Genomic DNA, 115,343 nt, shown 5'->3' on the forward strand with positions numbered 1-115,343 from the left:
TTTATAAAAATATCAATAAATTATAAATAAAACGACTTCGTGCTCAAGGACCATACAATGCAATTCAGCATTCAGCAGCAGGCTGCCCATCGAAATCTCTCGTACGTTGTGGCAGAAAAAATAGCTCACAGTATCCTGTCTGGTCAGTATGCTGCTGAAAGTATTCTTCCAGGAGAAAATGAGCTCTGTGAAATCTACAGCGTAAGCCGAACGGCTATCAGAGAAGCCGTTAAGATGCTTACGGCAAAGGGAATGATTCTGGCCAGACCGCGTATAGGAACTCGCGTTATGCCTCAGTCCTACTGGAACTTTCTTGATAAAGAGTTGCTTTCATGGTGGATAACCAAAGACAACTTTCTGGAAGTCACCGATCACTTTGTTGTTCTTCGCCGCGCTCTAGAGCCACAGGCCGCCGCCTTAGCCGCTACTAATGCAAGCAACGAACAGCGCTATCAGCTCTCTTTACTTATGGCCGAAATGAGGGCTCTACACAGAGAATTTGACGCTGATACCTGGGTTAAAGTCGACACAGACTTCCATGAGCTTATCTATACTGCTAGCTGTAACCCATTACTCACGTCATTCTCCATACTATTCAGCTCTGTCTATCAAACGTACTTCAGATCGGTCACCAATAATGAAGTGATAAAATTGGAACATCACCAGTCTATTGTTGACGCTATATTGAAGAAAGACGCAGAAGCGGCACTGACGGCAACGCAGGCGCTGTTGGAGAAAGATATTAAAGTCTACAATTTCTGACTGACGGGGCTGTGAATGACTCAGGAAACGCGCAGCGTAGCGGGCCTTCCCTGGATTGCCGCTATTGCATTTTTTATGCAGGCGCTAGACGCAACCATTCTTAATACAGCAGTACCGGCTATTGCTAAAAGCCTTAATCATTCACCGCTTGCAATGCAGTCTGCCATTATTAGCTATACGCTAACCGTTGCGATGCTCATTCCTATTAGCGGTTGGCTGGCAGACAAATTTGGCACTCGAAAAATATTCACTCTTTCCGTTCTTCTATTTGTCTCAGGTTCACTGCTTTGCGCCATGTCGGGCTCACTCCTTATGCTTGTCGCAGCCCGAATCATTCAGGGCGTTGGCGGAGCAATGATGATGCCAGTGGCTCGCCTGGCGCTTTTGCGCGCCTATCCGCGCAGTGAGCTTCTTCAAGTTCTGAATTTCATCACCATACCCGGCCTGGTTGGCCCCATTATTGGGCCGCTGTTGGGGGGATGGCTGGTAACTTACGCCACCTGGCACTGGATTTTTTTAATTAACATCCCCATTGGCCTTATCGGCATATTTTACGCCCGCATTTACATGCCGGACTTTACTGCGCCAAGCAAAAAATTTGATACCCTCGGATTTTTACTGTTTGGCCTCAGCCTCGTTATGATGCTCAGTGCTTTATCCCTATTTAGCGAGAAGATTGTTTCCACAACAATCTCAGTCACTATTTTTATTATTGGCATCGCGCTACTGCTGATGTATATACGGCACGCACTTACTTCGTCCCACCCACTGTTTCATCTCTCTTTATTTAAGATAAGGACATTTTCCATCGGCATTTTCGGCGGGATCATTTCTCGGTTGGGTACCGGAAGCGTTCCTTTCCTCATGCCGCTTATGCTACAGGTAGGATTTGGCTATTCAGCGCTGACCTCAGGGATGATGATGGCTCCGACAGCAGTCGGTTCACTAATGGCAAAATCCGCCGTTACCTCTGTTCTAAGGCGGTTTGGCTATAAAAAAACGCTGATATGTGTCACTGTGCTTATCGGCATAATGATCGCCATGCTGTCATTGCAGAACGCCGGTGAACCCCTTTGGATGCTGATTGTTCCCATGTTTATTATTGGAATAGTCATGTCGATTCAGTTCACATCAATGAATACCATCACGCTTGGCGATCTGGATGAAAAAACGGCCAGTTCAGGAAATAGCCTGATGGCCGTCAGTCAGCAGCTTTCTGTAAGCTTCGGCGTTGCCGTTAGCGCAACAGTGCTCCACGCCTATGAAAGCGTTTCTTTTGGCAACACTATCGACCACTTCCACTATACGTTTATTACCATGGGTCTTATTACGCTGATGTCGTCGACTATCTTTATGAACTTAAGTCCTAATGACGGCAGCGGTCTGATAAACAAAAAGAAGTAATCAATCTAGATATCAATCTGCGTTCCCAATTCTATTACCCTGTTGGGCGGTATCTGGAACTGATCCGGTGCCCTCAGAGCGTTGCGGTTAAGCGCCAGAAACAGCTGCCCTCTTGCACGAAGATACCAGGGCCGTTTTCCCAATTTGACTGATTCATGTGAAAGGAAAAACGACGTTTCTTCCATACTAAAGGGAAGCCCTTCCAGCCCACACAGATAAAAGATGTTTTCGACATTCGGCGTTTCTTTATAGCCGTAACTGGTAACAACCCGCCAGAAAGAGGGCGAAAGCTGCTCGATAGTGACTCGCTGAACGTTATGAACATAGGGTGTATCAACAGTTTTTATCGTCAGCAATACCACTCTTTCATGCAACACTTTATTGTGGGTCAGGTTATGCAGCAGGGCAAAAGGGATCACATTTGTAGTTCTTATCATGAAAACGGCAGTGCCCTTTACCCTAGTTGGGGGATTTTTCTCTAAAGAGGCTATCAGTGCCTCCAGTGAGTTACCGTGTTCGTTAAGAAGGCGCAGCAGCCTGAACCGCTCACTTTTCCACGACGTCATGATAATAAACATAATCAGCCCCAAAAGCAGAGGCAGCCAGCCGCCGGAAAACACTTTAACGGCGTTAGCAAAAAACAGCGGCACATCCACAAACAGGAAGACGGATAAAATTATAGCGATCAGCGGCGTTGACCAATGCCAGTTTTGCCTAGCAACCGTACAGGAAAGAAACGACGTTATAACCATTGTTCCCGTTACCGCAATACCATAGGCCGCAGCCAAATTGCTGGAGTGCTTAAAGGTAACTATCACTAGCACAACGGCAAAATAGAGCATCCAGTTGATTACCGGAATATAAATCTGGCCAGCTTCCATATCGGAAGTATGCAATATCCTCATCGGTGGCAAGTAGCCTAGGTGGACAGCCTGCCTCGTCAATGAGAAAACACCGGAAATAACAGCCTGTGAAGCAATAACGGTTGCCAAAGCAGCCAGAATGAGTAAAGGGATTAGCGCCCATTGTGGAGCCAGTAGAAAGAATGGGTTCTTAATGGCTTCCGGCGTTCTCAACAGCAGCGCCCCTTGGCCAAAGTAGTTCAGCACTAAGCAGGGAAGAACTACAGTAAACCAGGCATAGCGGATAGGCATCTTGCCAAAGTGCCCCATATCCGCATAAAGCGCCTCCACGCCGGTAATGGAAAGCACTACTGCACCGAGAGCAAAAAACGATAGTGACTTATATTGAAGGAAGAAATCCAACGCCCAGCCTGGGTTAAGCGCGTAGAGGATTTGAGGGCTTAGAAAAATGCTGTGAACGCCAAGCGCACCAATAACGATAAACCACAGCAGCATAACCGGCGCAAATACTTTACTGACTCCGCCCGTACCGTGCTTTTGAATACAAAATAAAAGAGTTAGTACCGCTATTGCGCAGGGAACCGTATAGGCATTGAGTGATGGTGCTAATACTTCTAACCCTTCCAGAGCCGACATAACGGAAACTGCTGGGGTTATAACAACTTCCCCGTAAAAAAAGCTGCCTCCAATCAGGCCCAGCACAACAATAAGTCCCGTTTTTTTATCGCTGGCAAACCTTCCAGCTAAAGACATTAGCGTTAATATTCCGCCTTCCCCAGAATTATCTGCTCTCATCACAAAGCAAAGATACTTAATGGAAACGACGAAAATCAGCATCCAAAAGATAAGTGAAAGAAAACCAAAAATAACGTCTGGCTCAACGCTAAATCCATAATATCCTGAAAAACATTCCCTTAAGGTATAAAGAGGACTCGTGCCTATGTCGCCGTAGACAACGCCTATCGTCGCAAGCATCGCCCCAGGTAGCGAACGTTTATTATCAGTACTCATAAATATTCTTATGTCAGTGATTAACGCCACAGACAGGTGATATGTAATAAAGGTTAATTATAGATGGTATAGATACATTGCACTTTCCTTAATAAAATATTTTTATAAATGGTGGCTACATATATTTATTATTTATAAAGATAATACAATTCTATGAATGCTATAATATTATTTCCTTTATAGCAGCCAGTATTACCTAACCTATGCTTAATTCAATTCCCCTGTCAGAAAGAGTCACTCGCCTGAGCAACCATCTTGGCTCCGGTCTCTACGAAAGGCAGCACGCTGTCAGGCTTTGTTTACTGGCTGCTCTTTGCGGGGAAAGCGTTTTTCTACTCGGCCCTCCTGGTATAGCAAAAAGCCTTATAGCGCGCCGGTTAAAATATGCCTTTAAACAGGCTAACTCCTTTGAATACCTGATGACGCGCTTCTCCACACCGGAAGAGGTGTTCGGTCCTCTATCTATCAAAGCGCTGAAAGAAGAGGGGCGCTACGTTCGCCTAACTCAGCACTATTTGCCCGAAGCAGAAATCGTTTTTCTGGATGAAATCTGGAAAGCCGGGCCCGCCATTCTTAATACACTACTCACGGCAATTAACGAGCGGCGTTTTCGCAACGGCGATACTGAATCTGAAATACCGTTAAAGCTTTTAATCGCTGCCTCTAATGAACTCCCGGAAGAAGACAGCAGCCTGGAGGCGCTTTACGACAGAATGCTTATTCGAATTTCTCTCACTAACGTCCAGGAAAAAGAGAGTTTTCTGTCCTTAATTAGTCAAAGTGGTGAAGAAAAGGTCAATTCAGCCGTCGAAGCGCTGGGTGTAGACGACGAAGAGTACCAACAGTGGCAGCAGCACATTGATAAAATAGCGCTTCCGGAGGAGGTTTTTGAACTAATTTACCGACTTCGCCAGGAAATTAGCACACTAGATAATGGGCCTTACATCTCCGATCGACGTTGGAAAAAAGCGGTTCGCCTTCTTCAGGCCAGCGCGTTCTTTAACGGGCGAAAGTCTATCGATACCATAGACATCATTTTGCTTAAGGACTGTCTATGGCATGACGAACATTCACAGTCGCTGGTTAATCGGCAAATCGAAGGGCTAATGGCCGAGCTAGCCTACCAGCAGCAGGCTATGCTCATACAAATCCAACAAATAAATCGCGACTGGATGAAGTATCAACAGCAACAGTCAAAGCAGCAGTCTCTGACTGTTGAGGTAAAAAACACCCTGTTTAGCCGCCGGCCTATCTATCAGCTAAGTCTTCCTTCAGGCGTTTCCGAAGTCACCCTTACGCTAGAAACGCCCCTTACGCTTCATGAGATTGACGTTACTCACGTCGTTATCGAAAAACCTCGACTGGAGCAGTGGCTAGCTAAAGGCGACTACTTAAAAGGAAAGCTTAACGGCATTGGCTTTATGCAGTCTCTGGACATGGCCGTTAACGACAACCTACAGCTGGTTTTACAGGATGCTGGGCTTTCAACATCTACACTCTATCTGTCTAACAGCACAGGGAAAATTCAGCCGTCAGAGCAGCTGACTCAGAGACTCTTACAGGTTCAAAATCGCCTTAGTGAACAAAGAAAGCGCTTTAATGACGCTCAGCCCTGCCTGTTTATAGAAAAAGGCTGTCTGACGAAAATAGAAGCGAGTCTACTCGCCGTTCATGAAGAAATAGAGCGGCAAAAACGACGTTTTCAGTCCCCTGAACAGCATCAATGAGCCTGCAAACCATAGAGCTGTTGCTTTCCATCAGTGAAAGCGAGCTCATAGAGGAAATGATCATAGGGCTGCTGGCCGCGCCGCAGCTGGCGCTTTTCTTTGAAAAATATCCGAAAATAAAACGCTCTTTTGATAAAGAAATTACCAGCTGGAAAAAAAAGCTGCGCTACCAGCTACCTCAATCTAACGTACCTTCAGCCATTTCCCATGAGTTTACGCTTTATAAACAGGCCATATCCTGGAATACCGCTGACTTTGCTAAACAAGCAAACTCCCTTGTCGATAGCCTAAAGTCCATAAACGCCCCTTTTAGCGATCGGGCTGAAGCTCTCCTTAAGTCAACCGATAGCCGTGAAGAAGGGTTTCAAAGCCTATTCATCGACAGCTGGAGAAAATCGCTGTCACAGCAGGTTTCTTCTTTACATATTTCCCTTCTGGAAACTGAGTGGGACAAGCTGATGGAAGATCTGCAGGAACGGCTTGTCGTCAGTAGCAAACTGGAGCCGCTTTTAGTAGAAAATGACAAAGGTGCCGGCCAGCTGTGGGACATGAGCCGTGCGCAAAAGCATAAAGCAGACTGCGAAAAGCTGATTGAGTACGGTAATTTCCTCGTAAGCCAGCCTCAGCTTCTGCAGATAGCTGAAATGCTGGGCAGGAGCTATAAGCCCGTAACGCTCGATCGCAGGGAGTCTCAAAACGAAGAATATAAAATTATGGTCAGGGAGCCTGCCGTACTGCCGGACAGTGTCGAGGGCATCCACTTAAGCAATGATATCGTTCGCATGTTGCCCGCAGAGATGGTCTTACTTAACGTTGACGATCTGGAAACTGAATTCTACCGCCGCTACCTTGAACAACAGCTACTCACCTACCGCCTGAAAGGCGACGTGTGGCGAGAAAGAACCAAGATCCGCGCCGTTTCAAAAACCGTCAGCGAACGCCAGCCCGGCGGTCCGTTTATTGTTTGTGTAGACACATCAGGCTCTATGGGTGGCTTTAATGAGAAATGCGCTAAAGCCTTTTGCCTGGCACTCTTGCGCATCGCGATGACAGAAGGGCGAAAGTGCCACGTCATGCTGTTTTCAACCGGCGTTATTCACTATGAGCTCACCTCAGCAAGCGGTATATCAGAAGCCGTTCGCTTTCTCAGCCAGAGATTTCGCGGCGGTACCGATCTGGCTGGCTGCCTAAAACAGACACTAGAAAAGATTGAAGAAAAAGAGTGGCAAGACGCGGATATCGTCGTTATATCAGACTTTATAGCCCAGAGCCTGCCCGAAAGTCTTACTCTTAGGCTGATAGATAAACAGAAAAAAAGCGGCCACCGCTTTCACGCAGTGGCCATGTCTAAACACGGTAAGCCCGGCATCATGAAAACCTTCGATCGCATCTGGCGATTCGAAACCGAGCTTGGTCAGCGGCTAAAGCGCCGCTGGTTTAATCATTAAAGCATGCACTCAACCGCTTCGCGCTGCTCCGGAGTCCACACGCCGCACTGTACCTGACCAATGTGCTTTTGTTGCAAAAGCAGCATCACCAAACGGGACTGGCCAATACCACCGCCGATAGTCTGAGGCATTTCACCGCGCAGCAGCGCCTGGTGCCATTCTAGCGCCAGTCGAGACTCATCGCTGGTTAGTGCCAGCTGACGCTTCAGCGTTTCAGCATCAACGCGGATCCCCATAGAGGAAATCTCAAACGCGTCCTGAAGCACTGGGTTCCACACTAGAATGTCACCGTTCAAGCCAAGGCCGTCTTCACCTGGGGTTGTCCAGTCATCATAGTCTGGCGCACGCACGTCGTGAGATTCTCCGTGTGACAGCTTACCGCCAATACCGATAAGGAAAACGGCACCCAGTTCTTTAGCAATAGCGCGTTCGCGGCCTTTGGCATCCAGAGTTGGATAACGCTGCAGCAGCTCTTCACTGTGAACAAAATGAATCTCTTCGGGCAAGAACGGCTTTAAGCCAAATTCACGCTCAACGGCCGCTTCAGTCTCTTTAATAGCAGAGTAAATGGTGCGAACAGTTTGCTTGAGGTAGTCAGAACTGCGTTCGCCGCTTCCCATTACGCGCTCCCAGTCCCACTGATCGACATAGACGGAGTGAATAGGGCTTAGGCGATCTTCATCCGGACGCAGCGCCTTCATGTGAGTGTAGATCCCTTCGCCGGTCATAAAACCAAAACGCCCCATAGTTTGGCGCTTCCACTTAGCCAGAGAGTGAACCACTTCGAACGTCGCTTCCGGTATAGCCTTCACTTTTACCTGAACCGCTTTCTCACAGCCAGAAAGGTTATCCTGAGTACCGTCTCCCACGCGACTCAGAATAGGCGCCTGAACTTCAATCAGTCCGAGCTTTTGCTCAAGCTGGCGCGAAAAGAACGATTTAACAAAGCTTATCTGTTGTTGTTTTTTAATAAATGGCTGTTTCATTGTGTTTGTCTCAGTGTAGTGACTTCGTTGATAAACATTATTCAACACAAACAGACTTAAATTCAATATTCAACAACCAATATAGCTATATTGGTTTTTATTATTCAATTTAATCGCTATATTAATATTGAAACGACAAAAAAGAGGAATAAAAATGGCCGATAATTACCAGATCGATAATTTGGATAGAGATATTCTTAATGAACTGATGAAAAACGCCCGTGTCCCCTATGCTGAACTGGCAAAAAACTTTAACGTCAGCCCAGGCACTATTCACGTCAGAGTTGAAAAGATGAAGCAGGCGGGGATCATTTTAGGCACTCAGGTTGAGATCAGCCCGAAGAAGCTTGGCTACGACGTTTGCTGTTTTATAGGCATTATTCTTAAAAGTGCAAAGGACTATCCAGAAGCGCTAATCAAGCTCTCTAATCTAGAAGAGGTCGTTGAAGCCTACTACACCACCGGTCATTACAGCATATTTATCAAAGTGATGACCCGCTCAATCGATGGCTTACAGCATGTACTTATCAACAAGATCCAGACGATTGACGAGATCCAGTCAACTGAAACGCTGATCTCCCTACAGAACCCTATTATGAGGACGATCAGACCATAAATTATTTTTTAATACCCATATTGTCCACAGGTAGATCCCAGCCATTTCACCGCGTACAATGCGCGAAATGTAAATCTAAAGAGAAAGACAATGCCTGATATTACCCTCATCAGCGGCAGTACCCTCGGCGGCGCCGAATACGTAGCGGAACATCTTGAAGAAAAGCTTAACCTGGCTGGCTTCAGTACCGAAGTGCTACACGGAGCAGAGTTCGATGAGCTTAGTGATGAAGGGATCTGGCTTATTGTCACATCAACGCACGGTGCAGGTGAACTACCTGATAACATCCAGCCTCTTTTTGAACAGATAAAAGAGCAGGAACCAGACTTAAGCCAGATCTCATATGGCGCAGTTGGTCTTGGAAGTAAAGAGTACGATACCTTTTGCGGTGGCATAAAAGCCTTTGATAGTCTTCTTCAAGAAAGAGGGGCCAAAAGAATAGGATCCCTATTGGAGATCGACGTTACAGAACATGAAATACCAGAAGATCCAGCAGAAAAATGGCTCGATCTCTGGCTAGACGATCTAAATGAAAGCGCTTTTTTAAAAAAATAAATGTGTATAAGTACACTTAAAACCCGGTGTAATCCTGTAGTTATCCATATAACAACATAGAACCGAAGAACCCCTTGTGGATAAATAGGCTTTCTACCCCCACGTTATAGAGAGAAAGATCACCTTTATTTCACAGCTAAAGGATCCGTTTAATAATATGATCCTTAAAGTGAAAGGATCCTTATCCACAGAAGATGAGGATCCTAATAAAAGATCCAATAAAGAGATCTCTAAATAAAAAGATCTTTCTTTATTTAATCCCAGATCCATCGAGGTTGGACTAATCTTCAAAGTCGAGTAGAATCAGCGCCCCTGGATCGCGTATTCCAGGCTGCAGATCGTTCGAACATCCCGAGGTGTCATACCATGTTTTATCCAGATTCCTTTGACGTCATCGTTATCGGTGGCGGCCATGCGGGAACGGAAGCCGCTATGGCTTCAGCCCGTATGGGAAAGCAAACTCTTTTGCTAACCCACAACATCGACACGCTGGGACAAATGTCCTGCAATCCAGCCATTGGTGGGATCGGAAAAGGACATCTGGTTAAAGAAATCGACGCCATGGGTGGATTGATGGCTCACGCCATTGACAGAGCCGGTATTCAGTTCAGAACGCTAAACGCCAGTAAAGGTCCTGCTGTAAGAGCAACTCGTGCTCAAGCAGACCGCGTTCTTTACAAACAGGCTGTACGCACCGCACTGGAAAACCAGCCTAATTTGACTCTCTTCCAACAGCCTGTTGAAGATCTTATTGTTGAAAACGATCGCGTTACCGGTGCTGTAACCCGAATGGGCCTAAAGTTCAGGGCTAAAGCGGTTGTATTGACAGTAGGTACTTTTCTTGACGGCAAGATCCACATCGGCTTAGAGAACTACAGCGGCGGTCGCGCTGGAGATATGCCATCAATAGGGCTTTCACAAAGATTAAGAGAGCTACCGCTAAGAGTTGGACGACTGAAAACTGGTACACCTCCACGCATTGATGCGCGATCCATAAATTTTGATATTCTTCAGCAGCAGCACGGCGATACGCCGATGCCAGTATTTTCGTTCATGGGGAATGCGAACGAACACCCCGAACAGGTACCGTGCTATATCACCTATACGAATGAAAAAACGCACGACGTCATCCGTAATAATCTCGATCGTAGCCCAATGTATTCAGGGATAATTGTTGGGATCGGCCCCCGCTACTGCCCTTCAATTGAAGACAAAGTGATGCGGTTTGCCGATCGTAATGCCCATCAGATCTTCCTTGAACCTGAAGGGCTAACCAGTAACGAAATCTATCCTAACGGGATCTCTACCAGCCTGCCGTTCGACGTACAGATGCAGATAGTTCGCTCTATGGTGGGGATGGAAAATGCCCGGATCGTTAGACCAGGCTATGCGATCGAGTACGATTTTTTCGATCCGCGCGATCTTAAACCAACCCTTGAGAATAAATTTATCCAAGGGCTGTTTTTTGCCGGTCAGATTAACGGTACGACAGGCTATGAAGAAGCGGCTGCTCAAGGGTTACTCGCTGGGCTTAATGCCGGTCGCTTTGCGTCAGAACAGGAAGGCTGGGCTCCTCGTCGCGATCAGGCCTACATTGGCGTTCTGGTTGACGATCTTTGCACGCTGGGTACACAAGAACCCTATCGAATGTTTACGTCCAGAGCGGAATATCGACTCCTTTTGCGTGAAGACAATGCAGATCTGCGCCTGACTGAAGAAGGGCGCCAGATGGGATTAGTGAGTGACGATCGCTGGGAACATTTTCTGCGTAAGCAAGAAAACATTGAGCGCGAGCGTCAGCGCCTGAAAGACGTTTTGATTCATCCGACGATGCCTCAGGCTGAAAGAGTAAACTCTCTTCTGAAGTCTCCTCTTTCCCGTGAAGCAACGGGAGAAGAGCTGTTAAAACGCCCGGAAGTTAGCTATGCGTCTTTGACAGAAATCGCGCCGTTTAGTCCAGCCCTAGAGGATCTTCAGGCTGCTGAACAGGTTGAGATACAGGTTAAATATGAAGGCTATATTGCCCGCCAGAGGGACGAAATAGAGAAACATCTACGCAATGAAAATGCGATCCTGCCTGCCGATCTTGATTACAAATTGGTGACTGGTTTGTCTAACGAAGTCTGTGCGAAGCTTAACGATCACAAACCTACTTCGATAGGTCAGGCGTCTCGTATTTCAGGCGTTACTCCAGCGGCAATATCGATACTGCTTATCTGGTTAAAAAAGCAGGGAATGCTGCGTAAGAGCGCTTAAGGAGACGATGTGGAAAACCGCTTTAATCGACTGCTTGCTGCTGCCAGTATAGACCTGACTAACGAGCAAAAGCAGCGCCTTTTAGGCTATGTTACGCTGCTGGACAAGTGGAATAAGGCCTATAACCTGACGTCAGTAAGGGATCCACAGGAAATGCTGGTTCGCCACGTTATGGACAGCATTGTTGTTAATCCCCACCTGTCTGGAACACAGTTTATTGACGTAGGTACTGGGCCTGGGTTGCCCGGTATTCCGCTTGCTATTGTCAGGCCTGATTCCAAATTCACGCTGCTAGACAGCTTGGGAAAGCGGATCCGCTTTATCCGTCAGGTTGTTCACGAGTTAGGATTAACCAACGTAACACCCATTCAGAGCCGGGTTGAAGAATATTCTATTCCTGAAGGTTTTGACGGCGTGATAAGCCGTGCTTTTGCCTCTTTGGGAGATATGCTGACCTGGTGTCACCACTTGCCGAAAACCGGTGGGCGCTTTTATGCGCTAAAGGGCATCATTTCAAACGAAGAGCTTTCTCAAGTTCCTGAAGGCTTTTTCGTTAAAAACGTCGTCGAGTTGAACGTGCCTGAACTGGAAGGTGAACGACACCTTGTCGTGGTCGAAGCTAAAAAATGACGTGGGTGGAGTGTGATACTGCATCCAAATTTAATTAATCGTGCTCTGAGAAGTGCTTATTTTATCTAAAAAAGAGCGCTTTTTTTGTGTTGATAGCACTGTATTTTTATATTCTATTTTTAACATTTTTAAAACACTAAATATACAAGTAGACGTGTGTTGATAAAAGACATGTTGTTCATATTTTCGTCACTTTGCAGTTTTAATTTTCTATTCACTCTGCTGTCCTTATTGAATCCATTCAGTCTATTGATTTTATATAAAATTATTATTTATTAGTAAGATATAAGATTATTTTCAGCGTCTGATAACGGTTTTTTTTATGTGATAGCGTTCACAAAAAGATAATTATTCAATACAGAATTTTGTTTATTAGTAATAATAAGCATCGTTTTTTTCAAAACGCTCGAAAAGTGGATATTTGCATTTTTAAATATTTATTCACTTTTTTGTTACCTGAGTGTGGAATAAACCTGATTTCCCCGTATAATTTACCTGCTTTTTGACGCTTGACTCTGGTCAGCAAAGACAGTTTTATACGGTACTTGGTTTTTTGTTTTGTTTAGACAAAAGCTAACGCTTTATCGAGATGATACGCCATGTCTGTAGTGCTTTATGATACCTTGATGGCTCGCAGACTGTTGTTAGTGCAATTTACCGTCGTTATTCTGTTTAGCGCCGCTTTTTGTATTAACAGCCAAAAGTGGGCTATTTCCGCACTTTTTGGCGGGTTGTCTGTGTGTTTGCCCAATGCGCTGTTTTTCCTTCTGACAAAATGGTGTCGGGGGGGATCACAGAAAGGGTACTTGGCGTGGCCGTTTTTTATCGGCGAGATAGTCAAGATTGCACTGACTGTCGTACTATTGGTCGTTGCGTTAGCAGTATTCAAGGCAGAGCCATTGCCCGTTTGTATAGCCTATCTGGCTGCGTTAGTGGTGCAAATAGTGGCGCCTATAGTCATAAATATTTTTCATAACTAGTTGATAATCAAGAGTGAGAGGCATCATGTCTGCATCAGGGGAAATCTCTACTCCACAGGATTACATTGGCCATCATTTAAACAACCTTCAGCTGGATTTACGCACGCTGGAGATTGTTAAACCAGGGGTAGACTCGCCTGGTTTTTGGGCATTAAATATCGACTCGCTGTTCTTTTCGATAGCTCTTGGTTTACTGTTTCTCTGTATTTTCAACCGCGTCGCTAAAAGAGCGACCAGCGGCGTTCCGGGTAAGCTTCAGTGCGCAGTAGAGCTCATCATCGGCTTTGTTAACGGCATGGTTAAAGACATGTACCACGCTAAAAGCAAGCTGATCGCTCCTTTGGCGCTGACCGTCTTCGTTTGGGTTTTCCTGATGAACCTGATGGATTTGCTGCCTATCGATCTTCTGCCCTACATCGGCGAACACGTTTTTGGTCTGCCTGCGCTGAGGGTTGTACCCACTGCAGACGTCAGTATTACGCTTTCCATGGCGATTGGCGTATTCTTCCTGATCCTTATCTACACAGTGAAGATGAAAGGCTTCAAGGGTCTGTTCCACGATCTGGCTCTGCAGCCGTTTAACCACTGGGCATTTATCCCTATTAACATCATTCTGGAAGGCGTTAGCCTGCTGTCCAAGCCGGTTTCTCTCGGTCTGCGACTGTTCGGAAACATGTATGCGGGCGAACTTATCTTTATCCTGATTGCCGGGCTACTGCCATGGTGGTCACAGTGGATGCTCAACGTACCTTGGGCGATATTCCACATTCTTATTATTACGCTGCAAGCCTTTATCTTTATGGTTCTGACGATTGTCTATCTGGCGATGGCGTCTGAAGAACATTAATTTTCACAACCAACTGCTTAGTTTTAACTGAAATAACTGGAGACTGTCATGGAAAACCTAAACACGGATCTACTCTATCTGGTTGCTGCAATCATGATTAGCTTTGCATCAATCAGTGCCGCGATAGGTATTAGTATTTTGGGTGGTAAATTCCTCGAAGGCGCCGCTCGTCAGCCGGATCTTGTTCCTCTGTTACGGACGCAGTTCTTCATCGTAATGGGTCTGGTCGACGCCATCCCGATGATCGCCGTAGGTTTAGGGCTCTATGTCATGTTCGCCGTCGCCGGATAACGTGCAGTTTTGAACGTATTGAGAACAAAACCATTTTTTCACTTTAAAAGAGGCATTGTGCTGTGAATCTTAATGCAACAATCCTCGGCCAGGCGATAGCGTTTGTCCTGTTTGTCTGGTTCTGCATGAAGTACGTATGGCCACCTATCATGTCGGCCATCGAAAAGCGTCAGAAAGAGATTGCTGACGGTTTAGCTTCAGCAGAGCAGGCTAAGAAAGACCTGAGCCTAGCGCAAGCCAACGTGACCGACCAGATGTCTCAGGCGAAAGCCGAAGCGCTGGTGATTATTGAACAGGCTAACAAGCGCAAGACGCAGATCGTTGAAGAAGCTAAAGCCGAAGCCGAACAGGAGCGCGAAAAAATCCTCGCTCAGGCTAAGGCCGAAATCGACGCGGAGCGCAAGCGCGCCCGTGAAGAGCTGCGTAAACAGGTGGCTATGCTAGCGATTGCCGGCGCCGAGAAAATTATCGAACGTTCCGTGGATGAAGCTGCCAATAGCGACATCGTTGATAAACTGGTCGCTGAACTGTAAGGAGGGAGGGGCAGATGTCTGAATTTATTACTGTAGCTCGCCCCTACGCCAAAGCAGCTTTTGACTTTGCCGTTGAGCAAAACGCGCTGGACGACTGGCAGCAGATGCTGGCATTTGCTGCCGAAGTCAGCCGTAACGAGCAGGTCTACGGTTTGTTGTCCGGCGCGCTTGCGTCGGAACACATGGCGGAGACTTTCATCGCTGTTTGCGGCGAGCAGCTCAACGAGAATGGCCAAAATCTGATAAAGATCATGGCTGAAAATGGACGTTTAATCGTGCTTCCTGACGTGCTAGAACAGTTCATTCAGCTGCGTTCAGAACAGGAGTCCACCATTGATGTGGAAGTGACTTCTGCCGCTGCGCTGAATGACGACCAGTTGGCAAAGATTGCCGCTGCGATGGAAAAACGTTTGTCGCGCAAAGTTAAGCTAAATTGCAAAATTGATAAGTCTGTTATCGCCGGTTTTATTATCCGTGCTGGCGATATGGTGATTGACGACAGCGTACGCGGCCGTCTGGATCGCCTGGCAGACGTCTTGCAGTCTTAAGGGGACTGGAGCATGCAACTGAATTCCACAGAAATCAGCGAACTGATCAAGCAACGCATTGCTCAGTTTAACATGGTGAGCGAAGCTCACAATGAAGGTACTATCGTTTCCGTCAGTGACGGAATCATCCGCATTCACGGTCTGGCCGACGTTATGCAGGGCGAGATGATCGCACTGCCGGGCAGCCGTTATGCTATCGCACTGAACCTTGAACGCGACTCCGTTGGTGCCGTTGTTATGGGTCCGTACACTGACCTTGCCGAAGGCATGAAGGTGAAATGTACTGGCCGTATTCTTGAGGTTCCAGTTGGTCGCGGTTTGCTGGGTCGCGTAGTGAACACTCTGGGTGAGCCGATTGACGGCAAAGGCCCTGTTGATCACGACGGATTCTCTCCGGTTGAAATGATTGCGCCGGGCGTTATCGAACGCCAGTCGGTCGATCAGCCAGTACAAACCGGCTATAAGGCCGTTGACTCCATGATCCCAATCGGTCGTGGTCAGCGTGAGCTTATCATCGGTGACCGTCAGACCGGTAAAACTGCACTGGCTATCGACGCCATCATCAACCAGCGTGATTCCGGCATCAAGTGTATCTACGTGGCCATCGGCCAGAAAGCGTCAACCATCGCTAACGTAGTGCGCAAATTGGAAGAACACAACGCGCTGGCTAACACCATTGTCGTCGTTGCTTCCGCATCTGAATCTGCGGCACTGCAGTATCTGGCTCCGTATGCGGGCTGCGCCATGGGTGAATACTTCCGCGATCGCGGTGAAGATGCGCTGATTATTTATGATGACCTGTCTAAGCAGGCCGTTGCCTATCGTCAAATTTCCCTGCTGCTTCGTCGTCCACCAGGACGTGAAGCGTTCCCAGGCGACGTTTTCTATCTCCACTCTCGTCTGCTGGAGCGCGCTGCTCGCGTTAACGCTGAGTACGTTGAAGCCTTTACCAAAGGCGAAGTGAAGGGGCAAACGGGCTCGCTGACGGCTCTGCCGATCATCGAAACTCAGGCGGGGGACGTATCTGCGTTCGTACCGACCAACGTTATCTCCATTACTGACGGTCAGATTTTCCTTGAGTCTAACCTGTTTAACGCGGGTATCCGCCCAGCCGTTAACCCAGGCATCTCTGTATCCCGTGTTGGTGGTGCAGCTCAGACCAAGATCATGAAGAAACTGTCAGGCGGTATCCGTACTGCACTTGCGCAGTATCGCGAACTGGCAGCGTTCTCTCAGTTTGCTTCTGACCTAGACGACGCAACGCGTAAGCAGCTGAGCCACGGCCAGAAGGTGACTGAGCTTCTCAAGCAGAAGCAGTATGCGCCTATGTCAGTTGCTGCCCAGTCTCTGGTGCTTTATGCAGCCGAGCGCGGTTACCTGGAAGACGTTGAACTGGAAAAAATTGGTCGTTTCGAAGAGGCGCTGTTGGCCTATGCCGATCGCGACCACGCTGAGCTTTTAGCGAAGATCAACCAAACCGGTGGCTACGGTGATGATATCGAGGCTGGCTTGAAGGCTATTCTTGATACGTTTAAAGCCACTCAGTCTTGGTAATAATCCTGCGGCCTGAAAGGGCCGTCTGGTTATGAGGAGAATCTAATGGCCGGCGCAAAAGAAATACGTAGCAAGATTGGAAGCGTGCAAAACACGCAGAAGATCACCAAAGCGATGGAGATGGTTGCCGCGTCCAAAATGCGCAAGTCGCAGGATCGCATGTCGGCAAGCCGTCCTTACGCCGAGACGATGCGCAAAGTGATTGGTCACCTTGCGCTGGGGAATCTTGAGTATAAGCATCCCTATCTGGAAGAACGTGAAGTCAAGCGCGTAGGCTATCTGATCGTTTCTACCGACCGCGGCCTGTGCGGCGGCTTGAACATTAACCTGTTCAAGAAGCTGTTGAATGAAATGAAAGAGTGGAACGACAAGGGCGTAAGCGTCGATTTGGCGCTGATCGGTTCTAAAGGCGCTTCTTTCTTCTCATCAGTAGGCGCAAATATCGTTGCTCAGGTTACGGGTATGGGGGATTCCCCTAGCGTGTCTGAGCTGATAGGTCCGGTGAAGGTCATGCTTCAGGCCTACGACGAAGGTCGTTTGGACAGACTGTTTGTGGCAAACAACCGCTTTGTAAACACCATGTCTCAGTCTCCAGAAGTTCGGCAGCTGCTTCCGCTGCCCGCCTCGGAAGACGAAGATATTAAAAGCAAAACCTGGGACTATCTCTACGAACCCGATCCGAAGTCGCTGCTCGATACGCTGCTTCGCCGTTACGTAGAGTCGCAGGTTTATCAAAGTGTTGTAGAAAACCTGGCCAGCGAACAGGCGGCCCGAATGGTGGCGATGAAGGCTGCAACCGACAACGGCGGCGAGCTGATTAAAGAGCTTCAGTTAGTTTATAACAAAGCGCGTCAGGCCAGCATTACTCAGGAACTTACCGAGATTGTCTCTGGGGCTTCGGCGGTCTAAAGGCTTGGTTTAGGAATTACGTAGAGGATTCAAGATGGCTACTGGAAAGATTATCCAGGTTATCGGCGCCGTAGTGGACGCCGAGTTCCCACAAGACGCCGTACCAAAAGTGTATGACGCGCTTGAAGTGCAAATTGATGCCAAGCTGGTTCTGGAAGTTCAACAGCAGCTCGGCGGTGGCGTTGTTCGCTGCATCGCGATGGGTACTTCAGACGGCCTGAGCCGCGGTCTGGACGTTCTCGATCTGGAACACCCGATCGAAGTGCCGGTAGGTAAAGCGACGCTGGGCCGTATCATGAACGTGCTGGGTCATCCTATCGATATGAAGGGCGACATCGGCGAAGAAGAGCGCTGGGCAATTCACCGCGCTGCACCAAGCTACGAAGACCTGTCGGGCGCAACTGAACTGCTGGAAACCGGCATCAAGGTTATCGACCTGATTTGTCCGTTCGCCAAGGGCGGTAAAGTTGGCCTGTTCGGCGGCGCCGGTGTAGGTAAAACCGTAAACATGATGGAGCTCATCCGTAACATCGCGACTGAGCACTCAGGCTACTCCGTATTCGCAGGCGTGGGTGAACGTACCCGTGAAGGTAACGACTTCTACCACGAAATGACCGAATCCAACGTACTGGATAAAGTATCGCTGGTATACGGCCAGATGAACGAGCCGCCAGGAAACCGTCTGCGCGTAGCATTAACCGGTTTGACCATGGCAGAGAAGTTCCGTGACGAAGGCCGTGACGTTCTGCTGTTTATCGATAACATCTACCGCTATACACTGGCCGGTACGGAAGTATCCGCACTGCTGGGCCGTATGCCTTCAGCGGTAGGCTACCAGCCGACGCTGGCAGAAGAAATGGGTGTGCTTCAGGAACGTATTACTTCTACCAAGACAGGGTCTATCACCTCTGTTCAGGCGGTATACGTACCTGCGGATGACTTGACCGACCCGTCTCCGGCGACCACCTTCGCCCACTTGGATGCTACCGTCGTTCTGAGCCGTCAAATTGCCTCTCTGGGTATTTACCCTGCGGTTGACCCACTGGACTCTACCAGCCGTCAGCTGGATCCTCTGGTTGTTGGTCAAGAGCACTATGACTGCGCTCGCGGCGTTCAGTCTATTCTTCAGCGTTATCAGGAACTGAAGGACATCATCGCCATTCTGGGTATGGATGAACTGTCTGAAAGCGACAAGCTGGTAGTATCTCGTGCACGTAAAATTCAGCGCTTCCTGTCTCAGCCGTTCTTCGTGGCAGAAGTGTTTACCGGTTCTCCGGGCAAGTACGTGTCGCTGAAGGATACTATCCGCGGCTTTAACGGCATCATGAACGGCGAGTACGATCACCTGCCAGAGCAGGCGTTCTACATGGTCGGCTCTATTGATGAAGCCGTGGAAAAAGCCAAGAAACTGTAAGCGTTGACTGGAGGGCTATATGGCCGTATCAACATTCCATCTGGACGTCGTCAGCGCCGAAAGCAGCCTGTTTTCCGGCGAGGTGCAGAAGATCCAGGTGACGGGGAGTGAAGGCGAACTGGGGATTTATCCCCGCCATATTCCCCTGCTCACAGCCATCAAGCCGGGTCTGATTCGTATCGTTAAGTTAAGCGGTGAAGAAGAGTTTATCTATCTGTCAGGCGGTATCCTTGAGGTACAGCCTACAGCCGTCACCGTTTTATCTGATACGGCTATTCGCGGGCAGGATCTTGATGAAGCTCGGGCTCTGGAATCCAAGCGTAAAGCGGAAGAGCACATTCGCAATTCCCATGGCGATATCGACTACGCACAGGCGTCTGCCGAGCTGAGCAAGGCGATTGCAAAGCTTCGCGTTATCGAATTGACCAAGAAGCTGATGTAAAAACGCTGCGCTTGTTTTTAATAGAAGCCGGTCTTATGACCGGCTTTTTTATCGGCGTAATAGGGAGATTATCCGATGAAAAGGTGGCAGTTTTTACTGGCTCTGTTGCTGTGCGCCGCCGCCGCTTTTTTCATTTATCGCTTCGTAGTCGATGATGAAGGAGTTGGATTGATGCCAAATGAAAACGTAGAGCCCTTTCCAGACGAGGTTAGGGGGAAAAGAGAAATCCAACCGGGCGATCGCCTGTTTATCCGAATACTTAAAGCGGAAGACAAGCTAGAGCTGTGGTACAGCGACGGCGTTCAGCCGTTTGATAAGTATAAAACCTACACTATCTGTACTTACTCCGGCGGCCTTGGCCCTAAAAAGGCGGAAGGTGACGGTAAAAGCCCGGAAGGGTTTTACTCCACCAATAAAGGGCTGCTCAATCCAAACAGTCGCTATCACCTGTCGTTTAATATTGGCTACCCTAACGCCTACGACCGAGAAAATGGATATACCGGCAGCTTTATCATGGTTCACGGCGGCTGTGCGTCAATAGGTTGTTATGCGATGACCGATCCCATTATTGAGGATATTTATGGGCTGGTGGAACAGGCGCTGAACAGTGGTCAAAAAAGTATTCCCGTTCATATTTTTCCATTTGCCATGACGGATAAAAACCTAAAGCAGCATCGGGAATTGCCGGAGTATCCTTTCTGGCAAATGCTCAAGCCCGGATATGACTATTTTGAAAAGCATCGCCAGATACCCAAAATAGACGTAAAAGATAAACAGTACCGCCTTGTAGAGTAAGAATAAAAAAGGATAAAGAGGAACAGCATGGACATTCGCTTTTTAGGTCACGATAGCCAAGGTACGCCTTCCGGAGGGCTGTGTGACGAATACCAAATTAACAGTATTGAGAGCATTGAGTCGCTGTTAGCGTTTTGCCAAAAGGCGGAGAAAGAGCACTCTGGCTACCTTGTGCTGCTGACATTAGACGACGTCCCACAGGCTTGTTACACCTCTGGTCATGCCGGTATGTCCCTTGACCTCTCTGAAAGCGCCGGAATGGATCTGTCGTCTTTACCTGAATCCTGCTTTGAAGACGGAGAATATCTCGGCTATTTGAATACGCCTGAAGAGTTTTTTATCTGTCAGCATAATTTTCAACATGCTGTTAAAGAGGCGAGTTTCGAGCAGGCCTGTGAAAAAGGCCTTTCCCTAGCAGAAGAAAACGTAGAAGAGTGGCGGGGCTACCAGTGTAATCCGTTCTCTATTTTTGATTTTCCCATTTATGCGATGCTGGTTCCCGTACAGAATCGTTACGATGCGCTGTGCGCCTTCCCTAACGGCTATTTCACCTGCGACCTTTCCCCTATGGATAACTTCGCTGTAGCGAAGCGCCTACAGGAGAAATACGACTATTTTCTTATGGGCGTTGGTGCATCCTATCTGGGATTTTTCAGAAATACGCCACTGACTCAGGAGCAGCGGAGCGGTCTGTATAAGGACTTGTCCATGCTTTATAACATTGACGATGATGACCACCAGATGTTTGATACGCTGTTTGAACAGCTGACAAAGCCTTCGTCACACCTGTGGTTAAGGTATACCGACTAGTTCCCACTGAGGGGATCACAGCATCCCTTCTATCCTTTCGCTGAGAAAATCCAAAAAGCAGGTGATGCGTGCGGAAAGCTGAGTATTGCGGTAGTAAACGGCGTTAATCGGCTGCATGACGGCAACTGATTTTTCGGGCAGCACTTCTACCAGCGTTCCCTGCTTTCTGTCTTTGTGGGTCATAAAGTCGGAAAGGCAAACTAGCCCTTCACCTTCAATAGCTAGCTGTCTGAGTGTTTCCCCGCTGGAGGCGCTTAGTGTGGGTGCGACTTTCAGCAGAAGCCCGTTTTCATCAGTAAAAGGCCACTCGTTGAGCTTGTCTACGTGGGCAAACCCTAAAATACGGTGTTCTATAAAATCACCAATGTCGTTTATCGGCGGAGCGCTTCTCAGATATTCGGGGCTGGCTAGTACTCTTCTACGGCTAACGCCGAGATGCCTGGCGTGTAGCGTTGAATCTTTAAGTTCGCCGATGCGAATGGCAATGTCTGTGCTTTGCTCCAGCAGGTCGATAAAGCGATCGTTGGTATTCAGTTCCAGAGTGATTTGCGGATAGCGCTGACAAAACTCTCCCACGATTGGCACGATAGAGTGCGACATAAAGGGCGCTGCTGCGTTGATACGCAATAGCCCAAAAGGCTGCTGGCGTCGAATGGCCACGTAGTCTTCTGCCTCGTCGACCGCCTTCAGTATTTTTCTCGCGTGGACAAGAAACGCCTCACCTTCCTCTGTCAGAGCCAGCCTGCGGGTGGTTCTGTTAAGCAGAGAGGTTTCCAATTTATCCTCCAAACGCCCTAAAGCCCGACTGATGCCTGAAGTTGTTTGATTAAGTCTGGCGGCCGCCTTGGTAATGGAAAGGCAGTCGACGACGGCGACAAAAGCCTGAAGCTCTTCCAGCGTGGTTTTCATGGATGTACCAATAACAGTGGGATCTACATCTTATTTAAGCAGTTTTTTTTGATAAATAGAAAAAACATTACGTTTTCCCACTCTTTTATTACAGGAACTTATGGATAATGAAAAACTCCAACGTATGTATAGGCTCTATTTTAAGGAAATCACGATGTCTGAGAGCAGGGAAAGCGCGCGGTCTTTAACGCAAATCGACAGGCTGGCAAATCTCGAATCCCCCTATTCGCCGGTAGATGCTTCTCTTAACGGCATTTTTCTGTCGGCTATGAAAGAGGCTGACGAGTGGCATATTCAACGTAATCAGGCTTACGCCAGACTCTATGAAGCGCATCCTCAGCCCGATATTCCCGTATCTTTGTTCAAATCTGCTGATTTGGCGACGCCGGTCATCGATGAAGGACAGTGGCTGACCAGTTCTGGAACGGGAAGCGGTCAAAAAACGAGAGTTTTTTTTGACGCTCCCAGCCTGTTGCGGATCCAGAAAGCGATGACTCAGCTGTTTATTGCGAACGGACTGGTTTCTCAAACTCCTTCGCGCTTCCTGCTGCTGTCACCCGATCCGGCAAAGGGTGATAAAGCCGGGTACGCGACCGCGTTTTTAAAGTTTACCGCCTGCGCGCCCGTTGCCGAATGCGTATTTGCCGTTAGCGATGAAGGACGGCTGGATACGTCACTGGCTTGGAATACACTAAAGCGCTGGGCAAATGATTCTGCGCCCGTTTACATTTTTGGCCTAACGGTGTTTTTTGAGCACCTGTGCTTAAGTCGACCTGAGTCCTTTACGTTGAATGCACCAGTTCGCGGGCTTACCGGCGGTGGTTGGAAAGGCATGACGCAGCAGCTTAACCGAAAAGAGATTGTGAGCGGCCTGATGGAGACATTAGCTGCACCGCTAGTCGATATTCGCGATATTTACGGTATGACAGAGCATCCTCTTCACTACGTCAGCTGCACAGAAGGCCACTTCCATCAACCAGTCTATGCCCGATTTAGCGTTGTCAGCGTAGATGGCACAGAGGCTAAAGCCGAAGAGGCTGGGCTTATTCGACTGGATAATCCCTTTTTTGCTTCCCTACCTTCTCATCGACTGTTGACGGAAGATGTGGGTGCGTGGAGTGAAAGCTGTTCCTGCGGCCTGCCGGGGCGTTTTTTGCGCTATATCGGTAGAAGTACCGATCCGGAAGGAACCTGTGCGGCTCAGGCGTTATGAACAGCGCGCTTAGCGAGCGGCTAATTAAGATAAAAGACTGGCTGCAGCGCATCACACAAAGCGGCTGGTCGTTTTCTAGCGATCCTGATACTCAGGCTTTTTGCCTGTCCCGTATCGCTGAGCTTGCTTCGTCAGACGTTATAGAGAAAAAACTCAAAGAAGAGCTTGGCAACAGGCCGTGGTGGCCGCCCTACCGAATCCTTTTGGTTATTTCTGAAACCGACCCCTTAGGGACTCTGGAAGGTTTTCTCGCAGCCTACCTTATTGGCTGTCGAATAAGAATTAAGGCTAGGGACTCTTTACCACTCCTTGAAACACTGCGCCAAACGTTGGGATTAAGTGAAAGCGAGTGTGAAATTGAAAACTGGAATAGCCAAAATCAAGATGACGCTCGGTTGCTGAAAGGGGTTGATGTGGCGCTGTTGGCCGGCGGTGATTCACTTATTCGCCACTATAGGTCGGTAGCACCCTCTTATATCAGACTTGTTGAGCTGGGGCCAAAGTTAAGCGCAATGGCTATTCTTGGTGATGAGCCACCTCCTCTAGACCGCCTGCTGGCCGACATTTGCCTGTTCTTACAGGGAGTATGCAGCTCGCCGCGCTTTATCGCGATAGAGAAAAAGCGCACTGCCGAGCGGTTATTCACACTGCTTGCCTCCCGCCTCGATGCGCTTCCCCCTTTACCGGACGATATACGCCTTGGGCAGTTGGCCAAGGTTCGGACACTTTCCATGCAGTCATTGCTGAGTAGCGATTGCTTTAAGATTGTGCATAGTGAGGCGTCGGGATGGACAGTGACGCTAAGCACAGGTCTTTCGCCTGAAGTTTGGCTGCCAAAGGGGATCTCTCTGATTTATTGCCCTGATGACTCTGTTGAAGACCTTTTGTCGCTTGCCCATGAGCGTTGGTTTGGACAGCTGCAAACGCTGGGCTACTGGGGAGTGGAGCGCTCTCCGCGCTATGAAGGCTTTACCCGCTACTGCCCGATTGGAAAAATGCATAGGCGCTCTGCGCTTGCTCCGCGCGACGGCGTGTTCACGCTGGCAGCGTTGGTAACCTTTATTGATGAGGAAAAAGAATGACGGTGACAGGGAATGGACCGAGTGTGTTTATTACTGGTGGAACCGGATTTATCGGATCGTATTTGCTGGATGAAATACACAGGCAGGGATATCGGATAACGCTCTTAGTTCGTTCAGCACAAAGGTTACAGATTGAAGGCCGCCCCGAGCTGCCGCCGAACGTTGAGCTGGTCGTAGGGGACATCTGTAGGCCGGAAAGCTATCGACACCGTCTGACAGGACATCAGGCGATGGTGCATTTAGCCGCAGACTATCGGGTTGGGTTACCGGCTACTCGGCGGGCAAGGCGCGCCATGTACTATACCAACGTGGTAGGAACCCAAACGCTGTTTGATGAAGCAGAAAAGGCAGATATTCCCCAAATGGTTTACGTCAGCTCCACAGCGGCGCTGGGAGAAACTCATGGTCAACTGCCGGACGAAAATGGGCGGCACAATGGCGTTTTTCGCAGCTATTACGAAGAAACCAAGCATATTGCCCACGAGCTGGTGGCTGAACGCCAGCGGCTCGGCATGCCGATAAACATCGCTATTCCCGGCGGCGCATTTGGACCGGGAGACAGCAGCATTCTCAGCCAGACTATCGACGCTTTTTTTCGGGGGAAAATTCCTTTTCAGGTGGAAACCGCCAGCCGCTTCCAGCTTTGTCGCGTTGATAGGCTTTGCGATGGGTTGGCTAAGCTTCTATCGCCGGACATTCAGCGGCAAACGTTCCTGTTTACCGGTGAGGATTTCTCCATGCCGGAAATTTTTACCCTGCTGGCCAGCGCCTCAGGAAGGAATATTCCAGCGATGAAGGCCGTTTCCTCGCTTGGGCCACTTGCTCAAATAATGGACGCTCTAGCCTCTTTTGGTATGACGATGCCGCTCTCTAAAGAGGCGCTAAGAGTCATGGACGGCAGTACCTACATGTATAGCTCCGACAGGGCAAAGCGCGAGCTTGGATGGTCATCAGGGGATCCTCGCCAAGAGCTGGTGGAATATCTTCAACAGCGAGTTGAAAGCGCTAATGGTAAAGGAAGCAGCAATGAAGGCTAATCTAAAAAGCCCCTGGGGAAACGTTAGCGTTGAGTTGGAAAACGACCAGTTGATGAGCGTTAGGGGCACTACCGATAGGGCGGTGTTTTTTGGTCAAGGGTACGGTACAGGGCGTTTACGCCTGTGGCAGCTCGATCTATCTCGTAGGGTTGCCAGCGGGCAACTGGCTGAGGTTTTGGGTGATGCCGCGCTGAGAACCGACGTATTTCAACGCAGGCTTGGATTGACCAGTTTGGCAAAGCGCGCCGAGGCGATTGACGCTGCGGCAGATCCTGAGTCTTGGCAGGGACAGCAGTATCAGCACGTTCAGTCCTATATTGCGGGAATTAACCATGCGCTACAGAACACAAAAATACGTCCTGCTGAAAGCTGGATGCTTGGTTACCGCATTCAGCCGTTTACCGTTACGGATGCCTACCTGCTGGCTCAGATTAAGTACTTTATCAATTCGGCATGGCAGTACGAGCTGTTTCATACCCGCTTAGCGGGTAAGCTGACACCGTCTCAGCACCGACAGCTGCTGATGACATTCAGTGAAGAAGGGAGCGCTGTCGAGCCTTTACCGCTGGATACCGACGGTCAGTGGCTGCCAATGGTGAAAAAAGCGCTGGAAGACGGGCTGTCCGGGTTGCGCTATTTGGGCATGTCGTCGCCGGACACCGGTTCCAACGTTATTGCTGTTGGTGGCCAATACACCGCTTCGGGAAAGCCTATTTTGGCGGCCGATCCCCATATGGGGCACGTTAACCCCGGATTTAACCTGCTGTGCAAGCTAGTGAGTGATGAAGGGTTGGACGTTATCGGTTCCCACTTTCCCGGCGCTCCGGGCATTATCGTCGGCCGCAACCGCCATGCGTCGTGGGGTATGGTTGGTATCATGGCGGACAATCAGGATCTGTTTTTCGGGCAGTTGGATCTAGAGGCCGGTAAAGTTAAAACGACTGACGGCTGGGTACCGCTGACCAAAGATACACAGAACATTGTCCGCAAGTCCGGCAGCGTTCACGAATTTACCACCTGGGGATGTTCACAGGGGCGCCTGCTGATGGAAAAAGGCAACTACGGCTTATTCCTGCGCTGGCCCGCATTGGAAAAGCCGGACGGCGATATTACGTTCTATGCGCTCTCTAAGTGCTGCGACTGGCAAAGCTTTCGCAGCGCCCTGTCCCGCGTTAATAATTCACCGATGATGGTGGGCTATGCTGACGAACGCGGCGATATAGGCCTTCAGGCAATGGGGATGATCCCAAAAAGGCTTTGTGACATGGGCAGTCTGGTGATGGATTTAACCAATCCAGACTGCCAGTGGCAAGGCTATGTGCCGTTTGATGAACTTCCTTCTTTGCATAATCCACCCGAAGGTTATGCGGTGTACGCCAATCAGTACAGCGACTCACTGTTTAACGGGAAACCGTCTCTGTCAAACCGATGGCATTCTCCCAGCCGGGCTAGACGTGTCTCCGAGCTGATTTGCGCCAACAAAAACCATACGGCGCAAACGCTGGCGGAAATTCAGGACGATAAAGTGGACTATTTCGCCCGCCAGACATTGCCGATGCTTTTACCCTATCTAAAAATAGACTCTCCGCTGTCCCAGTGGAACGGTGATACTCGCCAGATAGCGCTTGCTCAGCTGTTTGAACAGTGGATCCAACAGCTTATGGATAAAATATTGGCTAAATCCCTCAAGCGTGGCGCCAGAGCCATGTACAGCGACTTTTGGTCAGGTTGCCGCTGGAACCTGATGGAAATCTTAAAACATCACCTGACAGAGTGGGGATTTGAGCAAGGGGATGTCGCCGTGCTGGTTCAGGAGGCGTATGACCTAGCTTTGGCCAATAGCGCAAAAATGACGTCACCGTGGGTGGAGTATCAGCACACCATCAAGCGGCCGGAGTGGTTGAGAAAACTGTTAACTGGGCGCTACCCCTATCAGGGAGGAAACAGAGAAACGGTACATGCCACGCGGCAAAATGCAGATTTTCTTACCCAGTCGCACTCGGGAGAGAACGGCCAGCGGATCAGTAAGCCCTACACCTTTGGTCCGGGCTTTAAGCTGATAAGCGACATGGGAGACGCAAAAGAGATTCACTACACAACCAATATGCCTGCCAGCGGTTCGCCGTTTTTTTGGCGCTTAAAGCCTACGCTGGTGAGATGGCAAAAGGGGCAGCGTTTTATCACAAGCCTCAATAATTAATAAGATAATCACTGGAACAAGAAGGAGCTTAAACATGGCCAGAAAAAAACAATGGCAGCTGGAAGGACACCCGGCCAGACTGTGGCGGCCGCTGGCAGATGGCGCCGTTCGATGTGAGCTTTGCCCGCGATCGTGCAAGATTATTCCCGGACGAACCGGCGTTTGCCGCATGCGCCGCAATGAAAACGGCTCTCTCGTTAGCCTGAACTACGGCAAGTCGGTGCCGATGACGCAGGAAAGTATCGAAACCGAAGCGGTTTATCACTATGCGCCGGGAGAGAAAATTCTCTCTCTGGGCAACATTGGCTGTATGCTGAACTGTGATTTCTGCCAAAACTGGACTACCAGTCAGGCGCGCTACGTCCAAGACGACAACGTCATGTACTACAGCCCGGAAGACGTAGTGAATTACGCCCTCAAACACGATATCCGCGTGCTGTCGTGGACCTACAACGATCCGGTTGTTTGGCACGAATTCGTGATGGAAACGGCGAAGCTTGGACGTCAACATGGGCTTAAAAACCTTTATAAAAGTGCCTTTTATATCAGCGAAAAAGGCATCGACGAGCTGCTGGGCGTGATGGATATTTTCAGCATCTCGCTTAAATCAATGCAGGACAGCTTCTATCGCAAGCATACCGGCGGCAGGCTTCAGCCTATTTTGGACGGTATTAAGCAAGTCTATGATGCCCGAAAAGGCGGAAATGGCCCGCATCTCGAAATTTCCAACCTGTGCGTGACAGGTCGTAACGACAGCCTGACGGAAAGCCGTAAGGTATCTGACTGGATGTTGAACCATCTGGATGAGGAAATTCCGCTGCACTACGTTCGCTTCCATCCTGACTATCGATATACCGACGTTGAGCGCACTTCAATCCCCTTCCTTGAACAGGCAAGAGTTAACGCTCTAGCCGACGGTATGCGCTATGTCTATTTAGGAAACGTGTACGGAACCGACAGTGCCAATAGCTACTGTCCAGACTGCCAAACTCAGTGGGTTAAGCGTAACGGGCTGGTGGCGCACTCGTTTCTTAAAGACGGCAGCTGCCCGAACTGCGGTAAGCGTTCCCCTATCGTTCTTCCCTGGGAGGATAAAAAACTCCGTCCGGAAGGGATTAGCATTCCGTCTGAGCTTTCCTGCTCAACGCATATGTTTCGCGGTGCGATACAGGCATGCCACATAGAGCAGGATGAAGAGTCGACGCTGTATTACCAGTTTATCTCCGCATCCGGCGAGCCTGTGGGTGAGGTTGGCGTGAACGGCTGTTCTCGATTTATGCTGTCGAAAAGCGACGATCGGGCTGCGGGTATTCGCCTTTATCACTCGGCGAATCGTGATATTCGTCTGTTTGAAGTGTATGACCGAGCCCACTTCCCAGTGATGAACTCGGAGCAAACGCGAGGCACCAGTGAAGACGTGCCGATTACCTTTCATCCGCTGCAAGGGCGCTAACGATGCCGATAAACTGGGGATATGCGCTGGCGCGAGGGCAGTTTATCGCCCGGCGCCTCAAGCGCGCTGGCCTAAACCAAAAGGGTGAAAACCTGCCTATTTTGTACCTGCCGGGCATTTTGGGCACCAAACTGTATGACCGCCAGCAGCGTGCGCAAACCTGGGGGGACTATCGGGGCGTATTTTTCAACCGTCCGGAGCACGCTGGCTATGAGTATGAGGACTGTGATGCGCACCGAGAACGGGTATTGGCTAACGAACAGCTGCACGCGTTTACTATTGTGCCGGGTCTGGTGCATACGTTGGTTACCGCCGAACTTAAGATGGTGCTTGAAACGGCTTTGGGCTATCGGGAAGGGCGAGACCTGTTTTTCGTCGGTCACGATTGGCGGGCCGATCACCGTCGGCTAGCGCTTCGGCTGGACGATGAACTTTCGCGCATAGCCACGCTGTTTGGCCCTGAGCAGGAGGTTATTCTTATCGGGCAGTCAGCGTCTAATCTGGCAGTACGCTACTGGCTTGCCACTACGACAGAAGAAAACCGTCGTCGGGTCGCAAAGTGGTACGCGTTTGGCCCGCCGTGGCGAGGAACCTATCAGGCACTGTCGATGATGATGACCGGATATTACCCGGCAAGCCGCCATTTTCACGGCTTCACTGCGGATGATATCGCCAGCTACCCCAGCGTTTATCAACTTCTTCCTTCCGACTTTTCGGCGGTAGATGGAAAAGGCAATCCTCTATCGTCGTTTGATATTTACGATCCCGAATGCTGGAGAACCTATCGAATGGGGCCCTACCGGGAAACGGGAAACGGAGTTTCACCCGTCGCAGCCCGAGCCCGACTGGCTCTGGAAAATAATTTGCAAAGCGCGCGCGAGTTTTCTTCATGGGTGCAGGGAACGGATGCTAACAGGCCATCGGTACCTCAGGTTTGGTTTTTGAGCGATAATAATCTGGCGGTGAAAACGGCCGTTTATGACAACAGCGTCTGGCATCTTGAAGCAAAAGAGATAAAGCGACGCTATCCCGAAAATGTGTTGTCACTGCTTGAATCCGGCGATGACCATTTGCCTTTAAGCCGACTGATTGATGAGCGCTGTGGTCCTGTCGTTCGCGATGCTAACCACCAGCCGTGGGGAGAAAGCTTTGTTTACGTCAGTCAGGCGAGAACCCACCGGGCGCTGATTAACCATACGCCGAATTTGCAGTGTCTGGCCTTCGATCTGGCGGTGGAGCGCCTGAAGCGGAGATAGCCACTTAAATAACGACTTTTTATGCGATAAGAAAAAAGGTCTAACCCTGTGGAATAACGCACATTGTTTGGCCAATAAAGGCGGAAAAAACTGTCTCCGAACGCAGACAGTTTTTTTGTGTATTTCGCTGAATTGTCATTTTTTGTCAGCCCTTATAAAACAAGGGCTGAACGCGTTTTATGATTAAAAATAAGTAGCATTTTTGGCGCTAAAAAGGTTTACTTTCGCCAGTTCATTTTTATTACAGGTTGTCTATGTCCACTTCTTCACTCAGCGTTGTTATTTTGGCTGCCGGCAAAGGCACGCGCATGTATTCCGATCTCCCTAAAGTTCTGCATCTGTTGGCAGGAAAGCCAATGGTGCAGCACGTTATTGATACAGCGTCTAAACTGGGAGCAAAACAGGTTCACTTGGTTTACGGCCACGGCGGCGATCTGATGAAGAAAACGCTGGCCGGGCAGCCCGTTAACTGGGTATTACAGGCCGAACAGTTAGGTACCGGCCACGCGATGCAGCAGGCTTCGCCTTTTTTTGCTGACGATGAAAATATTCTAATGCTGTACGGCGACGGGCCGCTGATTTCCGAAGAGACGCTCCGCAGGCTGGTGGATGCCAAACCTGAAGGCGGCATAGGCCTGCTAACAGTGAAGCTGGACGACCCAACCGGCTATGGTCGCATTGTGCGCGAAAACGGTAACGTGGTTAGCATCGTTGAACATAAAGACGCCAGCGATGAACAGCGCGAAATCAATGAGATTAATACCGGTATTCTGGTCGCCAATGGAGCGGACATGAAGCGCTGGTTAAGCCAGTTGGATAACAATAACTCTCAGGGCGAGTTCTATATTACCGATATTATCGGTCTGGCTCACCGTGAAGGTCGTCAAATTGAAGCCGTTCATCCGGCACGCGTCAGTGAAACCGAAGGGGTTAATAATCGCCTACAGCTGGCTCACCTTGAGCGCGTTTATCAGGCGGAACAGGCTGAACGGCTGCTGCTGGAAGGCGTTATGATTATCGATCCAGCGCGTTTCGATCTGCGCGGTGAACTGATCCACGGTCGTGACGTGACGATTGATACCAACGTTATCATTGAAGGTCGAGTGGTTCTCGGCAATCGCGTTCGCATTGAAAGCGGCTGCGTACTGAAAAACTGCGAAATTGGTGACGACAGCGTTATAAGCCCCTACAGCGTGATTGAAGACGCGGTTCTTGGCGTCGGCTGTACCGTTGGGCCGTTCGCCCGACTGCGCCCTGGCGCTGAGTTGGACGATGAAGCGCACGTTGGCAACTTTGTTGAGATAAAAAAATCTCGCTTGGGTAAGGGCTCCAAGGCGGGTCATCTTTCCTATCTCGGTGACGCTGATATTGGTGACCGAGTCAATATTGGTGCAGGTACGATCACCTGTAACTATGACGGGGCCAACAAGTTTAAAACGATTATCGGTGACGACGTGTTTGTCGGTTCTGATACACAGCTGGTGGCGCCGGTTAGCGTCGCCAGAGGCGCCACTATCGGCGCAGGTACAACAGTGACCAGAAACGTTGGTGAAGACGAACTGGTAATCAGCCGGGTCGAACAGCGCCACATTACCGGCTGGCAGCGGCCGGTGAAAAAGAAGTAACTATAAGTTTATAAAAGCCTGCATAGCGACAGGCAATAATCCCCACTCTCTACAAGGCTCGGGGAAGCCGGAAAATCCGGTAAATTTAAAGTACACAGGTTAAGGGCATCGCAGGAGCTGATTTATCAGTTCCTTAAATCAGGAATAGAAACGATGTGTGGAATTGTTGGCGCAGTAGCGCAGCGAGATGTAGCAGAAATTCTGTTGGAAGGCTTACGCCGTCTGGAATACCGCGGGTATGACTCTGCCGGTTTGGCGGTGATTGACAGCGATAACCACCTGCAGCGGGTTCGCCGTTTGGGTAAGGTTAAGTGCCTGAGCGATGCGGTTAGCGAGCATCCTCTGTCGGGTGGAACGGGCATTGCCCACACCCGCTGGGCGACTCACGGTGAGCCGTCAGAGACAAACGCCCACCCGCACGAGTCCGGCTTTATTGCCGTCGTGCACAACGGCATTATTGAAAACTACGAGTCCCTGCGCGACGAGCTGATAGAAAAGGGCTACGTTTTCACCTCTGAAACGGATACTGAAGTTATTGCTCACCTGGTACACGAAGAGCTGAAGAATAATGCAGAGCTTAGCCTGTTGGAAGCGGTACAGCGCGTTCTGAAGACGTTACGCGGCGCTTACGGTACGGCGATTGTCGACAGGCGTAACCCAGACGTACTGGTTGCCGCTCGCTCCGGCAGCCCGATGGTAATCGGCCTCGGTCTTGGCGAAAACTTTGTTGCTTCTGACCAGCTAGCACTGCTGCCGGTAACTCGCCGCTTTATCTACATGGAAGAGGGTGACGTGGTGGAAGTCACTCGCCGGTCTGTCACTATTTTTGACAAGCAGGGCACCTTGGTTGACCGCCCGGCGGTAGAGTCTACCAGCCAGTACGATGCTGGTGATAAGGGCATCTATCGCCACTACATGCAAAAAGAGATTTACGAGCAACCGCTGGCGATTAAAAACACCCTTGAAGGGCGTATTAGCCACGGACTGGTTTCTTTAGAAGAGCTGGGCCCGTCTGCGACAGAGCTGCTGGAAAAGGTTCAGCACATTCAAATCGTTGCCTGCGGCACCTCTTATCACGCGGGTATGGTAGCGCGCTACTGGTTTGAAGCCGTCGCCGGTGTGCCGTGCGACATTGAGATCGCGTCCGAATTTCGCTACCGCAAGCCAGCGGTGCGCAAAGGTAGTCTGCTTCTGACCCTTTCCCAGTCGGGTGAAACGGCGGACACGCTGGCAGCGCTGCGCCTGTCTAAAGAGCTTGGCTATTTAGGCTCGCTGGCTATTTGCAACGTGCACGGTTCTTCTCTGGTGCGTGAATCCGACATTGCGCTGATGACTCGCGCCGGTGCGGAAATCGGCGTAGCGTCCACTAAGGCATTCACCACTCAGCTGACGGTTCTGCTGCTGCTGGTGGCTCGCTTTGGCCGCCTGCACGGCATGAGCGAGCAAAAGGAAAAAGAGATTGTGCACGCGCTTCAGGCGCTGCCAAACCGCATCGATCAGCTTCTTTCTTTGGAAAAGTCCATTGAGCTGCTGGCGGAAGACTTCTCTGAGAAGCACCATGCGCTGTTCCTCGGCCGTGGCGACCAGTACCCTATCGCGATGGAAGGGGCGCTGAAGCTTAAAGAGATTTCCTATATCCATGCGGAAGCCTATGCGGCAGGTGAACTGAAGCACGGCCCTCTAGCGCTGATTGATGCCGACATGCCGGTTATCGTCGTCGCTCCAAACAACGAGCTGCTGGAAAAGCTGAAGTCCAATATCGAAGAGGTGCGTGCGCGTGGCGGTCAGCTGTACGTGTTTGCCGAAGAAAACGCGGGCTTCTCCAGCGGGGAAGGCATGACGATTATTCCTCTGCCTCACGTAGAAGAAATCGCCGCGCCGATTTTTTACACCATCCCGCTACAGCTGCTCTCCTACCACGTTGCCCTGATTAAGGGCACGGACGTTGACCAACCGCGCAATCTGGCGAAGTCGGTGACGGTAGAATAACGCGTTATTTAAAAGAAGAAAGTAAGACAGTGGAAGAGTTGTAAAGAAGTAAGTTTGGCAAATCCGGCTATGTTTTTTTAAAGCATAGCCGGATTTTTATTGGGCGCTTCTCACCCCAGGCTCCACACAAACGTATGTTCTCCGCATCCCGGTGCGGGTCGATACAGCGTGGCGATCCTTCCCAGTCCCCCTTCCGGTAGCCCTTGTCCCGCTTCTTCCAACAGCTCGGCGGAGAGAATGCGGCGGCGGAACGACTTTTTCTCAATCGGTTTTTCCAGCAGCTCTTCAAACGCCTGCTGTAGCTGGGTTAGGGTAAAAGGCGCACTGACGGCGTGGATGGGTAGTACTGTATAGGCCGTTTTGTTTTTTAGGCGGGTGCGAGCCTTGTCTAACAGCGTTTCATGGTCAAAGGCCAGAGACAAGGCTTTAGCCTCATCGAAAGGCCACCAGCGCGCGTCGGTGACTGTATCGGTAAACCCTTTTACCTGCGCGTAAGGGATCAGTGCCATATACAGAGTGGTCACCGACCAGCCGCGCGGATCGCGTTCTGCATTGCCGACGGTTTCCACCTGCTCTAAGTGCGGCAACGCTGTTGATATCGCCACGCCGGTTTTTTCTTCAAGCTTTCTCAGGGCGCAGGCGTGCAGGTTTTCATCCAGCTGCTTGTTGATAAAGCCGCCGGGCAGCGCCCACGCGCCTTTAAAGGGAAACGAGCCGCGTTCGACCAGCAGAATATGAAGCCTGCCCGCTATCAGGGTAAAAATAGCGACGTCGATAGAAAGCAGGGGGATGTCATAATTCTGGATACGGTAGTTATCCAGATACTCTTGCTCTGTTTGATACATAAAGGTTTCCCCGCTGCCGATGATTTGTTCTTGCTATATAGTGGCTATAAGCCAATAATAAGGCTGTTGAGAGCCAATATCAAGGCTCGTATTCGATAAGCCAGGCGAAAGACGCTTCGCTATCCCCGTTTGCAAGGAGCTTGCAATATGACTAAACCCTATGATTTCACTGTTTTTATCGGCCGCTTTCAGCCTTTTCATCATGGACATTTGGCTGTCGTTCGCGAAGGGCTTAATCAGGCAGATAAGATGATTGTGCTCATTGGCTCCGCCTGGGAGCCAAGAAGCCCACGTAATCCATGGACGCATCAGGAGCGGGAAGAGATGCTCCGTCGCTGTTTGGCGCCTGAAGAGAATGCCAGATTGCTCTGCTTGCCGCTGATGGATGTGATGTACAACGACGAGCTGTGGGTGCGCAACGTTCAGTCCACGGTCAACGGATTAGTGACCGCTCACCATCTTTCACCCCACCGCCCGGCTAAAGTTGCCTTGATAGGTCATAAGAAGGACAGCACCGGCTTTTATTTAAGCCTGTTTCCTCAATGGCACAGCGTGAGCATCGACAGCGTGCGCGACATCAGCGCGACTCCTCTGAGGGAAGCTTTTTTTACCGACGAGCCTCGAAGCGTGCTGGATGAGCAGGTTCAACTCGGTGTTTTACCGCCGCAGGTGGCTAACTATTTGGCGGAGTTTGCCCAAAAGGCTTCTGGTTACAGTCAGGTTCATGACGAGATCACTTTCATCAAAAAGTATCGAGAGGCGTGGAAAGCGGCACCCTATCCACCGGTGTTTGTCACCGTTGATGCGGTAGTGATCCAGTCCGGTCATATTTTGCTTATCGAGCGCCGCGCCAGCCCCGGAAAGGGCCTGTGGGCACTACCGGGAGGATTTGTCGATCAGGGTGAGCGCTTACTGGAGGCCTGCCTAAGGGAACTGCGTGAGGAAACCAGATTGAAAGTGCCTACGCCAGTGCTTAAGGGGTCTATCAGGCAACAGGGGGTGTACGACGCGCCCTACCGTTCAGCACGGGGGAGAACCATTACTCATGCGTTTTATATCGAGCTGGCTCCCGATACTGCGCTGCCGAAGGTGAAGGGAGGCGATGACGCCAGAGCCGCTCGATGGGTACCGCTCAGCGAGCTTGACCCGCAGGTTATGTTTGAAGATCACTACTTTATTATTCAGCACATGCTGGGAACGGGGTGATGAAATTCGGGGAAGCCTTGGCTTCCCCGAATCTTTAGACTTTACGCATAGCCGCCCATCTGAGCGCCGATCACCACAATGCTGGAGAAGATGAACAGCCACAGCATGAAGCGCCAGCTGAAGCGGATCCAGTTACCCCAGTCAACGCGGCATACGCCCAGCGTGCCCATCAGAGAAGCCGAGGTGGGAATTACCACGTTGGTAAATCCATCCCCCAGTTGGAACGCCAGCACGGAAACCTGACGCGTAACGCCTATCAGGTCGCTTAGCGGGGCCATCAGCGGCATGGTCAGCGCTGCTTGGCCGGAACCTGATGGAACGAAGAAGTTAAAAATCGACTGAAAGGTATACATACACCAGGCGGCAAAAGAGTCGTGCATGCCGCCAATCATCCCAGCAGTGCTGTTGAGAACGGTATTGAGCACGCTAGGATCGCTGGCGCCGGAACCGCTGATAAGCAGCATTATGCCTTTAGCAAAGCCGACCAGCAGTGCGGGAGCAATCATGACCGTTGCCCCCTCTTTAAAAGCGTCGGCAGCGTCGTTAAGCGTCATGGCGTTTAGCCTAAACAGCACACCGATAATGGCTGTTATCACGCCCATAGCGAAAAACTGTCCGGCAATTTCCGGAATGTACCAGCCGTGAGCCACTACGCCCCAAACCACCCAGACCATCACGCCGACAATCGTCAACAGCACCAGCCAGTAGCCTAGGCCGAAGTCCGCTTTTTTTACCTGCGTTGACCGTTCGCGGAAATAGTTATCGCTGTGGTAGCTGTAGGACTTTTCCGGCGCGCGCTTGATCTTGCGCGCATAGGCCATGGTAAAAGCGGTGCCAAATAGCGTAAATCCAAGCCACAGGCAGATGCGAAGCGTCGAGCCCGACAGCACCGGCACGTCGGCAATACCCTGCGCAATCACCACACTAAACGGGTTCATCCACGACGTTGCAAAGCCTATTTGAGTGGCAACGTAGGTCACCATGACGGTTGTAATGCTGTCGTAGCCGAGCCTGACCATCAGCGGCGCAATGATGATGGCAAAGGCTATCGCCTCTTCCCCCATGCCAAATACCGCGCCGCCTAGCGAGAACAGGAAAAACATGGCGGGAATAAAGAGTATTTCGTTGCCGCGAGTTTTATCGATAAGCCGCAAGATGCCGTTGTCGATAGTGCCGGTACGCATAACGATGCCGAACGCACCGCCAATCACCAGCATAAACATAATGATGCCGATGGCTGAGCCGTACTTATCTCCAGAAGCTAGCCCTTCAAACGGGAAGTTAAGCAGTCCAATGCCGTCACCGCTGGCAAACAGCGCAATCTTTTTAAATATCGGCTGACCGTCAGGATCGGTTGCGTAGCTAAAAGACGTCGGGTCGATAACCTTACGGGCTTTTTCTACCCCTTCGACCAGATAGTGAACCTCTTTGATCTGAAATGAGCCAACGGGGATGAAATAAGTTAAGGCCGAAACAAAAATGCCGATAAAGAAGATGATGATAAGCGTGTCTGGCATTCTGCTGCGCCTGTTAGCGCGAACAATGTCCGGAGTGTGACTTTCAGGCTTTCCCTGATGCTGTGCGTTATCCATAGTCGTATTTATGTTGGGGTTAATTAAAGAAGAGACGATAGTAGTTACCCTTGATTATCACATCAAGAAAAAGGCGCGTAGATTTAGAGCTAGAGAGAAAAATAAAAGTGATAGCGATAAAAACAGTGGTGATAAAAAAGCGGGAACGTTAGCCCCCGCGTTGATTGATGAGCAGCATTGATGAACTGTGACAGTTAAGCCGTGATACAGTCCTGCACGGCTTTCTGGCGAATAGCGTCCAGTGTGTCGTCAACAACTAGCTGACCGTCGCGATATACCGGCACCAGCAGATTTTTCTCTGGGGCTATGCTGTCCCGAGCGACGGTTTTAAACTCGCCGTTGTCTTTTATCAGCGCCAGTCGGCCTTTTTTAGAGCGCTTCACGCTGTCAGTGATTGGGTCTTTGTAGATGTCTTTCCACTGGCCGTTAATACAGATGGCGGAAGCCTTCATGGCGAACTTCTGCGTATCGCGATTCACTTTTTGCAGCAGTTCACCGCCCATACCGAACGCCACGTTTTCCGCACTCAGGCGTCGATTCTTCATTTCCCGCAGGATATCGGCGATAGAAGAGGCTGAAATGCCATCCCCCTGAATAATACGGATAAAGTCCGGCAGCACCTTGTAGCCTTTGTTGTTCACGCGAAAGCCGAATTTTGCCATCAGGCGCTCAATAGCTTCATTGACAATAGCGACAGGATCGCCAGAGTCGGGGCGGATCACCAGCGTGCCGCCGTTGCTTTCCACCTGTGATTTCAGGCTGCCGCCCCAAATGTTATCGATGGCGTTCCAAAGGTCGTAGGAATCGCTGACCACGGCAACGGTTCGACCCTTGCCTCCAAAGCGTCTAAGCATATTGGCATAGGCGTCTGTTTCTCCCTCGCGGCCCCAGCTGGTGATGGTGCTGTGCTCGGCGGCAGGAATGGAAAATCCGGCCATTGGGCTGTGATAAAAGCGCTTGGCGCTAACCAGCGCTGCTAGGCTGTCGGTGCCCATAAAGTTGACTAAATGGGCTAGGCTGCCGATGCTGACGCTCTCTTCTGAGCTTGCTCCTCTGGCGCCGAAGTCGTGCAGTTTAAACGGTAAGCCATCGAGGGAGTCGGCAGTATCCTGTAAATAGCGCGCTATCAGGCTGTGGCAGGCTTTGGAGATGGTCGCCACCGTCGTCGGGTACCAGACAGCGCGCAGCAGCGCAGTTTCTATATAGCTGGTAAGCCATGCACACTTGGGATCGGTGTTGATAACCTGAACCAGCACATTACCCGTCGGCACCAGCGTTCCTTCCGGTACCGCTTCAATTTCCAGCGGCAGGTAGCCGCTGTGCGCCTGCAAAATATGCATCCAGCCATCATAGTTAAACGGCAGGCCGTGCAGCGCCATCATCTCTTCGGCTTCGTTGATGTCCGTCAGGGTGATTGGGGTCATCAGGTACTGCTTGATAAACATCTGCAGGCCAAAAAATAGTGTTTTAGGGTAAACACCGCCGCGGGATTCAATATAGCTGGAGATGTATTCCGTCCCCTGTGGGTACTGAAGGAAGTGGGACGTCTTGTAAGAATCGCTGTTGAGTATCAGGTTATGCATGATGGAAATCCTCCAATCAATGAATGTCCCGCGCCGGTCTGTCCAGCACGGCGGCAGTTTCCTGCCCTTAAGGGTAGCTCCTACCCTGTGTTTAATATAGTGGCACAAAGACACTATGTGGGTCAATAAAATTTAATGGCAATTTGCCACTAATATAAAAACACCTTTGCTTACAGGAAAAAGTCGGCTGTCATAAAACTGTAATAGACCCGACATTATACTGTCATCAAAGGGTCTTAATGTTTCCAGCGTACTCGTTAATCATCTGACGTTTTGCTTGCTACAGAGACAATCGCATTCCTTTAGGAGGAATCATGAAACTGATACGTACAACGCTCGCTTTCGGCATAGCCGCCACCGTTTCAATGACTGCACTTACTGCCTTTGCCGCTGAAAACATCACCGGTGCGGGCGCGACCTTCCCGGCTCCTGTTTACGCCAAGTGGGCGGACAGCTATCAAAAAGAGCACGGCAACAACATTAACTATCAGGGGATCGGTTCATCCGGCGGCGTTAAGCAAATCAACGCCAATACTGTTGACTTCGGCGCATCGGATGCCCCGCTGGCTGACGAGCGTCTGGAAAAAGAAGACCTGTTCCAGTTTCCTACCGTGATCGGCGGTGTCGTGATGGCGGTAAACGTTCAGGGCATTAAGTCAGGGGAGCTGACGCTGGACGGTAAAACGCTGGGAGATATCTACCTCGGCACGGTGAAGAAGTGGAATGACCCGGCTATTGCCAAACTGAACCCCGGCGTGAAGCTGCCGGATCAGGCCATTAACGTTGTTCGCCGCGCTGACGGCTCCGGTACCTCATTCGTGTTTACCAGCTATCTGGCGAAAGTCAGCCCCGAGTGGAAAGCGCAAGTAGGCGTCGGCTCTACGGTAAAATGGCCAATTGGCCTAGGCGGTAAGGGTAACGACGGCATTGCCGCTTTCGTACAGCGCCTGCCGGGCTCTATTGGCTATGTGGAATATGCCTATGCCAAGCAGAACAATCTAGCCTACACCAAGTTAATCTCCGCTAACGGTGAAGCGGTCAGTCCTACTCAGGAATCTTTTAGCGCTGCGGCTAAAGGCATCGACTGGTCTAAGTCGTTCGCTCAGGATTTGACCTTCCAGAAAGGTAAAGACGCCTGGCCGATCACCTCTACAACGTTCATTCTGGTGCATAAAACCCAGAAAGACGCCAAGCGCGGCGCTGAAGTGCTGAAGTTCTTCGACTGGGGCTACACCAAGGGCGGTACTCTGGCGAAAGAGTTGGACTACGCCGTGCTGCCTGATGCGGTCATTGAGCAAGTGCGCAGCGCTTGGAAAACCCAGATTAAAGATGCCAGCGGCAAACCCATTTACTAATTAACTTTTGGTCGCCCTCTCTGAAAAAGAGAGGGCGCTAACCCACCGCAGGGAGACCCAATGGCGGAATACAAGCCAATGATAAAAGCGCCGGGAAAGCAGGGCGATATTATTTTCAGCGCGCTAGTCAGACTGGCGGCGCTGATTACGCTTTTACTGCTGGGCGGCATTATCGTTTCTCTGATTGTTGCCTCTTGGCCGAGCATACAAAAGTTCGGCCTCAGCTTTCTCTGGAACAAAGAATGGGATGCGCCCGCTGATGAGTTCGGCGCGCTGGTGCCGATTTACGGCACGATCGTCACTTCTATTATCGCGCTGCTGATCGCCGTGCCGGTGAGCTTCGGTATCGCACTGTTTCTGACAGAGCTGGCTCCTAACTGGCTCAAGCGCCCGCTAGGGATTGCCATTGAGCTGCTGGCGGCAATCCCCAGCATCGTTTATGGCATGTGGGGCCTGTTTATCTTCGCGCCGCTGTTCGCTGAATATTTTCAACAGCCAGTGGGAGACGTGGTCTCGAGCATTCCTATTATCGGAACCCTACTGTCTGGCCCGGCCTTTGGTATCGGCATTCTGGCTGCCGGGGTAATTCTGGCCATTATGATTATTCCCTATATTGCTGCAGTGATGCGTGACGTGTTTGAGCAGACGCCAACGCTGCTGAAAGAGTCCGCCTACGGCATCGGCTGCACCACTTGGGAAGTTATTCGCCGCATTGTGCTGCCCTATACCAAAAACGGCGTGATTGGCGGTGTGATGCTGGGTCTCGGGCGAGCGCTGGGGGAAACCATGGCGGTGACCTTCATTATCGGCAACACCTACCAGCTCGACAGCTTCTCGCTGTTTATGCCCGGCAACAGTATTACCTCGGCGCTGGCTAACGAGTTCGCCGAAGCGGAATCGGGGCTGCACACTGCCGCGCTGATGGAGCTTGGGCTGATTCTGTTTGTGATTACCTTTATCGTTCTGTCGCTGTCCAAGCTGATGATCCTACGTTTAAACAAGAATGAGGGGCGCTAAGATGAGCATTGTGAGATCGGAAGCCGCCTCCCGCGAAGCGACCCGCCGCAGCATGCAGGCGTGGCGCCGCCAGAAAAACCGCATGGCGCTGCTGGTATCCATGCTGGCAATGGCCTTTGGCCTGTTTTGGCTTATCTGGATCCTGTTTTCTACCTTTACCCGCGGTATCGACGGCATGTCGCTGGCTCTGTTTACCGAAATGACGCCGCCGCCTAATACTCAAGGTGGTGGGCTTGCTAACGCCATCGCGGGCAGCGGCCTGCTGATCCTGTGGGCGACGGTTATCGGTACGCCGCTGGGCATTCTGGCGGGCATCTATCTGGCGGAGTACGGGCGCAAGTCTTGGCTGGCGTCGGTCGTGCGCTTTATCAACGATATTCTGCTGTCAGCTCCTTCGATTGTCGTTGGCCTGTTTGTTTATACGCTGGTCGTGACTCAGATGGAGCGCTTCTCAGGCTGGGCGGGCGTCATTGCGCTAGCGCTGCTGCAGGTGCCTATTGTGATCCGCACGACTGAAAACATGCTGCGGCTAGTGCCAGACACCCTGCGTGAGGCGGCCTATGCCCTTGGTACGCCCAAGTGGAAAATCGTTCTGTCGCTGACGCTGAAGGCCTCAACCTCCGGCATCATTACTGGGGTGCTGCTGGCTATCGCCCGTATCGCCGGGGAAACCGCTCCGCTGCTGTTTACCGCCCTGTCGAACCAGTTCTGGAGCCTTGACCTGTCGTACCCGATAGCCAACCTGCCGGTAACGATATTCAAGTTTGCCATGAGTCCTTTTGCCGAATGGCAACAGCTGGCCTGGGCGGGTGTACTGCTAATTACGCTGTGCGTGCTGTTACTGAACATTCTGGCGCGTGTCATTTTTGCCAAGAAGAAATATTAAGAGAGAGGAAGTCATGACGCCTATGGGAACCACTTCTTGCGAAAGCAAAATTCAGGTGCGCGATCTCAACTTTTACTACGGGAAGTTCCACGCGCTGAAGAACATCTCGTTGGACATCGCTAAAAATCAGGTGACGGCCTTTATCGGCCCATCCGGCTGCGGCAAATCAACCCTGCTGCGCACTTTTAACAAGATGTATCAGCTTTATCCAGAGCAGAACGCGACCGGGCAAATCCTGCTGGACGGCGACAACATTCTGGACAACTCCCAAGACGTCGCACTGCTGCGCGCCAAAGTGGGGATGGTATTCCAAAAGCCAACGCCGTTTCCCATGTCGATTTACGACAACATTGCCTTTGGCGTACGCCTGTTTGAGCGGCTTCCTCGCGCGCAGATGGACGAACGAGTGCAGTGGGCGCTGACTAAAGCCGCCCTGTGGGATGAAACCAAAGACAAGCTGAACCAGAGTGGCTACAGCCTGTCCGGTGGGCAGCAGCAGCGTTTGTGCATTGCCCGCGGTATCGCCATCAAGCCGGAAGTGCTGCTGCTCGATGAACCCTGTTCCGCGCTCGACCCGATCTCAACCGGGCGCATCGAAGAGCTTATCAGCGAGCTGAAGTCAGACTATACGGTGGTGATCGTGACCCACAATATGCAGCAGGCCGCCCGCTGCTCCGACTATACAGCGTTTATGTATCTGGGGGAGCTTATTGAGTATTCCAATACCGATATGATGTTTACTACACCGCAGAAGAAACAGACTGAAGACTATATCACTGGCCGCTATGGTTGATTTTACACGTCATACTTCGCGCCGCAGGTGCGTTGGCTGCGCTCGCTCACCCCAGTCACTTACTTATGTAAGCTCCTGGGGATTCCCTCGCTTGCCGCCTTCCTGCAACGCGAAGTATTTAGTGTAAATATATGAGGATTAAAAATGGAAAACCTAAACTTAGGCAAGCATATTTCCGGCCAGTTTAACGCCGAACTGGAGCACATCCGCACACAGGTGATGGTGATGGGCGGGTTGGTGGAGCAGCAGTTGACAGACGCTATCAACGCAATGCATCAGGCGGATGAGGCCATGGCGCAGCGGGTGATTGACGATGACCACAAGGTCAACAAAATGGAAGTCGACATCGATGAGGCGTGTGTGCGCATCATCGCCAAGCGCCAGCCTACCGCCAGCGATCTTCGCCTGGTGATGGCGATCACCAAAACTGTCTCTGAGCTGGAGCGGATCGGCGATGTGGCGGACAAAATCTGCCGCATGGCGCTGGAGAAGTTCTCTCAGCAGCATAAGACGCTGCTGGTGAATCTGGAGTCGCTGGGTCGTCATACTGTGCAGATGCTGCACGACGTGCTGGACGCCTTTGCCCGCATGGACATCGATGAGGCCGTGCGCATCTACCGGGAAGACAAAAAGGTCGATTTGGAGTACGAAGGCATTATTCGCCAGCTGATGACCTATATGATGGAAGACCCGCGAACCATCCCTAGCGTGCTAACCGCGCTGGCCTGCGCCCGCTCTATCGAGCGTATCGGTGACCGCTGCCAGAATATCTGCGAGTTTATCTTTTACTTCGTTAAGGGGCAGGACTTCCGCCACCTGAGTGGAGATGAAATAGAGAGCGTGCTGGCGAAGAAGTAACTGGGATGACAGAAAGATATCGGCCGCCGGTCTTTGTCAGGCGGCCTTTTTTGTTTGGCTACGTCAGCTATTTGGCTGCGCTTTCTTCAAACTTTATCGACAGTAAAGACGGTTTGACCGAATCTTTATAGATATCCCACTGGTCTTTTGTGGCGTTAAACGCAGCAATAACGGCCTTGTCCTTAACGGACGTCACCAGCATAGTGTTATGAATGTCGGTGTCTACCGCTTTAGAAACGAAGCTAATGAGCCAGGCTTTCTTGCCCCCGTCCAGAGTGACTTCTTCTGCGGTTGGCTGATAGTTGCTCATGGCTTTAAGCATAAAGTCTTTATAAACGTCTAGCTGTTCCGCTCTTAACGGCGCCATGCCTGCGTTTATCGCCACGTTAACCTTTCCTTTTTCATCGGTAAAAATAACGTTTGGGCGGTTTTCCGACGGATACTTCATTTTTTTCATCATCTCGTCCATCGGGGTAAAGCCCTTGGGAATATCAATCGAGATGCCCTGCTCAGGAAGCTGCTGGCGTACCATATCGACCTGAGCGCTGGCCTGAAAAGAAAAAAGCATCCCGCATGCGGCTCCGAAGACCCATTTCCACGTTTTGTTCATATTTACTTCCCTTTTAATAAAGTCACAAAGGGAACTATCTTATTCCTTTCGTTGGTTATTAGCGTGATAGAAGTCAAAAGGCTCGAAAGAGATCTTCTCTCCTTCGAGCCTTTATTCTTATCAACTTATGTTCTTATCAACTTAGTGCGCTAGGGCTGGATATCCATCGCCTTTTGCAGCTCAGCCATTACCTCTGGCGTTTTCAGGCTAAAGCCCAGCAGCGCCAGATCGTCAACGACCAGAAGGCGATGGTTCTGCCCGGCGGGAGTGTGGCGAATGCCGGGAAGCTGCCAGATTTTCTCTTCACCGCCCAGAGTCTGAAAGCCTGTGGTGGTAATAAGGAGAAGATCGGGCGCGGCGGCAACGACGCCCTCTTGGGAAAGAGGACGATAGCGGTTAAAGCCCTGCATAGCGTTTTTCCCGCCCGCTTGGGTGATAATGGCTTCGGCGGCGGTATTTTGCCCGGCGGCCATCGGTTCACCACCGCCGTAGTTCATGACAAACAGCACTTTGGTTGTCAGAGACTTTTTCGGTAGCGCGTCGAGCTGTCGGTTAAAGTCAGCAATAAGCTGTTCACCTTCGGGCTTTTTCCCCAGCGCGTCAGCGACGACGGCGATTTTCTTTGTTACTGTCTCAAGGGATGGCGTACCGGGTACGCTGACAATGCTAACACCGCTGTTTTTTACCTGCTCCAGCGCCAGCGTCGGCTGGGAAAGCTCGCTGGCGAGTATCAGCGTCGGCTTAAGGGAAAGAAGCCCTTCTGCGTTGAGCTGGCGCATGTAGCCGACGTCGGGCAGGCTTAGAACCGTTTTGGGCGTCATGCTGGTGGAATCGCGTCCCACCAGCAGGTTCTGTGCGTTCAGCGCATAGACGATTTCTGTTACGTCACCGCCTATGCTGATAACCCGCTGTTCGGCGGCGAAAGACGCCGTGCTGAACAGGGCACTGAGAACCAGCGCTGTTTTTATCAACGTTTTTTTCATGCAAACACCATCGGCTGTTGAAGCAGCTTGTCCAACTGTTTTCTCCACTGGGACTGCTCTTCCTGCCCTTCAGTGCGCTGGCCGTAAAGCTGGGCGATTTGCGTGCCGTCGGCAGCGAACAGCTCAAGGCTGGTGACGATGCCGTCTTTGGTCGGTTTGCGGGTGATCCAGCTTTCGACAATGTCGTCTTCTATCAAGTGCAGAACGAAGTCGCGGTTAAAGATGTTCAGCCACTTGCCGTGGGGAACGACGCGCTCGATTTTACCTGTGAAAATCTGAACGCAGCCTCGGTTGCCTACAAACACCATAATGTCGTTGGCATCGTTTTTCGCCATATCCAGCAGCTGGCGTAAAGACTGATTGTCGATGCGCTGAGCCAGATCGTTATCTACGGCGGCAAAGGCCTGCTGGCGGCTGATGTTATGTTTACGCAACAGGGTGAAAAACTGGTGGACGTCAGTCATTTCACGCCATTCGCGATCGATAGCTGCACTGTCAATCGCACTCGCTTCCGCCGCTTTTTCCGGTTCAGAAGAAAGCCCCGTTAGTGCAGGGTTATCCGAGAGAGTGAAGGTATCGATAACCTGCTGCCAGGCGGACATGTCAGTATTTTCCGTTGCATAGGTTTTATGCAGTGCGTCTCCGCTGGCGTCAAAAAATTGAATGCTGCGGCGTTCACCGCGTGCCGTCTGCTCCGTCAAGGCAAAGGCAAAAAGCCAGTGGTTGAGAAATAGGCGAAGATCCAGCGCGTACGGGTTCAGTATCAGCCCTGCATGACCGCTGAGGTGCTGATTGGCATAGGCGCCCACTTGCTCATGCACCGCGTATTCATTGCGGGTAATGGCCTTGGTTTCGCCGACATTCTCAAGCGCTGCCAGAAGCGCCCGGACGTCATCACTATTCAAGCGCTGTGCGTCGTGACCCACGCGGGCGTGGGTCAGCTCTGCTTCGCTGACGCCGAGTCGCTTAGCCAGATCTCTGGCAAACTCCTCAGGGTGCTGCTGTTTGGCCTGTAGATAGCGATCGTATAAAGAGATTGTCATCTTTCTTTTCCCGTATAGCGGTTGGTTGAATTCGCACCCTGCCGTTTAGGCCACTCGCACAGTGCGAGCGGCCTATGGACTTGGTTCGTTAAAGCGTTAGAACTGATAGCTGGCAAACAGCTTCACGTTGCGACCGTCCTGCAGCACGCCGTTAGGCGTGTAGTACTCTTTGTCAAAGGCGTTGGAGATCACCACGCTGGTGGTCATCCTGTCTTTAAACAGGTCTGGCTTATAGCTGACGTAGAAGTCGTGAGTGGCGTAGCCGCTCTGAGGCGTCGGCGCATCCTTGATGCGGTCAGCGAACACGCCTATCCAGCCTACGGCGGCATTAGTATTGCCCAGAGGGACGTTAAGCTTGGTAGATACGGTGTCCGGGCTAACGGTTGAGAGCCAGGCTCCGGTGTCTTCGTTTTTACCGCTGGTGCGGTTGTAGGCAACGCTCATGTCGAAGTAGTTGGTCTGATAGTCCATCATCAGATCCCAGCCCCAGATTTTGGCGCGAGGAATGTTGACCGAGGTGGTTTCACACGGCGAGCAGATCACGCCGACGCCCGGCCGATAGCCTACTTTCATGTTGACGGTGGTATCGATGTAGTCTTCAGCCTTGGTGTTGAAATAGCTGGCTTTAAATTTCAGGCCGTCGTCAGCCATCAGCAGGTTATCAAACCGCAGGCCAAATCCGGCTTCGGTGGTGGCGTTGGTTTCCGGCTTCAGGTTAGGGTTAGGCTTCCAGTAGTTGTTCATGTTTGGCCCCATGCTGAAGTGCAGGGAGTCGTTGTACATTTCCCCCATGGTGGGTGCCCGGAAGGCTTCAGAATAGGAAGCGAACAGGCTCAGCCACTGGGTAGGGAAGATGCTCATGGCAACCTTCGGCGACCACTGATCGGCATCGATATCGCTATAGCCGCTGCTTTCAGCCTTGTAGTTGTCGTAGCGCACGCCGGCGATAAACGACACGGGTAAATCCCGCAGGGTCAGTTCATCCTGCAGCCAGCCGGAGGCAAATTTGATTTCTGCTTCGGGGAAACTGGTGGTGGCGCCGCTCGGATTTTGCTTCTGCTTATAGGTTTCCGCCCCGTAGGTCAGGTGGTTTGGAACAGCGCTTTGCTGGAACAGGCGAGAGCGGTTTTCAACCTTAATGCCTTCGGTTTTCTGCTTGCGGCCTTCCTCACGCTTGCCTTCCGGCGTGGAGTCGATATTGGTTTCTGAGTAGTAAACGCGAGTGGTAGCGTCCAGCCAATCCAGATCGGACGGATTGAGACGATATACCAGCTGGGCGTCTTTGCTTTCAGTGGTTCTATCGGTCATCAGGTCGGTTGACGTGGTGCCCGGCTGCGCGTTTTGCGGGTTCTTTGGCTCTCTGGCATCGTTGTTGTAGTAGCGCAGATTAGCCGTCAGCGACTGGGCGTCCGTCATGTACCAGGTGCCCTTTGCCAGGAAAGAGCCGATGTTTTCGTCGTTAGGGGCGGTTTCGCCGTTGCTGAGCCTCAGGTTGCCCTTGTCGCGGAAGTTTGCAGAAAAGATGCCGTCCAGACTGTCAGTGCGGCCGAAGGCGGTGATGCCCATCGCCTGACTGTGATCTAGCGTTGCGCCTGAACCGAACAGGCGCACGCCGCCCTGCTCACCGTCGCGCAGCAGATCTTTGGCATCAACGGTTTCAAAGGCGATAACGCCGCCGAGTGCGCCACTGCCGTACAGCTGGGCTGACGGGCCTCGAACCACTTCAACGCGCTTTATCAGAGCGGGATCGAGGAAAATGCCGTTCAGGTGACCGGTATCGGTTCCCTGACGAATGCCGTCCACCAGCATCAGTATGCCGCGCTTGTCGTAGCCGCGCATGGTGATGTCCTGACCGTTGCTGCGGCCAATGCCTGATATCGTGATGCCGGGAATGGAACGCACGAGATCTGCTGCGCTGTTCACTGCCAGATTCTCTGGCGCTGAAGGGTCAACAACAGTCACCATCATCGGCGCTTCAAAGGCGTTTCGATCGTTACCGGTGGCGACGACGGTCATGACGTCATTACTGGCGGTGGCGTTTTGTGATTGGGCGTTAGCCATAAGCGGTAAGGCGCAGGCAAGGGTAATACACAAGGGCGATAGGCGAAGCATAGCTGCAACACTCCATGAAAGTCATCAATGAAACGAAAGCTGCTGGCTGCCTTGACGCGAGGTCTGGGTGGCTGGCTGAAATAGTCCCGTCTACTAGCGCATAATGCGGTAGGTAACGGGGGATTTTTACTTGGTTAAAATCAGTTTTCCTGTCTTGGTTACGCGCAGCTGGTACTGCTGGTTCTGATGGTCGATCAGCAGTATGCCGTTTTCACCAAGGAGTTCCCGGCTGTCTATTTGTGCGGGTCTTGTCGACTGCTCAGAGTAAAGGCCCAGTCCCGGCTGCAGGGAAGTAGAGGATGAGTTTGTTGATTTCATACTAATAATGATAACCAATTACAATTTGATAATAATTATCATTTAAAAAATAGACTTCAACAAGTTTTCTTTTTTTAAAAATGGCAATAATCACAATGTGATTGTTTTATAAGAAATAAATTAATTTCATAACGAAATTAATTAATAAGGTAAACTTTTCTCAGTGAAAGAGGAGAATAAAGAAAGTCCTTTACTACCGGCAGGTTAAGAAACTGAGCATTAAAGAAACCTCTGAGGCCACCGATTACAGTACATCTCAGGTCTGCAGGATTCAGGCCCTGTACAGAGCCTGGAATTAAGCACATTTTCTGTGGAAGGAAATTAAATCACCCGAACAACCTTAGTCTGTTTGCATGGTAAGCAATGTGCTCGCCAATAAAGCTGGAAATGAAATAATAGCTGTGGTCGTAACCAGTATGATACCGGATCGACGCATTGATGTTCATCTCACTGCATACTTTCTCAAGGCTTTTGGTACGTAGCTGCTCTTCATAAAAGGCGTCATTCAGCCCCTGATCAATGAGGATTTCTGGTAATTTTTCACCCTGTAAAATGAGGCTGACTGGATCGTAGGCTTCCCACGTTTTTCTGTTTTCACCCAGGTATGCGGTAAATGCTTGCTGCCCCCATGGCACCTGAGAAGGTGATACGATCGGGGAAAATGCCGATACACTCACATATTCACTAGGATTTCGCAGAGCCAAAACCAGAGCACCTAACCCTCCCATGGAATGACCGGATATAGATTTTCTTGTCGTTGCAGGAAAATGATTCATGACGACATCCGGAAGCTCTCTGAGAATATAGTCATACATCCTGTAATGCACATTCCACGGCGGTTCTGTCGCATTCAGATAAAAACCGGCTCCTTGACCAAGATCGTAGCCGTCGGCATCAGGGACATTATTACCCCGAGGACTGGTATCTGGGACAACAACGATGATGTTGTGCTGGGCTGCATAATTCTGCATACCCGATTTGGTGATGAAATTCTGCTCAGTACAGGTCAGTCCTGACAGCCAGTACAGCACCGGTAGTTTTTCTGTTACTGCTTTAGGAGGAAGATACACACCGAAATTCATTTCACAATTAAGGGATTGTGAATAATGTCGGTACACGTTTTGCCAGCCGCCAGAGCTGGCATGCTGCTCGATGAGTTCCATCAGCTGTTATCTCATAGTTAGTTCCCCTGACCGGAAGTCAGGGGGAAGTATCTTTAAATCCGGACGTCAGATTATTTCAGTTTGAGTTTGTTAACGTTCTGATGGGATCAGTAATGAATCACTGTCCGGATAGATTTACCTTCATGCATAAGCTCGAAGGCGTCATTTATTTCATCAAGTGTCATCGTATGGGTGACAAACGGCTCAAGGTCAATGTTGCCCTTCATGGCGTCCTCGACCATGCCGGGGAGCTGTGTACGGCCTTTAACTCCGCCAAACGCGGAGCCTTTCCATACCCTGCCGGTGACCAGTTGGAAAGGACGGGTGGAAATCTCCTGTCCGGCGCCCGCTACCCCGATAATGACGGACTGTCCCCATCCTCTGTGAGCACTTTCCAGCGCTGCACGCATGACGTTAACGTTACCGATACATTCAAAGGTATGGTCAATACCCCACTTATTGATATCCAGCAGAACATCTTTAATCGGTTTGTCATGGTCATTTGGATTGATGCAGTCGGTGGCGCCGAACTGACGGGCCAGGTCAAATTTTGTCGGATTAATATCAATAGCGATAATACGCCCCGCTTTTGCCTGACGCGCTCCCTGAACCACAGCCAGACCAATTGCACCCAGGCCAAAAATGGCAACAGAATCGCCGGGCTGCACTTTAGCCGTGTTATGGACGGCGCCAATACCGGTAGTCACGCCACAACCCAGCAGGCAGACGTGTTCAGGGTTCGCCTCTGGGTTAATTTTTGCCAGAGAAACCTCGGCCACTACGGTGTATTCACTGAATGTGGAGCACCCCATGTAGTGGTAAAGAGGCTGACCGTTGTAAGAAAAGCGGGTGGTTCCGTCAGGCATCAGCCCTTTCCCCTGTGTCTCGCGAACCGATACACAGAGGTTTGTTTTACCGGACTGACAAAATTCACACTCTCCGCATTCGGCGGTGTAAAGCGGAATGACATGGTCACCCGGCTTCACACTGGTGACGCCTTCACCGACTTCAACGACGATACCGGCTCCCTCATGGCCGAGAACCACCGGGAAAACGCCCTCAGGGTCATCCCCGGAGAGGGTAAAAGCATCTGTATGGCAAACACCTGTGTGGGTGTTTTTAATCAGCACCTCGCCTTTTTTAGGCGGAGCAACATCAATTTCAACAATCTCCAGGGGCTTCCCTGGTGCAAATGCAACAGCGGCACGTGATTTCATGCGTAATTTATCCTTAATGTAATAATGGCCTCAGCTATTTAAGATAGGCACGAACCAGCTCAATCGTATCGTCAACTGATTTCCTGACTTCATGGCTGTAGCTGTCATTCTGGTCAAAGGTCTCCCGTATGTGACTTTCCAGCACTTCTGCCATCAGTCCGTTAGCTGCGCCCCGGACGGCGGCGATTTGCTGGAGAACGGCGCGGCATTCAGCGCCGTTTTCTAGCGCTCTTTCCAGAGCATCAATCTGCCCCTTGATGCGGCGAACCCGGGTAAGTACCTTTTTTTTCTCTTCCGGAGTACTGGGCATTGCTTACCTCACTGCTTTGTATTTCATATACTCTAGTGGAGTATTATATTTAAATCAATGTATACCCCACTATAGTATATGGGTGTAAAAGCGCACCAACACCGATATGAAGAGGTACTGTTAAATTTCGTCGGGGATTAGGGGTGAGTAGCTCTCTGTGATAGTCAAAAATGCGCTTAACGTACAATAATTATCGATATCCAAACTGATCCCAATAATGTTGGTTAAAAGAGAAATTTATAACTAAAAGGAATATCAAAGCCGTTTATGTTATTTCACTTCCCTCTTCGCCTGCGGTTAACTCATCCTCAACGACTTCATTAATAATAAACACTTTTCAGGATGGCAAACATGGCACTTAAACTTCGCGTACTCTCTTTCGTACTGGCAGCAGGGCTAGTCAGCACCGCCGGTATCGCTCAGGCAGACCAGCTGGACAACATTAAAAAAGCGGGCGTTATCAACATTGCTGTATTCGACAGCAACCCGCCGTTTGGCTACGTTGATGCTAAAACCAAGCAAATCGTCGGCTATGACGTAGATATTGCTAACGCTATCGGTAAAGCGTTGGGTGTCAAAGTTGAGCTGAAAGCAACTAACCCGGCTAACCGTATTCCTCTGCTGGCGTCGAAGAAAGTGGACCTGATTGCCGCTAACTTCACCATTACTCCAGCGCGTGCTAAAGAGGTTGATTTCAGCGTGCCCTACTTTGCTACTGGCCAGAAGTTTATTGCCCGCAAAGGGGTGTTAAAGCAGCCTGACGACATCGCTAAGCTCCGCATTGGTGCAGACAAAGGCACCGTGCAGGAAATTACTCTGCGCGACAAATACCCAACCGCTAAAGTGATCTCTTATGACGACACGCCGGTGGCCTTTACCGCCCTTCGCAACGGTAACGTTCAGGCTATCACTCAGGATGACGCTAAGCTGGTAGGCCTGCTGGCTAATCTGCCAGACGCCGTAAAGGCTGACTTTGAGATTTCTCCGTTCAGCATCACCAAAGAGTATCAGGGGGTTGGCGTGACCAAGGGGGAAACTCGCCTGGTTGAAGAAGTGAACAAGGTGCTGCTGGCGCTGGAAAAAGACGGTGAAGCGCTGAAGATTTACGACCGCTGGTTTGGCCCAGAAACCAAATCCGCCATGCCGCGCGGTGACTTTAAGTTTGGTGCGGTAGAGCCGGATCCGTCAAAAGGGTAATATCCTCAGTCGGTAAAAAGCGGGACTCGGTGCGAGTCCCCTTTTAAGTTTTCGGCCCGGGCACATACACTGTGCCCGGGCCTTTGCGGATAAGAATACGATGAACGAAAAGATAACCCAGTGGCTGATGGAGCCCCAGTATTTGGGGTGGCTGTGGGATGGATTTCTACTGACGCTTGGGCTGTCTGCGATCTCTATCGTTACCGCAACGCTTTTAGGCGCTGCCGTTGCCGCCGCACGGGACAGTCATTTGTCCTTTTTACGGCTTCCTGCCGTCGCTTTCTGCTCCCTGTTTCGCAATACTCCGCTGCTGGTTCAGCTGTTTTTCTGGTATTTCGGCGTAGGAAAACTGCTGCCGGAAGGGGTCATCCCCTGGTTGAATACTCCCCACGAAGTCACTCTGTTTGGAATAACCGCTGCGTGGCCTTCGTTTGAATTTATTGCCGCTACGTTCGGCCTGATGGTTTACTTCAGCGCCTTTATCGCTGAGGAAATTCGCTCCGGCATTCGCGGCGTGGCTGCCGGCCAGAAAAACGCGGCGCTGGCGCTGGGTCTTACCAATTGGCAGGCCATGCGTTACGCAATTTTGCCGCAGGCGATAAAAATCGCCTTTCCGCCGCTGCTCGGCCAGTACATGAACATTGTTAAAAGCACCTCTCTGGCGATGGCCATCGGCGTGGCAGAGCTGTCTTACGCGTCGCGCCAGGTTGAAACAGAAACCCTGCGCGCGTTTCAGGCCTTTGGCGTGGCGACGGTGCTCTATATTGCGACCATCGCTCTGATGGAGGCGTGGGGCGCGTGGTATGGGCACCGTATGTTGGCGAAAGGAAGGCGCTGAAAATGGACTTTACCGTTATCTACGACAATCTGGACTATATGCTGTGGGGCGCTTACCCTGACGGGCCGATAGGCGGCGCGGCGTTAACGCTGATTATCAGCCTGATAGCCGGGGTAGCCTCGGCGATACTGGGAATTATTCTCGGCGTTCTTCTGGCGATGTTTCGCGGCTGGGCTGGCGGGCTGTTAGCCGCTTTTCTCGGCTTTTTCCGTGCCATTCCCGTCATTATGCTGATCTTTTGGTCCTACTTTATGTTGCCGATGCTGTTTGGCATTGATATCCCGGCCATTACGTCGGTGATTTGCGCGCTGGCGCTGATTTCAGCAGCCTATCTGGCTCACGGCGTAAAGGCGGGCATTATCGCTATCGGTGCCGGGCAGTGGCAGGCGGGCATGTCTCTTGGGTTTAACCGCTGGCAGGTGCTGTGGTACATCGTTTTACCTCAGGCGCTGCGTATGATGGTGCCTTCGTTTATCAACCAGTGGATATCGCTGATTAAGGATACATCGCTGGCGTACGTGGTGGGTGTCGGCGAGCTGACGTTTCTCGCCACGCAGGTCAATAACCGCAGTATGGTGTACCCGACAGAAGTCTTTCTGTTTATCGCGCTGGTTTATTTTTTGCTCTGTCTGGCGTTGGACGTCATTGCCAACGCGCTCAGCGAAAGATATGCCGTGAGTGGAAAGGGCACCAAGCGCCGCCGCGCCTTTTGGCAGTACCTGCTGCCGATAAAGACTAAACCCGGCCCGGCTTAAACTATTCGTTCTGTTCAGAAGGCGCTTCGTGCGCCTTTCTGGCCAAAAACCAGTAGGAGTAGACGGCGTTAAGCAGCACCACCAGCGCAGTAACGACAAATACGGCGCGAAAGCCTAGGCTGGCGGCAACGGTGGATCCCAGCAGAGGGCCACTGACGTTGCCGATATCTCGGAACGACTGGTTATAGCTGAAGATCCTGCCCGCTACCTGATTGCTGCACTGATAAATCAACAGCGACTGAACGGCGGGAAGCAGCGCGCCGTCAGCAGCACCCAGCAAAAAGCGTAGGGCTGCCAGCTGCCATGGGTTTTGCACGATCGACATCGGCAGCAGCACCAGAATAGAAAAAATCAGCATCGCCACAAGTATTCGCTCTGGCCCGATGCGATCTCCCAGCTTTCCCAGACGCGGCGCACTAAGCAGTGCAGCAAAGCCCGGTACGGAAGCGATAAATCCGCTGACAAATGCCAGATTATTGATATTGCCCGCCAGATCACGCACGTACAGTGTCAAAATCGGCGCGATAGAGCCGCTCGCCACCTGAATAATCATGGTGGTGATAAACAGCCCCAGAACCAGCTTCGGTCGTTTAAGGGAGGCAAATACCTGACGACCGCTGAGCATATCCTTCTTGTGAACGCGAACGAACTGCTCTTTGACGGCAAACAGCGTTAGTAAAAAGCTGATGAACAGCACGGTGGCCGTAATGAAGAAAACCGGGCGAAGCCCGTAGTTATCCGCCAGAAAGCCGCCGATGATGGGGCCAAGCAGCGCGCCGCTGACCGAGCCGGTAGACAGAGTGCCCAGCGCCCAGCCGCTTCGGTTTCTTGGTACTTGCGTGGCGATCAGCGCGTTGGCGTTCGGTACAAAGCCTCCCAGCACCCCGAGCAGGGCGCGCAGGATAAGAAACTGCCAGACGTTTTGCGCCAGCCCCATCAGCATCATGATAATGGCCATTCCTAGCGCTGAGCGCAGCAGCATCAGCTTTCTTCCGCGCCGATCCGCTAGCCCGCCCCAGAACGGTGAAGCGATAGCGGAAAACAGAAAGGTAATGCTGAACGCCACGCCCGACCACAGGTTAAGCTCCGTATGGCCCGTTACGCCAAGCTGCTCAATGTACAGCGGTAAAAAGGGCATCACTAGGCTAAACCCAGCCCCGGTCAGGAAGCATCCCAGCCATACCACGTAGAGGTTGCGCTGCCAGTTAACGGTTGAAACGCTGACAGTTTCTGGTTCTGTCGTCATGAATCACCTGCAAACGGCAAAGAAGAAAAAAGGAGTGCCTACACATCATAGTGTAGGTCGGCGTTAGTTTAAGTTGCCATTAATGCCGCTTTTTTAAAACCCACGCAGAGGTTAAAAACAGGGCGCTACATCAAGTTTATCCCTGATAAATATTCCAGCCTCGCGCTTTCCATAGCGCAGGCAGTTCACTCATGTGGTGAAAAGAGGTGACCAGTGGGTGGTCTATGGGGTGCGTATGGGGATCGGCACAGTAGTAAAAGACAGGAATACCGGCGGCGATGCCCGCGTTTGCGCCGGAAACCGAGTCTTCCACCAGAATGCATTTCTCTAACTCGACGCCAAGGCGCTCACTGGCGAAGGCAAGCAGGGCTGGGTCTGGCTTCCAGCGCTGAATATCAAAGGCGCTGTAGAGGCGATCGCCAAAAAAGTTGAGCAGGTGAGTGAGCCCCAAAGAGTGCTGCATCTTGCTGACTGGCCCGTTGGAGACCACCGCCATTGGTACTGTCATACCTTCCAGAAGGGGCCGAATGCCATCAATCGGCTGCAGGTGGTCTTCAAACAGCTCGGCCATGTTCTGGCGATAGGCTTTTTCAAGAAGCTCGTCGGTCTGGTTCAGGCCGTACTCTTTTCTGACTTCGTCAAAGACCTGATAGAGATTGGTGCCCTTGAAGCGCGAAATGCACTCTGGCGTTGAAAGGGGAATACCGTAGTGATTAAAAACCATAGAAAACGATTCACAGCAAAGCACTTCGCTGTCGACCAGCGTACCGTCACAGTCGAACAGAACGCACTCAACCGATTTCATTTTGGGCTCCTTGATATGGGTAGTCGTCACGGGGTTTTTATCACACAGACCGTTGATAGTAGAACACCGAGACGGTAAATGACAGCCCGCTGTTTATTTTACTTTTTTTAGCGCCACAGCCAGACGTTGAGCCTCAGCTGCCTTCACTGGGGATAGCGGAATAGTGAAAATAAACCATGCAATCGATTGCCCATTTTGGTATATCTAGCGACTTGGTTTTTTTACCCTTTCTTCACACACTTTCTTCGGATATCGACATGAACAAACCGGTTTCTGGTCCTGCTGACAAGCAGGGGCTGTTAGAGCGCGTGTTTCAGCTACATCAGCACGGTACCACCGTGCGCACTGAGATCGTGGCCGGCTTCACGACGTTTTTAACCATGGTTTATATCGTCTTCGTCAACCCACAAATTTTGGGTGTGGCGGGGATGGACACCGAGGCAGTTTTCGTTACAACCTGCCTGATAGCGGCAGCGGGCAGCATTTTTATGGGCATACTGGCAAACCTGCCGGTAGCGCTGGCGCCCGCGATGGGGCTTAACGCCTTTTTTGCCTTCGTCGTGGTTGGCGCGATGGGGCATAGCTGGCAGGTAGCGATGGGCGCTATTTTCTGGGGCTCGGTTGGCTTCCTGCTGCTGACGCTGTTTCGCATTCGCTATTGGATGATCGCCAGTATTCCGGTTAGCCTGCGGGTGGGGATCACCAGCGGTATCGGCCTGTTTATCGGCATGATGGGGCTAAAAAACGCCGGCATCATCGTTTCTAACCCAGAGACGCTGGTAGCGGTAGGCAACCTGACCTCGCTGCCGGTAGCGTTGGGCGTGCTGGGCTTTTTCATTATTGCTGTACTGGCGGCGAAGAACATTCACGCCGCAGTGCTGGTGTCGATTGTCGTGACCACCGGTATCGGGCTGGCGGTTGGCGATGTGACCTATCAGGGCGCGGTTTCTATGCCGCCGAGCATTGCCAGCATCATTGGGCAGGTTGACGTTAAGGGCGCGCTGGATATCGGTCTGGCGGGCGTGATTTTCTCCTTTATGCTGATCAACCTGTTTGACTCCTCTGGTACGCTGATTGCGGTTACTGACAAGGCCGGTCTGGCGGATGAAAACGGCAAGTTTCCGCGCATGAAGCAGGCTCTGCTGGTGGATAGCATTACCTCCACGGCAGGGGCTTACCTCGGTACGTCGTCTATTTCTACCTATATCGAAAGCTCATCCGGTGTATCTGTAGGCGGCCGTACCGGCCTGACTGCGGTGGTCGTCGGGCTGTTGTTCCTGGTGGTGATTTTCCTGTCGCCGCTGGCGAAGATGGTTCAGCCTTACGCCGTAGCCGGGGCGCTGATCTATGTGGGCGTGCTGATGACGTCCAGCCTGTCGCGGGTGAAGTGGAATGACCTGACGGAAGCGACACCGGCGTTTATTACCGCTGTGATGATGCCGTTTACCTTCTCTATTACTGAAGGCATTGCGCTGGGCTTTATTTCTTACTGCGTGATGAAAGTGGGCGTAGGCCGCTGGCGTGAAATCAGCCCCTGTGTGCTGGTCGTGGCGCTCTTGTTCCTGTTTAAGATTGTGTTTATTGACCACTAGTTTTTGCGGATATCGACTAGAGCGTTTCAGACTATCTGAAGCGCTCTACATATCTGACCTGCCTAACGTCAGCTTTTTCCTGTCAGCGTTTTTAAAAGCGCTACCAGTTGACCCTGTTCCTGATGCGATAGGCGCGATAGAAACGCGCTGTCTACGCTGTCAGCAACGGGTATTGCCGCCTGCATAGCGGCCTCTCCTTCTGGCGTCAGATAGATAAAGCGCCTGCGCTTGTCTTCCGTACCTCTTTCTCGGCGAATCAGCCCGCGCGTTTCCATGCGCGCCAGCATTTCAGCCAGCGTGGCCTTAGTGCTAACTGCCGCATCAATAAGCTCTACCTGCTCGATACCCGGCCGTTCGGCAACGGCGAGCATGACCGCGTACTGCGGCTTTGTCAGATCCGGCAGCGCCCTGAGCCATTCGGCGGTATGTTCCTGAAACAGCTGGCGCATCAGGTGAAAAGCAAGATGTTCGAGTTTGATTCTCATGGCGTTCCTCGTGCGGCAGAGGCTTAAGGGTTCATCTCGGCAGTATATTTCAACGTTTGCCCGGCGTTAACGGTTTTTATCCCTCTTTTGCGACTAACGTTCTTATAAGAACTTTTTTTACGCTTTCGGCTTGCCATTCTCGGGCAGCGACGATAAATTACTTAACCATAAAGTTCGTATACGAACAATATGGGTTGGAGCCACGATGAAACTGATTGTTGGAATGACGGGCGCTACCGGTGCTCCGCTGGGGGTTGCTCTGCTTAAGGCATTGAAAGAGATCCCTGATGTGGAAACGCATCTGGTGATTTCGAAGTGGGCCAAAACGACGATTGAGCTGGAAACGCCGTGGCGCTTTCAGGACGTCGCCGCGCTGGCTGACGTTTACTACAGCCCGGCGGATCAGGCTGCGGCAATCTCGTCGGGTTCGTTTAAAACTGACGGCATGGTGATTATACCCTGCAGCATGAAAACGCTGGCGGGCATCCGCGCGGGCTATGCCGATGGTCTGGTGGGGCGAGCCGCAGACGTAGTGATTAAGGAAAAGCGTCGGCTGGTTCTGGTGCCGCGGGAAACGCCCCTTAGCCCTATCCATTTAGAAAATATGCTGGCGCTGTCGAATATGGGGGTAGCGATGGTGCCTCCGATGCCCGCTTGGTACAACCACCCTAAAACCATCGATGACGTAACCAACCACATTATTGCCCGCGTGCTCGACCAGTTCGGTCTGGAGCACCCTGGCGCTAAACGCTGGCAGGGGTTATCCCATGCCGCCAGCCCGAGTGACGATATTAATTAGAAGGAGATAAACATGGCATTTGACGATTTGCGCAGCTATCTGCGCGCGCTGGAAGAGCACGGTCAGCTGCTCAGGATTGAGGAGCAGGTGCAGGCAGAACCGGATCTTGCTGCCGCTGCTAACGCAACTGGCCGCATCGGTGAAGGCGCTCCCGCACTGTGGTTTGACAACATTGAAGGCTTTACCGACGCACGCGTAGCGCTAAACACTCTTGGCTCGTGGAAAAACCACGCGATCGCCATGGGCCTGCCGCCCAATACGGGAACCAAAGAGCAGATTGCGGAATTTATTCGCCGCTGGGAAAACTTCCCAGTTGCTCCCGTGCGCCGCGAGAGTCCACCCTGGGCGGAAAATACCGTCGACGGCGAAGATATCAACCTGTTCGACATTTTGCCCCTGTTTCGGCTAAACGACGGAGACGGCGGGTTCTATCTCGATAAGGCCTGTGTGGTTTCCCGCGATCCGCTGGACCCAGACCATTTCGGCAAGCAAAACGTCGGCATTTACCGTATGGAAGTGAAGGGCAAGCGCAAACTGGGGCTACAGCCAGTGCCAATGCACGACATTGCGCTGCACCTGCACAAGGCGGAAGAGCGCGGGGAAGACCTGCCCGTCGCTATTACACTGGGCAACGACCCGATTATTACGCTGATGGGAGCGACGCCGCTAAAGTACGATCAGTCCGAGTATGAAATGGCGGGAGCGCTGCGCGGCTCTTCCTATCCTATTGCCACGGCACCGCTGACCGGTTTCGACGTTCCCTGGGGCTCTGAGGTGATTCTGGAAGGGGTGATTGAAGGGCGCAAGCGGGAAATCGAAGGGCCGTTCGGCGAGTTTACCGGCCACTACTCCGGAGGTCGCAATATGACGGTGGTGCGCATTGATAAGGTCAGCTACCGCACCAAGCCAATCTTTGAGTCGCTCTACCTTGGCATGCCCTGGACCGAGATCGACTACCTGATGGGCCCGGCAACCTGCGTGCCGCTCTATCAGCAGCTAAAGGCCGAGTTCCCGGAAGTGCAGGCGGTGAACGCCATGTACACCCACGGCCTGCTGGCGATTATTTCCACCAAGAAGCGCTACGGCGGCTTTGCTCGCGCTGTGGGGCTGCGCGCCATGACTACACCGCATGGCTTAGGCTACGTGAAGATCGTCATTATGGTGGACGAGGACGTCGACCCGTTCAACCTGCCTCAGGTGATGTGGGCTATCTCTGCCAAAGTCAACCCGGCAGGGGATTTGGTTCAGCTGCCTAATATGTCCGTGCTGGAGCTCGACCCGGGCTCTTCCCCGGCAGGCATTACCGACAAGCTGATTATTGACGCCACCACGCCAGTGGCACCGGATAACCGCGGCCACTACAGCCAGCCGGTGCGCGATTTGCCGGAAACCAAGGGTTGGATTGAGAAACTGAACGCGCTGCTGGCGAATAAGAAGGAGGAAGCATAATGATTTGTCCACGCTGTGGTGATGAACACATTGAACTGATGGCAACGTCTCCGGTGCCTAACGTCTGGACGGTACACCAGTGCCAGCACTGCCTGTACACCTGGCGCTCCACAGAGCCCCTGCGCCGCACCAGCCGCGAGCACTATCCCGAAGCGTTTAAGATGACGCAAAAGGATATCGACGACGCGCCTCAGGTGCCGACCGTACCGCCGCTGCTGGCGGAGGGGAATCGCTAGGGCTCGTTTGAGGCCATGATTAACGTCGGCGATAGCGTTGAGCTTTCGCCGACGGATGTCATGGCGTCTTTAAACGGCGCGGAGGTAGTTTAAAAAGTCGAGGGACGGCAATAAACCACTGTATGTAGCCTGAAGCAAAGAATGTTAACCAGATTAGAAAGAGCATGATGTAGCTGTTGGTCAACGTGTTTATTTCGCCAGAAAAACATAGATCGTCGAGCAGAAAGATGAGAGCGGTAATAGCGAGGGAGACAATGCTCAGGGGGGCGCAGACTATCATCATTGCTAATGTCATGACACTAATCAGCTCAATGATATATTTCATCTCGCTAAGCACGGTCAACCGATATATTGAAAATACCAAGATCGATAGGCTTAACAATAGCCACAGTATTTGAGCGCTATTGATAATGTATCTTTTAGCCACGTTAAGTCCTTTGATGTCCAGTTTGTCCGGCAGCGTTTTATGACTGTTTAGAAGAGGCTGCCCGCGCGGCCTTATTCTGCTTTTCCTTTTCCAGCGCTTCTAAGAACAGGCTGAAAAACTGTGCGGTGGGGTACCAGCCGTCGTCTTTGCGTATCACCGGCATATCAAAGTTGAATATAAAGGTTGCGGCTCCAACCTCTGTACTGTTGGCGTACTTTACTTTCAGCGGGCACAGGTAGCGTTCGCTCCCTGCTTCCGCGTCCTGGCGGCAGTTATCGGTGACGTTAACCCAGCGAACGCGCTGTTTTAGCGGTATGAAACCAGGCTCTCGCTCTCGGGTTCGTAAATAGTTATCCAGTTGATTGAGCCCCGCCATAAAGGCGTCGGTGATTTTGTATTTTTCCTGATAGATCAGGTAGTTTTGGAAGTTGGCGTCTTTAACGCGCTCAACGATCGCCTCCTTCCCTTCCGTAATGATGACTTGGCCGCCACTGCCGACGCGGTAGCCAATTTCGCCAACGACGTTTTTCTCGCCGCTGGCAAGGTGGGTGCCTCGGTAGGTTACGCTGGCCTTACAGCTCTTTTCGTTACTCTGCCTATCGAACGCCGTTTCAATAAAGTCTGAGACCGACGCATAGGTAAAGGAAATGGCACTTTTGCGATTACCGCCCGCGGCCGTGACTTTGTCTATATCCTGATAGCTGAGTTCGAACTGCTGTGAGAGCTGGGCTCTTACGCCGGAGTCATCACAGAACTGTTCATTTGGCAGGATGTCTTTTTGTATAAAGTACCCGGCAGCGCCAAGAATGAGCGCTAGCCAGAACAGCTTGGACAGACAGCCTCTTTTTTTCTTGGGTTTCTTTACTTTGGGGTCATTTACCTGAGCTGCCGCGGGTTTAGGCGACGTCTTGGAGAGCGGTTTGCTCTTTTTGACTTTCTTGGTTGCCTCTTTTCTTTCCGGCTCTTTTTTCACCAGTCCTTGGGTTTCAAGCCATGCCAGCAGATCTTCTTCCCGGCTAAAGCTCAGCTCTGGGCGCTCGTCCAGCGCCTTTTTGGCCTTTTGTAACGAGCTGGAATTCAGGATCCCCGAATAGTAAAGCAGCATGAGCCATTCAAGCGTGACGGCCTGCGCATCTGCGTCATTTGGCGCTTGCGTTAGCGAGGAAGCAGCGTTAGCGTCCTGCTCTGGCTCTGGCTCTGGCTCTGGCTCTGGCTCTGGCTCTGGCTCTGGCTCTGGCTCTGGCTCTGGCTCTGGCTCTGGCTCTGGCTCTGGCTCTGGCTCTGGCTCTGGCTCTGGCTCTGGCTCTGGCTCTGGCTCTGGCTCTGGCTCTGGCTCTGGCTCTGGCTCTGGCTCTGGCTCTGGCTCTGGCTCTGGCTCTGGCTCTGGCTCTGGCTCTGGCTCTGGCTCTGGCTCTGGCTCTGGCTCTGGCTCTGGCTCTGGTTCAGACTCGGGTTCTGGCTCTGGTTCAGACTCGGGTTCTGGCTCTGGTTCAGACTCGGGTTCTGGCTCTGGTTCAGACTCGGGTTCTGGTTCCGACTCTTCTGTTTCAGTAGCGGCGCTGTTCGATAAGACTTCAGCCTGAGAAACGCTGGGGCGTTCGCTGATGATCCGGTTTTCTAACAGCCAGTCGATAGCGCCCTCTTGTGTATCAAAGGCGATGTGGGAAATAAACTGGAGGTAGAGTTTGGCGCGGCTAAGCTGATCGGCAGTGATAAGCTGGCGTTCAAACAGGCCATTAAGCAGGTCGTTTCTCAGTTGACTATCGGACATTCCTTTCCTATTTCCCTACGTTATTCAAGTTGAGGTTAGCTTTATGACGATACATTGGTATCACTCGTCATAAAATTAGCTGGCAAGATCTCCTAGGGTACGCAGAATAAAAACGACTATAGCAAACCCGACTAACAACTTGATATAGAAAGGTGTTTTGTATTCTTTTCTCGGTACCTGACCGCCACCTTGCTTTATCGATCTGTTTGTTTTTTGTATGAATGGTTCTGATTGAATGAGAGGTGCTTCCTTCTCAACCAGCTCTACCGTTTCCTCAATCGTAGCCTGAGCCATTTGGCGATCTGGTCTGTCGTCCACCAGACCCTGCTCTACCAGCCAGGTAAACAGCCGATAGGCGGTGTTAAAACGCAGATCGCTGCGGCGAAGCAATATCGGGCGCACGCTAGCAAACTGCCCGTCGGTGATAAAGCCGGTATTATGAAGCTGTGTCAGCAGCTCCAGCGTCTGTCGCTGCGTGTCGGTTTCGCTATTCGTTAAGGTCGTCATATCGTCAGCGTCTTCTGGTTTATTACGTTTCTGGTTATACCCTATTTTGCAGTCAGCGCCGAGCGCCATCGGCGGCAAATGTGACCATACTGGTCAGCGGCTCAGGGCTAAAGCTCAGCGTATCGGCGTCAATCCGCCAGACGGAAATTTGCTCAGCCGACAACGGTGTGTCACAGGCGGCGCTCCAGAGCACGTCATTATCTCGCTGAATGTAGCAGAAAGGCGAGGGTGAAAAATCGGTTCGAACTGTCCGCTGGGAGGGAGAAACGGCAATCTGCTTCATCTGCCAGACGCCTTTGGCAGAAAGCTTAAGCACCGACTCACGAAGGGTCCACAGTTGCCAAAATCCGTCCGTTTGGCTGCTTTCCGGTAGAGAAGCAAGCCAAAGGCACTCTTCTTCGCTAAAGCTGTACTGTGCCAGCGCCAGCAGCTTTTTTCGCGGCCTGTTTTGTTCGATATCTACGCCAACGCGGCAGCCCTGCGCCAGCGCCACAATCAGGTCGGTACCGCTGTGGCTCAGGTTAAAGTCCGGCAGCGAGGCCGAAGCAAACGAAGGCCTGCCGTTAACGGGCTCTCCCATTTCAGGCAGTTGGTCACAGCCAAACTGTCGATGCATCAGCTCTGCCAACAGCCAGCGCCCGGTAAGAAACTGACAGCGGCGCTGTGGCGTGAAAGCCTCGCTTTGCGTCAGAATGGACGGTGACAGTCGCGCCAGCGAAGGAGGCAGCCAGTTTTCATCTGGCAGCCTCACTGTAGCGAGCGTTAGGGAGGGGGGCTGTGACATAGGTTTTTATGGCCAACGTTTAATAATGAGCGACGTATTGATGCCGCCAAAGGCAAAGTTGTTGGACTGAATGTATTCCGTGTCGATGCTGCGGCCTTCTCCCATAATATAGTCCAGCTGCCCACAGGCAGGATCGGGATTTTCCAGATTGATGGTCGGAGCAAACCAGCCGCTGCGCATCATTTCCAAACTCAGCCAGGCTTCCAGCGCACCGCAGGCGCCCAGCGTGTGGCCAAAGTAGCTCTTCAGGGAGGAAATAGGCGTGCTGTCACCGAAAATCGCCTCTGTGGCGAGGCTTTCAGCCACGTCGCCGCGTTCTGTTGCCGTGCCGTGGGCAGAAATGTAGCCAATGTCTTTTGGCGACAGGTTTGCCGACGTTAACGCCTGTTCAATGCAGACTTGCATGGTTTCTTTGCGCGGTTGAGTAATGTGGGCCGCATCGCAGTTGGTAGCAAAGCCGACAATCTCACCATAAATCGTGGCGCCTCGCGCCTGAGCGTGAGAAAGCTCTTCCAGGATCAGCGTGCCTGCGCCTTCGCCAATGACCAGTCCATCGCGCTTGGCGTCAAACGGGCGAGGCGACAGCTCCGGTGTGTCGTTCATCTGGCTGGTGGCGAACAGGGTGTCGAATACGGCGGCTTCTGAAGGGCACAGCTCTTCCGCACCGCCGGCTACCATCACGTTCTGATAGCCGTGCTTAATGGCTTCGTAGGCGTAGCCGATAGCCTGACTGCCTGACGTACAGGCGCTTGACGTCGGAATAACTCGCCCGCGCAGGCCGAAAAACAGACCGGTATTAACCGCAGACGTATGGGGCATCATCTGTACGTAGGTAGTGGCGGTAATGCTGTAGACGTTTTTGTCGTTCAGCATGGTGCCAAACTCGCCGATCTGCTTAGTGCTGCCGGTTGAGGAACCGTAGGCGATACCGGTACTGCCGTCGGTCAGGGCCTCGCTGTCCAGTAGACCGGCCATCTCCAATGCCAGCTCAGTAGCGCGAGTGGACAGCAGAGAAACCCTGCCCATAGAGCGGATCTTCTTGCGGGTATAGTGTTCAGGAAGGGCAAAGTCGACAATCGGTGCGCCAAGATGCGTATTCAGCCCGGCAAACTCTGTCCATGGCTGCATAAACCTGACGGCGTTCTGGCGCTTTTTGAGTGCGGCACAAACGCTTGGCCAATCGTTGCCGAGGGCAGTAACGCCGCCCATCCCGGTAATAACAACGCGACGTGTCATATCATTCCTCCGTTAATCGATATGACCTGACGGGTGACGTAAGCCGCCGCGTCAGACATTAAATAGCTGGCTAGCCCTGCCACTTCTTCTGGCATCCCCATACGCTTTAAGGGGATCATCTTCATGGCTTCGTCCAGCGCGATCGGCTCCATATCCAGAATGCCGGTGTCAATCAGCCCGGGTGCAATGCAGTTAACCGTAATCTTTCGCTTTGCCAGTTCCAGCGCCAGCGCCTTGGTGGCGCCGATAATACCGGCTTTTGCGGCGCTGTAGTTAACCTGCCCGCGGTTGCCCATCAGGCCGGAAACGGACGACAGCGTGACGATCCGTCCTCCCTGACGTAAACCGATCATCGGCATCACGCAGGGGTGAATAACGTTATAGAAGCTGTCCAGATTGGTGTGGATAACGCCGTCCCAGTCGCTCTCAGTCAGGGCGGGAAACGCGCCGTCGCGGATAATGCCCGCGTTGCTGACAACGCCGTAGTAGGCGCCGAACTGCTCGATATCCCGCTCAATCTCTTCGCGACACTGCTGCCGCTGGCTGATGTCAAAACGCAGGAGGCGGCCATTGCCTCCCGCACTCTTAATTTGATTCAGCGTTTTTTCTGCGCCGCTTCGGTCGCTTAAGTAGTGGACGACAGCGGTAAACCCGTCCTGAGCGAGGCGAAGGGCGATAGCCTGGCCGATGCCTTTACTGGCGCCGGTCACTAAAACAGAGCGGGTCATGGCGTAGTTTCCTGTGCGTTGGGCGGCTGCATGAGCTGCCGCAGTTCCATATCGTCCGGCTGGTAGACGTTCAGCTTTGCGCGAGTGGCGTTTTCTTCCCCGTTCAGGGCGATGCGGCAGTCAAAGCTGGCGAGTTTGTCGTCCTGTAGCAGCATGGTGACGCTGACGGTAAGGCTGCTGCCGTGGGGATAGGCACCCACCGAGGACTTAAAGCCGCGGCTGCCCAGCAGCATGCCAAGCTTTGGTTCACGGCCAAGCTTTAGCCCGTGCCAGCCGCGCCAAACGCCAATGGTTTGCGCCATGATTTCAATGGCGAACCAGGCGGGCAGATCTCCTTGAGGCGTCAGAAACGGCGCTAAAACGCCGTCTTGGGCAACGCGCACTTCACACACAGCGCCTTCGTCATCAACGGCGAGCACGTTCTCGACAAACACCATCGGGAGTTCGTGCGGAAGGTAGCTGGCCGCTGGTTGAAATTCCGTCATCCCACTTCTCCTAACAGTATGCAGGCGTTATTTCCACCAAACGCGAACGAGTTGGAGATAATCGCTTTTTTTGTCAGCCGCCGAGGCTGCGTAACAAGATGAATGTCAGCAATAGTGTCGTCTTTGTCCGACGATGAAAAGTCCTGAACCGGCAGGGTGAGATCGCGATCGAGGATTAGCCAAGAGAGAATTGCTTCGGTAATTCCCGCAGCGCCCAGCGTGTGCCCTGTCAGGTGTTTGGTTGAGCTGCACGGCGTCTCGGAACCAAAAACGCGGTGAACCGCAAGGCTTTCTGCCGAATCGTTAAGGGGCGTTGCTGTACCGTGCAGGTTAACGTAGCCCACTTGTTCTGGCGTCATGTCAGCCTGAGCCAGCGCCATGCGCATGGCGCGCTCTGCCCCTTCTCCCTGTGGGTGAGGGGCGGACATGTGCCAGGCGTCTGAGGATTCACCGTATCCCAGCAGCGCCACGCGAGACGGCTCACGGGTAAGTAGAATCAGCCCGGCGCTCTCGCCGATGTTAATGCCGTCGCGATCTTTAGCAAACGGGCGGCAGCGCTGATAGGAAACGGACTCTAAGCTGTCAAAGCCGTTGATCGCCATGCGGCACAGACTGTCTGCACCGCCAACCAGCGCAGCGTCCGCCAGCCCTGCCTGTATCAGACGAGCGCCGCTGATGATGGCGCGCGCGCTGGAGGAACAGGCGGTAGACAGGGTATAGGCCGGGCCGTTCAGCGACAGCAGCGCGGCTAAAAATGAGGAGGGATCTCCCAGCTCCTGCTGCTGGTAGTGATAGTGTTCGGGAAGTACGCCGTGCTCAAGCTGATGGGCTATCGCCAGTTCACCCTCATGAATGCCAGACGTGCTGGTGCCCATGACCACCGCCACGCGGTGAGTGCCAAAACGGGCGATGGCGTCGTCAACCTGAGGGCGGATTTGCGCCAGCGCTGACATCAGCAGGCGATTGTTGCGAGAGCTATGGCGGGAAAGATGCGGTGGAACGTTTGGCAGTTCGCAGGTAGCGGCGCCTATCCAGGTTGATTTCCCGTTCAGCAGCCAGCCGTCTTTAGGGGCAAGCCCGCTGCGCCCTGAGGCCAGGCTGGCGCTGATTTCGTTCAGCTCGCTCCCCAGCGAGTTAGTCAGGCCAGCGCAGGAAATAGAGATCATGAGGCAGTATCCATATTCTGTATCTGAATTTGGTAGCCAAAGCCGTGATGGATGATGGCAACAGGCTGGCGCTTGCCGCCTTCACTGTGATAGAGAATTTCGCTCACGGTTTCGCCTTGGCTGTCCAGCAGCAGGCGCTGGTCTCCGCGCTCTACCAGTGACCACCCTTTGGGCAGGTTTGGCGCCCAGTCTGCGATTGGCCAGTAGCTCATCATAATGTCTGAGAGAACCTGCTCTGCCGGAGGCAACTGCCCAAGGGCAACGGACTGCTCGGTATGGATCCCCTCTGCGTCGTAAGTCACTTTAAACAGGCGTATGCCAATGGGGGAAAGCGCAGCCAGCGTGATTTTTTGACCATCGGCGTCCAGCATCACCATGAGCGACTGTGCCTTGCCGTCAACCGTTGCCGTCAGTAGCTGCTGCTGACTTAGCGGCGCGCTAAGCACTGGTGCGGGCAGAGCAACGCGCGCGCCGGGCTTTAGCCAGGCCTGAGGATGCGATCCGCTTTGCGACAGCGAACAGCCGCAAAGCAGCAGAATAAGTAGAGTCAGTGGCGCCCACGACGTTATTTTCATGAAGATTCCTTTTCGGGGGGCAAATTGGGCAGCGCCAGCGGCGACAGCAGGAAAGCCGTCAATATACCACCGCTGAGCACCAGCCCAAAGCCGGAGATGGCCTGCGTTCCGCTGGCGGCCAGCAGTCCAAAGCTAAGTTCAGTGGTAATCGCAGCCATAAAAATGGACAGCATGGAGGTGGACGGCGTCCCCGCAGGGTTACTGAAAAACAGCGTGTAGTCCATGCCGATGCCGAGCACTAAAACCAGCGCCAGCAGCGAGAACAGGTTTAGCGTTTGGCCGCTGAACCCCAGTGCCGCAAGCCCTATGCCCAGCGATAGCAGCGTGGGGATCAGACAGCGCAGACCCTGATGCAGGCCAAATCGGAACAGGAACAGCAGGCCGACCACCGCAACGGTGACCATCAGAATGGTCGTCAGGTGCTGTCGGTAGGTAGAAAACAGCGTGGAAAATTCGCTGTGTTTGTCCACCCAAACCACGCCAGCCTGAGTATTGGCAATATGCCGCAGCGCGTCGGGTTGAGTGACACCGTTAACCGGAACAAGCACCGCAGAGTGCCCATCCGGCAGGCTTAGCCACAGCAATTTCCAGCCTTCACTGGCCGGGCTTTGCAGCCAGTCATTCAGGGATGTTGGGGTATTTTCCAGCGGCGTAAATTGAGCGGGAAGCCCAACGTCCTGAAGCTTTTTGACTATCTCGGGAGCGCGCTGGTTGATTAGCGCAATGTTGTCGAGCTGCCGCCTGTCTGATGAAAAAGGCAGCCGACGATAGCCCTGTAGCGCCCCGTCCTGCTGGGCGGTTTCCAGCGCGCTGTCGAAGGCCTCCAGCCGCTGTAGCGTTTGCTGCGTTGAGTCACCGAAGACCATAAACCACTTTTGGTCACTGTGCTGGCCAGTCAGGGCGGCAATTTTCTTTTCCTGCTGCTGAAACTCAGGAGGCAGGGTTTGCAGCTTGCGAATATCGTCATCAACGCGAAGCTGAGAGACGCCAATAGCGGTAATCGCCAGCGCCAGCAGCGGAATGCCAAAGCGAACGCTGCGCTGGTAGCGCCACCCGTCCAGCCAGCGGGAAAAAAACGCCGGGCGAAGATGGGGGCGAACGCGCAAATGGCGGGAAAGCGCTGGGTACCAGCAGACGACCGTCAGGAATGCACCGCTGAGCCCGGCGGCGGCAAAAATAGCCAACTGCTGTAGTCCAGGGAACGGGGCGATAAAGAGCAGCAGATAGGCCACTGCGCTGGATAAGACCGCCAGCACCAGCGCCGGAAACAGCTTCTTCATGCTGGTAAGTCCGCTCTCTTCGTCGCCGTGGATCAGCCGCTCGGTCAGGTAGTGCAGCGCGTAGTCGATAGAAATGCCCACCACGCTGGTGCTCATTACCAGCGTCATCACGTGTATTTCACCGAATAGGGCAAAAACCGCCACGCTGCCGCACAGGGCGCCGACGGTCAGGGAAAGCAGGGTGAGCCAGAGGGGCTTTAGAGAACGAAAAACAAACAAAATCAGCAGGATAATGCCTAGGCCTGATACAGTGCCGATGGTCGAAATATCGTTCTGAGCCTGCTGGCTGGCGTAGTCGCTGTAAAACAGCGTGCCGCGCTGCAACACTTCAGTGCCGGGCCACTTTTCTTCCAGCTGCTTTTTCAGCGCGCTAAGCTGCTCTACCGTCTGGCGAGCGCTTTGAATATCGTACGATGAGGCGTTTAGTTCTCCGCGAATGAGGAACCAGACTTTCCCCTGCTCGTCGCGGCTGACGAGCCAGCCGTCGCTGAGGGTGAGCGGACCGCCGCTAAGCTTCTGCCCTATCTGTGCGGCGCGCATGGTTAGCAGGGGATCGTTGCCGAGCTCAACGGCGCTGACGCCGGCAAACGGCGAGTAAACCTGACTGAGCACCCAGTCTGCCTGCGCTGACGGTGAGGCATTCAGGCGCTCGCGGGTGGCATCGTCAAGCAGCGCGTAGCGGTGTTCAAAGTAGAACTTTCCCCAGGCCTGCTGGCGCTCAGAGTCCATACTGCCAGTGATGTCGCGCAGGGCACTCATTTGCTGAAGCTGCTGTTGCCACCAGAGCGCCGGAGCGCTGCCCGTACCGTCGGCTGGAGCAACCATCCAGACCAGCTGGCGGTCGAGCCGCTGATTAAACCCGGCCTCCAGTTCTGGCGGTACGTTTTGCGCGTGCTGGTTTGGCAGCAGCGCCATAACGCTGCTGTTAAGCCGGCTATCCGGCAGGATTACAACCAGCGCAGCCAGCAGGGCGATAACGCAGGCTAGCCATCCCAGCGCCAGTCGACGGTGTATCTCAGGGCGAAAAATAGCGTTTTTCATCGGGGGTTAGCGCGTCTGGCTTAGTTTTCTGGTTGAAGAAGCGAATGTGTGTGCCGTCTCCCTGCATATCCTCAATGCGAATTTCATCAAGAAATTCAGCGCCGTTCAGCGAGATGCTGCGAAACAGTTTGTTGAGCGGCATTGTCGTAGGCTGTAGATCCAAACGCCAGCGCTGTTGGCCGAGGTCGCTAAACGACAGGGTAAAGTTTTGCTCAAGGGTTTGGCGATCGGCGTGAAACAGAGCGGTCAGCAGAGAGTTGAACTGAAACATCTGCGGGTGGCTCTGGGCGGTGACAACCTGCGGCGCTTGGCCGGATATGCGCTGCTCCATTTTGGTATCGGTCATCAGCATGGTCATAGCGAACGGTGCGCTTTGATTCCAGACCAGGCCTTTTTCCGGCGCGATAAGCAGATTGCCGCTGGATTTCAGGGGCTGAGACATGCCGCTGATGGTACGCTGTTGCTCAAACTGGGCGCGCAGAAGGGTATTTTGAGAAAAACGCTGCTGTAGATCGTCCAATGTGACCGCATGGGCAATGAACGGCATGCTGATTGCCGCCGCACAGAGGACGGCGAAGCCAAGGCGTAAGGCGCGCATCATAATGGACTGACTCCCAGTTTTTCAAACAGAACGGCGGGGCTGACAAAGCACATCTCGCCGCTTTTCTCCTCTACGGCTACCTGAATGGTGTAGCCCTTAGTGGTTTTTTTGCCGCTTTGGGAGTCAGTAATCAGGTAGTCAATGCGCAGGCGGTTTTCATACTCCGTCAGCGTTGCCTGAACCCGAATGCGCTGTTCGAACAGTAAAGGAGAAATGTACTTTACGCGGGTATCGATAATCGGCCAAACGTAGCCGGAGGCTTTCATTTGTCGATAGCCGTAGTCGAACTGCTTGAGCAGCGCTTCTCGCGCGATTTCAAAATAGCGGAAGTAGTTACCGTGCCAGACAACGCCCATAGCGTCAGCGTCGTGAAAAGGCACCGTAAGCTCCACGTCGACCGAAGAGCGGGGATCCTGTTTAAGCGTCATGGCGGCGGTGTGGCTCCTTGTTCTTTTGCGGGGCGTTTTTCTGCGGCGAATTCAGCCGCCAAAAGTCGTAAAAATTAAACCAGTCTAGCGGCGAGCTCAGGCAGTAGTGCTCCAGACGCTGGGCATAGCGCTCAATGGTTTCCTGCAGGGCCTGCTGGCGCTCTGCTCTGGGAAGCACTAGCGGGTTAGCAAAGGGCTCAAAATGAATGCGGAATTTTCCGTTAGGCTTGAGGCCGAACATCAGGTAAACGGGGCAGCGCAGCACGGACGCCAGAATAAACGGCCCCTGCGGGAACGGCGCCGGGTAGCCGAGAAAGTCAGCCCAAACCAGTCTTTGGTCTCTATCGCTGTGCGCCACGCCGATGGGAGTACGGTCACCAACGATAGCCACCCACTCGCCGTCGTCCAGCTTTTGCTTTAACAAAATGGCCGTGTCGGGCCCTAAATTGTCTACCTGAATCAGGTTGACGTTTGAACGGGGGTTGACCTCATTCATCACCTGATTAAAACGGGCGGCGTGCTGGGTGAAGACCAGCGCGTTGATTTTGACGTCGAAAGAGAGCTCGCCCAGCGCTCGGCAGACTTCCAAATCCCCTAAGTGAGAGCCGAGAATCAGGGTGCCCTGTTTGCTGCTCATCTGCTCTAGGCAGGCCAGCCTATCGGGAAAGTCGACCTGTTCAAGGCGGATATCCCCGAGCCAGCAGGCCAGCTTGTCCAGCATGGCTTCGCCAAAGCGCATAAAGTGGCGGTAGCTGGTCAGGTTTGCCGGTAGCTGCACGCCTTTGTGCCGTGCGGTGTCTTTCAGGCGATCCAGATACCGTTCAGACTCTTTACGTTGCCGTACCCCGGTCAGCCAGTAAAAGCCGATCACCGGATAAAGCAGCAGATTAAACGCGCTGCGGCCAAAGAGGCGGTAGGTTTTTACCATTAGGCGAATGCCCCACAGCCCTTTGCGTTCGCTGGTTTCTGACCAGTGGGTTTGGCGATTGAAGCGGCGGGCAATGAGGCTCGGCATTCTTGGCAGCATGGAGAGAAACAGGCGAGTGTGCATCCATGAAATGCGCAGGTTGTCGCGCCAGACGTCAAAGTGAGACACGCCGTTTTCCGGGTAAATCACCTTAGTGGGCACGAAGCGGGACGCTGTGCCTTCCCAGTAAAGCCTGACCATGATTTCAGTGTCGAAATCCATGCGCTGCCCTAGAGCCACTCGATCAGCGAGGCTTAACACTTCGGCAATGGGATAAACCCGAAAGCCGCACATGCTGTCGCGAATGGAGAGCGACAGCGTTTCAATCCAAACCCAGACGTGAGTAATGTAGCGGGAATAGAGTCGGGATTTCGGCACGCTGTCGTCGTAGATCGGCTGGCCGGAAATAATCTCGTGAGGGTGGCTGTGCGCCTCAGCAAGAAGGCGCGGCACGTCGTCCAGAAAGTGTTGCCCGTCAGCATCGACCTGTAGGCCGTGGCTGTAGCCCAAACGCGCGGCTTCGCGCAGGCCGCTCAGCACTGCGCCGCCCTTTCCCTGATTGTGCGGGTGGCGAACCAGCGTCACCCAGCTATAGGCTTGGCCGATCCTGTCTAGCTCGTCGGCGGTGTCTTTTTGGCTGCCGTCGTCAACGATAATGCAGTGCAGCGAAAAGGTCTCCAGCTGTTGCAGCACGCCGTCCATTGTCGAACCGTGGTTATAGCAGGGAACGACTAGGCAGGGATTAAACGCGTTTTCTACAGGCATAGGTCAATCCTGCCGCTGCTGGCGATCGCGTCCTGACAGCGATACTGAAAGCTTAATCGGCCCTTTTCTTCATCCCAAGAGAGCGTCAGCACGACGCTTTCGCCGGGAAACAGAGGGCGTTGGAATTTAACGACGTCGATGCCTGAAAAGCGGCGGTTTAGGGCGAATGCCTCGGTAGCGTAGTGTACCGCCCAGTGGATTTGGGTCACGCCGGGCAGCAGGGCCTGTTGCGGAAAATGCCCCTTAAACCAGAAAAGCTCGGGCGACAGCGTCAGGCAAAACGTGGCGCTGCTGTGTTCCAGACTTCGGCCGGTTTCTTCTGGCAGCATCATAAAAACAGCTCCTGTAGTTCGCCGTAGGCTCTCTTACTCTGTGAGTTGATGGGAATGGCGCTAATGATACGCCAACGCCGCGGGATAGCGACCGGCTCAAGCCATTCTCTTATCGACTGGCGAAGTTCGTTTATCAGAGCGCTATCTCCGATTTGCTGCTTTCGCTGCTCTCCTGACTCTGTCAGCACAATGGCGGCGGCCAGCACGACTCTTCTATCCTGCGTCAGGGGCAGAACGGCGGCGTCGAGAACGCTGTCGAGGGATATCAGGCGCTGTTCCACATCGGTGAGCGACAGGCGTTTCTCTTCAATTTTGACGATTCGGTCTTTACGACCGAGAAGATGAAAACCGTCCGGATGCAGTTCGATAAGATCGTGAATGGTCTCGCCAGCATCATCGCTAAACAGCGGTGAATCCACGCTGATGGTACCGTCTTCTTGTTGACGAACGATGACACCCTCTAGCGGTGACCACGAACTGGTCGTCTGGCGCTGGCTACGCGTAGCAATAACGCCGGTTTCACTGGTGCCGTAAATTTCATGGGGTAGCGTGCTCAGGCAGCGATTGACGAGCTGTGCCTCTTCAAACGCAAGCGGGCCACCGGCGCTGAAAATCAGCGCACAGGAAAGCGTTGGTAGTGTCGGGTCGAGGCGTTTCAGATAGGCCGGACTGGCGATCAGCGTCAGCGGGCGTGAACACAAAGGGTGAAGCTGTTCGTGATACTCGGTAAGCCGGGCGTTAAACGGCAAACCCAGACACAGGGGAAGCAAAATGCGAAACGTCAGGCCGTAGAGGTGCTGGTGGGTTACGGTGGCGGCAATGCGGGTACCCGACAGTGTTTTGCCCCAGCGGCGCGCTAGCAGCTCGCTCTCTTCTTCTAATAGTGCAATGGATTTGCGAATCGCTTTTGGCTGGCCGGTAGAGCCGGAGGTAAACAAAATAACGTAGGCATCTTGAGGCCAGGGCGGCAGTACGGCATTGGCGGTTTCGCTTTGTCGCGATGAAGGCGACAGCCAGAGGGTCGGTGCGCCGATCTGGAGCGGGAGATCGGTTAACAGACCGTCAAAATCACCCTGCTGGTGCTGCTCCTGAAGCTGTTTTTGGCGCAGGTGCCCGGGAATAACAGGGGTTTTCCCACTGTAGATTAACGCCAGCAGTGCGGCGGTAAACAGGTAGCTGTCTTCAAAGCAGACTGCCCAGCGGTCTCCCGGTAAAAAGCGCAGCTGGCGGTACAGCGTTTTGACATAAAGACGCAGGTTTGACAGCGTCAGCGTCTCAACACTGCGCCAGGCAATGGGCGTGTCATAGGGACGGCTGGCGCTAAGGACGTCGCTCAGTCGCAGCGCGAGCCGCGGCGAAGCCGTGTTCTGATTATCCATTCAACACCCATTAATAGTCCCATTAAAAAGTAGCTTATTGCGCCGTTGTACATCGTCCATATTTCTATGTCGCCGTAAAGGCAGGTGAAAAGCGCCGCGCTGCCGTTAAAAATAAAAAATATGCACCAAGCAATGGTGACACTGCGCGTGTAGCGAACGCCGTCCGGCGGCAGGTCAGGCTCGGTGAGCCTAGCCAGTCGCTCAACCAGAGTCGGCGGCCTGAACAGCGACAGGCCAAACAGCGCTAGCAGCAGAACGTTGACGGCAACCGGGTAGTAAAGCAGCCAGTGATTCTGCTTGAGCAGCAGGCTGGCGAGCGCAAGAAGAATACCCAGCGCGGCAAACGCCTTCATCAGCCAAGTCAACTGGCGGACTTTGCCGCGGGCAAGTATCAAACGAACAGTGAAAAGCACTATCAGCAGGGGTGCCAAAACGGTGGAACCCCAATAGCTGAGCCCAAAATAGACCGCAAACGGATAGCCAATAATGGCGATGACGGTCAAAGCCTGAAGAACGACGACCGTGCGAAACGGTGCCTTCTGGGTGCTTTTCATCAAATGGACGGTCGAGCCTAGCCGTTTTTCTTTTGCAGCAGGAGATCGATAGCGTTAACGACGTCTTCAACTGTACGGACTGACTTGAACATTTCCGGATTGATTTTTTCACCGGTCATTTTTTGCAGATGTACAACCAGATCCACGGCGTCGATGCTATCAAGTTCTAGATCCTCGTAGAGCTTGGCCTCCAGAGTGATATCGTCAGCGTCGACTTCAAACAGCTTAACGATAATAGCTTTGATTTCTTGAAAGATTTGTTGCTTGTCCATATTTTTGTACCCTGATAATTAACGGCGCTGCGAGGCAATGAGCCTAGAGAGTGAGGCGACGGAATAGAAGTGTTCGCGCGTATCTTCGCTTTCTGCGGAAAGCACGACGCCATAGCGGTTTTTGACAGCCAGCCCCAGCTCCAGTGCGTCAATGGAGTCCAGACCCAGACCGTCGCCAAACAGCGGCGCGTCGGCATCAATGTCGTCCGGCGTCATCCCTTCCAGATTAAGGGCTTCAATAATCAGGGCTTTAACTTCTTTGATTAAATTTAAATCATCCATTATTTTTCTCATTAGTTTGAACAGGCTCCGGTACGAGCCTTTGGCTTAAAGTCTGCGTCAAACGGCGAGCGGCGATAGCCGGAGAGGCATCGCCATCAGCGATATAATCCCTTACGCATAGTTTTTCTTTAACCGCTATTTGAAACAGCGGTTTCACAGGCGGGATATTATACCACTTTCCCCGTTTCGTCAGCATTGGCGGGTCACAATGAATCGTCACCAGACGAATGTCTACCCCGCAGCGAACCGCGACGTTGGCGGCACCGCGCTGAAGCTGCATCGGCTCATTGGGCGTGGTTCGAGTGCCCTCAGGGAAAATAAGCAGCATGCCGTTATCGTCCAGTCGCTTCTTGCACAGCGGCAGCAGCGTTTCTGAGTCGGCGTTGGGAATGTAGCCAGCGGCCTTGATCACGCCGCGCATAAACACATTTTTTAGCAATGACTGTTTAACAATGCAGTCGCATCGCGGCATACAGGAGGCCAGAAAAACGTAGTCCAGCAGGCTGGGATGGTTGGAGACGACCAGTGTGCCCCTGTCTTCTTGAAATTTTTCAACGCCGTCAAAGCGATAGTCGAGCACGCCAAGCGCCCGGGTTAGCCAAAGAAAAAGCCGGAAGCTGTTGCGAATACTGCCCTGAGTCAGAGACGAGCAGCGTTCAGGGTCTTTTATCGTCAGGCGAAGCGCCGTAAACCAAAGGGTCGACATCGCCAGGCCGCCTATGCCGAACAGCGCAAAGCAAAAGCCGGTCGCCGCAATGCGCCAGATTCGGTTTAACGCTGATGAGCGAGAAGGTGACGCTATAGATTCCATTGCCAATCAGATACTACTCCCTTAATGATAAATGACGGTTCCTTCGTCAGGTAATGGTGCAAAAAGTCCAGCGACTGCGGCAGTTCCTGTTGAGCCTGTGCGCCGTACGGCGCTTTTTCTACCGTGCTGCACCGTAGCGCCGATCCTCGGCTAATCAGCAGACCTACTGCGTAGGCGGGCACTGTATGGACAATGTTAGCGTGATAGGCGCTGGGGACAGCGCCATCAAAGTCGACCAGCAGCACTTTTTCTGCGCCCGCGCCAAGTATGGCCTGCGCTTCCAGCATTCCCTGCTGGAAGCCGTCTTCTCCGGCTGCCAGCGACGTGATGGGCAGCGGCGCTTTTCCACCAATGGTTAGCAGCCCGGCAGCGGCGTTATGCACCGACATTGAGAAGTCGGTAGGGGAAACGTCCTGTTGTTGGCAGAGACGTTCAATAATTTTGTAGGTTCTCTCAAGCTCGCCGTGACGGCTGATAAAAACGGCAGCGTCCGGCTGCTGTTCCAGCAACGTCATGCCCACTTCGACGCTGAGGCGACTGGGAATGCTCATTCTGCGAGACATCATCATGGGAATGCGCGGCGTGGGCGGAAGCGGCGACAACCAGTCGTGAGGCATTCCGCTAGACCAGTGACGCCACTGCTCTTTCTCGCCAAGTCCAGGAGCGAGGGCGCACCAGTCAAGGATGCTCAGTGAAAACGTCATCGGTAGAGAGAACCTTTTATGAATAAGAAATTTGAAAGAATGATACCTGAATAGTGTTTTATTTTACACGTGTGTAATGTTAAAAAACGGCGGGCAGCAGCGCGTCAGCATGAGCCTGTTTGGAGTATTGACTGTGCTATAGGCGTTGCACTTGGTAATAAAAATGCCGAACGGTAGCGTTGAATCACAAATAGTAAAGGCGTTACAAAAGGCGTCAGAATAGTGATACTGCTTTAATCACCCGGTAATATTGAAATTTTCCTCTGTCGTGTAGATTCCCCGTTTAGTATTCATGTATGATTTGGCGGGAATTTACACAGGATGGGAAATGATAGGCGGCTATTTTTTCCGCTGAACTCTATGTTTCCGTTGAACTATATGGAGAGAGACTCATGAATATGAAAAGTTTAAAAACCCTGCTGGTTGGCCTGATCGCTGTGATTTTTATTGCTGGCTGTAGCGGTAACCGCGCGGCGCGTAACCTGAGCACCGATCTGGACGGCACTTTTTCTAATCAACAGATTGAAAAAGCAATCATGGATTCTGGCAAGGCTCGCGGCTGGGAAATGAAGAAAATGCGCGCTGGCCTGATTACCGGGAAAATCGTTACCCGCGGCAACTCGGCTGAGATCCGTATTCCCTACACCAGCACCGGTTATGCCATTGAATACGTGGGTAGCCAGAACCTGACTGCCGACACGACAAAAGTGCCAAACAACTACAACCGCTGGGCAACCAAGCTGGATCAGGACATTCAAAACAAACTGCTGATGGTCAAGTAGTTATAATTATCGCTAGTGATGAATGACCCATGCGGAGAATATTTTCTCCGCATCTTTTTTCTTTTTTTTAAACGTTATACAAGCGTAATACGTCAAGGGAATAACTGTCTTGAGCACTGAAGCTGAAGTCCGCTACGGCTACGATAAAGATTCGTTCACCGCTTTTGAGGCCATTACTGAAGCGCAGAAGATTGCCTTCGCACCTATGCTGTTTCAGGCAGCCATTAACCTCAGAGACAGCGGTATTCTCGCCCATCTGGACGGCGTACCCAGCGAGGGCGCAACGGTTGATGAAATTGCCAACGCTGTTCCCCTGAGCCGCTACGCTGTCAGTTTACTGTTGGACGTGGGGTTGAGCAGCCGTATCGTTTTTCAGCAGAACGAGCGCTTTTTTTTAAGCAAAGTGGGGCACTTTCTCCTTCACGACAGAATGACCCGCGTCAATATGGATTTCAGTCAGGACGTCTGCTATCAGGGCATGTTTCACCTAAAAGAGTCCCTACAGCAGGAAAAGCCTGCGGGGCTGCGGGTGTTTGGCGACTGGCCGACAATTTACCCCGCCCTGAGTCAGCTGCCTGAAGAGGCACGAGACAGCTGGTTTGCATTCGACCATTTCTATTCCGATGCGGCATTTTCCGCTGCGTTTAACCATATTCTTCCCCTGAAGCCTGAGCATATTTATGACGTGGGCGGCAACACGGGCAAGTGGGCGCTCTGCTGTGCCAGAAAAGATGAAAACGTTCGCGTGACTCTGCTGGATTTACCCCAGCAAATCGCGCTGGCGAAAAAGAACATTGCCGATGCGGGCTTTAGCGACCGTATCGACGGCTACGGGGTTGACCTGTTGCAGGCAGAAACCCTGCCCGGCGAGGCCGATACTTGGTGGATGAGTCAGTTCTTGGACTGCTTTAGCGAAGAGCAGGTGGTTCACATTTTGACGCTGATCCGCAACAGCATGAAGCCAGACGCTCGCGTTTGTATTATGGAAGTCTTCTGGGATCGACAGCCCTTTGAGGCCGGAGCCTTAAGCCTAAACGCATCGTCGCTCTATTTTACCTGTATGGCGAACGGTAACAGCCGCTTCTATCACTCCAAAGTGCTGTACAACTGCCTGCGCAAGGCGGGCTTTTACGTTGAGCAGGACATTGACAATCTGGGGCTAGGCCACACTCTGCTTATCTGTAAGCGCCTGCCGGAATAGTTCTAAATAGTACTGAGAGGAGCGGCAGTTCTGCCGCTCCTGACGCTTTACCGCGCGTTTTCTGCACCACTCCCCGCCAAAATAAAGTAAGGTAGCGTCTGACGACAGCAAAATGTGCGAAAGGAATCGGTGATGCCTCGGCGCTATATATACCTTAAACTTACGCCTGTAGACGCACCCCCTGGTTTGATGGATACGACTTATGACGCGCTCTGACCGTGAAAACCCGACTGACCCCGCTTTCTTTATCGATGCCGATGAGTCGCTCAGTGACGCGCCAGTATTAGACATTGGCGGCTGGCGCGTCACTGAGCGATTGGCTCGGCCGGATGGACAGCGGGAGCGCTATCGGGTGATTCATACGGCAGACGGCCGCCGAGGCGTTTTAATTCTCTATGCCTATGGCTGCGAGCCAGACCCTGCGGTGTACGACATTGTGCATCGCCTGCCGAGAGAGCACGTTTCCGATCTGCTTGACAGCGGGCGCTGGCAGGATCGCGCCTGGTACGTGATGGAGTCGATGGGTGGCGGTTCGCTGACGGAGGCGATTGCTCAGGGCGATTTCTGGCAGCCGGAAGAAATTTACGACGTGGTGCGCGAGCTGGGCAGCGCGCTGGCCAGCTTTAGCGAGCACGGGCTGCGCCACCGGGATCTGCGCCCTGCTAACCTACTTATCAGAACCCGCTATCCGCTGGATATCGTTATTATCGAATTTGGCTCGGCATGCCTGTCTGAGCGCGATCTGGACGTTGTCTCTCCCCTTGAAATGAGCCGCTACAGCGCGCCGGAAACTCTAGCGGGTGCGGTCTCAAGCGCGTCAGACTGGTGGAGCCTGGGCATGATTCTGCTGGAGCAGCTGACTCAGGGACGCTGCTTTGACGACGGGCCACTGCAGCCGTTTCTTATCCAGACCATAGCCAACGGCGTTGCTTTGCCCCAAGGGCTGGACCCTTTGCTGTATCCGCTGCTCAGGGGGTTGCTTACCGTCGATCGTCGCCAGCGCTGGCAGTGGTCAGAGGTAGCCTCTTGGCTGGCAGGAAAGCCGACCGAACGCGCCGTTGAAGAGCCGCCTCCCGTTAGGGAAAGCGCTGAGCCTCTGACGCTCGGCGATGAGCACTATGTTGACCCTGCCACGTTTGCACTCGCGGCCGCTCAGCCGAATCTCTGGCCGCTGGCGGTCGCGCTGCAGAGAGACGGAGCGCTGATTCGCTGGGCGCGTAGCGCAGAATTGCCGATTCTCGTGATGAATCGACTGTATCAGATTCAGGCGCTGGAGCCTCTGAGCGACGACGCCCGTCTTATGCTGGTTCTCCAGCTGTTAAACCCAGAACTCCCCCTTATTTACGGTGGCGACATTGTTACTCCATCGTGGCTGGCTAGGGATCCGGCGCTAGGCTATGCACTAATTAGCGGGCCCGCGCCTGAATTTTTAGCTGACCTTGAGCAGGGGCACTGGCTGGCGCTGTTGCGTGCCCGCGAGGAGAAGGTGCGCGAGAAAAGCGCGCGGCTGGAAGTGGCGATGGACGAAGAGCGGCTGCGTCAGTACCTGCTAGTGACGTCACATGCCCAACTGCTGGCGCAGTGGGAGGCGCAGCGTCGGCTGTTCCCCGAAACGCAACATGAAGGGCTCAAGCTGCTGATAGACCGCCGAGTGTTGAACGAAGAAGAGCTTATCGTTTTACTCGGTGCGGACATTGCCCAGTTTGAGGCCGCGGAAGGCATTCTGGTACAGGCCTCTTTGCTGGCGCGAGAGCTGGGGATAGATACCTTCTCTCGGGAAGAGGCTCGCGAATGGATTGCGCAGCCGAGTCAGGTGCTTTACCGGCAGCTTAGCGAGCGGATAAACGGCTTTCATCGCAGCCCGTTTGATGAGGTTAACCGCTGGGCAGACACCTTTACCCTAGAGCGTAGGCTACCGCTAGCGCGTACGCTGGTGATGCTGGCGATTGCGCCAAATGAGTGGCAGGCGCCAGAAACGCAGCGCTATGTAAACCAGGTTCTGACGTTTTTTAGTCGAAAAATTCGCGCTTCAACCATGCGCGGCTCGCTGGTGAGGATGAGTGTAACGTCCCATTCGGCGAGAATAGATATCACCGAGCTGGACGGCAGTCCTTCAGCATCGAGACTAGTGAACCATGTGCTGTCCCGACAGCGCGGGGCGCTCAGCATTGATGACGCAGTATTCAGAGCGACGGCGGGTATCGAGAGTCGGCTTCGCACTCTGGTATCACAAACGCAGATGTACCAGCGTGATACCGGAATTGGCACTCTCTATCTTGGTTTTCCCTTTGTACTAACTAACCTCCAACCGGGGAAAATCAAGCCTCGCATTGCGCCACTGCTGCTGTGGCCCGTTAGCGTTGTGATGGCGGTAGGAGAGAGCGGTGCGACAAGCCTACGATTTGATGCCGAAAGAGGCGTCGCCAGGCTAAACCCGGCGCTAGAGAATGTGGTGAGTCCGGCAGCCGTCAAGCAGTGGCAGGCGGCGACGGATGAGCTAATGGGGCGACGCGCGCTGACGATGGATGAGGTGATGCAGGCGCTAGGCGACTTGCCTCAAACTGAGCGTGCGACGCTGGTGCGCTTGCCGCCAAGGGACGTTGAAGTACCAGAAAACGGCGTGGTGTTGACGTGCAGCGCGGTGTTGTTTCAGGCGTCGTTTCTCAGTCAGGCGATAGGGGAAGACCTGCGGCAGCTTTGCCAGCGCTCGCCAACGGGCACTGCGCTGGCAACCGCATTGAGCATGCACGAGCCGTGTGAACCGACACCGATTCAAGAAGGCGAAGCGTCGCGCTTTTTTGTTTCCGCCAGCGATCCTTCTCAGGAAGCCGCAGTTATGGCCGCGCGTCAGGCGCCCGGTCTTTTGGTGGAGGGGCCTCCCGGCACCGGTAAAAGCCAGACTATTGTTAATATGGTGGCAGACGCCATTGGCCAGCAGCGCAGCCTGCTGGTGGTGTGCCAGAAGGCTACCGCGCTGGAAGTCGTTGCCAAGCGCATTGCAGCCGGAGGGTTGTCTGACCGGGTGGTGATGATTAAGGATGCCCTTGCCGGGCGTGAAGTCATCCGCACCGTTCGAGCGCAGCTGGAAGGCTACTACCAGTCTAAAACCGCCGCTATGGTGCCGTGGCGCAATGAGAGACAAACTCTGGCGAGTCGCATAGACCGACTGGAACAGGGGCTAGACGACTACTATCAGGCGCTGTATCAGCCTGACCCCGCCGTTGGCGTGAGCTACCGGGCGCTGATGGGGGAGCTTATCCGGCTAGAAAGCGAACCGATGCGCTTAGACGCCCCCGAACTGCACGATGTGATGAAGTCGTGGAGCTGGGATGAACTGACGCGTCAAAAACAGCGCCTTTTGCCGGACGTCGCCCTGTGGCTAGCGTCAGAATATGAACAGAGCCCGCTGGCAAGGCTCAATCCCTTTATTTCATCTGTGCCTGCCATTGCGGCGTTTAGCGATGCGTTTAACGGCTTCTGCCGACAGGAAAGCGAACGTGATACGGTGCTGTCCGATCCTCACCGCGACTTTGACGTGGATGACGGGGCGGCGGAACGGCAGCGCTGGCTTGATTCAACAACCCCCGGTTTTGCAAACCTGTCGGCAGCTCAGTGGGAAACGATGGCGCGCTGGCTGCCCCTGTTTTATGCCCCAGCGGGCGGCGTCGGGCCGGGTGAGCCTATTTTGACCCATCTCGGCGTGCTGATAGGCAGCCTGCAGGCCATTGAGGTTGACGGCAGCGATCCGCTGCTGTTTGAACCGCTGGCGAGGCGTGAAGAGAGCGCGCTGATCCAGCTGGCGAAAGCGGCGCAGCAGCAGGCTCAGGGGCACTCTACGCTGCGCTATTTCAACCCGTTTTACTATCTGAACCTGCGTCGCCTGAAGGCGTTTATGGTTGAGGTTGGTCTGCCGTTTAGCCTCGGTATGTGCCAGCGCGTACTGGCGTCGGTGCGTCAGGAGCAGCAGTGGCGAAGAGTGAGAGCCGAGCTGGTGCGCCTAGGGGAACCGCTAGGTTTAGACCCGGTAGGGCTGCTGGACGGGCTGGCGCTAAGCAGAATTCTGGCGGACCTTTACTGTCGACTTGAGCTGGTTGAACAGCAATATCGCCAGCTGGTGGCATCACTGGACGCCTCCCGGTTAATACCTGCCGTTGTTTCACAGCAAAAAGAGGGATTCACCCAGCAGTGTGCCGAAATTGCCGCCGCTGTCGGCCGCAGTTTAGCCAGAGCAGGCAGTTTGAAAGCGCTGAACGAGCTGAGGAACTGGCTGACGGAAGAGGCCGTTGGCGACTTCACCGAAGCCATTAACGGTAACCAGTCTCTTCGACAGACTATTGAGGCGCTGCAAAAGGCGCTGCCGACGCTGGATGCCTATCAGCGGTTTAGGCCTATTGCCGCCCAGATGGGCGACGCATCGCTGGAAACACTGCGGGTTTTACGCCGTCAGGAAGACCGCCTGAAGGAGCTTGATGAGCTTGAGCTGGCGCAGACGGTAGAAAACACGCTGGACAGAGAGGCCAGGCTAGTTTGGAAGCGGCTTATTGAGTGGCGCTACCCGATTTTGCAGCAGCCGGTGTCCCAGCGGGAAAAGGCCATTGCCCACATGGCCAGCGCCACTGCCGCAATGCGAGAGCGTAATCTGACCGAGCTGACTGAAAACATGATGGATGTTCCCATTCGCCCTTCTCGCGAGTGGGAAGAGATCACCCGCCTGAGCGGAAAACGCACCCGTCGGCTGCGAGAGTTCATTGAAGAAGGTATTGAGCTGGGGCTGCTGACGCTGCGCCCGGTTTGGCTGATGACGCCTGACGTTGCCAGCCAGATACTGCCGCTGAAGGCAGGTTTGTTTGATACAGTGATTTACGACGAGGCGTCGCAGATGCCGGTTGAGTACGCGCTGCCGACCCTGTACCGCAGTAAGAAAATGGTAGTTAGCGGCGATGAAAAGCAGATGCCGCCGTCGGCCTTTTTCTCCGGCAGGCTGTCAGAAGGCGACGAGGATGACGATGACGCGGAAGAAGCGCAGCAGGAGTTGGCCAGTGAAATCTGGGACTACCGTAAAATTAGCGACTGCCCTGACTTGCTGCATCTGGCGCGAACCGTGCTGCCGGTACAGACGTTGGAGATCCACTACCGCTCTGCCTACCGAGCGCTGATCGACTTTTCTAACCATGCGTTTTACAACAGCAGGCTAAACGTTCCGGTTCAGCACTCCAACCGCGTCATTGAGGCGATTAAACCGGTTAAGTTTATTGACGTTGGCGGCCAGTATCAGAATCAGAGCAATCTTGATGAGGCAAAGGCCGTGGTGCGAACGCTGGCCGAGATCTGGACTAAGCCGTTTGCCGAGCGCCCCTCTGTCGGCGTAGTGACGTTTAACCAGAAGCAGGCTCAGCTGATTCACAGCGAAATAGATGCCTTCTTTTTGAAGAGTAAAGCGTTTTTTAACGCCTATTTTGAAGAGATAAGCCGCGTTGAAGACGGCGAAGACATGTCGTTCTTTGTTAAAAACGTGGAGAACGTTCAGGGTGACGAGCGAGACGTGATTATCTTTTCTACCACCTTTGGTCGTAACGGGCAGGGTGCCTTCCGGCGTAACTTTGGCGTGCTGGGGCAACAGGGCGGCGAGCGGAGACTCAACGTGGCGGTAACCCGGGCGAAGAAGCAGGTTATCGTACTCTCTTCCATGCCGATTGAGGACATCTCTGACCTGCTGACAACCCGACGCAGGCCCGATATACCGCGGGATTTTCTACAGGGTTATTTGGCCTACGCGAAGGCGCAGTCTCAGGGAGAATTTGAGCGCAGCAGAGCGCTTTTACGACGAATGTCCCAAATCGATGAGGCAAGCGCAGAAGCCACGATAGAGGACGGCCTGACGCAGTCGGTGAAAGACTTTATTCTTGAGCAGGGCTGGGCGCTGGCTGAAGCTCGACGCGACGGGGCATTTTACTTTGATGCGTTGGTAGAAGATCCTGCCAGCGGGCGCTATGCTATCGGCATTGAGTGCGACATGCCGCACCATTCGCTGCTGGCGAAAGCCCGAGCCAGAGAGCTCTGGCGGCCATCGGTTATTCGGCGAGTGGTACCCAGCAGCTATCGGGTTTCCCTGTGGGGCTGGTATCACGATGCCGAAGGCGAACGGATGCGGCTTAGAGCGGCAATTGAACAGGCGCTGGCGTCTCTGGCTGAGCCCGAGCCTGACTCTCAGGCAAACGACATGGATGAAAACACGGTAGATAGTCATGGATAAATCGACTTCGATGCATTCGAAAGGCGCGACTGCGAAAGGGCACAACCAGCGTCTGGCGGCGCTGCTGGTGCAGGTATCACAGGATATTGAAGCCGCCAACTCTCAGGACGGCCTGATTGAAGCCATTGAGCAGGTGAAAGCGTTTAACGGGCCGCTGGCGTTTAACCATCGCGGGCTGAAGTGTGCGGTGGCAGCAGCGTTAATTGCTGCCCTGCTACTCGGTGGCTATGCCTATTATGTTTATCGCCACCTGAGCGAGCCGACGGTGGTTTTGATGGTGGTTCTCGGCCTTGGTGCGCTGGGAATGAGCATCTACATGTGGCGCAAAAGTTCCCGGATACGCGCCCTCGCCGAGCGGCTTTATCAGCGCGACCTGCTGTTTGATAATCAGCTGCGTGAGATGGGGGACGACCTGCCAGAACTGGAAAAGCGCCTGTTTACTGATTTTTATGAGTTTAACCGCGGCAACTATTCCAGAGAGCTGTCAGCAGGGTATGAAGGCCAGTATCAGGGTGAAACCTACGGGTTTAGCTACTTTTTTTATCACTTTCACTACGTAGATAAGCGAACCGAGTCCTATACCGACAGTAAGGGCAACCGTAAAACCCGCACGGTGTACGATCACTATCACCGCTACGGCATTTCCCTGCCGTTTCGCTTTGTCAGCGGGCTGGCGGCGATCGGTAAATCCGTCAGTGGGCTGCGGGGCGTCGGCTATCAGCCGTCGTCGAATCGGTTTAATCGACTATTTAAGGTGATTGCCGAGTCAGAAATGACGGCGGCTCGCTTTCTTAAACCGGTGGTGGTGTTGGCCTGTGAAGAGGCCGCAGCGGGGCTTAAGGCGCTTAATTTGGAGTTTAATGGGCAGGCTCAGCTGTGCATGTCGTTTGACAACAGTTCGATGATTTCAGGCCAGCAGCAAAACGATTTTACTTCGCCGGAGGCCTTTATTGAGGAGGTCAAAGGCTACAATGCCTTACCGGAGCTGAGCAGAGCGTTAGCGTTTATTCACACACTGATGGTGTATTCCGACAGTAACTTTAGAAAGGACGAAGAATGATAGAACTCTTGATCCCCATTGGCATTGCTGTGCTGATTATTATCGGCGGCATTGTTATTTATAACGGCATCGTTGGGCGAATGAACGCGGTTGCGCGAGCCTGGGCTGACGTAGTGGTGCAGGAACGACAGAAGAACAGCGTGATCCCTGCCCTTGAGAAAATTGCCGCCGAGTATAAAGAGTACGAAGCGACGATTATGAAACAGGTTACTGAGCTTCGAGCCTCCCTGAAACAGCTCGATACCGGCGCGATGGATCTGAACGCCCTATCGGAAACCCGCAGTAAAACAACCGCGCTGCTCAACGGCCTGTATGCGGTAGCGGAAAACTACCCCGATCTGAAGGCGTCTGAGCTGTATCGTGGCCTGATGGCGGAGATCACCGAGCAGCAGGAGAATATCGGCGCGGCGATCCGCATTTTTAACCGCAACGTTGAGGACTTTAACAACGGCATCGAGATGTTCCCTAATTCGCTGGTCAACGGGATGTTCAACAAAAAGAGAAAGCTCTCTACTTTTAGCGACTCTCAGGCAGAAAGCGGCTTTGAGTACCGACCGGATATTCACTGATTGCCGATAGGCATCTGTGTAGCGTTGGTAGGCAGTAAAAAGGTCAGGGGCAAGGTAATCCAGTAAACAGGGGGCGTTTATGCAGTCAGCTTTAGACAGCGTGATCAATCGTGCGGTTTCACCCGCATCAGGGGAAACTCAGGCGGTTGTTGGTACCGTTGTTTACGTTACCCATCATGGGGAGTCGATATACCGGAAAGCGGCGGGCTTTGCCGATCGTGAGCGAGCGCTACCGGTGACTCATGATACGCTTTTTCGTCTTTCCTCTGTCACCAAGCCGTTTGTGACCGCGGCAGTCGGCGTGCTGCTTGAACAGGGTAAGCTCTCCCTAGAGGATGACGTTACCCGCTGGCTACCGGCGTTTACGCCATCCCTGCCTAACGGCGTAAGGCCGAAAATAACTATAGAGCATCTGTTGTCCCATTCTGCTGGCCTGAACTACCGCTTTTGTGAATCCCCCGATGGCCCTTACCATCGGCTTGGTGTGTCTGACGGTATGGATATTTCCGGCCTGACGCTGGAGGAAAATTTACGGCGCATCGCCTCTGCGCCTTTGCTTTATCTTCCGGGTACATCCGTTGCCTATTCTGTTGCGACAGACGTGCTGGGAGCCGTTGTTGCAGCCGTCTGTGACAGCTCTCTGAGTGATGCCATCGCGTCTCTGGTTAGTCAGCCTTTGGGCTTGAGTCATGCCTCTTTTTACCCTTCAGACTCTGCCCGGCTTGCTGTTCCTTATGTTAACGCCTGTCCTACGCCCAGACCGATGATGGATGACGAGGACATGGTGAATGACGAGTTTGGGGCCGCAGGGGGAATACACTTTTCGCCAAAGCGGGTTTTCAAACAGGATGAGTTTCAGTCCGGTGGTTCTGGAATGATTGGCAGTGCGGATGACATTGAACGGCTGCTACAGGTTTTCCGCATGAAGGGTGCGCCGCTGTTCGGGAAATCTGTATTTGACAGCCTGACCCGCGATCGATGTGTGGGAACTGAGTTTGGCCCTGGCTATGGGTTTGCCTCTAGCTGGCAGGTGCTGAGGGATCCCAAGGTGGCAAATTCACTCCAGTCTCCAGGAACGATAAGCTGGGGCGGCGTTTACGGCCACTCTTGGTTTATCGATTTCGAGCAGGATTTGAGTGTCGTTATTCTGACTAATACCGCTCCGGAAGGGTTGTTTGGGCAATTCCCAAGAGACGTTTGTGAGGCGGTCTACCGGCAGTTTGTGACGGATTGACGCCGCAGCGCTTTTCTTACTTCTGAGCCCATTTGTTTAGCCATAGGGCGTTTCTCTTCTACACTTTTAGCACGATCCGAAAATGGGGGGCTGAGTATGAAGAGCCAAATTTTAGTCGGCGTCGACTCCTGTTCCAAGAGCTCATTAGTGCGATTTGATGAGGTGCGGCAGCGGCTAGCGTCTATTTTTGGGGTGCTGTCTGACTATATAAACCTTGAGCCCATAAGCCCTGACGCGCTGAAAAGCGCAGCCGAGGAGCACCGTCTCTGTGGCTATGTTATCTGTTCCGACCAGCCTTTGGTGGGCGTTGATGAGGAAGCTTGTTCGAAAGAAAGCGATGTACCGGTATGGCAGAAAATGCCGTGGCTGCCCGTAGAAGACCTTGGGAGTCTTGATGACGAAGCACGAAGGGAAAACTTCACCACGCGAGTTTTCGCCCTGTTTGAACTAAACGCGCTGTGGCAAAAAGGGCTGACGCGCGGTGAACTAATCGCCTTTTACAGCCGCTATAAGCTGTTGCTGCTGGCGCATTCACAGCCTGGATACCGCGCTCTGGGGCCTTTTGTTGCCAGTATTGGCTCATGGCGGGATCTGAGGGCATTTGCTGAAGAATATCGCCACCACTTGATGGCTCTGCTGCGTCATCGCGCTTCCGCAGTAACCACACTAACGTACTGATGCACGTACAGGGCTACTTCCGGCCTCGCCTTAGTTCACCTCAGCGTCAGGCGCTGGCTGACGTCATTATGCGCTACCGTCAGGGAGAGCTGCCTTTGGCAGAGCCGATCGCCCAGATGAAGAGCCTTATGGCTGAATATCCCGACGCCTATTTATTACAGCAGCGATATTTCACCTCCTATAGCGAAGAGATGTCGCTACGCTACAGCCTTTGACGGGGGATAGTAGGATGGCTACACATCTGGTTTGGCTGCGCAACGACCTGCGCGTCACTGATAATAAAGCGCTCCACGCCGCCTGTCAGGATCCGTCTGCTGAGGTGCTGGCGGTATTTATCGCCACGCCGTCCCAGTGGGCGGCGCACGATATGGCGCCGCGTCAGGCGACTTTTATCTATCAGCACCTGCTGCAAGTGCAGCAGGACTTGGCGGCGCTGGGCATTGAACTCGTTTACCACATGTGTCGCGACTTTACTGAGTCCGTAAACTGGCTGGTGGATTTTTGCCAGCGGCAGCGGGTGACAACGCTGTATTACAATCGCCAGTATGAGTTTAATGAACGACAGCGGGACAGCCGCCTCGCGCACGCGCTGGAAGGCAAGACCGCGTGTCGAGGCTTTGACGACGCGCTTCTGTTGCCACCCCGCAGCGTGCTGACCGGCAGCGGTGAGATGTTTAAGGTGTATACGCCGTTTCGCAATGCGTTTATCAGGCGGCTGATGGAGTCTAACGTTGACTCCTTGCCCGCTCCTCGCCCGCGCAAGGCGGCGATTGCTTTTGAGAGGCCAGCGGTATTTGACTATCCTCTGGCTGATGTTGGCGACGGCTATCTTGCCGGTGAGCAAGAGGCTCTGCGGCGCCTGAGCGCGTTCTGTCAGGAACGGGTTCAGGACTATGGCACCGCTCGCGATTTCCCCGCCGTAGACGGCACCAGCGGCCTGTCGCCCTATCTAGCAGTAGGGGCTCTTTCACCCCGCCAGTGCCTTAACCGCCTTCGGGCGGAGTGCCCTGAGGTTTTGGCGTCTACTCATTCGGGTGCGTTTACTTGGCTAAACGAGCTTATTTGGCGGGAGTTTTATCGTCATCTGATGGTGGCGTACCCCTTTCTCTGCAAGCATCGCCCGTTTATTGGCTGGACGGACAGCGTTCAGTGGAATAGAGGAGAGAGTGCGCTGCGCGCATGGCAGGCGGGAAAAACCGGCTACCCTATTGTGGACGGGGCGATGCGCCAGCTGAACACCACGGGATGGATGCACAACCGTCTGCGCATGATTTGCGCCAGCTTTTTGGTTAAGGACTTGCTGATCGACTGGCGAGCGGGTGAGCGCTACTTTATGCAGCAGCTGCTGGACGGCGATCTGGCGGCAAACAACGGCGGCTGGCAGTGGGCTGCTTCAACGGGCTGCGACGCAGCGCCCTATTTCCGCATTTTCAATCCAACGCTGCAGGGCAAACGCTTTGACCCTCAGGGCGCGTTTATTCGTCGGTGGCTTCCCGAACTGGCGGAAGTGCCTGAGAGTGCTATACACCAGCCTCATGAATGGGCAGAGAAGCGCGGCTGCGTGCTGAACTACCCCTTGCCGATAGTCGATCACGGCAGCGCGCGAGTAGAAACGCTGGCGGCCTTTGACGCCGCCAAGCGTTTGCATCAGGGAGTTAATACCCCGCCGTTAGGTCGTCCTTATCCCTAGGATCAGAAGCGCCAAAAAGCCCTTCCGGCGTGATGACGATGCTCTGGGTGCTACCCATCACTGGTTTTACTACCACTTTGTGGCCCTTTTTCTCTAACAGCTTAATAGTGTCTGGGCTGATGCCTTTTTCAACGCGCAGCTCTTCCGGCAGCCACTGGTGGTGAATGCGCGGAGCGTTGGTGGCCTCCGCGATGTTCATCTTGAACTCCACAGTGTTGAGCACGATTTGCAGCACCGTAGTGATAATTCGGCTGCCGCCGGGGCTGCCGGTAACCAGCACGGGCTTACCGTCCTGAGTGACGATAGTCGGCGACATGGAGGAGAGCGGACGCTTGGCCGGTTGGATGGCGTTGGCTTCACCGCCGATCAGACCATAGACGTTAGGCACGCCCGGTTTGGCTGAGAAGTCGTCCATCTGATTGTTCATCAGGATACCGCTGCTGCCCGCCACAATGCCGCTGCCGAAGTTGGTGTTGAGGGTGTACGTGACCGCCACCGCATTGCCTTCGGCGTCAACAACCGAGAAGTGGGTGGTTTGATTGCTCTCATAGGGCGCTAAATCGCCGGGCTTTATTTCAGACGACGGCCTGGCCTTGTCTATGTCGATTTGGGACGCCAGCTTTTTGGCGTAGGCCTTGCTAGTCAGCGCTGCAACAGGCACTTTCACGAAGTCTGGATCGCCCAGATACTCCGAGCGGTCGGCGTAGGCGTATTTCATGGCTTCCGCCATGGTGTGGATGGCGTCAGCGCTGTTTTGCCCCATCGCGTTCAGATCGACGTTTTCCAGAATGTTGAGGATCTGAATGATGTGAATACCGCCGGAGGACGGCGCAGGCATGGAGAAGACCTCATAGCCTTTGTAAGTGCCGGAGACTGGGGTGCGTTCCACGGCGCGGTAGGCGGCAAGATCCTCTTTGGTAATCAGACCACCGCTTTTTGCCATTTCACCGGCGATTTCCTCAGCGATTTTGCCCTTATAGAAGGCGTCAGGGCCCTCTTTGGCAATAAGCTGAAGGCTGTTGGCCAGATCCGGCTGCTTTAGCACGTCGCCCTTTTGCCAAGGCGTGCCGTCTGGCTTAAAGAAGATTGCGCGGCTGGCGGGGTGATCGAGGAGCACCTCTTTACCGTACACCGCCAAATCGTCGGCCAGCGCTTCGTTAACCTGTAGGCCGTCTTTCGCCAGAAGGATAGCCGGAGCGATAAGCTTGTCCATCGCCATCGAACCGTATTTTTCATGGGCCAGGGCAAAGCCAGCTACAGTTCCCGGCACACCGGACGCCAGCGGGCTGGTTAGCGACTTTTTGCTGTCAGCATTGCCCTTGTCGTCTAGGAACATGTCACGAGAGGCTTTGGACGGCGCCATTTCGCGAAAGTCGATAGCGGTGGTTTTGCCGTCTTTCGTTCTGATCAGCATAAAGCCACCGCCGCCAATGTTGCCCGCCTGTGGGTGTGTCACTGCCAGCGTATAGCCTACGGCAACAGCGGCATCAACGGCATTACCACCCTGTTTCAAAATATCGACGCCGACGCGCGTAGCCTCTGCGTCAACGGATGACACCATACCGTGCTTGGCATAGACCGGATGGAAAATGTCCTCTTCAACGCCGTAAGAAACGACCTTGGCGGTGGCTAAACCCTGCCAGAACAGCAGCAGTGCAGCGAGTAAAAAGTAGAATCGACTTCTTCGTAACGGTCCTGACATAGCTTTTTCCTCATGGATAATTTCGTCGGAGAAATGCAACAGAGCATTTACGCTAATGGATCGATGAACTTTTGACCAGAGAGTAAAAAGGGGTAAATCGCTGATTGGGTGTGATCTGCGTCACACTATCAAAGGAACGTGAAAAAATCGAAAAATCATTAGAAAATCAAATGCTTTAATGCGGTGCATTGCCCCGATTTGGCGCAGGCAATGCGTGTTGTTTGCACTAAAATGATGCGTCGTGTTTTGGGTTGTCGTCACATAGGGTTTCCCAAGGCGCTTTAGAGGCGACGAAAATATGGACTTTCTCCTCAGGATTGATGGGCGTGTCTAATGTGCCTATCCGCAGACGGTAAACGTGAGGCTGTGAGTCTCTGATACTGTAAAGCGGCGAACCGCACTCTCCACAGAACAAACGATGAACGCCGGGCGAAGAAGAAAAACGCTTAATGTGGGCTTCACCGCGCAGCAGAGTAAATTTATCTGCGTCTACTACTGCCGCCGAATTAAACGCACTGCCGGTCGCTCGACGGCAATTTTCGCAGTGGCAGAAAACGATTTGCTTAATCTGTGCCGCAATTTGGTAGCCGATTCGTCCGCAAAGACACTGTCCCGTCAACATATTTATTCTCCTTCATAGTGCAATGGCACATGATTCTCTTTTATTTGCGTTAATTCACTGCTGTTATGAAAATAAAATAAAGAATATAAAATATTTCATTTTCCTGCTTTCTAAAATTATAGCCTGTTTAATGACGCTATCTGCCTAGGTTAACCGTTGATTCCTACTCTTTAACCTACTGTACAAATCTGATATTGTCGAAAAAAGAGCAAAATACCGTTGCCGTTTATTCTCTGCGCTGTTGGGGCTAGAGGCTTTCGACGCGCGTCATGTTAAAACTGCCCATTTTCTATTTTTCCGACATAAATAGACGCTTTGGCATATTTCTTGCTGTTTATTCCATAGGGATATCGGCAGAGGCTATGTATTGAGAAACGCGATTTATGCCGATAGCAAAACAGGGATAAAAAAGGAAACGTCATGATTGAACAGAAAGTAAAAGAGTATGAATCCCTCCTGTGTGATATCCGTCATCAGATCCACGAAAATCCTGAGATGGGGTTGGAAGAGGTAAAAACCAGCCAGCTGGTGGCTGAAAAGCTGACTGAATGGGGTTATGAAGTCCATCGCGGTATGGCCAAAACCGGCGTCATTGGCACGCTGAAAGTCGGCGACGGTAAGAAAACCCTCGGCATTCGCGCTGACATGGACGCCCTGCCGATTCAAGAGGCCACCGGCAAGCCGTGGTCGAGTAAAATTCCTAACCGTATGCACGCCTGCGGCCACGACGGCCACACAACCATTCTTTTAGGTGCTGCCAAGTACTTGGCGGAGACCCGCCGCTTTAACGGCACCGTACACCTGATTTTCCAACCCGCTGAAGAGATGATTAACGGTGGTGAAATCATGGTTAAAGAGGGGCTGTTTGATAAATTCCCCTGCGATGCGCTTTTCGGCATGCACAACATGCCCGGCTATCCGGTCGGTGAGTTCCGCTTCCAGCCCGGGCCGTTTATGGCGTCAATGGACCAGTTCCAGATCGTCGTTCACGGCGTGGGTGGGCACGGTGCCATTCCTCACCGGGCGATTGACCCTGTGGTAGTGGCTTCTCACATTACGACCGCTTTACAGAGCATCGTTGCCCGCAACGTCGACCCCATGCAGGCGGCGGTTGTGACTGTCGGCAGCATCGTTGCCGGTGATGCGGCTAACGTTATTCCTGACAGCGCAGTCATGAAGCTTTCCGTTCGGGCTCTTAGCCGTGAAACCCGCGAGCTGCTGCTTAAACGCATTCCCGCGCTGGCAAAAGCGCAGGCAGAAAGCTTTGGCGCGACGGCTGACGTGGTTCACGTTAACGGCACGCCAGTGCTGATTAATAATGAAGAAATGACCAAGTTTGCCTGGGAAGTGGCGAAAGAGCAGTTTGGTGAAGATCGCGCTATTTATGGCACGGTGCCGATGATGGGCAGTGAAGACTTCGCCTTTATGCTGGAAGCGAACCCGAACGGCTGTTATCTGTTCGTCGGCAACGGCGACAAAGGAGAAGGTTCGTGTATGGTTCACAACCCCGGCTATGACTTCAATGACCGCATTCTGGTGCCTGCCAGCGCCTTCTGGGGCGCGCTGACAGAGCGCTATTTGAAATAAAAAAGCGCCGCGCCGGGTAAAAGCGGCGCGGTGAGAAAACGAGTCAGTGCAAACACAAGCATAAATACAAGTGTAAACGTCGCCGCAGGGCGGCGTTCAATAATAAAAACAGCTACCACCACAACAGTTACCACCACTATGTAGGATGGTTTAGGAAAGGAGATTCTATGTCAGACACACTTACCGCAGAAGACAGCATAGCGGACAAGCCGGTCAAGAAGGTCAGCGGTCGCCGCATCATTTTTGCTTCGGCTTTCGGCAACGCGCTGGAGTTCTTTGACTTTGGCGTTTATAACTTTTTCGTTGTGTACATCGGGGTACTTTTCTTCCCGCCGAGCAGCGACTCCAACGTTGGCCTGCTGCTGGCGTTCGCCACCTTCGGTGTCAGCTTCTTTATGCGCCCGCTGGGGGGCATTATTATCGGCGCCTATGCTGACCGCTTTGGCCGTAAGCCCGCCATGGTGCTGACTATCTCGCTGATGAGCCTTGGTACATTGCTTATCGGTATTGCGCCGACTTACGCGACAGCGGGCTACTGGGGCACTGTTACGCTGGTGGTTGCGCGTCTGATTCAGGGCGTTGCCGCCGGTGGTGAAGTGGGGGCGTCGATGTCGATGCTGGTAGAGTCCGCTCCTGCCAACCGCCGCGGCTTTTACAGTAGCTGGGCGTTGGCAACACAGGGGCTAGCGACCACCTTTGGCGGCCTCACTGCGCTGTGCCTAACTGTCTACCTGCCGGATGTCACCAGTAATCCAGAAGTCATGTCTGAATGGGGATGGCGTGTGCCGTTCTTTATCGGCGTTGCGCTGGCGCCTATCGGCTGCTGGCTGCGCCTGAGTCTGGAAAACGACATGGAACCCGCATCGCGTCAGAACGCTGTGGCGAAAAAGGTTGAAGAAGTAACCGAAAGTGCGATGTCTCTGGTGCTTCAGAACCTTCGGGTGATCGTTGTCGGCATTTTGCTGACGATTGGTACAACGGTATCCACCTACATTTCCCTTTACTACTACGGCACGTTCTCCGGCAAGTATCTGCACATTGAGCAAAGCTACACTTACGCGGCTATGCTGCTGGCGGGCATACTCACCTTCGGCGGCGGCCTGTTAGTGGGGGCAATGAGTGACCGGATGGGGCGTAAGAAGCTCATTGTGATTGCGCGCGTGGCCATGCTGATCCTTGCCTATCCGTCATTCTGGCTATTGGTGAACTATCCGACGCCAGCCGTGCTGTTGAGCGTGGTGTTTGTGATGGTGTGCTTTACCACTCTGGGGGCAGTACCGGTGATGCTGGTTATCTCTGAGCTACTGCCCAAGCGTATTCGGGCGATGGGCTTTGCGATGGTGTACAGCATCGGTGTGGCGATTTTCGGTGGCTTTGCCCAGTTCTTCGCGACTCAGTCTATCGTTTGGCTCGACTCTTTGACGGCACCAGCCTGGTATCTTGGCGGTGCGACGCTGCTGTCTATGCTGGCGCTGCCCTTCTTCAGCGATCCTAAGCGGTTAGAAAACTGATAGTCGGTTTTCCTGCGTAATAGTAAAGAGGCCCCCAGTTTTTCATGAAGCCGGGGGCATTTTTCTGTATGAGCATAAACAAGTGCGCCTATTTTTTATTTATTACGTTCAATGCGAAGGTGATATAGATTAAAAACTTCTGTCTTATCTTTTTAATGTTTTCCTAAATGATTTCTTATTTTTTTTGAGTAAATAAAGCGGTTTTGATTAGTTCTGTATTATTAGCACCAGAACAAACAGTAAGAGGAAATGCGAGAGGTTCGAATAAACGGCCTGATGAAGGTTAAAACCTGGCATTACTTTTCGAAAATTGTGAACGAATAGGCAGTTTACGATAGATAGACCCCTTCGATTTGATCGCTATCAAAACGCGCTTACCCCAAAAGAAGTAATTTCATCCCGCGTACGTTTTTGTACGTTCCTTATTTTGCTATTAGAAAAATAGGCACCTGTTTAAACTTTTCATTGTTACTCATCTCGCTTTTTTGGTCTTTTACTCAGTAAAAAGTCAGGGCGGCTGTGCCGTACAGCGCGGTGGGTTTTATTTTGTGAGCGAGCGTTATGTCAAAAAAGATGAATGACTTATTGGTCAGGGATATCTCCCGACGAGCGCTATTGAAAAATAGTGTTAAAACTGGTGCGGCGGTTACGGCCATCAGCGCTGTTTCGCTGCCTTTTTCTGCTACAGCCGTAGCCGAGTCGGCCGCGGTGGCCAAGGGTGGAGAAGAGACGGTACGCCACAGTGCCTGCTTGGTGAACTGTGGCAGCCGCTGCCCGCTGAAGGCGATCGTGAAGGATGACACCATCGTTCGCATCGAACCGGAAGACTGCAAAAACGATGACGTGTTCGGTGAGCATCAGATCCGCCCCTGCCTGCGCGGGCGTTCGAGCCGCTGGCGCGTTTATAGCCCAGACCGATTAAAGTACCCCATGCTGCGGGTCGGCAAACGCGGTGAAGGCAAGTTTAAGCGCATCTCTTGGGAGGAAGCGACGGCGATTGTTGCCAAAGAGCTGACCAGAATTACAGAGAAGTACGGCAACGAAGCGATTTACTATAACTACCAGTCTGGCGCCTATTATCACACTCAGGGCACCAACGCATGGAAACGCCTGTTGAACCTGAACGGCGGCTTTCTGAAGTATTACAACACCTACTCGACGGCACAGATCAGCACTGCGACGCCGTATACCCACGGTGTTTACGCCGGTAGCCATTTTGATCAGGTAAAACATTCTGACTTAGTGGTGTTCTTCGGCATGAACCTGTCTGAAACCCGGATGTCCGGCGGCGGTCAGGTTGAAGAGCTGCGCCGCGCGTTGGAGCAGTCCAAGGCGAAGGTGGTGGTTATCGATCCGCGCTATACCGATTCGGTTATCGCTGAACACGCAGAGTGGCTGCCGATTAAACCGACCACTGACGGTGCTGTGGTTGCGGGCATAGTCCACACGCTTATCGCTGAAAACCTGCTGGATGAGGCGATGATTAACCGTTACTGCGTCGGCTTTGATAGCCAAACGCTGCCGGAATCTGCACCTGCCAATGCGGGCTATAAAGACTATATCCTTGGCCACGGTGACGATAAAACGGAAAAAACGCCGGAATGGGCGGCGAAAATCACTGGCCTGCCGGCCGAGCGTATTCGTCAGCTGGCGCGTGAAATTGCCAGTGCGAAGGCGTGCTATATCGCTCAAGGGTGGGGGCCACAGCGCCACGCCAACGGTGAGCAAACTGTACGCGCCATTCAGATCCTGCCAGCGCTGACCGGTCAGTTTGGTCGCCCTGGCACCAACAACGGCAACTGGCCGTACGCGACGTCCTACGGTGTGCCAAAGCTGCCGGAAGGCAAAAACCCGATTAAGACCGCTATTCCTTGCTACCTGTGGACGACGGCTATCGATGCGCCGGAAACCATTACGCCAACCAGACTGGGCCTGCGGGACGCAGACGCGTTGAAAACCGGCATCAAGTTTATGCTCAACCAGGCAGGGAACGCTTTGCTGAACCAGCACGGCGATGTTAACCGCACCAGAAAAATTCTGGCGGACGAGTCCAAGTGTGAGTTCATTTTGGTTATCGACAACCACATGACGCCGAGCGCCAAGTTTGCTGACCTCTTGCTGCCGGAAACCAGCTATCTGGAAGCAAACGATCTGGTAGATAACTCCTACGCTTCTGGCTCTCACAACTACATGATCGCCATGCAGCCAGTGGTTAAGCCAATGTGGGAAGTGCGCAGTACCTATGACATGTGCGCGGATATTGCCGCGGCGCTGGGTAAGGGGGAAGCGTTTACTGAAGGCCTGACTCAGCAGCAGTGGATTGAGAAAAACTATGCGGAGGTGAAAGCCAAGCGTACCTATCTGCCTGAGTGGAGCGTCGCGAAAGACATGGGCGTTATCGATCAGCAGATCGCCACTGAAAAGCAGAGCATCGCCTTTGCTGATTTCCGTGAAGACCCGCAGGCGAACCCGCTTAAGACACCGTCAGGCAAGATAGAGATCTACTCTGCCCGCCTAGCGGACATCGCTGCCAAGTGGGAGCTGGACGCTGATGAGAAAATCACGCCGATCCCAGAATTTTGCCCAGCGTGGGAGTCTCACCTAGACACTGAAGGCCTGAAGAAATATCCGTTACAGATGATCGGTTTCCATACCAAGGGGCGGACACATTCCACCTATCACAATATCCCACAGCTTCGTGAAGCGGTGCCGGATGAAGTATGGATTAACCCACTGGATGCCAAGTCGCGCGGCATTGAGTCTCGCGACCGCGTACAGGTCCGTAACGACCGGGGCGTCATTGAGATCCACGCTAAAGTCACCAACCGGGTTGCACCCGGAGTGCTGGCTGTGCCTCAGGGCGCGTGGGCTCAGGACAACGGTGACGGGATTGACGTCGGCGGCTGTATCAACACGCTGACAACGCTGCGCACTTCGCCGCTGGCGAAAGGCAATCCGCAACACACCAATCTGGTAGATATTAAGAAAATCTAAGGGAGCTTCACTGTGACGCAATATGGCTTTTTTGTTGACTCCTCCAGATGTACTGGCTGCAAAACCTGTCAGGTGAGCTGTAAGGATAATAAAGATCTGGATGTGGGACCGAAGTTCCGTCGCGTATATGAATACGGCGGCGGCGAGTGGATAAAAGAGGGGGACGCATGGCGGAACACCGCTTTTTCCTATTACCTTTCTATCGCTTGTAACCACTGCGATGAGCCTACCTGTGTAGTAGGTTGCCCGACTGGCGCAATGCACAAGCGTCCACAAGACGGCCTAGTCGTGGTGAATCAGGAAGTGTGTATCGGCTGTCGCTACTGCGAGCTGCGCTGCCCGTACGGCGCACCGCAGTTTGACCCGGTGAAAAAGGTGATGAGCAAGTGTGACGGCTGTTTTGACCGCGTTGAGAAAGGGCTTTCCCCTATCTGTGTTGACTCCTGCCCGCAGCGGGCGCTGGAGTTTGGTGAGATAGGCGAACTGCGTGCGAAGTACGGTACTGCGAACGAAGTGGCGCCGCTGCCTTCAGCAAGCCTGACTAAGCCTAATCTTATTGTTAAACCGCACCCGAATGCGCGCCCAATTGGCGACACCGAAGGTGCCGTACAGAATCCGTCGGAGGTATAAGATGCATGAACTACCACTTGTCTTTTTTACGGTACTCACGCAGGCCGGCGCAGGAGCGTTTATTATTCTGTACGTGGCCCACAAGCTGTCGCAGGTAGACTCCCGCCAGCTTGGTGTGGGGCTATTTTGCGCGATGGTGCTGTTTGGGCTTGGCGCAGTGTGCAGTACGTTCCATCTGGGAATGCCGATGCGCGCGCTCAATGCGTTTAGCGGTATCGGCCGTTCGCCGATGAGCAACGAAATTCTGGCAACGGCGCTGTTTGGCACGGTCGGCGGTCTGTCTGCGCTCGGTCTGCTGCTGAAAAAGGGATGTTCAGGGGTGTTTAACGCGCTGGCGGGTATTGCTGTGCTGTTGGGCATTGTCTTCATCGCGATGATACCGAGAGTGTATCAGCTTGAAACGGTGGCGACTTGGCAAAACGGTTATACTACTCTGGTGATGGTGCTGACTGCGCCCGTGTGTGGTGGCATTATCGCGGCTGCGCTTGGTGCTGTTCGACTGGGTGCGCTGTTCGGTGCTCTGGGTGCTGGGCTGTCACTGGCGCTGCGCTCTGGGTATATCGATGCTCTGGCGGCAGCCAACGAGCGGCTGGTGCAGGCGCAGGAAACCTGGTTTACCGCCCAGATGGCGCTGCTGGTTGTGGTGCTGGCGTTCTGTATGATGACGTTTATCGGTCGCCTGAATAACAGAGCCGTTTTGGCGCTTGTCGCTCTACTGGCGATCGCAGCTGAACTGGCGGGGCGCGTTGCGTTTTATAATCTGTGGTTTATCACCATGTAGCTGTCGTAAAGGCCCGCTGATGCGGGCCTTTCATCATAAAGTCGAGTACGAATACCCATGGAAAAACCTGTTGCGTTGATGCCGAGGATCCTCGGTTCGCTGTTTTACTACTCACCGGATGACGATCGTATCTGGACGCTTTTGACTGAGCTGAATGCCCTGAGCGAATGCTATGACGGATGGGATAAGCAGAAGATAGAACAGATGTGTGAATCCTTTTCTTTGCCTGAGCGGGACGATGCGGTTTGGCAGTTTTCCTCGCTGTTTGAAGGTCAGGGAGAGATGGTTGCACCGCCGTGGGGATCGGTCTATCTGGATAAAGATAATCTGCTGATGGGGGAAACGACCCTCGACTATCGTCGCTTTTTGGCTCAGTACGGCATCAACTTTGTGTCGGATGTCTGCCAGCCGGAAGACCAGTTTGGCCTGATGCTGCTGGCAACGGCTCAGCTGCTGGAATCCGGTCGCGCCAGTGCGGCAACGACGCTGTTGGAACAGCACCTGCTGCCGTGGGCCTATCGCTATTTGGAAAAGCTGGCGGATAACAAAATCAGCCCGCTTTATGCAACCCTAGCCAAGATTGCTGAACTGTTTTTACGGCAGGTTCAGCAGGATTATAGTCTTACACCTCCGGTGCTGCGTTTGCGCTTTTAGTCCAACGCGTTCATAGCCTGTCGACAATTTGTTGGCTATCATGGCGTAAGGAAAAACACGCTATTAGACGGACACGCCGATGACCACCCTGCTCTTTCTTTCCGTTCTCGCTGCCGCTCTGCTTCACGCAGGGTGGAACGCGATAGTTAAATTCGGTGAAGACCGCTTTCTGGGCGTAGCGCTGGTGGCGATTTTTTCGGGGCTGGTATCTGCTGTCTGTTTGCCTTTTTTCGGCATGCCGTCTGTGGCGTCTTTGCCGTGGCTCGCACTGTCGATGCTGTTTCATACCGGCTACTGCCTGTTTTTGAGCCGAGCCTATGCCAGCGGCGATCTGGGACAGGTATATCCTATCGCTCGCGGCAGTGCACCGATGCTGGCTGCGCTGCTGAGCTGGCTTATCTTGCATGAAGTGCCGCCGCTGTTAGGCATGGTGGGTGCTGGATTGCTGGTGAGTGGAGTATTGATGATGGCGCTAGCGGGGCGAAAAAGCGCCGTAAAAATGAGCGGGCAGACGCTGCTGTACGCGCTGATTACTGCCATGTTTACCGCCAGCTATACCCTGTCAGACGGCGCCGGTTCGCGCGCTAGCCTCAATCCTGTTGCCTACACCCTGTGGCTGTTTGCCATTAACGGCGTGGTGATGCTGTTTATCCTGTTTATTCGCTATCGATCGTCGGCTCTGCCTAAGCTTGCGCGCCAGTGGAGGCCGGGGCTTATTGGCGGCACAATGTCTTTGCTGTCTTACGGAATTGTTATTTGGGCTATGAGTCAGGCACCGATAGCGCTGGTGGCGGCGCTGCGTGAAAGCAGCGTGCTGTTTGCTATGGTGATTTCGGTGTGGTGGCTAAAGGAGCCTTTAAGCCGCATGCGCATATTGGCAGGTTTGACGATTGTTGTGGGCGTGGTACTGACGCGTTTAGGCTAGAGTGAATATTTAGAGCGTTAACTCAATGATTCTTTTTTAAATTATTGAGCACACTTTAATATATTGTTTTATAGAGACGCTGTTCTCAACAATATGTGACAAAAAATTCTCGAAATAACTAGCGTGTTATGCTTGTTTTCCTTAAATTTTTAGCATCCGATTGGTTATTTTCCGCTATAATCAGCCTCATTCAAATCAATACAATATTGATTTGTCCAATACTTATAGTGCGGGCACAAACGCGCTTTGTGCCGCATAAAAAATAACGTTAGCAAATTAACAGCATGAATCATATGGAAAATACATCTCATATTCGAGAGCTTACGCTCCGCGGGATTATCATCGGTGCGCTGATTACCGTGGTATTTACCGCATCAAACGTTTATTTAGGGCTAAAGGTTGGGCTGACCTTTTCATCCGCCATTCCTGCCGCCGTTATCTCTATGGCAGTGCTGCGCTTTTTCTCTCATTCCAACATTTTAGAGAATAATATGGTGCAGACGCAGGCCTCGGCGGCCGGTACTCTGTCATCAGTAATCTTTATCCTGCCCGGGCTTTTAATGATTGGCTACTGGAACAGCTTTCCGTTCTGGCAGACGCTGTTTATTTGCTCTGCCGGTGGGATGCTGGGGGTAGTGTTCTCTATTCCTTTGCGCCATGCGATGGTAGTCAAAAGCAAGCTTCCCTATCCGGAAGGCGTTGCCGCTGCGGAAATTTTAAAAGCGGGCTGTGATGACTATATCGACGAAAACGACAGGCTGGTAAGCGCTTCCCATTCTAGTGAGGGAGAGGAAAAAGACAGCGGCTTTCGCGATATTCTTTTTGGTGGCTTTATTGCCTCTATTGTCAGCTTTGCCACCAACGGGCTGCGCGTGCTGTCAGATAGCGCCAGCTACTGGTTCATTCAGGGGAAGGCTATTTTTCAGATCCCCGTTGGCTTTTCTTTGGCGCTGCTGAGTGCGGGCTATTTGATTGGTATTGCCGCGGGTATTGCTATCCTTATCGGTACTCTGATTGCTTGGGGTATCGCGGTTCCGGTGTTAAGTGCGGGAACCGACTTGCCTGAGGGAGCCTCTATCGGCAGTTTTGCCATGGGGCTTTGGAAAAACAACGTGCGCTTTATCGGTGCGGGCACGCTGGCTATTGCCGCAATCTGGACGCTGTTGATGCTGGTTAAGCCTATCATCGAGGGCATGCGCACTTCACTGCGGGCTCTGAACGTGAAAAGCGGTGAAACGGCTATTCCAAGAACGGAGTTAGACCTGTCGCCGAAAATCGTGTTGCTTATCAGCGTAGTGATGTTTCTGGTGCTTGTCGGCACGTTTTACTCGTTTGTTGCCGATAGCGGCCTGTCGCAAACGGTCGCCTGGGGGCTGGTGCTGGCGTCGGTTATTTTTGCCTTCCTGGTTGGCTTTATGGTGGCGGCAGCCTGTGGCTATATGGCCGGCCTAGTCGGCTCTTCTGCCAGCCCAATCTCCGGTATCGGTATTATCGCCATTACCGTGATTTCGCTTCTGCTGCTGTTCTTAGGCGGCCTGAACGGCATGCTGGAAACCCCGCAGGGTACTAACTTTGCCACCGCGCTGGCGATTTTTACCACCAGTGCTGTTTTGGCGATTGCCACGATTTCTAACGATAACCTACAGGATCTGAAAACTGGCTATCTTGTGAAGGCGACGCCGTGGCGTCAGCAGGTTGCACTATTGATTGGCTGTATTGTCGGCGCGGCGGTTATCTCCCCGGTGCTGGAAGTGCTGTATAACGCTTACGGCTTTGCAGGGGCTACGCCTCGCCCAAATATGGATCCGAGCCAAGTGCTGGCTGCGCCGCAGGCGACGCTGATGACCACTATCGCTAAGGGCATTTTTTCCCATGAGCTTGAGTGGACGATGATCCTTATCGGTCTGGCCGTCGGCGCTGCGGTGATTGCTATTGATATTCTGCTGGCCAAAAGCGGCAGCAAGTTGCGCATTCCTGCGCTGGCCGTCGGGATGGGGATCTATCTTCCTCCTGCCATTACAGCACCGCTGATTATTGGTGCCGTGCTGTCTTGGGTGGTGTCTTCACAGGTGAAAAGGCGTGCGAAGGCGCAAAATGCTGACTTTAATGAGCTGTACAAGCCGGTTGAACGTAAAGGAGCACTGGTTGCTTCTGGCCTTATCGTAGGTGAAAGCTTGGTCGGTGTTGCGCTGGCGGTACTGATTGTTATCAGCATCAGCAACGGCGGTAGCGATGCGCCTTTAGCAATAACGTCATGGCTGACGCCGATATTCGGCGATTCAGGCATCGTTGAGCAGCTCCTTGGTCTAGCGGTGTTCGCTATCGTATGTGTGATGTTTGCTCGCCGGGTGCTGAGTGCGCTGAAGTCAAGGTAGGTTACAGTATCAGGTAGGCATCAGATAAATAGAAAAGGCCCGTCGGTTAACCGACGGGCCTTTTGCTTTATAGGTGCTGCGCTATCAGCCCTGTAAGAACGACAGCCACGGTAGCGTTACTGCCAGCCAGACGACCAGGAAGAGGACGCCGAAAATAGCCCCCAGCTTCCACCAGAGGGCACTGGGCAGGTAGCCGCCGCCGAAGTAAACCGGGCTTGGCCCTGTTCCATAAGGGGTGATAATGCCCATCAGGCCTGCGACCGGCAGCAGTAGCAGAACAAACAGACGCATATCAATACCCGGCATGCTGGCCGCAACGGCGAGGATGACCGGCAACAGTGCTGTAGCGTGCGCTGCGGAACTGGCGAACAGGTAGTGCAGGAAGTAGTAAATGCAGGTCAACAGCAGCATGGCGACTGTCGGTGAAACGTCCTGCATATGAGAGGACATCACGCCGCCAAACCACACAACGAAGCCGACATTTTTCAGGGCGTCCGCCATGGACATCAGGGTGGCGTACCACACCAGCGTGCTCCAGGCGGTTGTATTCGCGATAACGTCGCTCCACTTGACGACGTCGAATATCAGTAAGACTGCGAGTACCAGTAATCCCACCATGGCCGCGGCGATAAACGCGCCGCCAATAATCCATAGAAGCAGGGCGCAGAATACGGCAACCAGCAGCATCACTTCGTTACGGCTTATTTTGCCCATCGCCTTTAGCTCTGCCGCTGCCCAGTCAGGGATAGAGTTACCCTGTTTGATTTCAGGTGGACAGAGCCAATAGCTCAGCAGTGGTACCAGCAGCAGCAGTAAAATACCTGCAGGAGCCGTGACGGAGAACCATTCACCCCAGCTTAGACGTATGCCGGTAATGCTTTCTACCAGGCCAATTGAGAGGGTGTTGGTGGCTAATGCAGTCATAAACAGCGTACTGGTGACGCAAGTGGAAGCAATGGCAACCCACATTAAATAGGTGCCGATGCGCTTCATGCTCGGATCGTTTGGCTTTGAGTCGTATAGCGGAGGCAGGTTGCTGATGATGGGGAAGATAATGCCGCCGCTGCGAGCCGTGTTTGATGGCGTAAAGGGGGCCAGCAATACATCGGACAGCATAATGGCATAGCCCAGAGTGAGCGTTCGCTTACCTAGCGCTTTGACGAGCCACAGGGCTATTCGCCGACCTAGTCCGGTCTTGCTGTAGCCCATGGCGAACATGAAGGCGCCAAAGATCAGCCAGACGGTGGTGTTGGAAAAGCCGGAAATCGCCCATGACAGCGCCTTATCTGGCCATTTAAACTTCGGCGCGGCCAGCTGTTCTGGTGAGAAAAGCGCGTACTGAGCCAGCAGGGCAACGGCGACGACGCTGATAAGGCCAATAACTGCACCCGGCAGCGGTTCGAAAATCAGCCCGATGATACATCCGCAGAAAATGGCGAAGAAGTACCAGGCGTGAGGCTGTAGACCAGTAGGTACAGGGAGTAGGCTAATGAGCAGTGCTGCAAGGAACGGTATGAGTATTTTTATGTATTTTTTCATAGTCTCTATCCATTACGTGGTTAAAACAAAAAAAGATAGAAGAAATAGCCGGAGAGATAGCAGGGATACTAGCACTCGGAAAATGATTGATTAAGGCGGCAAACGTGCGGGCGATAAACACGTTTCGTGGTGAATAGGGCTGAAATAGCGGCTATGATAAAAAAGTAAAAAGAGTGTTAATAATAGAGGAAAAGAGTGAATTTATATTATATGGCTCTCTATTAATTTATTTTTATCTTTTTTATAGAGTATTTTAAATACGCTGTTTTTATATGGTGATTGATAAAAACAATAAAACTCGCCGATCGCGAGTTTTATTGTTGCTCTACTGGATAGCGTCTTAGACTAACCGCATACCTTCAAACGGGTTCCAGCCGTCTAGGCCTTTTACTTCTTTCAGATAGTAGGCGTAGTTAGCCGTTATGCCCCACATCATGGCTAGGCCAAAGTTAATGCCCATATCTGCGCCGCGCGGTAGATAGAAACCAGTCGCTACTTCAATAATGCCAAGAACTAAACCAACGCCAATAGCGATAGCTGCCAGCACCAGATTCTTTTTCCACAGACCCAACACAAAGAAATAGATGAAGCCGAAGAAGAACGCGATGATGTTCATGTTGAAAAGAATGCGGCGGCCAAACGTTTCTGCCTTTAGTGCGGCTTTAAACTCAGGAGTATTTGGTGCACCGTGCTGATCGAAAAATGCGAAGCGATCCTGCCATTTTTGTGAGTATTTACTTCTGTCCATGTTGTCCTTTCCTTAATGACGTCGTTTTTAAATATTGATTATGTTGCGGTGACTACTTTTGGAGGTTGATGATTTTACCTCAGGAGAGTTAAATTACAAGGATGATTGACGAAGTGTGTTTTATTTAAATTATTTATGCGACTAGTTAATATATTCAAATAGATCGCTTTAAGTTATGCATATGTATATAGATAAAAGATATTTTTTATTCTATATAATTCATGTCTTACTAATAACGACTCGGATAGTGTGAGGTTTGTAAGCGAAAGCGTGAATTTTATTGTAAAAATAAATAGAAAATTCTTATAGTTATCAGTATGACTGTCTCATTGCGAATGAAGAGTGGCGAGACAGTGCTTTTCATTTAACCCTATGTTTCCATAACGTATCGTTTACTCAGAAATTCTCTCTTGGGAGAATACGGCGCTAAAGCACCGTGATGCTGTATCGCTAGCGTTGACAGGCCTCAAGCCGCTCCTTTTCCCACAACCGTTTGCCCTTGGCGTTAGTAACGATTTCAATGCCGTTGGTATATCTGCCGCATGGCTCACCCTTTTTCTGCACTACACGATGCTGCACGGTGGCTATCAATTTTCCGCTGCTGTTCATCAGCTGCTGGGCATCCGGTGTACTCTTCTTCGTTAACCACCATACGTCGCCGAAGTTTGGCGTTTGCGCCCAGGTTAGCCACGGCGTTTGAATATCTTTATATTCAAACGGAAACACGATGCGGTTGTTTTTATCAATAACGCCGTAATCGCCGTTGTGGTCTAGCACGACGGAAAATCCTTGATAGAACGGTGACGGATAGCGATAGCTGGCCTCGAACAGCGTTTGCCCCTGCTGATTAACGAGCAGCCAGCTTTTCGGTGAATGGGGGCTATTACTCTTTTTCCCTGACATCCAGAGCACGCCGTCGCTAAAATTGGTGGAATAGTTGTAGTCAGCTAATGGAATAGGATTTTTTTTCAGCGTTTCAAGATCCAGCAGACCACTTTCCCCTCCCTGAGAGTAGGGAACGATGCGGATACCTTTTTCATTAATTGCCGTATAAATATCGCTGATAAGAACCTGACCGGTAGTGTCAATCAGGTCTGATTTTTCCTTAAAGGGTTTTCCCGTCCAGCGTAGCCACTTGTTGTCGTACAGCCAAAACAGTCGTATACCGGGTATTAGCGGTGTACGCATTTTTCCGGTTTTATCAATGAGAGTGATTTTCCGGTGATCCTGATCGCCGACAAAGGCTTCTGCAAAACCCTGATGAAAATCGCCCACCGAATTATATGTGGGAGGAATAACCCACTGCAGGTTCATATCCACATAGCCTGATTTATATTTTTGGCGTTCGTCTAGACCGAAGGCGCTGATAAGCTCCTCAGACATTGAACCAATGAGTCTCACCTGGCTGTTTTTTAAAGAAATCTCTGTTCCATCGTAGCGGTAAAAGTGCTTGTTAAAGTCGATGAGTATACCGTCGCCGAGCTTATGGATATTTGAACCGTCGATTTGCCCTAGCGACCTGCCCTGAAGGTCAAGCACGTCAGTTTTTCCATCGCTGCGCTCGCCAATCCAAACGTCGGACTGGTTGTAAAGGGAACGATAAATCGGGGGAGCAACGGACTCACCGCTTCGATTTATCAACCCACAGGCGTATTGCCCCCAGTTAACGCATATCGGAATGAGTGACTGGGAGTCGATTGCCCTGCTGTCCTGTTTCTCCGGCAGCGAGCAGGCGGTTAGGCAAAGCAGAGTAAACGAGACGAGGGTACTTTTGTTGATGCGGTAGAGGGACATGCGGTTAAATTCCATTTTTCGGACCAGAGAGAAAAGCGTTAGGAAAGCCTGATGGCAATGCGATTTTCCAATCGGAGTTTGAATAGATACTACCCAGTAAAGTCTTGGGCGTAAACTCTTCGATTAGAGGCTGAACAATATTAGCAATTGCTCTGAACGGGTTTGGTCGTCCCAATTTTTGATAGAGGGCGGTGTTGAACACCGCCCTTTTACTATAAGGTGGCAGATCTTAACGCTGGCAGGCTTCAAGGCGCTCCTTTTCCCACAGGGGCTCACCCTTGGAGTTAGTTATAATATCGATACCGTTACTATATCCGCTACAGGGTTGTCCTTTTTTCTGAATGACATTCTTTTGTATTTTTGCAATCAGCTGGCGATCGCTATTCATTAGCCGTAGTGTTTTTGATTCTGCTTCTTCAGTGAACCACCATACGTCGCTGAAATTTTCTTCTTCCCTTTTTGTTAGCCAAGGCGTTTTAATTTCTTTGTATTTAAAAGGAAAAATAGCGTTATTTTTTTGATTGATTATTCCAACTTTGCCGTCGTGATTTTCAACGATGGCAAAACCGTGATGAAACTTTGACGGGCGACGATAGTCGCCTTCAAACAAGATTTGCCCCTGTGTATTCACTAAAAGCCATGTTTTTGCTGAATAGCGATTGTTGCCTTGACGCCCCGATATCCAGACGACACCGTCGCTGAATCCGCCAGCGTTGAGGCAGTTATCTGATTGAATGAGGGTTTCTTGTAATGTATCCAGATTTAACACGCCACATTTATTCCCCTGAGAGAAAGGCGTAATGCCAATTTCGTGATCTTTTGAAGGCATAGATATGTCTTGTATTAGTACATTACCACTGGTGTCAATAAGATCGTAAATGGAGAAGTAGCCAGTATCTTTAGTCCACATAAGCCACTTATTGTCAAAGACCCAAAACATGCGATGACCTGATATTAACGGAGTCGTCATTTTTCCTGTTTCATCAATGAGGGCTATTTTTCTTGTTGCTATGTCGCGGTGCTGCCAATCGCCTGTGTGAGCTTCAGCAAAGCCATTATGAAATTCATCGATATAGCTTAATGCTCCGGAAGCCTTGGATATATGTGTTTTTTGCAGGCGCTTTGCTGGACTATTTAGAATATCGTAGAGTTGAGGACTATCAGCTGGAATACTGGAACCGTCATAACGGTAGTATTTTTCCTCGAAATTTACTAATACGCGTAATATGCCATTTTTAACTTTATCAGCATCTCCAGAGGCGATATTTCCCAAAAGGCGACCGTTAAGATCAAAAATATCGCTTCCTCCCGTTAGACGCTCACCAATCCAGATATCTGATTGGTTGAAGAGGTTTCTATAATCAGGTGCAGTAACCGGTGTGCCTCTGCGGTCTAATAGCCCACAACGCTTTTTATCCCAGCTTACACAAACGGGAATGAGCGATTGAGAGTCTATTTGCCTTTGAGGCGAAGAAGAGCAGGCAGCCAGAATAAACACGATGCATATAGAAACAATGCGCAACATGGTGAAAAATCCTTATATCATCATTACGTTTATTAGTGGTGAAACGTTTTTTATTGTATAGAACTATTTATTTTCTAAAGTTTTTTGGTGCCTTTTTACCTAGAAGAAATCCCGTGTTCCTGTTGAGTAAAAAAGGATAAATAGCGAGTAGTGCCTATTTCCCAATACAAAAACTAGAAAAAATCCTCCCCAAAAGATCGTCAGACGTAAACTCCCCAGTAATCTCACTTAAGCTTTGCTGTGCCTGCCTTAGCTCTTCCGCCAGCAGTTCACCGGCGCGAGCGCTTACTAACTGTTCCATTCCCCGATCGAGATGCTCTGCTGCGGTTTCCAGTGCCTGCAGGTGGCGGCGGCGGGCGAGGAAGCCACCCTCGGTGCTGCTGGTAAAGCCCATACTGGCCTTCAGGTGGTCGCGAAGCGCCTGTACGCCCTCGCCGGTGCGAGCCGACAGGCGTATAAGTGAGTGGCTGCTCACTGTCGTTAGCCCCAGCTGCTCTCCGGTGAGATCGGCCTTGTTTCTCACTACGGTAATGGGAACGCTTGGATTCAGGCGGGCAGTAAACTCGGGCCAGATATCCTCCGGCGCGGTGGCGTCAGTAGTGGTGCCGTCCACCATAAACAGTACGCGGTCAGCCCGATCGATTTCCTGCCAGGCGCGCTCAATGCCGATGCGTTCAACTTCATCATTGGCTTCCCGCAGCCCCGCTGTGTCGATAATGTGCAGCGGCATGCCGTCGATATGGATATGCTCGCGCAGCACGTCGCGAGTAGTGCCCGCGATGTCAGTGACAATAGCCGCTTCACGACCAGCCAGCGCGTTGAGCAGGCTCGACTTACCGGCGTTGGGGCGACCCGCGATCACCACTTTCATGCCTTCACGCAGCAGGCTGCCCTGTCGGGCTTCGGCCCGAACGCCGTTAAGCTCGGCAATGACCTGATTAAGCTGAGCCTCGATTTTCCCGTCGGATAAAAAGTCGATCTCTTCGTCAGGAAAGTCGATGGCGGCTTCAACATAGATGCGTAAGTGAGTAAGCGCTTCCACAAGCTGGTGAACCCGATTGGAAAACGCACCCTGTAAAGAGTTGACCGCCGAGCGCGCAGCCTGCTCAGAGCTGGCGTCAATCAGGTCGGCGATGGCTTCTGCCTGCGCGAGATCCAGCTTGTCGTTAAGAAAAGCGCGTTCAGAAAATTCACCGGGGTTGGCGATGCGCAGGCCGGAAATGGCCAAAATACGCTTGAGCAGTAAATCCAGAATAACCGGGCCGCCGTGGCCCTGAAGCTCCAGCACGTCTTCACCGGTAAACGAATTGGGGCCGGGGAAGTACAGCGCGATACCCTGATCGAGCACTTGGCCTTCTGCGTCGCGAAACGGCAGATAGTCGGCATAGCGAGCCTTAGGAAGCTTGCCCAGCACTTCCTGTGCAACAGCGGCCGCCTGTGGGCCTGACACGCGCAGAATGCCTACGCCGCCGCGTCCCGGCGGGGTGGCTTGGGCAACGATGGTATCGGTACTGTTCATGCTGAGCTCTCTGTTTACTCGTTTAGTGAGTGAATGTTTACACTGTTTTTAGCTGGGGAGATATAAAAAAGGCGGTCACTGTGACCGCCTTTTCCTCTTTAGTGACTGCGATGCGCGAGAATTAAGCTTTCTTCTCTTTCTTGGTGCGCTGATGCAGACCCTTCTTCTCCAGACCGCGATAAATCAGCTTCTGCTGGATAATGGTTACCAGGTTACTGACGATATAGTACAGCACCAGACCTGATGGGAACCACAGGAAGAAGACCGTGAAGATAACCGGCATATAGGTCATGATCTTTTGCTGCATCGGATCGGTGACCGGTGTCGGTGACATCTTCTGGATCATGAACATTGTGCCGCCCATAAGCAGAGGCAGAATGTAGTACGGGTCCTGTGCGGACAGGTCGTGGATCCACAGTGCGAACGGCGCATGACGCAGCTCAATAGAGCCCATCAGCATGTAGTACAGCGCGAGGAAGATAGGCATCTGGATGATGAGAGGGAAGCAGCCGCCCAGCGGGTTAACTTTCTCTTCTTTATACAGCGCCATCATTTCTTGGCTCATGCGCTGCTTGTCGTCACCGATGCGCTCACGCATAGCCTGCAGTTTAGGCTGCAGCAGCTTCATCTTCGCCATCGAGGTGTACTGCGCCTTCGTCAGCGGGTACATGATACCGCGCACGATAAAGGTAATGACGATGATAGAGAAGCCCCAGTTGCCGACGAAGCTCTGGATGAACTTCAGCAGTTTAAACAGCGGCTGGGAAAGGAACCACAGCCAGCCGTAGTCTACAGTCAGATCCAAGTGCTCAGCGACTTCCGCCATTTGTGCCTGAAGCTCAGGGCCGACCCACAGCTTGGCGCTGAGGTGTTCAGTTGCGCCAGAAGCAACGATAACCGGTGCGTTTCTAAAGCCGATAGAGGACAGACCGTCTTTACCTTTGGTGGTGAAGAAGGTGTTGTCACCCGCTTTGTTCGGGATCCATGCTGTGGCGAAGTACTGCTGAAGCATCGCGATCCAGCCGCCTTTCGTTTCCAGCTTCAGATCCTGATCTGCCATGTCGTCAAAGCCGTACTTTTTATACTTGGTGTCGCTAGACGAGTAGGCGCCGCCGCGATAGGTGTGCAGCGCAAAGTTGCTGCTGCCGTTATCGCGTTCTTTTGGCAGTTGGGCCGTTTGCTTAAGCTGGCCGAAGAGAACCACTTCAAGAGGCTGCTGGGCTTCGTTGTTGACGGTATAGTCAACGTCGACCGCATAGTTGCCGCGCTTGAAGATAAAGGTTTTTGTGTACTTCACGCCGCGGCTGTCGGTGTAGGTCATAGGAACGCTTAGCGTATCCTGACCGTCAGCCAGTTCGAAGACGTCTTGCTCTGTGGTGAACAGAGGACGAGTACCGTTAGCCGGATTGTCCGGACCGTCGCGACCGACCAGGCCGCTTAGAGCCAGATAAGAGAAGTCCGGTGCGCTTTCCAGCAGTCTGAATGGCTTGTTTGAACCCAGGGTATCTGGATAGGCCAGCAGATCGGCTTCCTGAATGTCGCCACCGCGGGTGTTGATGACGAGAGACAGAACGTCAGTTTTTACGGTGATATGGCTGCCTTCACCTGCTGCCAGCTCAGACTGGTTGGAGCCGGTCGTTTGCTGGGCCACGGGTGGAGCCGGCGGCTTTGGCGCATTATCCGTTTCCCACGTCTGCCAGATCATGAAGGTAACAAACAGCAGAGCGATAAGAAGTAGATTACGTTGAGAATCCATTGGTCATGTTCTCTATTTATGGTCAGTATTGTTAGGCGGAACCGGATCGTCGCCACCTTCGTGTAAAGGATGGCATTTTAATACGCGTTTGATTGTCAACCAACTCCCTTTCAGCATGCCAAACCTGCGCAATGCCTCAATTCCGTACTGAGAGCAGGTCGGCCTGAACCGACAGTGCGGTCCCAGTAACGGGCTAATGAAAAGCTGATAACCTCGTATCAACATAATCAGCAGCCGGGCACCGGCCGACGATGACGACGCCATAGCTTGTCCAGAGTTTCAGCCAGTGCACGGTTATCCAAATCGCCAACCCCTTTTTTGGCTATGACGACAAAGTCCATCGCCGGCAGGTCATGCTGACGCAAACGAAAACTCTCGCGGGTAAGGCGCTTGATTCGATTACGTTCATGAGCTCGCTTGACGTGTTTTTTGGCGACGGTTAGACCAAGACGTGGATGTCCCAACGTATTGAGTCGGCCAAGGATAGTGATTTGGGGGGAACCAGCGCGCTGTGGCTGTTGAAAAACAAACGAAAAATTACCGGGAGTTAACAAACGTAACTCCCTGGGAAATGCTAGCTTAAGCTTAACCACACAGATGGTTAACTCGATTAACCGGCAACAGTTAAGCGAGAGCGGCCTTTAGCGCGGCGACGGGCTAAAACCTGACGGCCGTTCTTGG

The 115,343-nt window shown here is 52.5% G+C and carries 103 protein-coding genes and 2 pseudogenes (1 of these 105 only partly in view); 58 read left to right on the top strand and 47 right to left on the bottom strand.

Going from position 1 to position 115,343, the window contains the following annotated elements; all coding sequences use genetic code 11:
* Positions 1-57: 57 nt before the first annotated feature.
* Complete coding sequence (locus tag DQM29_RS17520) at positions 58-762, top strand: FadR/GntR family transcriptional regulator (RefSeq protein WP_111741853.1); 705 nt, start codon at positions 58-60, stop codon at positions 760-762.
* A gap of 15 nt (positions 763-777) precedes the next feature.
* On the top strand, positions 778-2,166 hold the full coding sequence (gene mdtD, locus DQM29_RS17525; RefSeq protein WP_111741854.1) for a multidrug transporter subunit MdtD: 1,389 nt from the start codon (positions 778-780) through the stop codon (positions 2,164-2,166).
* A gap of 5 nt (positions 2,167-2,171) precedes the next feature.
* Here the strand turns inward: mdtD and kup are convergent, their stop codons facing one another.
* On the bottom strand, positions 2,172-4,040 hold the full coding sequence (gene kup, locus DQM29_RS17530; protein WP_111741855.1) for a low affinity potassium transporter Kup: 1,869 nt from the start codon (positions 4,038-4,040) through the stop codon (positions 2,172-2,174).
* Positions 4,041-4,243: 203 nt separating this feature from the next.
* Between kup and ravA the strand changes: the two genes are divergently transcribed.
* Together ravA and viaA are read left to right on the top strand one after the other, a co-directional pair.
* Positions 4,244-5,767, top strand: a complete 1,524-nt coding sequence (gene ravA, locus DQM29_RS17535; protein ID WP_111741856.1) for an ATPase RavA — start codon at positions 4,244-4,246, stop codon at positions 5,765-5,767.
* Positions 5,764-7,215 carry an ATPase RavA stimulator ViaA gene (viaA, locus tag DQM29_RS17540; protein WP_111741857.1) on the top strand — a complete coding sequence of 484 codons (1,452 nt, stop codon included), beginning with the start codon at positions 5,764-5,766 and terminating at the stop codon, positions 7,213-7,215. Before ravA ends, viaA begins: the two co-directional genes overlap by 4 nt.
* On the opposite strand, the gene asnA is transcribed toward viaA, so the two are convergent.
* Positions 7,212-8,201: an aspartate--ammonia ligase gene (gene asnA, locus DQM29_RS17545; RefSeq protein ID WP_111741858.1), complete on the bottom strand. Its 990-nt coding sequence runs from the start codon at positions 8,199-8,201 to the stop codon at positions 7,212-7,214. The genes viaA and asnA overlap by 4 nt on opposite strands.
* Before the next feature lie 154 nt (positions 8,202-8,355).
* Between asnA and asnC the strand changes: the two genes are divergently transcribed.
* The 15 genes from asnC to DQM29_RS17620 all read left to right on the top strand — a co-directional run bounded on the left by asnC (position 8,356) and on the right by DQM29_RS17620 (position 21,381).
* Positions 8,356-8,817 carry a transcriptional regulator AsnC gene (gene asnC, locus DQM29_RS17550; protein WP_111741859.1) on the top strand — a complete coding sequence of 154 codons (462 nt, stop codon included), beginning with the start codon at positions 8,356-8,358 and terminating at the stop codon, positions 8,815-8,817.
* A gap of 90 nt (positions 8,818-8,907) precedes the next feature.
* Positions 8,908-9,372, top strand: a complete 465-nt coding sequence (mioC, locus tag DQM29_RS17555; protein WP_111741860.1) for an FMN-binding protein MioC — start codon at positions 8,908-8,910, stop codon at positions 9,370-9,372.
* A 366-nt stretch (positions 9,373-9,738) separates the two neighbouring features.
* The gene (gene mnmG, locus DQM29_RS17560) at positions 9,739-11,628 is read left to right on the top strand and encodes a tRNA uridine-5-carboxymethylaminomethyl(34) synthesis enzyme MnmG (RefSeq protein WP_111741861.1); all 1,890 of its coding nucleotides are present in this window, start codon (positions 9,739-9,741) and stop codon (positions 11,626-11,628) included.
* Between the two features lie 9 nt (positions 11,629-11,637).
* On the top strand, positions 11,638-12,258 hold the full coding sequence (rsmG, locus tag DQM29_RS17565) for a 16S rRNA (guanine(527)-N(7))-methyltransferase RsmG (protein WP_111741862.1): 621 nt from the start codon (positions 11,638-11,640) through the stop codon (positions 12,256-12,258).
* A gap of 599 nt (positions 12,259-12,857) precedes the next feature.
* Positions 12,858-13,238: an ATP synthase subunit I gene (locus tag DQM29_RS17570; protein ID WP_111741863.1), complete on the top strand. Its 381-nt coding sequence runs from the start codon at positions 12,858-12,860 to the stop codon at positions 13,236-13,238.
* Between the two features lie 25 nt (positions 13,239-13,263).
* Positions 13,264-14,085: a F0F1 ATP synthase subunit A gene (atpB, locus tag DQM29_RS17575; RefSeq protein ID WP_111741864.1), complete on the top strand. Its 822-nt coding sequence runs from the start codon at positions 13,264-13,266 to the stop codon at positions 14,083-14,085.
* A 48-nt stretch (positions 14,086-14,133) separates the two neighbouring features.
* On the top strand, positions 14,134-14,376 hold the full coding sequence (atpE, locus tag DQM29_RS17580) for a F0F1 ATP synthase subunit C (protein WP_027273890.1): 243 nt from the start codon (positions 14,134-14,136) through the stop codon (positions 14,374-14,376).
* A gap of 62 nt (positions 14,377-14,438) precedes the next feature.
* Complete coding sequence (gene atpF / locus DQM29_RS17585; protein ID WP_111741865.1) at positions 14,439-14,909, top strand: F0F1 ATP synthase subunit B; 471 nt, start codon at positions 14,439-14,441, stop codon at positions 14,907-14,909.
* A gap of 14 nt (positions 14,910-14,923) precedes the next feature.
* Positions 14,924-15,457, top strand: coding sequence for a F0F1 ATP synthase subunit delta (gene atpH / locus DQM29_RS17590; protein ID WP_111741866.1), 534 nt, complete (start codon positions 14,924-14,926; stop codon positions 15,455-15,457).
* A 12-nt stretch (positions 15,458-15,469) separates the two neighbouring features.
* The gene (gene atpA / locus DQM29_RS17595) at positions 15,470-17,011 is read left to right on the top strand and encodes a F0F1 ATP synthase subunit alpha (RefSeq protein ID WP_111741867.1); all 1,542 of its coding nucleotides are present in this window, start codon (positions 15,470-15,472) and stop codon (positions 17,009-17,011) included.
* Between the two features lie 45 nt (positions 17,012-17,056).
* The gene (gene atpG / locus DQM29_RS17600) at positions 17,057-17,920 is read left to right on the top strand and encodes a F0F1 ATP synthase subunit gamma (protein WP_111741868.1); all 864 of its coding nucleotides are present in this window, start codon (positions 17,057-17,059) and stop codon (positions 17,918-17,920) included.
* A 34-nt stretch (positions 17,921-17,954) separates the two neighbouring features.
* Positions 17,955-19,334, top strand: coding sequence for a F0F1 ATP synthase subunit beta (atpD, locus tag DQM29_RS17605; protein WP_111741869.1), 1,380 nt, complete (start codon positions 17,955-17,957; stop codon positions 19,332-19,334).
* A gap of 19 nt (positions 19,335-19,353) precedes the next feature.
* The gene (locus DQM29_RS17610) at positions 19,354-19,776 is read left to right on the top strand and encodes a F0F1 ATP synthase subunit epsilon (protein WP_111741870.1); all 423 of its coding nucleotides are present in this window, start codon (positions 19,354-19,356) and stop codon (positions 19,774-19,776) included.
* 75 nt (positions 19,777-19,851) lie between these two features.
* Positions 19,852-20,571 (top strand): L,D-transpeptidase family protein, encoded by a 720-nt coding sequence (locus tag DQM29_RS17615; protein ID WP_111741871.1) that lies wholly within the window; start codon positions 19,852-19,854, stop codon positions 20,569-20,571.
* 27 nt (positions 20,572-20,598) lie between these two features.
* Entirely contained in the window at positions 20,599-21,381 is a 783-nt protein-coding gene (locus tag DQM29_RS17620; protein ID WP_111741872.1) for a hypothetical protein, read from the top strand.
* Between the two features lie 15 nt (positions 21,382-21,396).
* Here DQM29_RS17620 and DQM29_RS17625 read toward each other — a convergent pair whose 3' ends face one another.
* A complete protein-coding gene (locus tag DQM29_RS17625; protein WP_111741873.1) occupies positions 21,397-22,290 on the bottom strand; it encodes a LysR family transcriptional regulator in 894 nt (297 codons plus the stop codon).
* 154 nt (positions 22,291-22,444) lie between these two features.
* On the opposite strand from DQM29_RS17625, the gene DQM29_RS17630 reads away from it, so the two are divergent.
* From DQM29_RS17630 to glmS, 8 genes are all read left to right on the top strand, one after another.
* Positions 22,445-23,503 (top strand): LuxE/PaaK family acyltransferase, encoded by a 1,059-nt coding sequence (locus DQM29_RS17630; protein WP_111741874.1) that lies wholly within the window; start codon positions 22,445-22,447, stop codon positions 23,501-23,503.
* Positions 23,500-24,585, top strand: a complete 1,086-nt coding sequence (locus DQM29_RS17635; protein ID WP_111741875.1) for an acyl-CoA reductase — start codon at positions 23,500-23,502, stop codon at positions 24,583-24,585. Before DQM29_RS17630 ends, DQM29_RS17635 begins: the two co-directional genes overlap by 4 nt.
* On the top strand, positions 24,582-25,622 hold the full coding sequence (locus tag DQM29_RS17640; RefSeq protein ID WP_111741876.1) for an NAD-dependent epimerase/dehydratase family protein: 1,041 nt from the start codon (positions 24,582-24,584) through the stop codon (positions 25,620-25,622). Before DQM29_RS17635 ends, DQM29_RS17640 begins: the two co-directional genes overlap by 4 nt.
* On the top strand, positions 25,612-27,822 hold the full coding sequence (locus tag DQM29_RS17645) for a penicillin acylase family protein (RefSeq protein ID WP_111741877.1): 2,211 nt from the start codon (positions 25,612-25,614) through the stop codon (positions 27,820-27,822). Before DQM29_RS17640 ends, DQM29_RS17645 begins: the two co-directional genes overlap by 11 nt.
* 34 nt (positions 27,823-27,856) lie before the next feature.
* Complete coding sequence (gene amrS / locus DQM29_RS17650) at positions 27,857-29,275, top strand: AmmeMemoRadiSam system radical SAM enzyme (RefSeq protein ID WP_111741878.1); 1,419 nt, start codon at positions 27,857-27,859, stop codon at positions 29,273-29,275.
* Between the two features lie 2 nt (positions 29,276-29,277).
* Positions 29,278-30,531, top strand: a complete 1,254-nt coding sequence (locus tag DQM29_RS17655; RefSeq protein WP_111741879.1) for a lipase/acyltransferase domain-containing protein — start codon at positions 29,278-29,280, stop codon at positions 30,529-30,531.
* Positions 30,532-30,785: 254 nt separating this feature from the next.
* Positions 30,786-32,156 carry a bifunctional UDP-N-acetylglucosamine diphosphorylase/glucosamine-1-phosphate N-acetyltransferase GlmU gene (gene glmU, locus DQM29_RS17660; RefSeq protein ID WP_111741880.1) on the top strand — a complete coding sequence of 457 codons (1,371 nt, stop codon included), beginning with the start codon at positions 30,786-30,788 and terminating at the stop codon, positions 32,154-32,156.
* Between the two features lie 153 nt (positions 32,157-32,309).
* Positions 32,310-34,145: a glutamine--fructose-6-phosphate transaminase (isomerizing) gene (gene glmS, locus DQM29_RS17665; RefSeq protein WP_111741881.1), complete on the top strand. Its 1,836-nt coding sequence runs from the start codon at positions 32,310-32,312 to the stop codon at positions 34,143-34,145.
* A gap of 110 nt (positions 34,146-34,255) precedes the next feature.
* On the opposite strand, the gene DQM29_RS17670 is transcribed toward glmS, so the two are convergent.
* Positions 34,256-34,990, bottom strand: a complete 735-nt coding sequence (locus DQM29_RS17670; RefSeq protein ID WP_111741882.1) for an NUDIX hydrolase — start codon at positions 34,988-34,990, stop codon at positions 34,256-34,258.
* A gap of 147 nt (positions 34,991-35,137) precedes the next feature.
* On the opposite strand from DQM29_RS17670, the gene DQM29_RS17675 reads away from it, so the two are divergent.
* Positions 35,138-36,196 (top strand): bifunctional nicotinamide-nucleotide adenylyltransferase/Nudix hydroxylase, encoded by a 1,059-nt coding sequence (locus DQM29_RS17675; protein ID WP_111741883.1) that lies wholly within the window; start codon positions 35,138-35,140, stop codon positions 36,194-36,196.
* A 41-nt stretch (positions 36,197-36,237) separates the two neighbouring features.
* On the opposite strand, the gene yfcC is transcribed toward DQM29_RS17675, so the two are convergent.
* Positions 36,238-37,713 (bottom strand): putative basic amino acid antiporter YfcC, encoded by a 1,476-nt coding sequence (yfcC, locus tag DQM29_RS17680; protein ID WP_206750038.1) that lies wholly within the window; start codon positions 37,711-37,713, stop codon positions 36,238-36,240.
* Between the two features lie 85 nt (positions 37,714-37,798).
* Between yfcC and DQM29_RS18255 the strand changes: the two genes are divergently transcribed.
* Positions 37,799-37,969: a hypothetical protein gene (locus DQM29_RS18255; RefSeq protein WP_170126568.1), complete on the top strand. Its 171-nt coding sequence runs from the start codon at positions 37,799-37,801 to the stop codon at positions 37,967-37,969.
* 13 nt (positions 37,970-37,982) lie between these two features.
* Here DQM29_RS18255 and DQM29_RS17685 read toward each other — a convergent pair whose 3' ends face one another.
* A complete protein-coding gene (locus DQM29_RS17685) occupies positions 37,983-39,371 on the bottom strand; it encodes a nicotinate phosphoribosyltransferase (RefSeq protein ID WP_111741885.1) in 1,389 nt (462 codons plus the stop codon).
* A gap of 314 nt (positions 39,372-39,685) precedes the next feature.
* Between DQM29_RS17685 and pstS the strand changes: the two genes are divergently transcribed.
* From pstS to phoU, 5 genes are all read left to right on the top strand, one after another.
* A complete protein-coding gene (pstS, locus tag DQM29_RS17690) occupies positions 39,686-40,726 on the top strand; it encodes a phosphate ABC transporter substrate-binding protein PstS (protein WP_111741886.1) in 1,041 nt (346 codons plus the stop codon).
* 60 nt (positions 40,727-40,786) lie between these two features.
* Positions 40,787-41,743 (top strand): phosphate ABC transporter permease PstC, encoded by a 957-nt coding sequence (gene pstC / locus DQM29_RS17695; RefSeq protein WP_111741887.1) that lies wholly within the window; start codon positions 40,787-40,789, stop codon positions 41,741-41,743.
* 1 nt (position 41,744) lies between these two features.
* On the top strand, positions 41,745-42,629 hold the full coding sequence (pstA, locus tag DQM29_RS17700; protein ID WP_111741888.1) for a phosphate ABC transporter permease PstA: 885 nt from the start codon (positions 41,745-41,747) through the stop codon (positions 42,627-42,629).
* 22 nt (positions 42,630-42,651) lie between these two features.
* The gene (gene pstB / locus DQM29_RS17705; protein ID WP_111742150.1) at positions 42,652-43,422 is read left to right on the top strand and encodes a phosphate ABC transporter ATP-binding protein PstB; all 771 of its coding nucleotides are present in this window, start codon (positions 42,652-42,654) and stop codon (positions 43,420-43,422) included.
* 144 nt (positions 43,423-43,566) lie between these two features.
* Positions 43,567-44,280, top strand: coding sequence for a phosphate signaling complex protein PhoU (gene phoU / locus DQM29_RS17710; RefSeq protein WP_111741889.1), 714 nt, complete (start codon positions 43,567-43,569; stop codon positions 44,278-44,280).
* A 67-nt stretch (positions 44,281-44,347) separates the two neighbouring features.
* Here phoU and DQM29_RS17715 read toward each other — a convergent pair whose 3' ends face one another.
* The 5 genes from DQM29_RS17715 to hemP form a co-directional block, all read right to left on the bottom strand.
* Positions 44,348-44,812 carry a hypothetical protein gene (locus DQM29_RS17715; RefSeq protein ID WP_170126595.1) on the bottom strand — a complete coding sequence of 155 codons (465 nt, stop codon included), beginning with the start codon at positions 44,810-44,812 and terminating at the stop codon, positions 44,348-44,350.
* A gap of 227 nt (positions 44,813-45,039) precedes the next feature.
* The gene (locus DQM29_RS17720) at positions 45,040-45,873 is read right to left on the bottom strand and encodes a heme/hemin ABC transporter substrate-binding protein (protein ID WP_111741890.1); all 834 of its coding nucleotides are present in this window, start codon (positions 45,871-45,873) and stop codon (positions 45,040-45,042) included.
* Positions 45,870-46,916, bottom strand: coding sequence for a hemin-degrading factor (locus DQM29_RS17725; RefSeq protein ID WP_111741891.1), 1,047 nt, complete (start codon positions 46,914-46,916; stop codon positions 45,870-45,872). The genes DQM29_RS17720 and DQM29_RS17725 overlap by 4 nt, the downstream gene beginning before the upstream one ends.
* Positions 46,917-47,012: 96 nt before the next feature.
* Positions 47,013-49,028: a TonB-dependent hemoglobin/transferrin/lactoferrin family receptor gene (locus tag DQM29_RS17730; protein ID WP_111741892.1), complete on the bottom strand. Its 2,016-nt coding sequence runs from the start codon at positions 49,026-49,028 to the stop codon at positions 47,013-47,015.
* 126 nt (positions 49,029-49,154) lie between these two features.
* Entirely contained in the window at positions 49,155-49,346 is a 192-nt protein-coding gene (hemP, locus tag DQM29_RS17735; protein ID WP_111742152.1) for a hemin uptake protein HemP, read from the bottom strand.
* Between the two features lie 167 nt (positions 49,347-49,513).
* On the opposite strand from hemP, the pseudogene DQM29_RS17740 reads away from it, so the two are divergent.
* Positions 49,514-49,645 (top strand): annotated as a pseudogene (locus tag DQM29_RS17740) (recombinase family protein); the annotation flags it as partial.
* 27 nt (positions 49,646-49,672) lie between these two features.
* Here DQM29_RS17740 and fghA read toward each other — a convergent pair.
* The 3 genes from fghA to frmR all read right to left on the bottom strand — a co-directional run bounded on the left by fghA (position 49,673) and on the right by frmR (position 52,036).
* Positions 49,673-50,509 carry an S-formylglutathione hydrolase gene (fghA, locus tag DQM29_RS17745; protein WP_111741893.1) on the bottom strand — a complete coding sequence of 279 codons (837 nt, stop codon included), beginning with the start codon at positions 50,507-50,509 and terminating at the stop codon, positions 49,673-49,675.
* Between the two features lie 107 nt (positions 50,510-50,616).
* Positions 50,617-51,726, bottom strand: coding sequence for an S-(hydroxymethyl)glutathione dehydrogenase (gene frmA / locus DQM29_RS17750; protein WP_111741894.1), 1,110 nt, complete (start codon positions 51,724-51,726; stop codon positions 50,617-50,619).
* Positions 51,727-51,760: 34 nt separating this feature from the next.
* Entirely contained in the window at positions 51,761-52,036 is a 276-nt protein-coding gene (gene frmR / locus DQM29_RS17755; RefSeq protein ID WP_111741895.1) for a formaldehyde-responsive transcriptional repressor FrmR, read from the bottom strand.
* A gap of 342 nt (positions 52,037-52,378) precedes the next feature.
* On the opposite strand from frmR, the gene DQM29_RS17760 reads away from it, so the two are divergent.
* The 3 genes from DQM29_RS17760 to DQM29_RS17770 all read left to right on the top strand — a co-directional run bounded on the left by DQM29_RS17760 (position 52,379) and on the right by DQM29_RS17770 (position 54,826).
* The gene (locus DQM29_RS17760) at positions 52,379-53,233 is read left to right on the top strand and encodes an ABC transporter substrate-binding protein (RefSeq protein ID WP_111741896.1); all 855 of its coding nucleotides are present in this window, start codon (positions 52,379-52,381) and stop codon (positions 53,231-53,233) included.
* Between the two features lie 100 nt (positions 53,234-53,333).
* A complete protein-coding gene (locus DQM29_RS17765; protein ID WP_111741897.1) occupies positions 53,334-54,071 on the top strand; it encodes an amino acid ABC transporter permease in 738 nt (245 codons plus the stop codon).
* 2 nt (positions 54,072-54,073) lie between these two features.
* Positions 54,074-54,826 (top strand): amino acid ABC transporter permease, encoded by a 753-nt coding sequence (locus DQM29_RS17770; RefSeq protein WP_111741898.1) that lies wholly within the window; start codon positions 54,074-54,076, stop codon positions 54,824-54,826.
* Between the two features lies 1 nt (position 54,827).
* Here DQM29_RS17770 and mdtG read toward each other — a convergent pair whose 3' ends face one another.
* Positions 54,828-56,072, bottom strand: a complete 1,245-nt coding sequence (gene mdtG, locus DQM29_RS17775) for a multidrug efflux MFS transporter MdtG (protein ID WP_111741899.1) — start codon at positions 56,070-56,072, stop codon at positions 54,828-54,830.
* A gap of 136 nt (positions 56,073-56,208) precedes the next feature.
* Positions 56,209-56,877 carry a 6-phosphogluconate phosphatase gene (gene yieH, locus DQM29_RS17780; RefSeq protein ID WP_111741900.1) on the bottom strand — a complete coding sequence of 223 codons (669 nt, stop codon included), beginning with the start codon at positions 56,875-56,877 and terminating at the stop codon, positions 56,209-56,211.
* A gap of 257 nt (positions 56,878-57,134) precedes the next feature.
* Between yieH and DQM29_RS17785 the strand changes: the two genes are divergently transcribed.
* Positions 57,135-58,469, top strand: a complete 1,335-nt coding sequence (locus tag DQM29_RS17785) for an NCS2 family permease (protein WP_111741901.1) — start codon at positions 57,135-57,137, stop codon at positions 58,467-58,469.
* A 68-nt stretch (positions 58,470-58,537) separates the two neighbouring features.
* Here DQM29_RS17785 and DQM29_RS17790 read toward each other — a convergent pair whose 3' ends face one another.
* The gene (locus tag DQM29_RS17790; protein WP_111742153.1) at positions 58,538-58,948 is read right to left on the bottom strand and encodes a MarR family winged helix-turn-helix transcriptional regulator; all 411 of its coding nucleotides are present in this window, start codon (positions 58,946-58,948) and stop codon (positions 58,538-58,540) included.
* Positions 58,949-59,159: 211 nt separating this feature from the next.
* Between DQM29_RS17790 and DQM29_RS17795 the strand changes: the two genes are divergently transcribed.
* Genes DQM29_RS17795 through DQM29_RS17805 form a run of 3 tightly spaced genes read left to right on the top strand, consistent with a single transcriptional unit; the run spans position 59,160 to position 61,438 of the window.
* The gene (locus DQM29_RS17795) at positions 59,160-59,753 is read left to right on the top strand and encodes a non-oxidative hydroxyarylic acid decarboxylases subunit B (protein WP_111741902.1); all 594 of its coding nucleotides are present in this window, start codon (positions 59,160-59,162) and stop codon (positions 59,751-59,753) included.
* Between the two features lie 12 nt (positions 59,754-59,765).
* Entirely contained in the window at positions 59,766-61,202 is a 1,437-nt protein-coding gene (locus DQM29_RS17800) for a non-oxidative hydroxyarylic acid decarboxylases subunit C (protein ID WP_111741903.1), read from the top strand.
* Complete coding sequence (locus DQM29_RS17805; RefSeq protein ID WP_111741904.1) at positions 61,202-61,438, top strand: non-oxidative hydroxyarylic acid decarboxylases subunit D; 237 nt, start codon at positions 61,202-61,204, stop codon at positions 61,436-61,438. The genes DQM29_RS17800 and DQM29_RS17805 overlap by 1 nt, the downstream gene beginning before the upstream one ends.
* A 464-nt stretch (positions 61,439-61,902) precedes the next feature.
* Here DQM29_RS17805 and DQM29_RS18330 read toward each other — a convergent pair whose 3' ends face one another.
* The 19 genes from DQM29_RS18330 to DQM29_RS17910 form a co-directional block, all read right to left on the bottom strand.
* Complete coding sequence (locus DQM29_RS18330; RefSeq protein WP_197708838.1) at positions 61,903-63,636, bottom strand: procyclic acidic repetitive family protein; 1,734 nt, start codon at positions 63,634-63,636, stop codon at positions 61,903-61,905.
* A gap of 75 nt (positions 63,637-63,711) precedes the next feature.
* The gene (locus tag DQM29_RS17825) at positions 63,712-64,143 is read right to left on the bottom strand and encodes a hypothetical protein (RefSeq protein WP_145960387.1); all 432 of its coding nucleotides are present in this window, start codon (positions 64,141-64,143) and stop codon (positions 63,712-63,714) included.
* A 52-nt stretch (positions 64,144-64,195) separates the two neighbouring features.
* The gene (locus DQM29_RS17830; protein WP_111741907.1) at positions 64,196-64,927 is read right to left on the bottom strand and encodes a 4'-phosphopantetheinyl transferase family protein; all 732 of its coding nucleotides are present in this window, start codon (positions 64,925-64,927) and stop codon (positions 64,196-64,198) included.
* A gap of 6 nt (positions 64,928-64,933) precedes the next feature.
* Positions 64,934-66,163 (bottom strand): beta-ketoacyl-ACP synthase, encoded by a 1,230-nt coding sequence (locus tag DQM29_RS17835; RefSeq protein WP_111741908.1) that lies wholly within the window; start codon positions 66,161-66,163, stop codon positions 64,934-64,936.
* Positions 66,160-66,891 carry a 3-ketoacyl-ACP reductase FabG2 gene (locus tag DQM29_RS17840; protein ID WP_111741909.1) on the bottom strand — a complete coding sequence of 244 codons (732 nt, stop codon included), beginning with the start codon at positions 66,889-66,891 and terminating at the stop codon, positions 66,160-66,162. Before DQM29_RS17840 ends, DQM29_RS17835 begins: the two co-directional genes overlap by 4 nt.
* Complete coding sequence (locus DQM29_RS17845) at positions 66,888-67,376, bottom strand: hotdog family protein (RefSeq protein WP_111741910.1); 489 nt, start codon at positions 67,374-67,376, stop codon at positions 66,888-66,890. The genes DQM29_RS17840 and DQM29_RS17845 overlap by 4 nt, the downstream gene beginning before the upstream one ends.
* Positions 67,373-68,542 carry a beta-ketoacyl-[acyl-carrier-protein] synthase family protein gene (locus DQM29_RS17850; RefSeq protein ID WP_111741911.1) on the bottom strand — a complete coding sequence of 390 codons (1,170 nt, stop codon included), beginning with the start codon at positions 68,540-68,542 and terminating at the stop codon, positions 67,373-67,375. The genes DQM29_RS17845 and DQM29_RS17850 overlap by 4 nt, the downstream gene beginning before the upstream one ends.
* The gene (locus tag DQM29_RS17855) at positions 68,539-69,117 is read right to left on the bottom strand and encodes a DUF3261 domain-containing protein (RefSeq protein ID WP_111741912.1); all 579 of its coding nucleotides are present in this window, start codon (positions 69,115-69,117) and stop codon (positions 68,539-68,541) included. The genes DQM29_RS17850 and DQM29_RS17855 overlap by 4 nt, the downstream gene beginning before the upstream one ends.
* Complete coding sequence (locus DQM29_RS17860; protein WP_111741913.1) at positions 69,114-71,438, bottom strand: MMPL family transporter; 2,325 nt, start codon at positions 71,436-71,438, stop codon at positions 69,114-69,116. The genes DQM29_RS17855 and DQM29_RS17860 overlap by 4 nt, the downstream gene beginning before the upstream one ends.
* Positions 71,413-71,985, bottom strand: coding sequence for a LolA family protein (locus DQM29_RS17865; RefSeq protein ID WP_232054974.1), 573 nt, complete (start codon positions 71,983-71,985; stop codon positions 71,413-71,415). The genes DQM29_RS17860 and DQM29_RS17865 overlap by 26 nt, the downstream gene beginning before the upstream one ends.
* Before the next feature lie 50 nt (positions 71,986-72,035).
* The gene (locus DQM29_RS17870) at positions 72,036-72,467 is read right to left on the bottom strand and encodes an acyl-CoA thioesterase (protein ID WP_111741914.1); all 432 of its coding nucleotides are present in this window, start codon (positions 72,465-72,467) and stop codon (positions 72,036-72,038) included.
* Positions 72,457-74,199, bottom strand: coding sequence for a glycosyltransferase family 2 protein (locus DQM29_RS17875; protein WP_111741915.1), 1,743 nt, complete (start codon positions 74,197-74,199; stop codon positions 72,457-72,459). Before DQM29_RS17875 ends, DQM29_RS17870 begins: the two co-directional genes overlap by 11 nt.
* Positions 74,190-74,531 (bottom strand): 3-hydroxyacyl-ACP dehydratase FabZ family protein, encoded by a 342-nt coding sequence (locus DQM29_RS17880; RefSeq protein WP_111741916.1) that lies wholly within the window; start codon positions 74,529-74,531, stop codon positions 74,190-74,192. Before DQM29_RS17880 ends, DQM29_RS17875 begins: the two co-directional genes overlap by 10 nt.
* On the bottom strand, positions 74,528-75,910 hold the full coding sequence (locus DQM29_RS17885; protein WP_111741917.1) for an AMP-binding protein: 1,383 nt from the start codon (positions 75,908-75,910) through the stop codon (positions 74,528-74,530). Before DQM29_RS17885 ends, DQM29_RS17880 begins: the two co-directional genes overlap by 4 nt.
* The gene (locus DQM29_RS17890; RefSeq protein ID WP_111741918.1) at positions 75,865-76,464 is read right to left on the bottom strand and encodes a COG4648 family protein; all 600 of its coding nucleotides are present in this window, start codon (positions 76,462-76,464) and stop codon (positions 75,865-75,867) included. Before DQM29_RS17890 ends, DQM29_RS17885 begins: the two co-directional genes overlap by 46 nt.
* 17 nt (positions 76,465-76,481) lie before the next feature.
* Entirely contained in the window at positions 76,482-76,736 is a 255-nt protein-coding gene (locus DQM29_RS17895; RefSeq protein ID WP_111741919.1) for an acyl carrier protein, read from the bottom strand.
* An 18-nt stretch (positions 76,737-76,754) separates the two neighbouring features.
* Positions 76,755-77,018, bottom strand: a complete 264-nt coding sequence (locus tag DQM29_RS17900) for a phosphopantetheine-binding protein (RefSeq protein ID WP_111741920.1) — start codon at positions 77,016-77,018, stop codon at positions 76,755-76,757.
* Entirely contained in the window at positions 77,011-77,829 is an 819-nt protein-coding gene (locus DQM29_RS17905; protein WP_111741921.1) for a lysophospholipid acyltransferase family protein, read from the bottom strand. The genes DQM29_RS17900 and DQM29_RS17905 overlap by 8 nt, the downstream gene beginning before the upstream one ends.
* Positions 77,817-78,533, bottom strand: a complete 717-nt coding sequence (locus tag DQM29_RS17910) for a beta-ketoacyl synthase chain length factor (protein WP_111741922.1) — start codon at positions 78,531-78,533, stop codon at positions 77,817-77,819. The genes DQM29_RS17905 and DQM29_RS17910 overlap by 13 nt, the downstream gene beginning before the upstream one ends.
* Before the next feature lie 392 nt (positions 78,534-78,925).
* On the opposite strand from DQM29_RS17910, the gene DQM29_RS17915 reads away from it, so the two are divergent.
* The 8 genes and pseudogenes from DQM29_RS17915 (at position 78,926) to phrB (ending at position 92,000) form a co-directional block, all read left to right on the top strand.
* On the top strand, positions 78,926-79,315 hold the full coding sequence (locus DQM29_RS17915) for a hypothetical protein (protein ID WP_111741923.1): 390 nt from the start codon (positions 78,926-78,928) through the stop codon (positions 79,313-79,315).
* 109 nt (positions 79,316-79,424) lie between these two features.
* Positions 79,425-80,516, top strand: coding sequence for a methyltransferase (locus DQM29_RS17920; protein WP_232054937.1), 1,092 nt, complete (start codon positions 79,425-79,427; stop codon positions 80,514-80,516).
* A gap of 202 nt (positions 80,517-80,718) precedes the next feature.
* Positions 80,719-86,769, top strand: coding sequence for an AAA domain-containing protein (locus tag DQM29_RS17925; RefSeq protein ID WP_111741924.1), 6,051 nt, complete (start codon positions 80,719-80,721; stop codon positions 86,767-86,769).
* Entirely contained in the window at positions 86,762-87,829 is a 1,068-nt protein-coding gene (locus DQM29_RS17930; protein WP_111741925.1) for a hypothetical protein, read from the top strand. The genes DQM29_RS17925 and DQM29_RS17930 overlap by 8 nt, the downstream gene beginning before the upstream one ends.
* Positions 87,826-88,398: a LemA family protein gene (locus DQM29_RS17935; RefSeq protein WP_111741926.1), complete on the top strand. Its 573-nt coding sequence runs from the start codon at positions 87,826-87,828 to the stop codon at positions 88,396-88,398. The genes DQM29_RS17930 and DQM29_RS17935 overlap by 4 nt, the downstream gene beginning before the upstream one ends.
* 79 nt (positions 88,399-88,477) lie before the next feature.
* Positions 88,478-89,632 (top strand): serine hydrolase domain-containing protein, encoded by a 1,155-nt coding sequence (locus DQM29_RS17940; protein ID WP_111741927.1) that lies wholly within the window; start codon positions 88,478-88,480, stop codon positions 89,630-89,632.
* Between the two features lie 96 nt (positions 89,633-89,728).
* Positions 89,729-90,525: pseudogene (locus DQM29_RS17945) on the top strand (YbgA family protein).
* A 14-nt stretch (positions 90,526-90,539) separates the two neighbouring features.
* Entirely contained in the window at positions 90,540-92,000 is a 1,461-nt protein-coding gene (phrB, locus tag DQM29_RS17950; protein WP_111741928.1) for a deoxyribodipyrimidine photo-lyase, read from the top strand.
* Here the strand turns inward: phrB and ggt are convergent.
* Positions 91,966-93,702: a gamma-glutamyltransferase gene (gene ggt, locus DQM29_RS17955; protein ID WP_111741929.1), complete on the bottom strand. Its 1,737-nt coding sequence runs from the start codon at positions 93,700-93,702 to the stop codon at positions 91,966-91,968. The genes phrB and ggt overlap by 35 nt on opposite strands.
* Before the next feature lie 226 nt (positions 93,703-93,928).
* The gene (locus DQM29_RS17960; RefSeq protein WP_111741930.1) at positions 93,929-94,324 is read right to left on the bottom strand and encodes a GFA family protein; all 396 of its coding nucleotides are present in this window, start codon (positions 94,322-94,324) and stop codon (positions 93,929-93,931) included.
* 420 nt (positions 94,325-94,744) lie between these two features.
* Here DQM29_RS17960 and DQM29_RS17965 point away from each other — a divergent pair, with 420 nt between their 5' ends.
* The 8 genes from DQM29_RS17965 to DQM29_RS18000 all read left to right on the top strand — a co-directional run bounded on the left by DQM29_RS17965 (position 94,745) and on the right by DQM29_RS18000 (position 105,781).
* Positions 94,745-95,911, top strand: a complete 1,167-nt coding sequence (locus DQM29_RS17965; protein ID WP_111741931.1) for a M20 aminoacylase family protein — start codon at positions 94,745-94,747, stop codon at positions 95,909-95,911.
* Positions 95,912-96,078: 167 nt separating this feature from the next.
* Positions 96,079-97,422: an MFS transporter gene (locus tag DQM29_RS17970; RefSeq protein ID WP_111741932.1), complete on the top strand. Its 1,344-nt coding sequence runs from the start codon at positions 96,079-96,081 to the stop codon at positions 97,420-97,422.
* 573 nt (positions 97,423-97,995) lie between these two features.
* Complete coding sequence (locus DQM29_RS17975) at positions 97,996-100,416, top strand: DMSO/selenate family reductase complex A subunit (RefSeq protein WP_111742156.1); 2,421 nt, start codon at positions 97,996-97,998, stop codon at positions 100,414-100,416.
* 12 nt (positions 100,417-100,428) lie between these two features.
* A complete protein-coding gene (locus DQM29_RS17980) occupies positions 100,429-101,046 on the top strand; it encodes a DMSO/selenate family reductase complex B subunit (RefSeq protein ID WP_111741933.1) in 618 nt (205 codons plus the stop codon).
* Between the two features lies 1 nt (position 101,047).
* Positions 101,048-101,827 carry a dimethyl sulfoxide reductase anchor subunit family protein gene (locus tag DQM29_RS17985; RefSeq protein WP_111741934.1) on the top strand — a complete coding sequence of 260 codons (780 nt, stop codon included), beginning with the start codon at positions 101,048-101,050 and terminating at the stop codon, positions 101,825-101,827.
* 57 nt (positions 101,828-101,884) lie between these two features.
* Positions 101,885-102,481 carry a molecular chaperone TorD family protein gene (locus DQM29_RS17990; RefSeq protein WP_111741935.1) on the top strand — a complete coding sequence of 199 codons (597 nt, stop codon included), beginning with the start codon at positions 101,885-101,887 and terminating at the stop codon, positions 102,479-102,481.
* Between the two features lie 79 nt (positions 102,482-102,560).
* Positions 102,561-103,406, top strand: a complete 846-nt coding sequence (locus DQM29_RS17995) for an EamA family transporter (protein WP_111741936.1) — start codon at positions 102,561-102,563, stop codon at positions 103,404-103,406.
* A gap of 293 nt (positions 103,407-103,699) precedes the next feature.
* The gene (locus DQM29_RS18000; protein WP_111741937.1) at positions 103,700-105,781 is read left to right on the top strand and encodes an OPT family oligopeptide transporter; all 2,082 of its coding nucleotides are present in this window, start codon (positions 103,700-103,702) and stop codon (positions 105,779-105,781) included.
* Between the two features lie 84 nt (positions 105,782-105,865).
* On the opposite strand, the gene DQM29_RS18005 is transcribed toward DQM29_RS18000, so the two are convergent.
* The 9 genes from DQM29_RS18005 to rpmH all read right to left on the bottom strand — a co-directional run.
* Positions 105,866-107,320, bottom strand: a complete 1,455-nt coding sequence (locus tag DQM29_RS18005; protein ID WP_111741938.1) for a DASS family sodium-coupled anion symporter — start codon at positions 107,318-107,320, stop codon at positions 105,866-105,868.
* Between the two features lie 340 nt (positions 107,321-107,660).
* Complete coding sequence (locus DQM29_RS18010; RefSeq protein WP_111741939.1) at positions 107,661-108,068, bottom strand: DUF2628 domain-containing protein; 408 nt, start codon at positions 108,066-108,068, stop codon at positions 107,661-107,663.
* Between the two features lie 450 nt (positions 108,069-108,518).
* Entirely contained in the window at positions 108,519-109,877 is a 1,359-nt protein-coding gene (locus DQM29_RS18015; RefSeq protein WP_111741940.1) for a WG repeat-containing protein, read from the bottom strand.
* Positions 109,878-110,091: 214 nt separating this feature from the next.
* Entirely contained in the window at positions 110,092-111,387 is a 1,296-nt protein-coding gene (locus DQM29_RS18020; protein WP_111741941.1) for a hypothetical protein, read from the bottom strand.
* 154 nt (positions 111,388-111,541) lie between these two features.
* Entirely contained in the window at positions 111,542-112,906 is a 1,365-nt protein-coding gene (mnmE, locus tag DQM29_RS18025; RefSeq protein ID WP_111741942.1) for a tRNA uridine-5-carboxymethylaminomethyl(34) synthesis GTPase MnmE, read from the bottom strand.
* A 121-nt stretch (positions 112,907-113,027) separates the two neighbouring features.
* Positions 113,028-114,662: a membrane protein insertase YidC gene (yidC, locus tag DQM29_RS18030; protein ID WP_111741943.1), complete on the bottom strand. Its 1,635-nt coding sequence runs from the start codon at positions 114,660-114,662 to the stop codon at positions 113,028-113,030.
* A 12-nt stretch (positions 114,663-114,674) separates the two neighbouring features.
* A complete protein-coding gene (yidD, locus tag DQM29_RS18035) occupies positions 114,675-114,926 on the bottom strand; it encodes a membrane protein insertion efficiency factor YidD (protein ID WP_111741944.1) in 252 nt (83 codons plus the stop codon).
* Complete coding sequence (gene rnpA / locus DQM29_RS18040; RefSeq protein WP_111741945.1) at positions 114,890-115,255, bottom strand: ribonuclease P protein component; 366 nt, start codon at positions 115,253-115,255, stop codon at positions 114,890-114,892. The genes yidD and rnpA overlap by 37 nt, the downstream gene beginning before the upstream one ends.
* A 17-nt stretch (positions 115,256-115,272) precedes the next feature.
* Positions 115,273-115,343 carry the 3' portion of a 50S ribosomal protein L34 gene (gene rpmH / locus DQM29_RS18045; protein WP_071783290.1) on the bottom strand. 70 nt of this gene lie beyond the right edge of the window, so the window shows 71 of its 141 coding nt (coding positions 71-141); its start codon lies beyond the right edge, outside the window; the stop codon is at positions 115,273-115,275.

This window comes from Leminorella richardii (assembly GCF_900478135.1).
In the GTDB taxonomy this organism is placed as follows: domain Bacteria; phylum Pseudomonadota; class Gammaproteobacteria; order Enterobacterales; family Enterobacteriaceae; genus Leminorella; species Leminorella richardii.

Coding starts and splice junctions, on each gene's coding strand:
- DQM29_RS17520 (WP_111741853.1), top strand. CDS start 58: ATGCAATTCAGCATTCAGCAGCAGGCTGCCCATCGAAATCTCTCGTAC.
- mdtD (WP_111741854.1), top strand. CDS start 778: ATGACTCAGGAAACGCGCAGCGTAGCGGGCCTTCCCTGGATTGCCGCT.
- kup (WP_111741855.1), bottom strand. CDS start 4,040: ATGAGTACTGATAATAAACGTTCGCTACCTGGGGCGATGCTTGCGACG.
- ravA (WP_111741856.1), top strand. CDS start 4,244: ATGCTTAATTCAATTCCCCTGTCAGAAAGAGTCACTCGCCTGAGCAAC.
- viaA (WP_111741857.1), top strand. CDS start 5,764: ATGAGCCTGCAAACCATAGAGCTGTTGCTTTCCATCAGTGAAAGCGAG.
- asnA (WP_111741858.1), bottom strand. CDS start 8,201: ATGAAACAGCCATTTATTAAAAAACAACAACAGATAAGCTTTGTTAAA.
- asnC (WP_111741859.1), top strand. CDS start 8,356: ATGGCCGATAATTACCAGATCGATAATTTGGATAGAGATATTCTTAAT.
- mioC (WP_111741860.1), top strand. CDS start 8,908: ATGCCTGATATTACCCTCATCAGCGGCAGTACCCTCGGCGGCGCCGAA.
- mnmG (WP_111741861.1), top strand. CDS start 9,739: ATGTTTTATCCAGATTCCTTTGACGTCATCGTTATCGGTGGCGGCCAT.
- DQM29_RS17570 (WP_111741863.1), top strand. CDS start 12,858: ATGTCTGTAGTGCTTTATGATACCTTGATGGCTCGCAGACTGTTGTTA.
- atpB (WP_111741864.1), top strand. CDS start 13,264: ATGTCTGCATCAGGGGAAATCTCTACTCCACAGGATTACATTGGCCAT.
- atpE (WP_027273890.1), top strand. CDS start 14,134: ATGGAAAACCTAAACACGGATCTACTCTATCTGGTTGCTGCAATCATG.
- atpH (WP_111741866.1), top strand. CDS start 14,924: ATGTCTGAATTTATTACTGTAGCTCGCCCCTACGCCAAAGCAGCTTTT.
- atpA (WP_111741867.1), top strand. CDS start 15,470: ATGCAACTGAATTCCACAGAAATCAGCGAACTGATCAAGCAACGCATT.
- atpG (WP_111741868.1), top strand. CDS start 17,057: ATGGCCGGCGCAAAAGAAATACGTAGCAAGATTGGAAGCGTGCAAAAC.
- atpD (WP_111741869.1), top strand. CDS start 17,955: ATGGCTACTGGAAAGATTATCCAGGTTATCGGCGCCGTAGTGGACGCC.
- DQM29_RS17610 (WP_111741870.1), top strand. CDS start 19,354: ATGGCCGTATCAACATTCCATCTGGACGTCGTCAGCGCCGAAAGCAGC.
- DQM29_RS17615 (WP_111741871.1), top strand. CDS start 19,852: ATGAAAAGGTGGCAGTTTTTACTGGCTCTGTTGCTGTGCGCCGCCGCC.
- DQM29_RS17620 (WP_111741872.1), top strand. CDS start 20,599: ATGGACATTCGCTTTTTAGGTCACGATAGCCAAGGTACGCCTTCCGGA.
- DQM29_RS17625 (WP_111741873.1), bottom strand. CDS start 22,290: ATGAAAACCACGCTGGAAGAGCTTCAGGCTTTTGTCGCCGTCGTCGAC.
- DQM29_RS17630 (WP_111741874.1), top strand. CDS start 22,445: ATGTCTGAGAGCAGGGAAAGCGCGCGGTCTTTAACGCAAATCGACAGG.
- DQM29_RS17635 (WP_111741875.1), top strand. CDS start 23,500: ATGAACAGCGCGCTTAGCGAGCGGCTAATTAAGATAAAAGACTGGCTG.
- DQM29_RS17640 (WP_111741876.1), top strand. CDS start 24,582: ATGACGGTGACAGGGAATGGACCGAGTGTGTTTATTACTGGTGGAACC.
- DQM29_RS17645 (WP_111741877.1), top strand. CDS start 25,612: ATGAAGGCTAATCTAAAAAGCCCCTGGGGAAACGTTAGCGTTGAGTTG.
- amrS (WP_111741878.1), top strand. CDS start 27,857: ATGGCCAGAAAAAAACAATGGCAGCTGGAAGGACACCCGGCCAGACTG.
- DQM29_RS17655 (WP_111741879.1), top strand. CDS start 29,278: ATGCCGATAAACTGGGGATATGCGCTGGCGCGAGGGCAGTTTATCGCC.
- glmU (WP_111741880.1), top strand. CDS start 30,786: ATGTCCACTTCTTCACTCAGCGTTGTTATTTTGGCTGCCGGCAAAGGC.
- glmS (WP_111741881.1), top strand. CDS start 32,310: ATGTGTGGAATTGTTGGCGCAGTAGCGCAGCGAGATGTAGCAGAAATT.
- DQM29_RS17670 (WP_111741882.1), bottom strand. CDS start 34,990: ATGTATCAAACAGAGCAAGAGTATCTGGATAACTACCGTATCCAGAAT.
- DQM29_RS17675 (WP_111741883.1), top strand. CDS start 35,138: ATGACTAAACCCTATGATTTCACTGTTTTTATCGGCCGCTTTCAGCCT.
- yfcC (WP_206750038.1), bottom strand. CDS start 37,713: ATGCCAGACACGCTTATCATCATCTTCTTTATCGGCATTTTTGTTTCG.
- DQM29_RS18255 (WP_170126568.1), top strand. CDS start 37,799: ATGTTGGGGTTAATTAAAGAAGAGACGATAGTAGTTACCCTTGATTAT.
- DQM29_RS17685 (WP_111741885.1), bottom strand. CDS start 39,371: ATGCATAACCTGATACTCAACAGCGATTCTTACAAGACGTCCCACTTC.
- pstS (WP_111741886.1), top strand. CDS start 39,686: ATGAAACTGATACGTACAACGCTCGCTTTCGGCATAGCCGCCACCGTT.
- pstC (WP_111741887.1), top strand. CDS start 40,787: ATGGCGGAATACAAGCCAATGATAAAAGCGCCGGGAAAGCAGGGCGAT.
- pstA (WP_111741888.1), top strand. CDS start 41,745: ATGAGCATTGTGAGATCGGAAGCCGCCTCCCGCGAAGCGACCCGCCGC.
- pstB (WP_111742150.1), top strand. CDS start 42,652: ATGGGAACCACTTCTTGCGAAAGCAAAATTCAGGTGCGCGATCTCAAC.
- phoU (WP_111741889.1), top strand. CDS start 43,567: ATGGAAAACCTAAACTTAGGCAAGCATATTTCCGGCCAGTTTAACGCC.
- DQM29_RS17715 (WP_170126595.1), bottom strand. CDS start 44,812: ATGGTACGCCAGCAGCTTCCTGAGCAGGGCATCTCGATTGATATTCCC.
- DQM29_RS17720 (WP_111741890.1), bottom strand. CDS start 45,873: ATGAAAAAAACGTTGATAAAAACAGCGCTGGTTCTCAGTGCCCTGTTC.
- DQM29_RS17725 (WP_111741891.1), bottom strand. CDS start 46,916: ATGACAATCTCTTTATACGATCGCTATCTACAGGCCAAACAGCAGCAC.
- DQM29_RS17730 (WP_111741892.1), bottom strand. CDS start 49,028: ATGCTTCGCCTATCGCCCTTGTGTATTACCCTTGCCTGCGCCTTACCG.
- hemP (WP_111742152.1), bottom strand. CDS start 49,346: ATGAAATCAACAAACTCATCCTCTACTTCCCTGCAGCCGGGACTGGGC.
- fghA (WP_111741893.1), bottom strand. CDS start 50,509: ATGGAACTCATCGAGCAGCATGCCAGCTCTGGCGGCTGGCAAAACGTG.
- frmA (WP_111741894.1), bottom strand. CDS start 51,726: ATGAAATCACGTGCCGCTGTTGCATTTGCACCAGGGAAGCCCCTGGAG.
- frmR (WP_111741895.1), bottom strand. CDS start 52,036: ATGCCCAGTACTCCGGAAGAGAAAAAAAAGGTACTTACCCGGGTTCGC.
- DQM29_RS17760 (WP_111741896.1), top strand. CDS start 52,379: ATGGCAAACATGGCACTTAAACTTCGCGTACTCTCTTTCGTACTGGCA.
- DQM29_RS17765 (WP_111741897.1), top strand. CDS start 53,334: ATGAACGAAAAGATAACCCAGTGGCTGATGGAGCCCCAGTATTTGGGG.
- DQM29_RS17770 (WP_111741898.1), top strand. CDS start 54,074: ATGGACTTTACCGTTATCTACGACAATCTGGACTATATGCTGTGGGGC.
- mdtG (WP_111741899.1), bottom strand. CDS start 56,072: ATGACGACAGAACCAGAAACTGTCAGCGTTTCAACCGTTAACTGGCAG.
- yieH (WP_111741900.1), bottom strand. CDS start 56,877: ATGAAATCGGTTGAGTGCGTTCTGTTCGACTGTGACGGTACGCTGGTC.
- DQM29_RS17785 (WP_111741901.1), top strand. CDS start 57,135: ATGAACAAACCGGTTTCTGGTCCTGCTGACAAGCAGGGGCTGTTAGAG.
- DQM29_RS17795 (WP_111741902.1), top strand. CDS start 59,160: ATGAAACTGATTGTTGGAATGACGGGCGCTACCGGTGCTCCGCTGGGG.
- DQM29_RS17800 (WP_111741903.1), top strand. CDS start 59,766: ATGGCATTTGACGATTTGCGCAGCTATCTGCGCGCGCTGGAAGAGCAC.
- DQM29_RS17805 (WP_111741904.1), top strand. CDS start 61,202: ATGATTTGTCCACGCTGTGGTGATGAACACATTGAACTGATGGCAACG.
- DQM29_RS18330 (WP_197708838.1), bottom strand. CDS start 63,636: ATGTCCGATAGTCAACTGAGAAACGACCTGCTTAATGGCCTGTTTGAA.
- DQM29_RS17825 (WP_145960387.1), bottom strand. CDS start 64,143: ATGACGACCTTAACGAATAGCGAAACCGACACGCAGCGACAGACGCTG.
- DQM29_RS17830 (WP_111741907.1), bottom strand. CDS start 64,927: ATGTCACAGCCCCCCTCCCTAACGCTCGCTACAGTGAGGCTGCCAGAT.
- DQM29_RS17835 (WP_111741908.1), bottom strand. CDS start 66,163: ATGACACGTCGCGTTGTTATTACCGGGATGGGCGGCGTTACTGCCCTC.
- DQM29_RS17840 (WP_111741909.1), bottom strand. CDS start 66,891: ATGACCCGCTCTGTTTTAGTGACCGGCGCCAGTAAAGGCATCGGCCAG.
- DQM29_RS17845 (WP_111741910.1), bottom strand. CDS start 67,376: ATGACGGAATTTCAACCAGCGGCCAGCTACCTTCCGCACGAACTCCCG.
- DQM29_RS17850 (WP_111741911.1), bottom strand. CDS start 68,542: ATGATCTCTATTTCCTGCGCTGGCCTGACTAACTCGCTGGGGAGCGAG.
- DQM29_RS17855 (WP_111741912.1), bottom strand. CDS start 69,117: ATGAAAATAACGTCGTGGGCGCCACTGACTCTACTTATTCTGCTGCTT.
- DQM29_RS17860 (WP_111741913.1), bottom strand. CDS start 71,438: ATGAAAAACGCTATTTTTCGCCCTGAGATACACCGTCGACTGGCGCTG.
- DQM29_RS17865 (WP_232054974.1), bottom strand. CDS start 71,985: ATGCCGTTCATTGCCCATGCGGTCACATTGGACGATCTACAGCAGCGT.
- DQM29_RS17870 (WP_111741914.1), bottom strand. CDS start 72,467: ATGACGCTTAAACAGGATCCCCGCTCTTCGGTCGACGTGGAGCTTACG.
- DQM29_RS17875 (WP_111741915.1), bottom strand. CDS start 74,199: ATGCCTGTAGAAAACGCGTTTAATCCCTGCCTAGTCGTTCCCTGCTAT.
- DQM29_RS17880 (WP_111741916.1), bottom strand. CDS start 74,531: ATGATGCTGCCAGAAGAAACCGGCCGAAGTCTGGAACACAGCAGCGCC.
- DQM29_RS17885 (WP_111741917.1), bottom strand. CDS start 75,910: ATGGATAATCAGAACACGGCTTCGCCGCGGCTCGCGCTGCGACTGAGC.
- DQM29_RS17890 (WP_111741918.1), bottom strand. CDS start 76,464: ATGAAAAGCACCCAGAAGGCACCGTTTCGCACGGTCGTCGTTCTTCAG.
- DQM29_RS17895 (WP_111741919.1), bottom strand. CDS start 76,736: ATGGACAAGCAACAAATCTTTCAAGAAATCAAAGCTATTATCGTTAAG.
- DQM29_RS17900 (WP_111741920.1), bottom strand. CDS start 77,018: ATGGATGATTTAAATTTAATCAAAGAAGTTAAAGCCCTGATTATTGAA.
- DQM29_RS17905 (WP_111741921.1), bottom strand. CDS start 77,829: ATGGAATCTATAGCGTCACCTTCTCGCTCATCAGCGTTAAACCGAATC.
- DQM29_RS17910 (WP_111741922.1), bottom strand. CDS start 78,533: ATGACGTTTTCACTGAGCATCCTTGACTGGTGCGCCCTCGCTCCTGGA.
- DQM29_RS17915 (WP_111741923.1), top strand. CDS start 78,926: ATGAATATGAAAAGTTTAAAAACCCTGCTGGTTGGCCTGATCGCTGTG.
- DQM29_RS17925 (WP_111741924.1), top strand. CDS start 80,719: ATGACGCGCTCTGACCGTGAAAACCCGACTGACCCCGCTTTCTTTATC.
- DQM29_RS17930 (WP_111741925.1), top strand. CDS start 86,762: ATGGATAAATCGACTTCGATGCATTCGAAAGGCGCGACTGCGAAAGGG.
- DQM29_RS17935 (WP_111741926.1), top strand. CDS start 87,826: ATGATAGAACTCTTGATCCCCATTGGCATTGCTGTGCTGATTATTATC.
- DQM29_RS17940 (WP_111741927.1), top strand. CDS start 88,478: ATGCAGTCAGCTTTAGACAGCGTGATCAATCGTGCGGTTTCACCCGCA.
- phrB (WP_111741928.1), top strand. CDS start 90,540: ATGGCTACACATCTGGTTTGGCTGCGCAACGACCTGCGCGTCACTGAT.
- ggt (WP_111741929.1), bottom strand. CDS start 93,702: ATGTCAGGACCGTTACGAAGAAGTCGATTCTACTTTTTACTCGCTGCA.
- DQM29_RS17960 (WP_111741930.1), bottom strand. CDS start 94,324: ATGTTGACGGGACAGTGTCTTTGCGGACGAATCGGCTACCAAATTGCG.
- DQM29_RS17965 (WP_111741931.1), top strand. CDS start 94,745: ATGATTGAACAGAAAGTAAAAGAGTATGAATCCCTCCTGTGTGATATC.
- DQM29_RS17970 (WP_111741932.1), top strand. CDS start 96,079: ATGTCAGACACACTTACCGCAGAAGACAGCATAGCGGACAAGCCGGTC.
- DQM29_RS17975 (WP_111742156.1), top strand. CDS start 97,996: ATGAATGACTTATTGGTCAGGGATATCTCCCGACGAGCGCTATTGAAA.
- DQM29_RS17985 (WP_111741934.1), top strand. CDS start 101,048: ATGCATGAACTACCACTTGTCTTTTTTACGGTACTCACGCAGGCCGGC.
- DQM29_RS17990 (WP_111741935.1), top strand. CDS start 101,885: ATGGAAAAACCTGTTGCGTTGATGCCGAGGATCCTCGGTTCGCTGTTT.
- DQM29_RS17995 (WP_111741936.1), top strand. CDS start 102,561: ATGACCACCCTGCTCTTTCTTTCCGTTCTCGCTGCCGCTCTGCTTCAC.
- DQM29_RS18000 (WP_111741937.1), top strand. CDS start 103,700: ATGGAAAATACATCTCATATTCGAGAGCTTACGCTCCGCGGGATTATC.
- DQM29_RS18005 (WP_111741938.1), bottom strand. CDS start 107,320: ATGAAAAAATACATAAAAATACTCATACCGTTCCTTGCAGCACTGCTC.
- DQM29_RS18010 (WP_111741939.1), bottom strand. CDS start 108,068: ATGGACAGAAGTAAATACTCACAAAAATGGCAGGATCGCTTCGCATTT.
- DQM29_RS18015 (WP_111741940.1), bottom strand. CDS start 109,877: ATGGAATTTAACCGCATGTCCCTCTACCGCATCAACAAAAGTACCCTC.
- DQM29_RS18020 (WP_111741941.1), bottom strand. CDS start 111,387: ATGTTGCGCATTGTTTCTATATGCATCGTGTTTATTCTGGCTGCCTGC.
- mnmE (WP_111741942.1), bottom strand. CDS start 112,906: ATGAACAGTACCGATACCATCGTTGCCCAAGCCACCCCGCCGGGACGC.
- yidC (WP_111741943.1), bottom strand. CDS start 114,662: ATGGATTCTCAACGTAATCTACTTCTTATCGCTCTGCTGTTTGTTACC.
- yidD (WP_111741944.1), bottom strand. CDS start 114,926: ATGGCGTCGTCATCGTCGGCCGGTGCCCGGCTGCTGATTATGTTGATA.